Annotated in this window: 83 protein-coding genes and 3 tRNA genes; 60 read left to right on the top strand and 26 right to left on the bottom strand. The window is 70.1% G+C overall.

What is annotated here, in order from left to right; genetic code table 11:
* Window positions 1-467 precede the first annotated feature (467 nt).
* Window positions 468-1,490, bottom strand: coding sequence for an AraC family transcriptional regulator (locus Q1V71_RS05470; protein WP_300641502.1), 1,023 nt, complete (start codon window positions 1,488-1,490; stop codon window positions 468-470).
* Window positions 1,491-1,594: 104 nt separating this feature from the next.
* Between Q1V71_RS05470 and Q1V71_RS05465 the strand changes: the two genes are divergently transcribed.
* The 4 genes from Q1V71_RS05465 to Q1V71_RS05450 all read left to right on the top strand — a co-directional run bounded on the left by Q1V71_RS05465 (window position 1,595) and on the right by Q1V71_RS05450 (window position 6,225).
* Window positions 1,595-1,915, top strand: a complete 321-nt coding sequence (locus tag Q1V71_RS05465; RefSeq protein ID WP_300641501.1) for a 2Fe-2S iron-sulfur cluster-binding protein — start codon at window positions 1,595-1,597, stop codon at window positions 1,913-1,915.
* Window positions 1,916-1,952: 37 nt separating this feature from the next.
* Window positions 1,953-3,335: a cytochrome P450 gene (locus Q1V71_RS05460; protein WP_300641500.1), complete on the top strand. Its 1,383-nt coding sequence runs from the start codon at window positions 1,953-1,955 to the stop codon at window positions 3,333-3,335.
* Window positions 3,332-4,534, top strand: coding sequence for an FAD-dependent oxidoreductase (locus tag Q1V71_RS05455; protein ID WP_300641499.1), 1,203 nt, complete (start codon window positions 3,332-3,334; stop codon window positions 4,532-4,534). The genes Q1V71_RS05460 and Q1V71_RS05455 overlap by 4 nt, the downstream gene beginning before the upstream one ends.
* 62 nt (window positions 4,535-4,596) lie before the next feature.
* Complete coding sequence (locus Q1V71_RS05450; protein WP_300641498.1) at window positions 4,597-6,225, top strand: fatty acid--CoA ligase; 1,629 nt, start codon at window positions 4,597-4,599, stop codon at window positions 6,223-6,225.
* 48 nt (window positions 6,226-6,273) lie between these two features.
* On the opposite strand, the gene Q1V71_RS05445 is transcribed toward Q1V71_RS05450, so the two are convergent.
* Window positions 6,274-7,503: a helix-turn-helix domain-containing protein gene (locus tag Q1V71_RS05445; RefSeq protein ID WP_300641497.1), complete on the bottom strand. Its 1,230-nt coding sequence runs from the start codon at window positions 7,501-7,503 to the stop codon at window positions 6,274-6,276.
* Window positions 7,504-7,810: 307 nt separating this feature from the next.
* On the opposite strand from Q1V71_RS05445, the gene Q1V71_RS05440 reads away from it, so the two are divergent.
* The 13 genes from Q1V71_RS05440 (at window position 7,811) to Q1V71_RS05380 (ending at window position 20,904) form a co-directional block, all read left to right on the top strand.
* A complete protein-coding gene (locus Q1V71_RS05440) occupies window positions 7,811-8,581 on the top strand; it encodes an ABC transporter permease (protein WP_300641507.1) in 771 nt (256 codons plus the stop codon).
* 1 nt (window position 8,582) lies between these two features.
* Window positions 8,583-9,443: an ABC transporter permease gene (locus Q1V71_RS05435; RefSeq protein ID WP_300641496.1), complete on the top strand. Its 861-nt coding sequence runs from the start codon at window positions 8,583-8,585 to the stop codon at window positions 9,441-9,443.
* Between the two features lie 5 nt (window positions 9,444-9,448).
* On the top strand, window positions 9,449-10,609 hold the full coding sequence (locus Q1V71_RS05430; protein WP_300641506.1) for an MCE family protein: 1,161 nt from the start codon (window positions 9,449-9,451) through the stop codon (window positions 10,607-10,609).
* A gap of 1 nt (window position 10,610) precedes the next feature.
* Window positions 10,611-11,651 (top strand): MCE family protein, encoded by a 1,041-nt coding sequence (locus Q1V71_RS05425; protein WP_300641495.1) that lies wholly within the window; start codon window positions 10,611-10,613, stop codon window positions 11,649-11,651.
* Window positions 11,648-12,631, top strand: coding sequence for an MCE family protein (locus Q1V71_RS05420; RefSeq protein ID WP_300641494.1), 984 nt, complete (start codon window positions 11,648-11,650; stop codon window positions 12,629-12,631). The genes Q1V71_RS05425 and Q1V71_RS05420 overlap by 4 nt, the downstream gene beginning before the upstream one ends.
* 38 nt (window positions 12,632-12,669) lie before the next feature.
* Window positions 12,670-13,833, top strand: coding sequence for an MCE family protein (locus Q1V71_RS05415; RefSeq protein ID WP_300641493.1), 1,164 nt, complete (start codon window positions 12,670-12,672; stop codon window positions 13,831-13,833).
* On the top strand, window positions 13,830-15,035 hold the full coding sequence (locus tag Q1V71_RS05410; RefSeq protein WP_300641492.1) for an MCE family protein: 1,206 nt from the start codon (window positions 13,830-13,832) through the stop codon (window positions 15,033-15,035). The genes Q1V71_RS05415 and Q1V71_RS05410 overlap by 4 nt, the downstream gene beginning before the upstream one ends.
* Entirely contained in the window at window positions 15,035-16,348 is a 1,314-nt protein-coding gene (locus tag Q1V71_RS05405; protein WP_300641491.1) for an MCE family protein, read from the top strand. Before Q1V71_RS05410 ends, Q1V71_RS05405 begins: the two co-directional genes overlap by 1 nt.
* A gap of 80 nt (window positions 16,349-16,428) precedes the next feature.
* A complete protein-coding gene (locus Q1V71_RS05400; protein ID WP_300641489.1) occupies window positions 16,429-16,884 on the top strand; it encodes a hypothetical protein in 456 nt (151 codons plus the stop codon).
* Entirely contained in the window at window positions 16,881-17,423 is a 543-nt protein-coding gene (locus Q1V71_RS05395; protein WP_300641487.1) for a hypothetical protein, read from the top strand. Before Q1V71_RS05400 ends, Q1V71_RS05395 begins: the two co-directional genes overlap by 4 nt.
* An 86-nt stretch (window positions 17,424-17,509) precedes the next feature.
* The gene (locus tag Q1V71_RS05390; protein WP_300641485.1) at window positions 17,510-18,463 is read left to right on the top strand and encodes an ABC transporter ATP-binding protein; all 954 of its coding nucleotides are present in this window, start codon (window positions 17,510-17,512) and stop codon (window positions 18,461-18,463) included.
* Window positions 18,464-18,554: 91 nt separating this feature from the next.
* Window positions 18,555-20,063 (top strand): aldehyde dehydrogenase family protein, encoded by a 1,509-nt coding sequence (locus Q1V71_RS05385; protein WP_300641483.1) that lies wholly within the window; start codon window positions 18,555-18,557, stop codon window positions 20,061-20,063.
* Window positions 20,064-20,076: 13 nt separating this feature from the next.
* Window positions 20,077-20,904 carry an SDR family oxidoreductase gene (locus Q1V71_RS05380; protein WP_300641481.1) on the top strand — a complete coding sequence of 276 codons (828 nt, stop codon included), beginning with the start codon at window positions 20,077-20,079 and terminating at the stop codon, window positions 20,902-20,904.
* Between the two features lie 57 nt (window positions 20,905-20,961).
* Here the strand turns inward: Q1V71_RS05380 and Q1V71_RS05375 are convergent, their stop codons facing one another.
* The 3 genes from Q1V71_RS05375 to Q1V71_RS05365 form a co-directional block, all read right to left on the bottom strand.
* Entirely contained in the window at window positions 20,962-22,665 is a 1,704-nt protein-coding gene (locus Q1V71_RS05375; RefSeq protein WP_300641479.1) for a GMC oxidoreductase, read from the bottom strand.
* A gap of 89 nt (window positions 22,666-22,754) precedes the next feature.
* Window positions 22,755-24,143, bottom strand: coding sequence for a wax ester/triacylglycerol synthase family O-acyltransferase (locus Q1V71_RS05370; protein ID WP_300641477.1), 1,389 nt, complete (start codon window positions 24,141-24,143; stop codon window positions 22,755-22,757).
* A 120-nt stretch (window positions 24,144-24,263) separates the two neighbouring features.
* The gene (locus tag Q1V71_RS05365; RefSeq protein WP_367280125.1) at window positions 24,264-25,496 is read right to left on the bottom strand and encodes an acyl-CoA dehydrogenase family protein; all 1,233 of its coding nucleotides are present in this window, start codon (window positions 25,494-25,496) and stop codon (window positions 24,264-24,266) included.
* Window positions 25,497-25,536: 40 nt separating this feature from the next.
* Between Q1V71_RS05365 and Q1V71_RS05360 the strand changes: the two genes are divergently transcribed.
* Complete coding sequence (locus Q1V71_RS05360; RefSeq protein ID WP_300641475.1) at window positions 25,537-26,217, top strand: TetR/AcrR family transcriptional regulator; 681 nt, start codon at window positions 25,537-25,539, stop codon at window positions 26,215-26,217.
* Window position 26,218: 1 nt separating this feature from the next.
* On the opposite strand, the gene Q1V71_RS05355 is transcribed toward Q1V71_RS05360, so the two are convergent.
* A complete protein-coding gene (locus Q1V71_RS05355; RefSeq protein ID WP_300641473.1) occupies window positions 26,219-26,788 on the bottom strand; it encodes a PaaI family thioesterase in 570 nt (189 codons plus the stop codon).
* A gap of 97 nt (window positions 26,789-26,885) precedes the next feature.
* On the opposite strand from Q1V71_RS05355, the gene Q1V71_RS05350 reads away from it, so the two are divergent.
* Window positions 26,886-27,593 carry a 1-acyl-sn-glycerol-3-phosphate acyltransferase gene (locus Q1V71_RS05350; RefSeq protein WP_300641472.1) on the top strand — a complete coding sequence of 236 codons (708 nt, stop codon included), beginning with the start codon at window positions 26,886-26,888 and terminating at the stop codon, window positions 27,591-27,593.
* 24 nt (window positions 27,594-27,617) lie between these two features.
* Here Q1V71_RS05350 and Q1V71_RS05345 read toward each other — a convergent pair whose 3' ends face one another.
* Together Q1V71_RS05345 and Q1V71_RS05340 are read right to left on the bottom strand one after the other, a co-directional pair.
* Entirely contained in the window at window positions 27,618-28,241 is a 624-nt protein-coding gene (locus Q1V71_RS05345) for a transglutaminase family protein (RefSeq protein WP_300641470.1), read from the bottom strand.
* A 47-nt stretch (window positions 28,242-28,288) separates the two neighbouring features.
* Window positions 28,289-29,416 carry a BtrH N-terminal domain-containing protein gene (locus Q1V71_RS05340; protein ID WP_300641468.1) on the bottom strand — a complete coding sequence of 376 codons (1,128 nt, stop codon included), beginning with the start codon at window positions 29,414-29,416 and terminating at the stop codon, window positions 28,289-28,291.
* A 112-nt stretch (window positions 29,417-29,528) separates the two neighbouring features.
* Between Q1V71_RS05340 and Q1V71_RS05335 the strand changes: the two genes are divergently transcribed.
* Window positions 29,529-30,146, top strand: coding sequence for a TetR/AcrR family transcriptional regulator (locus tag Q1V71_RS05335; RefSeq protein WP_300641466.1), 618 nt, complete (start codon window positions 29,529-29,531; stop codon window positions 30,144-30,146).
* Here the strand turns inward: Q1V71_RS05335 and Q1V71_RS05330 are convergent.
* On the bottom strand, window positions 30,055-30,732 hold the full coding sequence (locus tag Q1V71_RS05330) for a TetR/AcrR family transcriptional regulator (protein WP_300641464.1): 678 nt from the start codon (window positions 30,730-30,732) through the stop codon (window positions 30,055-30,057). The genes Q1V71_RS05335 and Q1V71_RS05330 overlap by 92 nt on opposite strands.
* Window positions 30,733-30,872: 140 nt before the next feature.
* Between Q1V71_RS05330 and Q1V71_RS05325 the strand changes: the two genes are divergently transcribed.
* Window positions 30,873-32,066: a cytochrome P450 gene (locus Q1V71_RS05325; protein WP_300641462.1), complete on the top strand. Its 1,194-nt coding sequence runs from the start codon at window positions 30,873-30,875 to the stop codon at window positions 32,064-32,066.
* A 111-nt stretch (window positions 32,067-32,177) separates the two neighbouring features.
* The gene (locus tag Q1V71_RS05320) at window positions 32,178-33,788 is read left to right on the top strand and encodes an MFS transporter (protein WP_300641460.1); all 1,611 of its coding nucleotides are present in this window, start codon (window positions 32,178-32,180) and stop codon (window positions 33,786-33,788) included.
* 79 nt (window positions 33,789-33,867) lie between these two features.
* Here Q1V71_RS05320 and Q1V71_RS05315 read toward each other — a convergent pair whose 3' ends face one another.
* From Q1V71_RS05315 to Q1V71_RS05300, 4 genes are all read right to left on the bottom strand, one after another.
* A complete protein-coding gene (locus Q1V71_RS05315) occupies window positions 33,868-34,926 on the bottom strand; it encodes a sulfate/molybdate ABC transporter ATP-binding protein (RefSeq protein ID WP_300641458.1) in 1,059 nt (352 codons plus the stop codon).
* Window positions 34,923-35,738, bottom strand: coding sequence for an ABC transporter permease (locus Q1V71_RS05310; RefSeq protein ID WP_300641456.1), 816 nt, complete (start codon window positions 35,736-35,738; stop codon window positions 34,923-34,925). The genes Q1V71_RS05315 and Q1V71_RS05310 overlap by 4 nt, the downstream gene beginning before the upstream one ends.
* A gap of 5 nt (window positions 35,739-35,743) precedes the next feature.
* Window positions 35,744-36,412: a molybdate ABC transporter substrate-binding protein gene (modA, locus tag Q1V71_RS05305; RefSeq protein WP_300641454.1), complete on the bottom strand. Its 669-nt coding sequence runs from the start codon at window positions 36,410-36,412 to the stop codon at window positions 35,744-35,746.
* Between the two features lie 92 nt (window positions 36,413-36,504).
* On the bottom strand, window positions 36,505-36,912 hold the full coding sequence (locus Q1V71_RS05300; RefSeq protein ID WP_300641452.1) for a molybdopterin-binding protein: 408 nt from the start codon (window positions 36,910-36,912) through the stop codon (window positions 36,505-36,507).
* 109 nt (window positions 36,913-37,021) lie between these two features.
* Here Q1V71_RS05300 and Q1V71_RS05295 point away from each other — a divergent pair, with 109 nt between their 5' ends.
* The 3 genes from Q1V71_RS05295 to Q1V71_RS05285 all read left to right on the top strand — a co-directional run bounded on the left by Q1V71_RS05295 (window position 37,022) and on the right by Q1V71_RS05285 (window position 40,730).
* Window positions 37,022-38,179, top strand: a complete 1,158-nt coding sequence (locus Q1V71_RS05295) for a YibE/F family protein (protein ID WP_300641450.1) — start codon at window positions 37,022-37,024, stop codon at window positions 38,177-38,179.
* Between the two features lie 140 nt (window positions 38,180-38,319).
* Window positions 38,320-39,048, top strand: a complete 729-nt coding sequence (locus Q1V71_RS05290) for a hypothetical protein (protein ID WP_300641448.1) — start codon at window positions 38,320-38,322, stop codon at window positions 39,046-39,048.
* Between the two features lie 134 nt (window positions 39,049-39,182).
* A complete protein-coding gene (locus Q1V71_RS05285; RefSeq protein WP_300641446.1) occupies window positions 39,183-40,730 on the top strand; it encodes a hypothetical protein in 1,548 nt (515 codons plus the stop codon).
* Window positions 40,731-40,753: 23 nt separating this feature from the next.
* On the opposite strand, the gene Q1V71_RS05280 is transcribed toward Q1V71_RS05285, so the two are convergent.
* From Q1V71_RS05280 to Q1V71_RS05260, 5 genes are all read right to left on the bottom strand, one after another.
* Window positions 40,754-41,689, bottom strand: coding sequence for a metallophosphoesterase (locus Q1V71_RS05280; protein ID WP_300641444.1), 936 nt, complete (start codon window positions 41,687-41,689; stop codon window positions 40,754-40,756).
* A gap of 31 nt (window positions 41,690-41,720) precedes the next feature.
* Window positions 41,721-43,457, bottom strand: coding sequence for a sulfatase (locus tag Q1V71_RS05275; protein WP_300641442.1), 1,737 nt, complete (start codon window positions 43,455-43,457; stop codon window positions 41,721-41,723).
* A gap of 169 nt (window positions 43,458-43,626) precedes the next feature.
* A complete protein-coding gene (locus Q1V71_RS05270; protein WP_300641440.1) occupies window positions 43,627-44,094 on the bottom strand; it encodes a nitroreductase family deazaflavin-dependent oxidoreductase in 468 nt (155 codons plus the stop codon).
* Between the two features lie 127 nt (window positions 44,095-44,221).
* Window positions 44,222-45,349, bottom strand: a complete 1,128-nt coding sequence (locus Q1V71_RS05265; RefSeq protein WP_300641438.1) for a fumarylacetoacetate hydrolase family protein — start codon at window positions 45,347-45,349, stop codon at window positions 44,222-44,224.
* Window positions 45,346-46,179: a hypothetical protein gene (locus Q1V71_RS05260; protein ID WP_300641436.1), complete on the bottom strand. Its 834-nt coding sequence runs from the start codon at window positions 46,177-46,179 to the stop codon at window positions 45,346-45,348. The genes Q1V71_RS05265 and Q1V71_RS05260 overlap by 4 nt, the downstream gene beginning before the upstream one ends.
* Window positions 46,180-46,255: 76 nt before the next feature.
* On the opposite strand from Q1V71_RS05260, the gene Q1V71_RS05255 reads away from it, so the two are divergent.
* Window positions 46,256-47,431 carry a homogentisate 1,2-dioxygenase gene (locus Q1V71_RS05255; protein WP_300641434.1) on the top strand — a complete coding sequence of 392 codons (1,176 nt, stop codon included), beginning with the start codon at window positions 46,256-46,258 and terminating at the stop codon, window positions 47,429-47,431.
* A gap of 190 nt (window positions 47,432-47,621) precedes the next feature.
* Here Q1V71_RS05255 and Q1V71_RS05250 read toward each other — a convergent pair whose 3' ends face one another.
* A complete protein-coding gene (locus Q1V71_RS05250) occupies window positions 47,622-48,812 on the bottom strand; it encodes an ROK family protein (protein ID WP_300641432.1) in 1,191 nt (396 codons plus the stop codon).
* 83 nt (window positions 48,813-48,895) lie between these two features.
* Between Q1V71_RS05250 and zwf the strand changes: the two genes are divergently transcribed.
* The 3 genes from zwf to eda are packed head-to-tail and all read left to right on the top strand — an operon-like array spanning window position 48,896 to window position 52,912.
* Window positions 48,896-50,413, top strand: coding sequence for a glucose-6-phosphate dehydrogenase (zwf, locus tag Q1V71_RS05245; RefSeq protein WP_300641430.1), 1,518 nt, complete (start codon window positions 48,896-48,898; stop codon window positions 50,411-50,413).
* Window positions 50,410-52,302, top strand: coding sequence for a phosphogluconate dehydratase (edd, locus tag Q1V71_RS05240; protein ID WP_300641428.1), 1,893 nt, complete (start codon window positions 50,410-50,412; stop codon window positions 52,300-52,302). Before zwf ends, edd begins: the two co-directional genes overlap by 4 nt.
* Entirely contained in the window at window positions 52,295-52,912 is a 618-nt protein-coding gene (gene eda / locus Q1V71_RS05235; RefSeq protein WP_300641411.1) for a bifunctional 4-hydroxy-2-oxoglutarate aldolase/2-dehydro-3-deoxy-phosphogluconate aldolase, read from the top strand. Before edd ends, eda begins: the two co-directional genes overlap by 8 nt.
* Before the next feature lie 108 nt (window positions 52,913-53,020).
* Here the strand turns inward: eda and Q1V71_RS05230 are convergent, their stop codons facing one another.
* Window positions 53,021-54,082: a hypothetical protein gene (locus Q1V71_RS05230; protein WP_300641409.1), complete on the bottom strand. Its 1,062-nt coding sequence runs from the start codon at window positions 54,080-54,082 to the stop codon at window positions 53,021-53,023.
* Window positions 54,083-54,304: 222 nt separating this feature from the next.
* Window positions 54,305-55,195 (bottom strand): hypothetical protein, encoded by an 891-nt coding sequence (locus Q1V71_RS05225; RefSeq protein ID WP_300641407.1) that lies wholly within the window; start codon window positions 55,193-55,195, stop codon window positions 54,305-54,307.
* Window positions 55,196-55,368: 173 nt separating this feature from the next.
* On the opposite strand from Q1V71_RS05225, the gene Q1V71_RS05220 reads away from it, so the two are divergent.
* The 6 genes from Q1V71_RS05220 to Q1V71_RS05195 all read left to right on the top strand — a co-directional run bounded on the left by Q1V71_RS05220 (window position 55,369) and on the right by Q1V71_RS05195 (window position 62,151).
* Window positions 55,369-57,780, top strand: coding sequence for an FdhF/YdeP family oxidoreductase (locus Q1V71_RS05220; RefSeq protein WP_300641405.1), 2,412 nt, complete (start codon window positions 55,369-55,371; stop codon window positions 57,778-57,780).
* The gene (locus tag Q1V71_RS05215) at window positions 57,777-58,772 is read left to right on the top strand and encodes a pirin family protein (RefSeq protein ID WP_300641404.1); all 996 of its coding nucleotides are present in this window, start codon (window positions 57,777-57,779) and stop codon (window positions 58,770-58,772) included. Before Q1V71_RS05220 ends, Q1V71_RS05215 begins: the two co-directional genes overlap by 4 nt.
* A 207-nt stretch (window positions 58,773-58,979) precedes the next feature.
* Window positions 58,980-59,561: a DNA-3-methyladenine glycosylase I gene (locus Q1V71_RS05210; protein ID WP_300641403.1), complete on the top strand. Its 582-nt coding sequence runs from the start codon at window positions 58,980-58,982 to the stop codon at window positions 59,559-59,561.
* A gap of 58 nt (window positions 59,562-59,619) precedes the next feature.
* Entirely contained in the window at window positions 59,620-59,973 is a 354-nt protein-coding gene (locus Q1V71_RS05205; protein WP_300641401.1) for a CidA/LrgA family protein, read from the top strand.
* Window positions 59,970-60,665 carry an LrgB family protein gene (locus tag Q1V71_RS05200; RefSeq protein ID WP_300641399.1) on the top strand — a complete coding sequence of 232 codons (696 nt, stop codon included), beginning with the start codon at window positions 59,970-59,972 and terminating at the stop codon, window positions 60,663-60,665. Before Q1V71_RS05205 ends, Q1V71_RS05200 begins: the two co-directional genes overlap by 4 nt.
* An 82-nt stretch (window positions 60,666-60,747) precedes the next feature.
* Window positions 60,748-62,151 carry an amidase gene (locus Q1V71_RS05195; RefSeq protein WP_300641397.1) on the top strand — a complete coding sequence of 468 codons (1,404 nt, stop codon included), beginning with the start codon at window positions 60,748-60,750 and terminating at the stop codon, window positions 62,149-62,151.
* Between the two features lie 118 nt (window positions 62,152-62,269).
* Here Q1V71_RS05195 and Q1V71_RS05190 read toward each other — a convergent pair whose 3' ends face one another.
* The gene (locus Q1V71_RS05190; RefSeq protein WP_300641395.1) at window positions 62,270-63,058 is read right to left on the bottom strand and encodes a thioesterase family protein; all 789 of its coding nucleotides are present in this window, start codon (window positions 63,056-63,058) and stop codon (window positions 62,270-62,272) included.
* Between the two features lie 48 nt (window positions 63,059-63,106).
* On the opposite strand from Q1V71_RS05190, the gene Q1V71_RS05185 reads away from it, so the two are divergent.
* The 3 genes from Q1V71_RS05185 (at window position 63,107) to rpmG (ending at window position 63,513) form a co-directional block, all read left to right on the top strand.
* A tRNA-Thr gene (locus tag Q1V71_RS05185) sits at window positions 63,107-63,179 on the top strand.
* A gap of 49 nt (window positions 63,180-63,228) precedes the next feature.
* Window positions 63,229-63,305 (top strand) — tRNA-Met (locus Q1V71_RS05180).
* A gap of 37 nt (window positions 63,306-63,342) precedes the next feature.
* Window positions 63,343-63,513, top strand: a complete 171-nt coding sequence (rpmG, locus tag Q1V71_RS05175; protein WP_179529838.1) for a 50S ribosomal protein L33 — start codon at window positions 63,343-63,345, stop codon at window positions 63,511-63,513.
* Window positions 63,514-63,639: 126 nt separating this feature from the next.
* Here the strand turns inward: rpmG and Q1V71_RS05170 are convergent, their stop codons facing one another.
* Entirely contained in the window at window positions 63,640-64,551 is a 912-nt protein-coding gene (locus Q1V71_RS05170) for a hypothetical protein (RefSeq protein WP_300641393.1), read from the bottom strand.
* Between the two features lie 137 nt (window positions 64,552-64,688).
* On the opposite strand from Q1V71_RS05170, the gene Q1V71_RS05165 reads away from it, so the two are divergent.
* The 3 genes from Q1V71_RS05165 to Q1V71_RS05155 are packed head-to-tail and all read left to right on the top strand — an operon-like array spanning window position 64,689 to window position 66,536.
* The gene (locus Q1V71_RS05165; protein ID WP_300641391.1) at window positions 64,689-65,096 is read left to right on the top strand and encodes a MaoC family dehydratase N-terminal domain-containing protein; all 408 of its coding nucleotides are present in this window, start codon (window positions 64,689-64,691) and stop codon (window positions 65,094-65,096) included.
* Window positions 65,093-65,473: a MaoC/PaaZ C-terminal domain-containing protein gene (locus tag Q1V71_RS05160; RefSeq protein WP_300641389.1), complete on the top strand. Its 381-nt coding sequence runs from the start codon at window positions 65,093-65,095 to the stop codon at window positions 65,471-65,473. Before Q1V71_RS05165 ends, Q1V71_RS05160 begins: the two co-directional genes overlap by 4 nt.
* Window positions 65,466-66,536: a UDP-N-acetylmuramate dehydrogenase gene (locus Q1V71_RS05155; protein ID WP_300641387.1), complete on the top strand. Its 1,071-nt coding sequence runs from the start codon at window positions 65,466-65,468 to the stop codon at window positions 66,534-66,536. The genes Q1V71_RS05160 and Q1V71_RS05155 overlap by 8 nt, the downstream gene beginning before the upstream one ends.
* 74 nt (window positions 66,537-66,610) lie before the next feature.
* Here Q1V71_RS05155 and Q1V71_RS05150 read toward each other — a convergent pair whose 3' ends face one another.
* Together Q1V71_RS05150 and Q1V71_RS05145 are read right to left on the bottom strand one after the other, a co-directional pair.
* On the bottom strand, window positions 66,611-67,144 hold the full coding sequence (locus Q1V71_RS05150; RefSeq protein WP_300641385.1) for a DUF4190 domain-containing protein: 534 nt from the start codon (window positions 67,142-67,144) through the stop codon (window positions 66,611-66,613).
* Between the two features lie 96 nt (window positions 67,145-67,240).
* Window positions 67,241-68,275 (bottom strand): adenosine deaminase, encoded by a 1,035-nt coding sequence (locus Q1V71_RS05145; protein ID WP_300641383.1) that lies wholly within the window; start codon window positions 68,273-68,275, stop codon window positions 67,241-67,243.
* A 178-nt stretch (window positions 68,276-68,453) separates the two neighbouring features.
* Between Q1V71_RS05145 and Q1V71_RS05140 the strand changes: the two genes are divergently transcribed.
* From Q1V71_RS05140 to rplA, 5 genes are all read left to right on the top strand, one after another.
* Window positions 68,454-68,526: transfer RNA gene (locus Q1V71_RS05140), tRNA-Trp, on the top strand.
* 107 nt (window positions 68,527-68,633) lie between these two features.
* Window positions 68,634-68,867, top strand: a complete 234-nt coding sequence (gene secE / locus Q1V71_RS05135) for a preprotein translocase subunit SecE (protein WP_300641381.1) — start codon at window positions 68,634-68,636, stop codon at window positions 68,865-68,867.
* A gap of 85 nt (window positions 68,868-68,952) precedes the next feature.
* A complete protein-coding gene (gene nusG / locus Q1V71_RS05130) occupies window positions 68,953-69,798 on the top strand; it encodes a transcription termination/antitermination protein NusG (protein ID WP_300641379.1) in 846 nt (281 codons plus the stop codon).
* Between the two features lie 130 nt (window positions 69,799-69,928).
* A complete protein-coding gene (gene rplK, locus Q1V71_RS05125; protein ID WP_300641377.1) occupies window positions 69,929-70,357 on the top strand; it encodes a 50S ribosomal protein L11 in 429 nt (142 codons plus the stop codon).
* Window positions 70,358-70,470: 113 nt separating this feature from the next.
* The gene (gene rplA / locus Q1V71_RS05120; RefSeq protein ID WP_300641375.1) at window positions 70,471-71,193 is read left to right on the top strand and encodes a 50S ribosomal protein L1; all 723 of its coding nucleotides are present in this window, start codon (window positions 70,471-70,473) and stop codon (window positions 71,191-71,193) included.
* A 387-nt stretch (window positions 71,194-71,580) separates the two neighbouring features.
* Here rplA and Q1V71_RS05115 read toward each other — a convergent pair whose 3' ends face one another.
* Window positions 71,581-72,864, bottom strand: coding sequence for an aminotransferase class I/II-fold pyridoxal phosphate-dependent enzyme (locus Q1V71_RS05115; RefSeq protein ID WP_300641373.1), 1,284 nt, complete (start codon window positions 72,862-72,864; stop codon window positions 71,581-71,583).
* A gap of 267 nt (window positions 72,865-73,131) precedes the next feature.
* Here Q1V71_RS05115 and rplJ point away from each other — a divergent pair, with 267 nt between their 5' ends.
* From rplJ to rpoB, 14 genes are all read left to right on the top strand, one after another.
* On the top strand, window positions 73,132-73,809 hold the full coding sequence (gene rplJ / locus Q1V71_RS05110; RefSeq protein WP_300641371.1) for a 50S ribosomal protein L10: 678 nt from the start codon (window positions 73,132-73,134) through the stop codon (window positions 73,807-73,809).
* An 83-nt stretch (window positions 73,810-73,892) separates the two neighbouring features.
* A complete protein-coding gene (rplL, locus tag Q1V71_RS05105) occupies window positions 73,893-74,285 on the top strand; it encodes a 50S ribosomal protein L7/L12 (protein ID WP_300641369.1) in 393 nt (130 codons plus the stop codon).
* Window positions 74,286-74,549: 264 nt separating this feature from the next.
* Window positions 74,550-75,503 carry an ABC transporter ATP-binding protein gene (locus Q1V71_RS05100; protein WP_300641504.1) on the top strand — a complete coding sequence of 318 codons (954 nt, stop codon included), beginning with the start codon at window positions 74,550-74,552 and terminating at the stop codon, window positions 75,501-75,503.
* Window positions 75,504-75,519: 16 nt separating this feature from the next.
* Entirely contained in the window at window positions 75,520-76,305 is a 786-nt protein-coding gene (locus Q1V71_RS05095; protein WP_300641367.1) for an ABC transporter permease, read from the top strand.
* A 5-nt stretch (window positions 76,306-76,310) separates the two neighbouring features.
* Complete coding sequence (locus tag Q1V71_RS05090) at window positions 76,311-77,138, top strand: ABC transporter permease (protein WP_300641503.1); 828 nt, start codon at window positions 76,311-76,313, stop codon at window positions 77,136-77,138.
* Window positions 77,139-77,142: 4 nt separating this feature from the next.
* Window positions 77,143-78,423 carry an MCE family protein gene (locus tag Q1V71_RS05085; RefSeq protein ID WP_300641365.1) on the top strand — a complete coding sequence of 427 codons (1,281 nt, stop codon included), beginning with the start codon at window positions 77,143-77,145 and terminating at the stop codon, window positions 78,421-78,423.
* Window positions 78,420-79,454: an MCE family protein gene (locus tag Q1V71_RS05080; protein ID WP_300641363.1), complete on the top strand. Its 1,035-nt coding sequence runs from the start codon at window positions 78,420-78,422 to the stop codon at window positions 79,452-79,454. The genes Q1V71_RS05085 and Q1V71_RS05080 overlap by 4 nt, the downstream gene beginning before the upstream one ends.
* Window positions 79,451-80,431, top strand: coding sequence for an MCE family protein (locus Q1V71_RS05075; protein ID WP_300641361.1), 981 nt, complete (start codon window positions 79,451-79,453; stop codon window positions 80,429-80,431). Before Q1V71_RS05080 ends, Q1V71_RS05075 begins: the two co-directional genes overlap by 4 nt.
* Window positions 80,428-81,576 (top strand): MCE family protein, encoded by a 1,149-nt coding sequence (locus Q1V71_RS05070; RefSeq protein ID WP_300641359.1) that lies wholly within the window; start codon window positions 80,428-80,430, stop codon window positions 81,574-81,576. Before Q1V71_RS05075 ends, Q1V71_RS05070 begins: the two co-directional genes overlap by 4 nt.
* On the top strand, window positions 81,573-83,030 hold the full coding sequence (locus Q1V71_RS05065) for an MCE family protein (protein WP_300641357.1): 1,458 nt from the start codon (window positions 81,573-81,575) through the stop codon (window positions 83,028-83,030). The genes Q1V71_RS05070 and Q1V71_RS05065 overlap by 4 nt, the downstream gene beginning before the upstream one ends.
* A complete protein-coding gene (locus tag Q1V71_RS05060; RefSeq protein ID WP_300641355.1) occupies window positions 83,027-84,319 on the top strand; it encodes an MCE family protein in 1,293 nt (430 codons plus the stop codon). Before Q1V71_RS05065 ends, Q1V71_RS05060 begins: the two co-directional genes overlap by 4 nt.
* A gap of 2 nt (window positions 84,320-84,321) precedes the next feature.
* Entirely contained in the window at window positions 84,322-85,038 is a 717-nt protein-coding gene (locus Q1V71_RS05055) for a hypothetical protein (RefSeq protein WP_300641354.1), read from the top strand.
* Entirely contained in the window at window positions 85,035-85,943 is a 909-nt protein-coding gene (locus Q1V71_RS05050; RefSeq protein ID WP_300641353.1) for a J domain-containing protein, read from the top strand. The genes Q1V71_RS05055 and Q1V71_RS05050 overlap by 4 nt, the downstream gene beginning before the upstream one ends.
* Before the next feature lie 265 nt (window positions 85,944-86,208).
* Window positions 86,209-88,762, top strand: a 2,554-nt coding sequence (gene rpoB / locus Q1V71_RS05045) for a DNA-directed RNA polymerase subunit beta (RefSeq protein WP_300641351.1), incomplete at its 3' end; no start/stop codon positions are given.

Raw genomic sequence — 88,762 nt, 5'->3', positions numbered from 1 at the left:
GAGCGGTCATCGTGATGACTCCATTCGAGAGTGCTGTGAGAGGTTCACTCGAAGGATCACGCGGTGGCCGCTGCTTCGTCTGGCGTACACGCCGGTGACGATCCTGGCGACCGCGCTACACCACTATCGGGGACTCAACTTGCGCCGTGGCTACGCCATGACGCGCACGCCGGGTCGACCTGCCCGTTGTGTGGGGCGTAGCCGTTCGGACGAGACCAGATGGCATGCGCGCCGCTCGAATCAGGCTCCAAGCCAGTCGCGACGCGGGACACGTTGCGGTTTCTCGCCTCTCAAGTTTCGAGTTGTCGCTCTCTGCCGACGCCTGTGCGTCTGCCCCCTGGGACGCAGCGAGGTCACGGTCGTCGATAACGCGGCCATAGCTGAGCAGCCACAGTCTGCTGCCCTAATGGTCGCTCGGACCGATGGTGGATCGGTCGATGCACACGCGTGCGCAGACCCACTGTTTGTCATTCCGCTCGAATTTGGTTGTCGGCTCGACGAAATTCGCTGGGTGACTGCCCCGTCCAGCGCTTGAATGCGTGCGAGAAGTTGGCCACGTCGCCGTAGCCGAGCGCATGTGAGATCTGGCCGATGGACAGCGAATGGTCGAGGAGCAGCACGATAGCGCGCTCGCGCAGCAATGTTTCACGTACCTCGCGGAAGGTGGTGCCCTCGTGGTCGAGCCGGCGCTTCAAGGTGCTGACTGACATGCCCAACGTGGCCGCGACCTCCTCGCTGCTGCTGTGCCAGGGATCGTTCTCGATCGCTCGTCTCACGGTCTCCGTGGCGTTGCCCGGCAGCCGGCTGCGTTCGAGCGTGCGCCGCAGTTCGGTGACGGCGAGTCGGTAGGCGAGAGGGTCTGCAAAACGGCAGGGGACTGAAAGGACCTCGGTGGGCACGTGGATGAACGAGGCGTGCCCTCCGAACAGCAGACGGCCAGGCAGGACCGACGCTGCTTCGGTCGACGTTGCGGGAGCCTCCCAAGCAAGGTGCAAGGTGAGAGCGTGCAGTTCCCCGGACAGCTTGTCTATGAGCCGCAAGAGCGCCGCTCCGCCGTAGGCGACCACGAGGCAGTCGAGCGCACGGTCTCCTGTATGACCGGCGAGACCTACTGTCAGCCCGGTGTAAGTCATGTGGAAGTGAGGCTTAAGGGCACCTGAAATGACCGGCAGGTAGCCGAGAAGCTCTAGGACCTCGGCCACGGAAGCGGCACTGACCAAGGGGAGGCTGAGTGGGCCGAAAGAGGTCAGCTGGGCATGTTCGGCGAAGGCGAGCCCCAAGCTGGTCGCGCTACTGGGATCGAGGTCGGGATAGACCTCGCGAAACCATCGGATCGGCACCTGCTGGTCGCGCCTGACCAGCTCGGGCTCTGACCACCCCTCACGAGCGATGATGCGGCGGAAGTGAGACACCGCGTCAGGGCGGAGGGCGTCACTGTTGAGCAGCTGGACGAAGGCCAGCGGCGGAACGCCGGCATCGTCGCCTGTCATACCCACCCCTGAGCCGAAATCACAAGCTTTTGACACGCGTGACCATAGCCAGGGGCGGGAGTGTTCTCAAGACTGGGGTGACGTTTTGAGTGAGGAGTTCCACCATGTCAGTAGTCACCTTCATTTCCCACGACGGCGAGAAGCACGAGGCGCCGCTCGAGGAGGGCGAGTCGCTCATGCGGATCGCCATCGGCAACGCCATCCCCGGCATCGATGGTGATTGCGGAGGAGAGGCTGCGTGCGGGACGTGCCATGTGATTGTTGACGACCAGTGGATCGATGAGGTCGGTCGGTCCACGGCGGCCGAGGAGGAGATGCTGGCGATGAACCCCGAACGCGAACCCTGTTCCCGGCTCTCGTGCCAGATGACAATGACGGAGAGCTGTGGTGGCCTCGTGGTCCGGCTCCCCGAGTTCCAGATGTGATTCAGGAGAGACCATAGATATGACGACCTTGACGAACGTGACCGACGCCCTGGCTGAGCGCGCGCAGTCGCTTGTGCCCATGGAGCTCCAGATCCGTGGCGCTCATCTGTATGACTGGACACGGCGCTTCGTGACCCGGACGAACGGTCAGAAGATCTTCGTGGAGCAGCCGATCCCTCCGGTCGAAGAAGTGGCTCTCGCGGACATCGACTTGAGCAACCCGTTCCTTTATCGGCAGGGTAAGTGGCAGTCCTACTTCAAGCGGGTTCGCGACGAAGCTCCGGTCCACTTCCAGGCTCGCAGCCCGTTTGGCCCGTTCTGGTCGATCACCCGACACGCCGACATCATCGCGGTCGACAAGGACCACGAGACCTTCTCCGCCGAGCCGTTCATCATCATCGGAGAGCCGCCTCGTTTCATGGACGTCGCGATGTTCATCGCGATGGACCCGCCCAAGCATGACCGCCAGCGTGCTGCGGTTCAGGGCGTGGTTGGTCCCAAGAACCTCCGTGAGATGGAGTCCTTGATCCGCTCGCGCGTCGTGGACGTCCTCGACAGCCTCCCCGTCGGTGAGCCCTTCAACTGGGTCGACCTCGTCTCGATCGAGCTGACAGCACGGATGCTTGCGACATTGCTGGACTTCCCCTACGAGCAGCGGCGCAAGCTGGTCGAGTGGTCCGATCTGGCCAGCTCGATGGAGCAGGCCAATGGCGGGCCGTCCGACAACGACGAGGTCTTCCGTGGGTTCGTCGACGCTGCTCGAGGGCTCAGCTCGCTGTGGTACGACAAGAAGGCTCGCCTCGCCGCGGGCGAGGAGCCGGGCTTCGACCTCATCACCATGTTGCAGAGCAACGAGGAGACCAAGGACCTGATCGATCGACCGATGGAGTTCCTGGGGAACCTCGTCCTGTTGATCGTCGGGGGGAACGACACCACGAGGAACTCCATGAGTGGTGGCGTCCTGGCCCTGAACCAGTTCCCCGACCAGTTCGAGAAGCTCAAGGCCAACCCGGACCTCATTCCCAACATGGTCTCGGAGATCATCCGGTGGCAGACCCCTCTCGCCTACATGCGACGGGTGGCGAAAAAGGACACGATCCTCAACGGTCAGTTCATCCGCAAGGGCGACAAGCTTGTCATGTGGTACGCCTCGGGCAACCGTGACGAGCGTGTCTTCGATCGGCCCGATGACCTGATCATCGACCGGAGCAACGCCCGCAACCACATCTCCTTCGGGTTCGGCGTGCACCGGTGCATGGGCAACCGCCTGGCGGAGATGCAACTGCGGATCCTCTGGGAGGAACTGTTGCCTCGCTTCGAGAAGATCGAGGTCGTGGCGGAGCCGGAGTACGTGCAGTCCAACTTCGTACGGGGCATCAGCACGTTGATGGTCCAGCTGACTCCGAAGAAGGCCGAGTGACCCGTCCTCGGGCCGTCGTCGTCGGAGCCAGCCACGCCGGCGCACAAGTGGTGGCCAGCCTTCGTCAGGAGGGTTGGGAGGGCGAGGTCGTCCTCATCGGCGACGAGTCGTCGTTGCCGTACCAGCGGCCCCCGCTGTCCAAGGCGTATCTCGCGGGGAAGAGCAGCCTCCAGGACCTGGTCATCCGCAAGTCAGAGTTCTATGACAAGCACGACATCGAGGTCGTACAGGCCACGGTGACCCGGATCGACCGGGGCTCACGCAGCATCGTCACCAGTGACGGCGAGACGTGGTCGTACGACGGGCTGGCGCTCTGCACGGGGGGGCGGGCGCGCACGCTCGACCTTCCAGGGGGAGGACTCGCGGGAGTTCACTACCTGCGCACCTTCTCCGACGTGGAAGCCATTCGGATGGCCGCGTCGCCAGGTCGTCACGCGACCATCGTCGGCGGGGGCTACATCGGGCTGGAGACGGCCGCGTCCTTGCGCGCGCTCGACATGCAGGTGACGGTGCTGGAGGCCGCGCACCGCGTGCTCGAGAGGGTCACCGCTGCCGAGGTATCCCACTTCTACGAACGGATCCACCGGGAGGCCGGTGTGCAGGTCCTCACGGGTGCGCAGGTGGAGGCCATCGAGGGTCGAGACCGGGCCCGGGCGGTGATCCTGGCGAGCGGGGAGAGTGTCACCACCGATCTGGTGATCGTCGGCGTGGGCCTGGTCCCGGACACCGAGCTCGCCGCTCAGGCTGGGCTGGTGGTGGACAATGGCGTCGTGATCGACGACGTCGCCCGCACCAGTGACGCTCACATCGTGGCCGCTGGAGACTGCGCGAGCCACCGCATGGCCCGCTACGACCGGCTGGTGAGGTTGGAGTCGGTGCCGAGCGCTACCGAGCAGGCCAAATCGGCGGCTGCGACCCTGTGCGGTCGGGAACGGCGTATCAGCGCGCTGCCTTGGTTCTGGTCCGACCAGTACGACCTCAAGCTGCAGATCGCCGGCCTCAATGCCGGGTACGACGACGTCGTCGTTGACGGGGACCCCGCCCACGGCCGGGACTTCTCCTGCTACTACTTCCATGGCGGTCGCCTGATCGCTGCGGATTGCGTGAACCGTCCGCGGGATTTCGTGAGGGTCAAGCACACGCTCAGCAAGGACCTGCACGTCGAACGCGCCGAACTCGCCAGCCTGCTCGCCACCTGATCGCCCCACCCCTCGACACGGGGTACATTGCTCACTGCGTTGAGCCCGACCCGGAGGAAACCATGCGCAGCACCATGATGAACGTCCCCCTGACGACCGCAGCGATCCTCAGGCATGGCGAGCGGGTCCACGCCACGGCGCGGGTGCGCACCCTCCAGGCCGACGGCACGATCAGGACCGGGACGTTCGCCGAGGTCGGGCGTCGCTCGGCCCAGCTGGCGCACGCCCTTCGCGCGTGCGGGGTCGACGGCGACGACCGCGTCGCGACGCTCATGTGGAACAACCAGGAGCACGTCGAGGCCTACTGCGCGGTCCCGTCGATGGGCGCAGTGCTGCACACGCTCAACCCTCGCTTGACGCCGGCGCAGCTGGTCTACGTCGCAGGCCACGCCGATGACCGGGTGGTCATTGTCGACGGCACCCTCGCTCCGCTTCTGGCTGCGATCCTGCCTTCGCTCGACAGCGTACACACGGTGGTTGTGACGGGCGGCGTCGATCTGGGACCCCTGCGGCGCGAAGGAGTCGCGGTGATCGGGTACGAGGAGTTCTTGGCGGGACACCCCGAGAGCTACGAGTGGCCCGAGCTCGGCGAGTTCTCGGCGGCAGCCATGTGCTACACCTCCGGGACGACAGGGAACCCGAAGGGTGTCGCCTACAGCCACCGCTCCACGTATCTGCACTCGATGGCCGCCTGCGCGGCCGATGGGCTCAGCGTCACCGGGGACGACGCGATTCTTGCGATCGTCCCGATGTTCCACGCGAACGCCTGGGGACTGGTCTACGCGGCGCTGATGGCTGGGGCCGACCTCGTCATGCCCGACCGATTCCTCCAGGCCGAGCCCCTGGTTCGGCTCATTGCCGAGGCGCGTCCCACGATCGCGGGAGCGGTGCCGACGATCTGGAGCGACGTCCTGAACTACCTCGATGCCAACCCTGGTCACGATGTCTCGTCCCTGGGTCTGGTGGCATGCGGCGGTTCCGCGGTACCGCTCCACCTGATGCAGGCCTTCGAAGAGAAGTACGGCGTGCGGATCCTCCAGGCCTGGGGCATGACCGAGACGTCCCCGCTGGCGGCCATCGCGCGCCCTCCCGCCACGGTCACCGGAGAGGAGCACTGGAGCCTGCGAGCCTCCCAGGGCAGGCCTGTTGCCGGCGTGGAGCTGAGGCTCGTCGACGACGAGGGCAACGAGGTGCCTCACGACGGCAAGTCGGTTGGCGAGATCCAGGTCCGCGGCCCGTGGATCACCGGCGCCTACGTCGGGGACGAGGACGCCGAGAAGTTCGACGACGGCTGGCTGCGCACCGGTGACGTGGGCCGGATCGACGAGCGCAGCTTCGTGACCCTGACCGACAGGGCCAAGGACGTCATCAAGTCAGGTGGTGAGTGGATCTCCTCGGTGGAGCTCGAACTGCTGCTGGCCGGACATCCCGACGTGCTCGAGGCTACGGTCATCGGCGTTCCGGACGAGAGATGGCAGGAACGTCCTCTCGCCGCCATCGTGCTGCGCGAAGGTGCCGAGGTGTCCCCGGCCGAGCTGCGCGCATTCCTGGAAGGGAAGGTGGCGAGCTGGTGGCTGCCCGAGCGTTGGTGCTTCATTCCCGAGGTTCCCAAGACGTCGGTGGGCAAGTTCGACAAGAAGATGCTGCGCGCGCAGCACGCCGAAGGCTCGCTCGACGTCGTGGCGATCTAGAACACAGTAGAGCGCGCGGTACGCGGTGAAGCTGCCCCTCAGCCAGCATCAGGGCAGCTGGCCGCCGTGAGTCACGTCGAGGTGACGGAGGGCGATGGCCAGTTCGCTGCTCATCGCGCCCACGTCGCGACCGAGCAGCGCGCTCGCCTGCTGCAGGCGGTACCTGATCGTGTTGCGATGCACCGAGAGCTGGCTCGCAGCGCGATCGACGCTACCGCCTGCGGCCAGATAACTGGCCACGGTGTGCCTCAGACGCACCTGGTGATCGAGGGCCCCCCCCAGGTCTCCCAGCGTTCGTCGTATGAAGTCGTCCACTGTCTCGTCGCACCCGAGAAGGACCAGCAGCTCCATCTGGTCGTATTGATGGACCCCCTTCCTGTCAGGATGCACAACGCCTAGCGTGCGACGAGCCTGCCAGTGCGACGACGCGAAACCGACCAGTCCGGGCTTGCTCGCGCCGATGGCGATCCGCATCCCCTGAGCTGGGCCCTCGGAGGGAGTGAAGCCGGGGTCGAGCGGCATCGGCCGACGTGTCGCCGCCCAGATCCATAGTTGCCGCCCCCCCGGGCGTACCACCAGCGGCTGACGCAGACCGAGGTCCGCCGCCAGGTGGCGGCAAGCATCCTCGAGGTCCTCCATTGTCTGTCGTTGCTCACTCGTCGTCACGATGAGGGCGGTGTGGTGGTCGGCGATGGGATAGCCGCCCAATTCCGCCGAGACCCGGCGCCCCTCGAGAAGATTGCCATCGAGGACGCGTGACACCGTCTCCAGCCATAGGGCATTGCGTCCGACATCGATGTGTCGGCGTGCCTCGTGGTAGACGCGGCTGGTCTCGTTGATGGAGCGATCGATCCAGTCCGACGCTCGCTCCCACAGGTAGATCAACAGTTCCGTGCGCTCCGGTCGGGAGTCGTCGACCGCAGAGATCAGCTCCGTCGTGTACTCCCACGTGCCCTGCTGGGCGATGCGGTAGATCCGGTTGAGGGTCTCGAGCGGCAGCGACGTCTGGGCGGACTCGCGCGAGATGCGCTCGGCTGAGGCGACCAGACGGAATGAGAGCGCTGGTTGCGGCAGCTGTATCAGGAAGTTGAGCCAGTGCTCACGGATCGCCTCACCGATCTGTTCGGCCAGACCGTCACGTGACCCCAGCTCCGGAAGTTCGGCCATGATCCTTCCGCAGGTGCGCTCAACCCAGGAGTCCAGACGGTCGTCATCGGACTCGGTCTGCACGAAGCGCCGCACCCAGTCCTGGACCCAGCCGGATGGCTCGCTCGGCATGACTACTCTCCTCGACCTGGCATGGCGGCCCTAGGGTCATCCACCTTGTGCAAAGGTACAAGATAGGGTGCGTGTTCGAGTGGTTCGCACGAGACGTCGGAAGCCTCCTACCCGTGTAATCGTGCTCACATCCGGCCTGAAGAGGTGAGTGAGTGCACACGAGAACGTCCTTCACGACTGGGATGTGGGCTGCTGACGCGATCAACCGTGGGGTGCCATCGTGACGACCGTCCAACGGGACGTGCGCGTCCCCCCGTCGATGCCTGCAGGTATGACGCCGGACTCGCGGCAGATTGCCAAGTCGGCCATGAGTTCCAGCATCTTCGTGCAAGCGCTCACGACATTCGGCGACTTCTATGCGTTCTCCGGCAACGTGTTCAAGCAGATGTTCACGCGCCGATTCCGGTTCCAGGAGTTCGTCTCGCAGGCCTGGTTCATCACCACGGTCTCGTTCGCGCCCGCCCTCCTGGTCGCCATCCCTTTCTGTGTGGTCATCATCTTCCAGGTCAACCAGCTCCTCATCCAGATCGGGGCTGTGGACCTGGCGGGCGCCGGCGCCGCGGTCGCGGTCGTGCGCGAGATCGGGCCGATCGTGAGCGTCCTGGTCGTGGCCGGCGCTGGGGCCACAGCCATCTGCGCAGACCTGGGATCCCGCAAGATCCGAGACGAGATCGATGCCATGGTCACCCTCGGCATCGACCCCATCCAACGTCTGGTCGTGCCGCGCGTCCTCGCCTCGATGCTGGTCGGCGTGGCCCTCAACGGCATGGTCACAGTCGTAGGACTCATCGGAGGTTACGTCTTCTCAGTCATCCTGCAGGGGGCGACGCCTGGCCTCTTCGTGGCTGACCTGACCTTGCTCGTGGGCCTGGCGGACTTCGTCACCTCGGAGATCAAGGCCGCCGTTTTCGGCTTGCTGGCCGGTCTGACCGCCTGCTACCTGGGTCTCAACGCCAGGGGTGGCCCCAAGGGTGTCGGCGACGCAGTCAACCAGACGGTCGTCTTCGCCTTCATGCTGCTGTTCGCGGCCAACAGCGTGATCAGCGCACTGTTCCTCCAGATCAAGTTGGGAGCCTGACATGGCGGTGAACGCCTCCCCGGTGGGGACACGGCGGGGCCCACGGGCATCCGGTCTCCTCCGGCGGCCGACCCGGGGCCTGCGCAACCTCGGTGACCAGCTCGGGTTCCACGCCGCTGCCTACAAGGCTGTGCCGCGCACCATCCGCCACTACCCCAAGGAGATCGTCCGGCTCCTGGCCGAGGTCTCGCTCGGCTCTGGCGCATTGGCCCTCATCGGCGGAACCGTGCTGGTGATCGGCTTCCTCACAGCCGCCTCCGGCATCGAGGTAGGTCTGCAGGCCTACACCTCCTTCGACAACATCGGGGTCTCGGCGCTCTCGGGGTTCTTCTCCGCCTACTTCAACACACGTGAAGTCGCGCCCATTATCGCTGGGATCGCCCTGACGGCCACGGTTGGTGCGGGCTTCACCGCCCAGATCGGCGCGATGCGGGTGAGCGAGGAGATCGACGCCGTCGAGGTGATGGCTGTCCCGCCTATCCCCTTCCTCGTCACCACGCGCATCATCGCCGGCCTTATTGCCGTGGTGCCCCTGTTCGCCATCGCCTTGATGTCGTGCTGGCTCGCCACACGTCTGGTCGTCACGGTCGGCTACGGTCAGGCCCCCGGCACCTACGAGCACTACTTCGACACGTTCCTCGTGCCCACGGACTTGTTCTTGGCAGCGATCAAGGTCCTCATCATGGCCCTGGTCATCGTGTCGGTGTGTTGCTTCCATGGCTTCCGGGCGAGCGGGGGTCCCGCCGGCGTTGGTCAGGCCGTGGGTCGTGCCGTCCGCTCCGCCCTGATCGCCACGATGTTCGTGGACCTCATCTTCGCGCTGGCCATCTGGGGTCAGCCCTCTGTCCGGATCGCGGGGTGAAGGGAATGCTGAACTCGTTGCGCATCGACAGGCAAGTGGTGGCTGGCTTGGGACTCGTGATCATCGTCGCAGCGGTCCTCGTCGGAACTCTGCTGCAGTACAACCGCGTTTTCGCTGGATCGGTGGATGTGAGGGTGACGGCCGATCGTGCAGGCATCACGATGGACACAGGAGCGCCCGTCAAGTTGCGTGGCGTGGTGGTCGGTCGTGTCGGCTCCGTCGACGTCCGTGAGGGCGGGGTCGACATCGGCTTAGAGCTGGACCCTGACAAGGCCGATGCGGTTCCGCGCGGGGTCACGGCTCAACTGGTACCCCCAACAGCCTTCGGCGCTAAGTACGTGCAGCTGACCGTGCCGGACTCCGAAGCGACGGAGCCCATTTCGGAGGGGGAGGTGATCACTGCGACGGCGACGACGGTGGAGGTCGACGAGACCTTCACCAACCTCACGAACGTCCTCGAGGCCGCCAGACCGGCTCAGTTGAGCCAGGCACTAAGCGCTGTCGCAGGAGCCTTGGACCAGCGGGGTGAGCTGCTGGGAGAGCTCATCACGTTGACCGAGACCTACCTGACGTCGTTCAATCCCTCGCTCCCTGCACTCAGTGAGGACCTGCGCCGGGTCGACGATGTCGCCGCCGTCTACGACCTCGCCCGCCGCGACCTGATCACCACTTTCGACGGGGCTGCCACCACGCTCGAGACGGTCGTGCAGCAGCAGGCTTCGCTGCGCGCGCTCGAGCTGAGCCTGACCTCCTTCAGCAGCGAGGGGGACGACCTGCTGCGCGAGAGCGGTCCTGGGCTCAGCCGGTCGCTCCGGCTGCTCGACCCCGTCACCGGCACGTTGGCCCGCTACTCCCCAGAGCTGCCCTGCCTGATCGAGGGACTGGCCAAGGGCAACGAGCTCGCCGAGATCGCCGTGGGGGGAACCAACCCGGGCATCACGACCTTCACGCACGTCGTTCGCGGACGGGAGCCGTACCAGTACGCCACCGACCTCAAGCTCCTGGGTGAGAATCGCGGACCCAACTGCTTCGGTCTGCCCTACGTGACCCCGGCAGAGGCCCCACTCACGTACGAGCCGACCTTCGACACCGGCGTGAACCCCTTCAAGAACGCGCCGTCGAACGACTTCAAGCCCCTCGAGCTCCTTGGATTGGAGGTTCGCTGACGTGGTCAGCAGCCCTGAGCGCCTGCGCGAAAGAGCCGACTTGGTGCGGCTGACTGTCTTCCTCGTGGTCGCTGCCGTGGTCACGTTCTGGGTCGCAGCAGTGACCGACGAGTACCGCTCCGGCTCCACGGCTACCTACAAGGCCGCCTTCGAAGACGTGTCTGGTCTGCAGACGGGCGACCAGGTCCGCGCTGCAGGAGTGCGGGTGGGGGAGGTCGTTCACATCTCGGTGCGGCCCGACAGCACGGTTCTCGTGACCTTCGAGGTCGATGAGAGCATCACGTTGCGAGACACCACCACCGCGACAGTCGAGTACCGGAACCTGATCGGAGACCGCATCGTCCAGCTCGCCACGAGCGGACAAGAGGACGCGCGGGAGCTGCCTCCCGGTGAGACCATCGCCCTGGCCAACACCGCGTCAGCACTGGACCTGGACACGCTGCTCAACGGCTTCAAGCCGTTGTTCGCCGGACTCAACCCGTCGCAGGTCAACGAGCTGTCACAACAGTTGGTGCAGGTGCTGCAGGGCCAGGAGTCGGCGGTGGAGACACTCACGACGCGCATCGGTTCGTTCACCTCTGCCATCGCCCAGCGAGAAGAGCTGGTCACGCAAGTGGTCGGCAATCTGAACGAGGTCCTGCAGACGGTAGATGGACGCCGAGACGAGCTCAGGAACCTGATCGACGGTTTGGACGTCGTGCTGACGCGCTTCGATCAACAGGACACGGAGATCCTGGTCGCAGCCGATCAGATCGACCAGTTCGCCCGGGACGCCTCGGACCTGATTCGGAATGCTCGAGGAGATCTGACGCCGGACCTGCGCGCGCTGACAGTGGCAGCTCGTGGTCTGAACATGGAGAAGGACGAGCTCGTCGCGGTTCTTCGCCAGCTGCCCCGTCACTACCGCAAGCTCCAAAACGCGGGCTCCTACGGCAACTTCTTCAACTTCTTCCTCTGCGGTGTCCGTATCCAGACCGACGTGGCAGGCCCGCCGATCATGACACCGTGGATCAACTCCGACGCTGAGAGGTGCCAAGCATGAGCGTGCTGACCGGGCGAGCGCGCCAGGGCCTCATCGGAACGGTGCTCATCGCCGCCGTGGTCCTGGCGAGCCTGAACTTGAACAGGCTGCCTCTCGTGGGCAACAGCGACGTGATCGGGGCCAGGTTCGCCGAAGCGGGTGGTCTGAGAGGTGGGGACTCGGTCATGGTCTCGGGTGCCGAGATCGGGAAGGTACGAGAAGTCAGGCTGGAGGACGGCGCCGTGACTGCCGACCTGGCGCTGACCGACGACGACGTCGTCCTGGGCGAGGAGACCGAGGCTCGGATCGTCACGACCACCCTCCTGGGTCGTGCAGCCGTCGAGCTAGTGCCCCATGGCTCGGGTGAGCTGCAAGCAGGTGATGTCATACCCGTCGAGCGCACCTCGTCGCCGTACAGCATCACCAGCGCACTCAACCGACTGACGACCGAGAGCGGCCAGATCGACAAGGAGGCCCTCCAGCGTGCGTTGGACCAGACCGCGAGCGTCCTGGAAGGTTCGCAGGATTCGGTCGGGCCGGCGCTGCGCGGCATCACGGACATCTCCCGGGTGATCGCGGCGAACGACGAGCAGTTGTCTGTATTGCTCGACCGCGCCGCGCGGGTGACCGATGTCCTTGCCGACCGCGACGAGGAGATCGCGTCTCTGCTCACCGCTGGCGAGTCGCTGTTCTCAGAGCTCGACGCTCGCCAGCAGATCATCGACGAGCTCTTGAGCAGTGCCCGATCTCTGGCCGGCCAACTCACGGCGGTGCTCGAGGAGAACGCCCAGGTGATCGGCCCGGCACTCAACCAGCTGAATGAGATCGTCGACGTGCTCAACCGCAACCGCAAAGCACTCCAGGACACCATCACAGGACTCCGCGGCTATGCCACCGCCTTCGGTGACGCTGCGTCGACAGGTCCTTGGTTCGACGCCTACATCCAAAACCTCACCGATCCGGTCACCCTCGTCCCTGTCCTGTCTGGAATCCTCCCGTGAACCTGTCTCCGCTCGGCGGTCTGTTCCGTCGCCTGCCCGTGCTGCTCGTCCTCGGCCTGCTGGTGGCCGCTGGGATCGTCGTCTCGCGCGGCGGCGAGACCGTCGTCGAGGTGTCCTTCAGCAGTGCCGAGGGTCTCTACGAGGGCGACGACGTCCGTGTTCTGGGCGTGCCGGTCGGCACGATCAGCCGCATCACGCCGGGGGAGAACGGGGTGCAGGTCCAGCTCACCATCGACGACGAGCACCCCATCCCCGCCGATGCCCGCGCCGCGATCGTCTCACCGAGCCTCGTGAGTGGGAGGTTCGTCCAGCTCGAGCCTGTCTACACGGCCGGACCGACGTTGGAGGACGGTGCCGAGATCGGCTTGGAGAGGACCGCTGTCCCCGTCACCTTCGACGACGTCAAGCAGCAACTCACCGACCTGACCGGGGCTCTGGGCCCACGGGACCAGCGGCGCGGAGCCCTGGCGCGCACCCTGGTCGCGCTGGACAAGAACCTGAAGGAGGGCAACAGCACCGACCTGCGACGGGCGATCGCCGGCCTCCGCACGTCCGCGGCGGCCTTATCGGATCCGCGGTCCGACCTCTTCACCACCGTAGAGAACCTCGACACATTCACCCGATCCTTGGCGCTCAACGACCAGGCCGTGCGCGGATTCGCCCAAGAACTCGATGCTGTGGGCGAGGTCCTGGAGAGAAACCGCTTCGCTTTGACCGCGGTCCTGCGGGACCTGACAGGGACGTTGCGCACTGCCAGAGGCTTCCTCGACGCCAACGGGACCGGCATCGCTACGGCTGTGAGGCGAGTCAACCTGCTCTCGGCGGCGCTCGCCGACCGCTCCGACGAGCTGGCCGGGTCGCTGCACCTCGGCACCAACGCGCTGATCAACCTCGCCAACATCGTCGAGGGTTCGGCCCTGAAGGGACGAGCCACTCTCAGCGCGCTCGACAGCCTGCCCCAACTGCTGTGCGGGGCGATCCTCGGTGCCGGGGGCACCGCGGAACAGTGTGCTGACCTCATCGGGCCGATCCTTTCCAGCTTGGGGCTGGACAGCCTGGACCAAGGTCTGGTCCCCGGCATCAACGTGGGCGAGCCCGGCGACGGGGACGACCTTCCCGTGCCTGGTCTCGCGGGGATCGAGATCGACCTCCTCCAGACACTCGAAAGTCTGCTCACCGGAAGCACCAGGAGCGATCGATGAACGTGATGACGAGATGGAGTCGCGTGACCGGCGTGGCAGCGGGCTTGGTGTCGCTCTTTCTGGTGACCGGCTGTTCACTGCAGCCCAACGAGAACACCCTGCCCGGGCAAGTAGCGACCGGATCCGACGGCTACAGCGTCTCGGTGACCTTCGAGTCGGTGGAAAACCTCGTGCCCAACTCGCAGGTTCTCCTCGACGACGTGGTCGTAGGGACCGTCACTGCCATCAGGGTCGAGGACTGGAAGGCGGTGGCTGACATCCGTCTCCTCGATTCGGTTCAGATCGGTCGAGACGCTCGCTTCTCCATCGGACAGAAGACCCTCCTTGGGGCGCAGTATGTGCAGGTCGTCCCGGGGCAGACCTCCGACGCGAAGCCCTCGGACCTGCTGGCTGAGGGGGATGAAGTTCCAGTCGAGCGCACCGGACAGGCGCCCGGCACGGAACAGGTGCTCGCCGGCGTGGCACTGCTGTTGAACAACGGCGGACTCTCCCAGATCAGCACTATCACCGGGGAACTGACGTCCGCCTTGGATGGACGGCAGCTCGATGCGCGCGCCCTCGTCGACAGGTCCAACGAGTTGCTGGCGGTGCTCGACAACACCAAGGGCGAGATCATCAGCGCCCTCGAGTCCCTGGAGCGTCTGAGCAGTGGGCTTGCCGAGGACCGGCAGATCATCGCCAGGGCGATCGACGAGGTGGGGCCCGGACTGGAGGCCCTGGAAGAGGAACGGGCGCGACTGGTCGACGCGGTGACCACGTCGGGTAGGGCCAGCACTCGCGCCGTGGGTGTGATCCAGGCGAGCCAGGAGGCGATCCTTGCCAACCTGGCATCCCTCGGCCCGATCCTGACCAACCTGGGCAAGGCAGCTACGCGTCTCCCCGAGGCCCTGAAGATCGCCATCACGGTCCCCTTCCCGGCGATGACGACGGAGAACACCCTGCGAGGTGACTTCTCCAACCTCTTCGCCACGATCGACGTGTCCCGGCGCAGCCTCGTCGACCTTCTCCTGGGCACGAGCCAGGGCCCAGCCCTGCAATCCGGGGACCCGCTCCTCGGTCCTCTCCAGCCGCCGAAGAGCGGCCAGGAGGCGGGCGACGATCCGACGCCGCCTGAACCGCCGTCCTCGCCGAATCCTGCCCCGACTGATGACGCGGACGAGTCAGACGGCCCGTGCCTGCTCGGACTGCTGGGAGACTGCTGATGGCCCTGACCACTTTGATCAAGCGACAATTGCGCATCTTCGCGGTGCTGACGGTCGCGGCACTGTTCTTCTCTGTCGTGGTCTACGCCCGAGTGCCGGCGCTGCTCGGTTTCGGCGTGTACGAGGTGCGCGCTGAGTACGCGGACGCGAGCGGCCTCTACCCGAGAGCCCTCGTGACGTACCAGGGGGTTGCGGTCGGGGAGGTGTCCGGCCTGGACATCAATGAGCTGGGCGCGGTCGCCGTGCTGCGCATTGACAATGAGCACGAGATCCCAGCGGACGCGGTGGCTGAGCTGCACAGCACGTCGGCGATCGGCGAGCAGTACGTCGACCTGGTGCCTCCACAAGATCGTGTCGAGGGGGCGGAGCAGGCGGGCAGGCTCGAGGAAGGGGACGTCATCCCGGCGTCGCGCACGGTCGAGATGCCGCAGATCGGGCCCGTCCTCGAGTCGGCGAACCGGCTTCTGGAGTCCGTGCCGGAAACCAGCACGCGTAGGGTCTTGGACCAGATCGACGAAGGGCTCGGTGGTAGCGGTCCGGACCTCTCGGGCACCATCGATGACGCAGAGAAGCTCGTGGCCCTGGCGCAGGAGAGATTGGCTGTCACGACGTCGCTCATCAGGACTGCCCAACCCGTGCTGGGAACCCAGCAGACCTTGAGAGGGTCGACTCTCGGCTACGCCCAGTCCCTCGCCGCCTTCACCAGCGAGCTGGCCGGGCGTGACGACGATCTGCGGGCCCTTCTCAAGGAGGGGCCGGCAGGCCTGGACTCGGCTACGGACCTCGTGACGGATCTCCAGCCGACCCTGCCGCTCCTGGTGACCAACCTGACGACGAACGCCGAGGTGCTCAACACTTACTTGCCCCAGATCCAGGAAGGGCTGGTCTATTACCCGGTGACCGTGGCGCGTCTGCAGAGCGCGATCAACCCGCGCGCTGAGTTCGGCGACGTCAACCTCGATCTGCGTGCCAACGTCAACAACCCTCCCGCTTGCTCGCAGGGCTATATGCCCGCTGCTCAGCGTCGAGATCCGTCGGTCCAGTCGTTCCGGGATGTCGACCTGCTCGCCCATTGCACCGTCCCTGACGACGACCCGAAGTCGGTGAGGGGCGCTCGTCTGCTGCCCTGCCCCCAGGGCGAAGGACGAGGGCCGCTCCCGTCGTCGTGCGGTCTTCGGTTCGGTGAGGGCGTCTGGCCCGAGGGCGCCGGAGGATCCCGTGGCTCGGATCTCGCTCGAGGTCTGCAAGGAGAAGCCGTGCCGGATCGGGACGGTTGGCGGTCGCTCGTGCTCGGGCCCCTGAGCGTGCGATGACGGCGTCCACAGAGTCATCGGTCGATGAGACTCAGGTCGGGGGCGGTCGGACCCCACGCACCGCTCACGTCCTCAGGGCGGTGCTGGGCGTCCTCGTAGCCGCGGTGACCGCGGTCGCCGTCCTCCAGATACTCGAGTGGGGTGATGCTCAGGCGAGAGAGCAGGCCAGAGAGGACGTGGTCGCGGCTGCCGAGGAGGAGGTGCTCGGTCTCATCACCATCAGCGCCCGCACGACGGACGAAGACCTGGAGGCACTGATTGCAGGTGCCACGGCCTCCTTCCGGGAGGATCTGCGGGCCCAGGCTGATCGTCTGCGCCAAGAAGTCGTCGACAACGAGGTCGAGGCCACTGGTGAGGTGGTCTCTGCCGGCATCGCCAGCCTCGACGAGGAGCGCGCCACGGTTCTCGTCGCCGCCCTCGGAACGGTGGACAATCGCAACGCAAGCGGCCCCGAGCCACGAAGTTACCGCCTCGAGGTCCAGCTCGACCGTGTTGACGGCGACTGGCTCGTGTCTGCTCTGAGGTTCGTGGCATGAGATGGCCATTTCGAGCGTCGACCAAGGAGGCCAGGGACGACGCGGCCGAGCCGCGGCGTCGGAGGCCGAGCCTGCTGCCGGTCCTTCTCGTCCTCCTTGTCCTGACCAGCGTCGGCGCCGCCGTCCCGGCGTGGCAGGCTGCTGAGCTGTCGGACCGCGAAGAGGCAGCCACGGAAGCTCTCCAAGCGGCCCGCGAACGCCTGCCCGAACTGCTCAGTTATCGGTTCGCCACGCTCGAGGAGGACCTCGAGGATGCTCTGGCGCAGACGACGGGGGACTTCACCGCCGAATACGGCGCCCTCATCGAGGAGGTGGTACGCACGACCGCCGCACAACGGCGCATCATCACCGAGGCCACCGTCGACGGCGCCGGCGTCGTCGAGGTCGAGAGTGAGGACGAGGTCGTGGTGCTGGTTTTCCTGACGCAGTCCACTACCACTCGAAACTCCTCAGACCCCGCCGTCAGTGGGAGCCGGGTCGAGGTGACGATGCGACGAGTGGGCTCGGACTGGCTCATCGCCGATCTTCAGACCCGCTGATCGCTCGCCAGTCGCCTCGACCGTACTCATCAGAGCGGAACCAACGTGCCACCTGACTCACAAGACCACATGAACGGAGAGAACACATGGGCGTGGAGATCAAGGTCGACCACCTGAGCAAGTCCTTCGGCAAGCAGCTGATCTGGGGCGACGTCTCGCTCGCGATCCCGGCCGGCGAGATCAGCGTGATGCTCGGTCCGTCCGGCACCGGCAAGTCGGTGTTGCTCAAGGCCCTCATCGGGCTGCTGAAGCCCGACCAGGGCTCGGTCATCATCGAGGGCACCGACATCGCTTCCTGCTCGGAGAAGGAGCTCTACGAGATCCGCAAACTGTTCGGGGTGCTGTTCCAGGACGGCGCGATGTTCGGCTCGATGAACCTCTACGACAACGTCGCCTTCCCGCTGCGCGAGCACACGAGGAAGTCGGAGTCCGACATCCACTCCATCGTGATGGAGAAGATGGACCTCGTCGGCCTGCTCGGTGCCGAGGACAAGCTGCCCGGCGAGATCTCCGGCGGCATGCGCAAGCGCGCCGGTCTGGCCCGTGCGCTGGTGCTGGACCCCGAGATCGTGTTGTGCGACGAGCCGGATTCGGGTCTGGACCCGGTGCGCACCGCCTTCCTCAACCAGCTGATCGTCGACCTCAACGCCCAGATCGACGCCACGTTCCTGATCGTCACCCACGACATCAACACCGCGCGCACGGTGCCCGACAACATCGGTCTGCTCTACCACAAGCACCTGGCCATGTTCGGCCCGCGCGAGATGTTGCTGGCCTCGGAGGAGCCGGTGGTGCGTCAGTTCCTCAACGCCCAGCGCGTCGGCCCGATCGGCATGTCCGAGGAGAAGGACGCCGACGATCTGGCCGCCGAGGCCGACCAGGAGCTGCCTCCGCTGCCGCCGATCCCGCTGCAGCTCGAGCCCTCGAACGGCATCCCGCGCCGCTCCCAGCGGGAGCCCGGCGCTTGGTGCCGCGAGCACGGCGTGACCCCGCCTCCGGGCTCGTTCGCGAGCGACGTCCTCGCTGGCTCTTCGCTCTGAGGGTCGCCAGCCCAGGCGGCCAGTCCCGGGGCAGACCGCGCCCGACGCTCCGTCGCCCCGTCCGTCCTCACCACCAGCACAGGAGAAGCTCATGACCGTCTCGTCCCCGCCCACCTTGGACATCCGCCGTCCGGCCGATGGTGCGGTGCTCCGCTCGGTCCCGATCGACGACAAGCACCGCGTTGCCGCCCTCGCCGAGGACCTTCGCTCGGAGCAGCAGGCGTGGCAGGCGATCGGCCCGGCCGCGCGCGCCACCTGGCTGAGACGTTGGAGGACATGGATCCTGGAGCACACCGACGAGCTCACCGACCTGCTCATCTCCGAGACGGGCAAGGTCCGGCCGGATGCGTTGGTCGAGACGACCGCCTCGTGTGAGTTCATCTCGTACTACGCAGACCACGCCAAGGAGTTCCTCGCTCCCGAGCGGGTAGCTTCCGGTGGTCTGCTGAGCCTGCCGAAGCGACTCACGCGAAGCTACCGGCCCTATCCGCTGGTCGGCCTCATCATCCCGTGGAACTTCCCCATCACCCTGTTCCTGATGGACGCGGCGCCGGCGTTGGCCGCTGGTTGCGCAGTGCTCACGAAGTCCTCGGAGATGACCCCCTTGACCTGCGCACGCGTCATCGAGGGGTGGCACGAGATCGGCGCGCCCCCGGTCCTGCGCCACGTCGTGGGAGCCGGTGACACCGGTGCTGCCGTCGTCGAGGCTGTCGACTTCGTGCAGTTCACCGGTTCCACGGCGACGGGACGACGCGTGGCCGCACGCTGCGCCGAACTCCTCAAGCCTGTCAGCTTGGAACTCGGGGGCAAGGATGCGGCGATCGTCCTCGAGGACGCCGACCTCGATCGGGCCGCCCACGGCATCGTGTGGGGTGGCATCTTCAACTCGGGACAGGTCTGCATCTCCGTCGAACGGGTCTACGCGGTCGAGGCTGTGTACGACGAACTGGTGCGAAAGGTGGCGGCAGTCCTCCAATCGCTCAAGCAAGGTGCCGGAGCACGAGATGACGTCGGTGCGATGGTCACGCTCGATCAGGTGGACACCGTCGAGAGGCACGTGCGTGATGCCCAGAAGTCCGGGGCCCGCGTCCTGGTCGGGGGAAAGCGCGCGTCTCGAGGGAACTACTACGCCCCGACGTTGCTGGTCGACGTGGACCACACCATGTCATGCATGACCGAGGAGACCTTCGGCCCGACCCTGCCCATCATGCGAGTGGCGGACGAGGCAGAGGCGATCGCGTTGGCGAACGACTCCGAGTACGGTCTCTCGGCGTCAGTGTGGACCCGGGACGTGGCGCGAGGCCGTCGCATCGCTGATCAGCTGGACGTCGGCGCGGTCAACATCAACGACGTCTTCAGCAACCTCTTTGCCGTCGGGCTCCCGCACAGCGGGTGGAAGGCCTCCGGTCTCGGGGCGCGCCTCGGCGGCGCCCAAGGCCTGCGCAAGTACTGCCGCGTACAGGCCATCACGGAGCCCCGCATCCCGATCACCACCAAAGAACTCACCTGGTACCCGTACTCCGCCCGGCGTACGGCAATTGCCGGCCGAGTGCTGCGCCTTGCCGCCGGTCGCGGACTGCGCCAGCGCCTCGGTCTTTGAGAAGGAGGAGCACATGACACTGTCGAAGACGCCCCGTGTCGTCGCCATCACCGGCGGAGCGCGCGGGATCGGCTACCACACTGCCGCCGAGCTGTTGCGCCGCGGACACCAAGTCGCGATCGGCGACATCGACGAGCAGCAGCTCAAGATCGCCGCCGAAGAACTGGGAATCGACGTCGCCGTACGCCTCGACGTCACCGACCCCGATTCGATCGCGTCCTTCCTCGACGTCACGGAGGAGGCGCTGGGACCCATCGACGTCCTCATCAACAATGCAGGAGTCATGCCGACCGGGCACGCGCATGAGGAGGCCGACTCGGTGACGCGCCGGCAAGTGGAGATCAACGTGCTCGGGGTCATCTTCGGCACCAAGCTGGCCTTGCAGCGGATGCTGCCTCGACGGCAGGGGCACATCATCAACACCGCCTCCCTGGCCGGCGAGCTGCCTGTCCCGGGCCTGGCTACCTACTGCGGCACGAAGTTCGCCGTCATCGGCTTCACCGAGGCCGCTCGACAGGAGTACCGCGGCTCCGGCGTCACCCTCTCCACGGTTCGTCCGACGTTCACCAACACCGAGCTGGTGTCGGGCACCAGTGGCGCCAAGGGCATGCGGAACGCCGAGCCGCAGGAGATCGCCCTGGCCACGGCTGCGTTGATCGAGCGGCCGCAGCCCTTCGTGCGTGTTACAAAGCTTGCCGGCACCATGGTGGCCGCGATGAAGTTCGTCCCCGAGAGCGTGGCAACACGCCTCGGCTCGATGCTGGGCACGGACACCGTGTTCCTGGACCGAGTCGACACCGCTGCTCGTCAGGCCTACGTCGAGCGTGTCAGTCGGAGCTGAACCTCGGCCGCACGCGGCGTCGCGGTCGCCGGACGGCGGCCGTGACCCCGCGTGGTCTCAGGCCGGTGTCACGCCCACCGTGGGGGTGGGGGACTCCTCCGAGTCGGGGAACACGACGCACGGTTGCGATGGTGGGATGGGGTCCAGGCGCTGATACTCAGCGCCGAGGGGCGGGCGCGGGTCCGGCTCGCCCTTGCGCGGCCAGAACGACGCCGCTCGCTCAGCCTGCGCCGTAATCGTCAAGGAGGGGTTAACGCCCAGGTTCGCGGAGATGCTCGCGCCGTCGACGACAAAGATGCCGTCGTGCCCATAGAGGCGGTGGTATCCGTCGATGACGCCTGTGCGAGGCGAGTCACCGATCGCGCAGCCGCCGATGAAGTGTGCGGTCATGGGAATGTTCGCGATCTCGCCGGTGGAACCGCCTGCCACGCCATCGATCTTCTCCGCGACGCGACGGGTCGCTTCGTTGCCGACCGGGATCCAGGTCGGGTTGGGTGCGCCGTGTCCCGGACCGGAAGTGATCGAGGGACGACCCAGCAGATTTTTCGTGGCACGCACCGTGATCGAGTTGTCCAGCGTCTGCATGACCAGCAGGATCACCGTTCGTTCCGACCATCGCCGGGGACTGAACCACGTGAGCTGCGCGGGTTGGGTCGCCATCGTCCGGAGCCAGCGCCACCATCGAGGTCCGCGCCCGTCGCCGTCGGTCAGCGCGGTCTGCAGCAGGGACATCGCATTGCTCCCCTTGCCGTAGCGCACCGGCTCGATGTGGGTGAACTCGTCGGGGTGGATCGAGGAGGTGATCGCCACACCGCGCGTGTAGTCGCTGGAACGATCGCGGGACTTGGCACCGAGGATCGACTCGGAGTTGGTGCGGGTCAACGTCCCGAGCCTTGAGGAGATGTGGGGCAGGGAGCCCGTGGCCTTGAGTCGGTGCAAGAGTCTCTGGGTGTTGTAGGTGCCGGCAGCGAAGACCACCTGATCGGCGGTGAACCTTCGACAGTTGCGGCGCCGACGCGTGGACTTCCCGGTGCGGACCGCGTCGATGACGTAGCCACCCTCCGGCCGGGGACGCACGTCCACTGCGGTGGTCAGGGGGTGGACCTGTGCGCCCCGCTCCTGCGCGAAGTACAGATAGTTCTTGTCGAGCGTGTTCTTGGCACCCACGCGACAACCGGTCATGCAGGATCCGCACTGAGTGCAGCCGGTGCGACGCGGTCCCGCTCCGCCGAAGTAGGGATCCGGCACCTCGGTCCCCGGCTCGCCGAAGAAGACGCCGACGGGGGTCAGCGTGAACGTGTGTTCCACCCCCATGTCACGCGCCACATCGAGCAGAACCTCGTCGGAGGGCGTCACGTGGGGATTCTGTGCCACACCCAGCATTCGCCTGGCCGTCTGGTAGTGCGGCTCGAGCTCGGTCCGCCAGTCGGTGATGTCCCTCCACTGCGGGTCCTCGAAGAATGTTGAGGGAGGCTGGTACAGGGTGTTGGCGTAGTTGAGCGAGCCGCCTCCCACTCCTGCGCCCGCGAGGACGACCACATCTCGCAGCAGATGGATGCGTTGGATGCCGAAGCAGCCGAGCTTGGGGGCCCAGAGGAAGCGACGGATGTCCCACGACGACGCGGGCAAGTCGCTGGTCTCGTACCGCTTGCCCGCTTCGAGCACGCCGACGTCGTACCCCTTCTCCGCCAGGCGCATAGCGCTGACCGAGCCTCCGAAACCGGAGCCGATGATCAGGACGTCGTAGTGCTGGGTGGTCATGCTCGAGGTTGTTCCTTCCATGATCCGCTCCATCACGAGCGGGAGTTACGTCGAGAGGAGATGGACGCAGACGTTGCGGTGTCGACTCGTCACGACGTGGCAGACCGGAGCGACTCCCATGCTTGGGCTAGCCCCAGGGCGAGTCGCTGGAGGTGCGGGACGGCGTCCCGATCTCCGGAGAAGCCGATGTTGAGCGACCCGGCGTAGGAGAGCAGGGTGACGTTGAGGGCGGCCGCGTCGATCTGCAACGAGGCGGGATACATCGCCTCGAGCCGGCTGCCGCGGAAATAGCGGTCCTCCCGCGGGCCCGGGACGTTGCTGACGATGAGATTGAAGCTGAAGGGGCCCGGCAAGGGCGCGCCGACCGCGGCGAGCCCCACCTGGGCCAGCATCGGGGCCGCGAGGAGGGAGGTGTAGCCGACGGCGGCGAGCTGACCCATCCCCGCGACCTGCGACTTCGCAGCGGTCATCGAGGCGGTCACCGCCTCCAAACGCTCAAGCGGCTCCTCGATGTCGGTGCCCAGGGAGGCCAGCACGGCACCGAAGGCGTTGCCCCCTCCCGGATCCCCCTCCGGCCGGGTGCTCATCGGCACCAGCGCGATAAGGGGCCTGGTGGGCAGCTCACCGAGCTCCCTGAGGTAGGTACGCAGTGCGCCCCCCACGAGGCTGAGGCAGACGTCGTTGACCGTCGCGCCATGCTCCCGGCCGAGCGTCCGCACCGCATCGAGGTCCAGCTGCTGGGTCGCGAAGCGACGGCTGCGCCCGATCCGGGCATTGAAGATGGTCCGGGGTGCTTCGTACGGCCGGACCAGGTGCGGTCGACCCAGGGGTGAGACGGTCTGGGCGACAGCAGAGGTCAGGGACTTTGAGGAGCTCAGAGCCCGTTGCAGGGGTGTAGGCCGCGTTGGCTCGGCTGCACCGCTTCCAGGAACCGCAGGGGAGGGCCGTCGTGGGGGGCGGTGGGGAGCGAAGAGGATCGGCGAGTCCATGTCACTGGGATCGGTGGAGAGGCTTCGTTGGAGCAACCGCATGCCTGTGTAGCCATCGACCAGCGCGTGGTGCATCTTGACGAACATGGCGAACCCGCCGTCATCGAGACCCTCGATGAGGTGCATCTCCCAGGGCGGGCGGGAGAGATCGACCTGTCGGCCGTGGAGACGTGAGACCAGGGTGCCCAGTTCACGCTCGTCTCCGGGAGAGGGAAGGGCGGATCGGCGTACGTGGTAGTCCAGGTCGATGGAGTGGTCGACCTCCCACTGCTGCGCCATGCCGAGCCCCAGGCGAGGGCGCACGAGCTTGAGGTTCCACGGGCTGGCCACGGCGAGCTCGGCGCGGACCTCGTCCGCGAGGTCGGCGAGGTAGCGGGGCGAGGGAGACGGAGGAGGGGAGAAGCGCAGAAGTGCGGCGACGTGCAGCATCGTGCGCGGACTGTCGGCGGCAAGGAAGACGCGACCGATGAGGCCGACCGGCTGACCCATGTGACTCCCGTCCTTCGAGAGCCTCGACGATGACACGCCCGAGGCGCCGAGGTCTTGTGCTCTGGACCCACATTCGGGAGCCGCGCGGGGCCCGGCGCACAACGTCGAGCCCCGCCGCGTTCACAGCGACCGGCTGATGATCTCTTTCATGATCTCGGAGCTGCCGGCGTAGATCTGGGAGACCCGCATGTCGGCCCACATGCGCGCGATGGGGTACTCGTTCATGTAGCCGTAGCCTCCGTGCAGCTGGAGGCAGGTGTCGGCCACTCGCTGTGCGCGTTCGGAGCACCACAGCTTCACCATCGCGGCGGTGGGGATGTCGAGCCCCTCTCCGACATGGAGCTGGATGCACTCGTCCACGAAGGAGCGGGCCACCCGGGCCTCGGTTGCGACCTCGGCCAACTTGAACTTCGTGTTCTGGAACCCCCAGATCGGTCGACCGAAGGCTGTGCGGTCGCGAACGTAGGTCAGCGTCTCGGCCAAGCAGAACTCCATCGCCGCGACGTTCGACACCGCGACCAGGAGTCGTTCCTGCGGGAGCTGCTGCATGAGCTGGACGAAACCCTGGCCCTCCGTCAAGCCCAGAAGGTGGGTGGTCGGCACACGGACGTTGTCGAAGAACAGCTCGGAGGTGTCCTGTCCCTTCATCCCGATCTTGTCCAGGACCCGCCCTCGCGAAAAGCCCGGAGTGTCGGTAGGGATCAGCATCAGGGAGATGCCGCCTGCGCGGTCGTCGGGGTCGGTCTTCACGACGGTCAGCACGAGGTCGGCCTGCGAACCGTTGGTGATGAAGGTCTTCGAACCGCTGACGACGTACTCGTCGCCCTCGCGCAGCGCCTTGGTCTTGATGTTCTGCAGGTCCGACCCGGTTCCGGGCTCGGTCATGGCGATAGCTCCGACGACCTCGCCGGACGCCATCTTGGGCAGCCACTCCAGCTTCTGCTCCTCCGTGCCGTAGGCGAGCAGGTAGTGCGCCACGATGCCGTTGTGGAGCGATGCGCCCCAGGAGCTGTCGCCCACTCGTGCCTGCTCCTCGATGAGGATGGCCTCATGGGCGAAGGTTCCGCCGCCGCCGCCGTACTCCTCGGGGATGGACAGGCATAGCAGACCGACCTCGCCGGCGCGGTTCCACAGCTGCCGATCGACATGCTTGTCAGCGATGAACGTCTCGATGTGCGGCTTGATCTCTTTCTCGCAGAACGTGCGTGCCAGGTCGCGCAGGTCGTCGAGGTCGGCGTTCATCCAGGGCGGGCGTCGGGTCATCACGAAGGCTCTCAGTGCTTGGGTACAGGATGTACCAATATCACCACCTCCTTTCTGGGGGTACAAGGTGTTCCATGCATGCGTCCGCATCGTGGTCGACCTCTGTCGCACGTCGGCCTAGGCTGCGCCCATGGTCGAGGTGGGACGATGGGTGGACTCCACGTCCCGGCGGCGGTCCTCCTCGAGCGGCGACGCCAACCGTGCCCTTCGGCGGCTGGCGGTGGCTGAGGCCGCACTCGAGGTCGTCGACGAGGTGGGTCCACATGCGGGTACAGCGACGATCGCGGAGCGGGCCGGGATACCGCGGCCGCACGTGTACCGATACTTCTCCAGTCGGGATGACCTCGATGCGGAAGTCGTGCGACTGGCTGCCCACGACCTCAACTCTTGCCTGAGGCCGCACCTGACCCGGCGTGGGACGCCGTCGCATGTCGTGGAAGGCCTTGTCCTTGCCTGCGCCACCTGGGCCGATGGCCATCCTCACCTCTACCGCTTCCTGGCGGCACGTGGGCAGAGCCGGACCCTGCACCGGGCCCGCATGGGGCGCTCGCGGTTGCTGGACGAGATCGCAGAGGCGGCGCGTGGCTACACCAACGCCGCGCCGAGCACGTTTCCCGAGGGAATCCTTGTCGGGGTGATGGGCCTGGTCGACGCCACCATCATCTGGGGGCTCGACCAGCGCGACGAGACCTTGGAGTCGATGGCCAAGCGACTGTCGCGGCACGTCCTGCTCTTGCTGCACGACGCTCTCGCCGATCGCGGTATCGATCTGGATCCGGACGCCGAGCTGGCGCCGTTCGTCGTGGAGTAGGTCACTGAGGAAGAGAGGCGCGTCCCTGGGCGAAGTGCTCGACGTCCACGATGATGAAAGTGGCGTGTGCCGCAGCCACCTGAGGTCCGTCGATCTGGGTCGCTGCGGCCTCCACGTGCAGTCGTCGTCCCGCTCGCTCGCGGACGGTCGCCGTGAAGTGATAGTCCACGCCGAGCAGTACGGGCCGGAGGTAGTCCACGGTCAGGGTCCTGGTGACCGCGAGTTCGCCCACGCGGTACAGCAGGAACCCGAAGAGGTCGTCGAATGCTGCCGCCACCAGGCCACCGTGGGTGATGCCCGGAGCGCCCTCTTGGCGGTGGTCGAACCTATGAACGGCGCTCACCCCGGCCTCCGTCGCGTCGACCTCCAGTGCGAGACCGGCGGGATTGTCCCTGCCGCAACCCGCGCAGGTAGGGGAGTGCGAGGGCAGTCGCCCCCCAGGCTTCGGCTCGGGTCGCCCCATCGATCGGAGCCACATGTCGAGCGACGAACCCGGGTGCCGGGATCGGTCCGCCATGGCGCGCGGGTCGTCGTGTGGCGTCTTGTCGACCTCACGTGATGCGTCAGTCATGGCAAAGGATCCTTTTCGGTATGCGGCGTGCGATAGACATCATGACATCTTTGTTGCGGGGCAGACGCGGAGGTCGAGAATGTCTACCGTACGGGTCATGGGTTCACGGTCTGCCTTGTCAAGTCGCTTCGCGAGGCGCGAGAAGTTCGGTGGCGCCTGGTGGCTCGCCCTCATCGTCTGCAAGCCAGCGCTCGTCGCCTTGCGTCAGGCGGACTGGCGTCGCGCTGATCGCATCCCCCGATCCGGCGGCGCCGTGATGGCGGCCAACCATGTCTCGCACATCGATCCGCTGCTCGTTGCAGAAATGCTGTTGGCGCACGGCCGCGTACCGCGCTTCTTAGCCAAGAATGCGCTCTTCCGAGTGCCGATCGTCGGGTGGTGGTTCCGTGCCGCCGGGCATGTGGAGGTCGACCGCGACGCAGGGCAGGGAGCGTACGGCGACGCGGTGAGAGCAGCCCGAGAGGGCCGTTTGCTCCTTGTCTACCCCGAAGGGTCCATCACGCGGCGTCCGGACGGGATGCCCATGTCGATGAAGTCCGGTGCGGTCAGGATCGCCCTGGAGGCTTCGGTCCCGCTTGTGCCCGTGGCGCAGTGGGGAGCGCAGGCGATCCTGCCGGCCTACAGCCGCAGACTTCACCTCGGTCGCCGGACCCGCGTCGTGATCGCCGTCGGTGAACCCATTCGCCTCGATGACCTCAGGCAGCGGGATCCGGTCAGCGCCGTACAGATCGGCCTCGGTCGGCTCGAGGAGGCGCTCGCCTCCATGGTGCGAGAGCTCAGCGGTGAGCCGGCTCGGTCTCATTGACCGTGCCGGTGCGCCACCCCGTCTTTACGGACGGAACGCCGGATCCTCGGGGGCTTTGCCGCGGTGCGGGCGCATCATGGCAGGGCCGTAGGTCTCCACGAGTGTCGTCATCACGGTGTCGAAGGGCAGATCGAGGTACGTGCCCCGCTCGCGGACGTACTCCATGTGGCGGCGTCCCTCGCCGTCGGCGGCGTGGAGCAGGGCATCCTGGGTGCCGTCGAAGTCCAGGGGTGCCACCCCGAAGCGACGACACAGCTCGGCGTTGAACGCCGGGGACCCCTTGCGCCACTCGCCGTCGACGTGGGTCGCGGTCCAGCCGTGGAAGACGAAGAGATCAGTCCCCATCAGCTCCAGGAGGGACGCGCTGTTGAGGTGGTTGCGCACGTCCGAGAAGCCCAACATCGCGGGGATGCCGGCGGCGCGCAAGCACGCCGTGAGGAGAACCGCCTTCGGTACGCACCAGGTTGGTCCGCCGGCCAGAATCGCACTGGCTCGGTAGTCGGCGGGATCTGCGGTCACGCTGTAGGGGTCGTAGCGCAGGTGGTCCCGGACCGCAGCGAACAGCAGGCGGATGCGCTCGTGAGGATCCTGCGCCCCTCCGAGGACCGTCTCCGTGAAGGCACGTACGTCCGCGTGATCGCTGTCCACGAAGTGACCCGGAGCGAGCGCTTCGTCCACGTGCGGTGCGTCGCCGCTCATGAGCCAGACCGGTGTTCAGTCGAGGTGCCGGCGGCCTCGAGAGCGCTGACGAGCTCTCGCTCCAGCTCAGGCAGAGTGGCAGCCGCAGAGGCAGCCGCGTCGAGCCGGCTTTGTGCCGTGCCCTCCTGGCGCGCCAGCGACGCCACGAGCGACCACCTCTCGGCGCTGCGATGAGCGGCGGTAGCGACCTCGTGGGCTCGCAAGTCCCCGGTGAGGCGTGCTACGTCGGCGGCGCCGGCGGAGAGTAGTCGACGAAAGAGCCCGCCACCCGTACCGGCCTTCTCGATGAATGCGCTCAGGCCATGAAGGACCAGGTCGAGGACGTCGTCGTCGAAGACCTCCGACCATCCGGCGATGTCCTCGGCGAAGAGATCCACAGCGGCCAGTCCGGTGGATCCGACGGCGGACGGGCGGTCGCTGACGATCGAGGGGCCGGTCGAGGAGGACATCGCGGCGGCCGACTGGGAGAAGGCTTCGGCGGCTGCCGACGCAAGGTCGGGGAGACGGTCGGGCCAGGTGATGTCGAAGTAGGTGTGGCGCGTGGGGACGGGAAACCCCTGGGATGCGCGCGCCCGCGCAAGAGCCTCGTACGGCACTAGCTGGACGTCGTCGCGGTCGTTGTCCACCACGTGCGCCACTCGCCGCTCGTCGTCGTAGCCGATCACCACGATGTCGTGGCGACTCATCTGGAGGCGAACCCGCAGGTAGGGAAGTTCGGCGATGTCCGCCCACACCAGTGCGGGGCGGCCGTCATCGATGGCCTCGCGCACCAAGGCCCATCCGTCGTGCGCGTCGTCGGTGGCGTGCACCGAGACCCGAGCTCCGAGTCGGCGGGGCAGGTCGGTCTCGAGATCGCCGCCGCGACCGACCAGGTAGACCGGAGGCATCAGTGTCGTGTCCCTGACGTAGGAGAGGTCCAGGGAGCCGCTGAGCGCGAAGACCAGGCCTTCGTCCGGTGGGCCATCCCAGCCGAGGCCGGCCCACTCGAGGAGGTCACGCATAGCGCCCGAGCCGCAGTGCCCGCCGCGGCGGTGAGGGTAGTCGAGCATGGAGATGTTGCTTGTCAGGACCACGTTGGCGCTTCCCGGTAGACAGTAGGGCTCAATTGTCCAGATCGTAGGCATTGGCACAAGCTTTGTCATGGGCTGCGTGCAGTGACAGAGATCCTCGATCCGACATTGTCGCTATTCTGTCTCGGTGTCCGCCTCGCCAATGCGTCAGCGCTACAGGGCCCGTGTGCGCGAGGAGGTGCTCGAGGTAGCTCACGACCTCATCGCGGAACGGGGATGGGATCGTGTGCGCATGGGTGAGGTCGCCGAACAGGTCGGCATCTCGCGCGCTCTGCTCTACAAGGAGTTCGGTGACAAGCCTGGGTTGGGCGAGGCTGTCGTACTGAGGGAGGCGTCGCGCTTCATCGCAGGCATCGACGGTGTCCTAGCCCTCCAGGGGACCGACCCTGCGGCTGCGTTGGGGGCGTCTGTCGCGTACGTCCTGGACGAGGCCGAGAGGAGTCCCTTGTTGCGATCCGTCTTGATCCCGAGCCGAGATGACGAGGCAGGTGCCTCGACGGGGATCCTGCCTCTCCTCACGACCTCCGCCCAGCTCCTCGAGCTCGCTTCGGTGTCCCTGGCGAACTGGCTCTCGGTTCACGTCTCCGGTGTCGACGGCGACGAGGTCGCAGACATTGCTGACGCGTTGGTCCGGCTCACGGTCAGCCACCTCGCACTGCCCACCATGTCCAGGGGCCAGACGGCGCAGAAGATCACGGAGGTGGGGCTGCGGTACCTGGGTCTGGTGACGTCGAGCCGAGATGCCTCGACGCGATCGAGCCTGCGTCAACCCCAGGGTTGGTAACGACTCCTTCCGCCAGCAATCGGTAGACCCACTCCGACAGCGATGCCGCATCCGAGGCGGCACGCACCCGATGGCCGCTGGCCGTGACGCTCAAGCCGGTCATGGTGACCGCCCCGAAGATGCTCGATGCTGCCGTGGCTGGGTCGTCGACCGGACGTAGTGAGCCGTCGGACACGCCTTGCTCGAGGAGGTGCTGGATGGGACTGAGGAAAGCGGCTTCGAGTGCGAGAGCCAGGTCCGGCAGGCGAGTGGCGCGACCCAGGTCGCCCACGAGGGCCTGACACAGGTGCGGGTGCTCGAGCATGACCGAGATCTGTGCGGAGATCGCGGCGCGGAGCCGCTCCGATGCGGTGCCACCGCCCGACGCAGCTACGGCAACGGCACCGCCGATGAGATCGAGCAGGTCGGCCAGCAAGAACTCGAGGACGGCGTTCTTGCCCTCCAGGTGGTAGTACAAGGTCGCCTTGGGGATGCCCGTGGCCTCGGAGATGTCGTCCATGCGCGTCGCCTCGAGTCCGCGCTCCGCGATCAGCTCCGCCGCAGCATACAGCTGGCTCGCGATCTTCGACGGCAGCTTCCTGGCCATGGGCGCTCCCTGCGGGCGGTGTTCGGTGGCATCCCCTGCCGGCGTGAGGATCGACGGCGGGACCCATCCTATGTTGTACTCAAAGTCCAAATATGGTGTCCAACTTGCTCCAGGGAGCAACGATGACGAGGACGTGTCCCGTGGGCAGGACGTCGGTCGACTACGACCCCTTCGACCCGGCCGTGATAGCCGACCCGTACCCGATCTACCGGGCTCTGCGGGAGGAGTTCCCCCTCTATTGGTGCGAGAAGTCCGGGTGCTGGGTCCTCAGCAGGTACGACGACGTCGCGGCCGCGCTCCAGGACCCGCTGACCTACTCCTCGGCGTCGGGAGTCTTCCCCACGGCAGGGGCGCCTGACATGGCCGACCTCTTCCTGCCCATGCTCATCATGACGGACCCGCCTCGGCACACGGCGTTGCGCCGCATCGTCAGCCGAGCCTTCACCCCGCGCCGCATCGCTTCGCTCGAGCCCAGTGTCAACGACCTCGTGCAGGACCTGCTCGACGCCGCTGACGATCACCCGACGTGGGATGCCGTGGCAGCCTTCGCCGGCCCGCTGCCGGCGATCGTCATCGCTGACCTGCTCGGTGTTCCGCGAGAGGACCGTGACAGCTTCCGCCGGTGGTCGACCCAGCTCGTCCAATCCTCACCCCACGACGGTCGGGGGGGTGGCGCACTCGAGGCTGCCGCCTCCCTCTACGACTATTTCCGCTCCTTCCTCGCCGAACGGCAGGCGCGACCGTGTGACGACCTGATGAGCGCCCTGGTCGGTGCCGAGGTCGACGGCCAGCGCCTGACCCAGGACGAGCTGCTGGGCTTCTGCCTGCTCCTGCTTGTGGCTGGGCACGAGACGACGACCAACCTCCTGACCAACAGTCTTGTCGTGCTCTCGGCCGAGCATGGTGCGCGCCATGAGCTTGCGGATGCACCAGACCTGATGCCGCGTGCCGTCGAGGAGCTCCTGCGCTTCGACTCGCCGGTGCAAGGGCTGTCACGGACGATCACGCGACCCACGGTCGTGCACGACCAGGCGATCGCTGCGGGAGACGTCGTACTGCTCCTGTACGGCTCGGCCAATCGAGACGATCGGGTGTTCCCCGAGGCTGACAAGTTCGACATCTATCGCAGCACCGAGCGGCAGCTGGCACTGGGACACGGTGTCCACTTCTGCCTCGGGGCCTCACTTGCACGGCTCGAGGCACGCGTAGCACTCACCGCCCTGGTGACGCGACACCGCGACTGGGAGGTCGACCTGGGTGCCGCGGAGCGGCTGCAGTCAGGGCCGATCCGTGGCTTTGCTTCGCTCCCCGTGCAGCCCGTGCGGGGCCACTGATCAGACGCCGAGGTCAGACGTCGCGAAGTCCGATCACACCAGTGGCGGGGCGCCACCGGAGTCCAGCCGGGCGCCTCACCCGGTCGGTTCGTCGTCGTCTGCCTAACGTCTATGGAAAGCGCGATCGAATCCACGAGCGCCGCCCGTAGTCGAGCCAGTGAGGAATCGATCCCGATGAGTCTTGTCGCCGAGCAGAACGATGTCGGACGGGGGCAGGCCCCCCGGCTCGGGCTCCTTCTCTCCGTGATGTGTATCGCCTTGGCTCTGGTGATCGGCGCAACGTCCTCGCTCTCCCTCGCTCTGCCGGACCTGGCGGTGGACACCGGGGCAACCCAGACCCAGCTCACCTGGATAGTCAACGCCTACGCTCTGGTCTTCGCGGCTCTTCTGCTGCCCATCGGTTTCGCTGCAGATCGGTTCGGGCGTCGACCGTTTCTGGTCGTGGGACTTCTCCTCTTCGGCCTGGCCAGCCTGGGCTCGGCCCTCACCACGGACCCCGTTGTCATCATCGCCCTGCGGGGCCTGGCCGGCGTGGGCGCCGCAGCCGTCATGCCTGCCACCCTGTCCGTGCTGGTCGATGCCTATCCCGAGGACAAGCGTTCGCTGGCCATCTCTGTGTGGGCCGGGGTGTCCGGCGCCGGCGCGATGGTCGGCATCGTCGCCGCAGGGCTGTTGCTCGAGGGGTCTGGGTGGTCGAGCATCCAGGTGGTCTACGGAGCTGCTGCCGTGCTCGCGGCCCTTGCCTGCGGCGTCATCGTCCCGCAGTCACGCAACCCAGATCTGCGGCAGGACATCGCGGGCGGGGTGCTGTCGGCCGCCGGCCTCTTCCTGCTCGTCTACGGCATCATCGAAGGCCCCGAACAAGGATGGACCGACCCGCTCACGTTGGGCGGCCTCGTGGCCGGAACTGCCCTCCTCGGGGCCTTTGTGGTCGTCGAGCTGCGCTTAGACCGACCCATGCTCGACGTCCGGCTCTTCAGGCACCCAGGAGTGGCCGCGGGCAGCCTGCTCGTGTTCCTGCAGTTCTTCGCGGCCTTCGGGTTCTTCTTCCTCGCTCCGCAGTGGTTGCAGTACGTCGAGGGGCAGACTCCTCTGCAGTCCGCGCTGTGGCTGCTGCCGATGGCCGTGGGCATCGCCCCGGCGTCCCGGTTCGGGCCTTACCTCCTGACACGGTGGGGGGCTCGAGCCATGTCGACTGTGGGCATGCTGCTGATGGCAGGCTGCTACGCGTCGTTCGCGACACTGGCAGATGCCTCGCTGTCGCTCTGGTTCTTCGCAGCCTCTCTCGTGGTGTTCGGCTTCGGCTTCGGGCTGGCCATCACGCCAGGGACCAGCCTCATCATCGAGGGTCTGCCGGAGGACCGCCGCACGCTGTCGGCAGCCGTCAACGACGTCACTCGGGAGGTGGGCGGAGCCCTCGGGAGTGCTGTCGCCGCGTCCATCCTCCTTGCGGTGTACAGCGACCGGCTCGCCCCCGCGACGCAGCCGCTGCCTGGGTCTGCAGCGGAAACGGCCGAGGAGGGTCTCACCCAGGCGTTGGGAGTGGCCGACCAGCTCGGCGCACAGGGAGCGGATCTTGCCCAGAGCGCTCTCGGCTCCTTCGCCGACGGCTACTCCGCCGCGCTGTGGGTGGCATGTCTGGCGCTGACGGGCGGTGCGGCCTTGTGCTTCAAGCTTGCGCCGTCACGCAAGGAGCCTGACCAAGAGCGCACCGTCAGCTGAGCCGAGCGGTGGAGGCTCACGGAGCAGCACGACCGGCCCAGTCTGCTCTCCCACCGCGGTTGCCGGGCTCTGCTCGCAGTCAGGCCGGGTAGACGGTGATCTCGGTGGCCTTGATGCTCAGCAGCACCTCGGCGCCGGGGGTGAGGTCCAGCTCGGCCGCGGCCTGCGGCGTCACGTCCGCGGCGGCCCGCGTGGTGCGGATCCGGACGCGGTCGCCGTGCGGCTCGATCTGGGTGACCCGGGCGTGCAGCACCGTGCGAGGACTGCCGCCGGGTGTCTCTCGGTAGACCGAGACGGCGCCGGGGGAGAAGACCGCGACCGCCCGGGCGCCGGTGGTCGGCGCGGGGTCGCTGCTCATCCCGGCGACGACGGAGCCGTCCTCGCAGTGCACCCGCCCCTCGCGCCAGGTGCCGGTGAGGATGTTGAGCCCGGCGATCCGGGCCGCGAAGGCGCTGCGGGGGCGGGACAGCACCTCGGAGGTGGGGCCCTCCTCCACGACCCGGCCGTCCTCCAGCACCACGACCCGGTCGGCGAGCAGCAGCGCGTCCAGCACGTCGTGGGTGACCAGCAGGGCGCTGCGCCCGGCCAGCACCGTGCGCAGCACCTGGCGCACCGCCGGCGTCACGGCCACGTCGAGGGCGGCCATCGGCTCGTCGAGCATCAGCAGCAGCGGGTCCGCGGCCAGGGCGCGGGCCAGCGCCACGCGCTGGGCCTGCCCGCCGGAGAGCTCGCCGGGTCGACGCTCGGCGAGGTCGGCGACGCCGACCGTCGCGAGCCACCGCTGGGCCGCCTCGCGGGCGGCGGCCCTGCCGGCACCCTGCGCGCGGGGCGCGAACTCGACGTTGGCGCGCACGTCCAAGTGCGGGAAGAGCAGCGGGTCCTGGGCGAGCAGGGCGATCCGGCGCGCGTGCGGGGGCACGCACGACGCCTGCTGACCGCCCCCGCCGGTGACTGTCAACGGGCGACCGTCGAGGGCGACTCGGCCGCGGGCCGGTCGGAGCAGGCCGGCCGCGACCGCGAGGGCCGTGGACTTGCCCGCGCCGTTGGGTCCGAGGAGCGCGACGGTCTCCCCGGGCGCGACGCGCAGCGCCAGCTCGACCCCGCGTTCGGGGACCTCGGCCTCCAGCTCGAAGGTCATCGGCGCACCCGACCCTGCCCGGCGGTCCCGATCACCACGACGGCCACCACGACCAGCACGAGCGAGAGCGCCACGGCCGCGTCGGCGTCGGTCTCGCGGCGCAGGTAGATCTCCAGCGGCAGCGTCCGGGTGGTGCCCTGGAGACTGCCGGCGAAGGTGATGGTCGCGCCGAACTCCCCGAGCGCCCGGGCGAAGGCCAGCACCGCCCCGGACACCAGCCCGGGCAGCACGAGCGGCAGCGTGACCCGGCGGAAGACGGTGGTCGGGCGGGCGCCCAGCGACGCGGCCACGATCTCGTAGCGGTGCCCGGCCGTGCGCAGCGCGCCCTCGAGGCTGACCACCAGGAACGGCAGCGCCACGAAGGTCTGCGCCATCACCACGGCCGCGGTCGAGAAGGCCACCTCCAGGCCCAGGACCTCCAGGGTCTCCCCGAGCAGCCCGCGCCGGCCGAAGGTGTAGAGCAGGGCGATGCCGCCGACGACGGGCGGCAGCACGAGCGGCAGCAGCACCAGGGCGCGCAGCAGCGACTGCCCCGGGAAGCGGGTGCGGGCCAGGGCCGTGGCCATCGGGACACCCAGCAGCACGCACAGCACCGTGCTGGCCGCCGAGGTGCGCAGACTCAGCAGCAGGGCGGCCCGGGACGCCTCGGAGGTCACCAGGGACGGGAAGGCCCGCCAGTCGACCTGCAGCACGATCGCGAGCAGCGGGAGCAGCACGAACGCCGCCCCCGCGGCGGCGGGGAGGAGGATCCAGCGCGGGACTCCGACGTCGCTGCCGCCCCACGTCGTACGCAGTCGGGTGCTGGGGGGCATCGGAGTCACGGTGTGCCGAACCCCGCGTCGGCCAGGACCTGCCGGCCCTCCTCGCCCAGCACCAGGTCGACGAAGGCCTGGGCCAGCTCGGCCTCGTCGCTGCCCGCGACCGTGGCCACGGGGTAGTCGTTGACCACGGCCGCGGCCTCCGGCACGTCGATGCCCAGCACGTCGCTGGCAGCGGCGACCACGTCGGTGACGTAGACCAGGCCCGCGTCGGCCTCCCCGGCCCGCACCTTCCCAAGCACGTCGGCCACCGACTGCTCCTCGCTGTCGGGTGCCAGGGTGGTGCCGGCCTCCCCGGCGAGTGCCACCGCCGCCGCGCCGCAGGGCACCTCGGGCGCGCAGACGACGACGGCCAGGTCCTCCTCGGCCAGGTCGGCCAGGCCGGAGACCTCCCCCGGGTTGTCCGGCGGGACGGCGATCTGCAGCGTGTTGGTCGCGAAGACCTCGGGCTCCGAGCCCTGGAGGTCCTCGGCGGTGAGCTGGTCCATGGTCGCCAGGTCGGCGGAGGCGAGGACGTCGGCCGGGGCGCCGCTGATGACCTGCGCGACCAGGTCGGAGGAGCCAGCGAAGCTCAGCGCGACGGTGACGCCCGGGTTGTCGGCCTCGAACCGCTCGGCGAGCTCGGTGAAGGTGGAGGTGAGCGAGGCGGCGGCGTAGACGGTGAGCACCCGCTCCCCCTCCTCGCCTCCGCACGCGGCGGTGGAGAGGACCGCGGTGAGTGAGAGTGCGAGTGCTGCCCGCCCCGCTGCCCGGCGCGGGATCACGGCGCCGCCACCGGCGGGGTCTCGACGACGACGTTGGTGGACTTGATGACCGCCACGGCCACCGACCCGAGCTCCAGGCCGAGGTCGCGCACGGACTCGCTGGACATCAGCGAGACGACCCGGAACGGGCCGCACTGCAGCTCCACCTGCGCCATGACTGGATCGGTGCGGATGTCGGTCACGAGCCCGACGAACCGGTTGCGCGCCGAGCTGGCCAGGCCGTCGGGCAGCGGTGGAGGAGCGGCGTGGGTGCGGGCGACCAGGGCCAGCTCGTGCCCGTCGACGACCTTGCGGCCGGCCTCGTCCACCGAGGCGGACAGCGTGCCGGCGTCGATCCACCGGCGCAGCGTGTCGTCGCTGACGCCGAGGTAGGCGGCGGCATCCCTGATCCTCATCTTCGGCACAGAGATCACGTTAGTGCCGAGGATGCGTGCCCGTACAGCATCGCGAGGCGAGGACGCGGCGACTGCGGGCGGGCGCGGAGGCGCGGTGGCAGGCCCTAGGGTGGGGCCCATGGGCGCCCACCACTCCCACCGCGCGGAGTCGCTGTCGCCCCAGGAGCGCCGCCTGCACCGCTGGATGCTCGGCGCCATCGCCCCGCTGGCGGTGCTCTCCCTCGTCGCGATGGCGTGGATGTGGCCGGATCCGGTGTCGGCCCCGGACGGGCCCGGCAGCCTGGCCCAGGTCGCGGGCACCGTCGAGGCGATCGCCCCCGAGTCCTGCGTGGAGGAGCTGTCCGGCGAGGTCAACGGCTGCGGCACCGCGCTCGTCCGCTTCACCGACGGTGACCGCGCGGGCGAGCAGGAGCGGGTCCCGCTGCCCAACGGCCAGGGTGCCCCGGAGCTCGACGAGGGCGACGACGTCCTGCTGATCGCCACCGACACCCCCGACGGCACGACCTGGGCGGTCGTGGACCACCAGCGCGGCACCCAGCTGTGGATCCTCGGGATCGCGTTCGCCGTGGCGCTCGTCGCCTTCGGCCGCTGGCGCGGGCTCAGCGCGCTGGTCGGTCTCGCCGTCACCTTCCTGGTGCTGGTGCTCTTCGTCGTGCCCGCCATCCTCGGCGGGGACCCGCCGCTGGTCGTCGCCATCGTGGGCACCGCGGTCATCGCCCTGACCGTCCTCTACCTCACCCACGGGTTCTCACCGTCCACGTCGGTGGCCGTGGTCGGGACCCTCGTCGCCCTCGCGCTCACCGGCGCCCTGTCGGCGCTGGCGGTCTCGGCCATGCACCTCACCGGGGTCACCGACGACCTCTCCACCGCGCTCGGCCAGAGCTACTCGGTCAACCTCGAGGGCCTGCTGCTCGCCGGCATCGTGATCGGCTCGCTCGGCGTGCTCGACGACGTCACGGTCACCCAGGCGGCCACCGTCGCCGAGATCGCCCGCGCCAACCCCGACTACCGCGGCCGCGACCTCTACCGCGCCGGCGCCCGGGTCGGCCGCTCGCACATCGCCTCGGTCGTCAACACCATCGTCCTGGCGTACGCCGGCTCCTCGCTGCCCCTGCTCATCCTCATCGTGGCCAACAGCGAGCCGCTCGGCGGCGTGCTCACCGACCAGATCGTCGCGCAGGAGATCGTCCGCTCCGTCGTCGCGACCCTCGGCCTGGTGGCGGCCGTCCCGGTGACGACCGCCCTGGCAGCGATCGGCACCCGTGGCCGCTGGTGACACGGACGGGCCCGCCTACGGCGCCTGTGCCCGGTCGGGGAGGCCGTCAAGAAAGTTAAGCAGCGCTCCCATCCGTGACCCGCACCACTCCGAATGCAGGTCAGGCCGACCGGCCGACCCACGCCTCGGAAAGGTGCACCATGAAGCGCTCCCTCCCCCGTCCCTCGGCCTCGATGGTCGTCTCCTCCTTCGCCCTGCTGGTGGCGATGAGCGGCACGTCGTACGCCGCCATGCAGATCAGCGGGAGCGACATCGTCGACGGCACGGTGACCACGAAGGACGTCCGCGACGACTCCCTGCGCGGCAAGGACATCCGTGACGGCTCGCTGCGCGCCAAGGACTTCGGCGGCCAGCTGCCCGCCGGCCCCGAGGGCCCCCAGGGTCCCGCCGGTCCCGCGGGTGAGGACGGCGTCGGCCGGTGGCTGCTCGTCGGCGCCAACGGCGAGATCCTCGCCCAGTCCGGTGGCTTCACGATGGTGGCCGCCTACCCGACCCTGCCCAACACCGCGCCCGACGGCCAGCCCTCGAACGCCCTGCGCGCCAACGGCAACGTCTACATCAACGCCGGCGAGGACCTCTCCGACAACGGCATCGTGGCCAGCATCGTCCTGCAGAACACCGTCGACCAGGACGGCAACATGAACACCAACGGTCGCGCGCCGGGCCCCGACGCCAACGCCGAGTTCTCGGGCGAGATCAGCGTCAGCCGCTGCAACTTCATGGGCAACACCGGCGTCCCGATCCCGACCAACTGCGCCCCGGCCGACGCCCAGAACGCCAACTCCTTCGTGGTCTCCCCGCGCCTGTCGGACGGCTCGGTGACCACCGACGGCAACCGCAAGGCCTTCTACGTCATCGTCACCGGCTGACCCAGCGCCACCCGCTCGAGCCGGCTCGCCCCGGCTCGAGCACGCAGCACCCACGGACCGCCCCGCGTAACCACGCGGGGCGGTCCTGCGTTGTGGGGGCACCGACCCCGCGACGTACTCCGCAAGGACCACCCATGTCTCGTGCCGCCCGCCCCACCGCCCGCTCGGCCCGCTCCCTGCTGGCCGTCGCCCTCGTCGCCCTGGCCCCGCTGGTCGCGGCTCCCGGTGCCGTGGCCCACCAGGCCGGCGACGTCCCCACCAACACCCGCGGCGAGCGGGTGGAGACCCAGGGCGAGGGCGTGGCGATGGAGTTCGTCGCCAACCTGCAGTACGACGACACCGGCGAGGCGCAGGGCGGTTCGGACATCGAGTTCCTGCGGCTGGGGGACAAGGAGTACGCCCTGGCCGGCACCCTGTCGAAGGGGCTGCAGATCGTCGACATCACCCGGCCGCGCAAGCCGAGGATCGCCGCGGTCTACGACTGCGACATCTCCCAGGGCGACATCCAGGTGTGGACCAACCGCGGCCGGGTCCTGGCCAGCTACACCGCCGACGGCAGCGTCGGCGAGGCGGGCGCCGCGTCCCGGTGCGGGCGCGACCTCGACCTGACTGCCGACGACGCGGGCACGGTCATCGTCGACCTCACGCAGCCCACGCGGCCGCAGTCAGTGAGCTTCCTGCCCGTTGCCGCCGGCTCGCACAACATGACCATCCACCCGAGCGGGGAGTACCTCTACAACTCCAACTCCGACCTGCTGACCTCGGGCACGGAGCCCTTCATCACGATCTACGACATCAGCGCCCCGGCGAAGCCGCGCTTCGTCCAGGACTTCCCGATCCCGTTCGTGCCCACCTCGCTCGGCTCGGAGTCCCACGACATCACCTTCAGTGCCGACGGCACCCGGGCCTACTCCGCGGCCCTGAGCCAGACGCTGGTCCTCGACACCACCGACCCGGCGAACCCGGAGATGATCGGCCAGATCATCGACCCGGCGGTCAACGTCTCCCACCAGGCCGACCCCGTCACCCTCACCGGCTCCGACGGCGTGGAGCGCACCATCCTCGTGGTCACCGACGAGCGCGCCGGAGCGGCCGCGTCGCTGGAGTGCCCCGGCGGCGGTCTGCACCTCTACGACATCACCGGTGACCTCGAGGCCGCACCGGTCAAGATCGGCGCCTGGTTCATCCCGGCCTTCACCTTCCAGGACGGGGCGACCTGCACCTCCCACGTGCTCCGCATCTACGAGCGCCAGCAGCTCATGACGATCTCCTGGTACGCCCAGGGCGTGCGCGTCATCGACCTCTCCGGTCTCGCTGACGCCGCCACCGACCCGCTCGCCGGGCCGCTCAACCTCGCCTTCGGCGACGGCGCCGGCATGACCGAGGTCGGCTCCTACGTGATGGCCGACTCCGACTCCTGGTCGTTCAAGACCAACAGGATCAAGCGCGACGGGTCGTTCTTCGGCTACTCCAACGACCTCGTGCGCGGCTTCGACGTCTTCCGGTACGACGGCAGCACCATCGGCACGGTCAAGCCGCTGAAGCCGCGCGACCTCCGTCCGCGGCTCGCGACCGGCGCGGAGAGCACCGGGAGCGCGGCCGGCCTGGCCCTGCTCGCCCCGGCGGCCCTGGCGGGGCTGCTGCTGCACCGCGCGGGGGCGCGCCGACGGCGTACCGCCTGACCGGTGTCGCGGGCAGCGGCTGTTCAGAGACCCAGCTGCTCGACGAGCGCGGCCAGGTCCACGCCCTTGCGCGAGAGCAGCTCGCGCCGGTCGTGGTCGGAGAGCGCGAGCACCTGCGGCCGCACCGAGAGCGGGTAGCCGTCGACCTCGGGGGCCTCGGTGGTCGGCACGACCGTGTGCACGACCCGGTCCTCGTAGACGTGCAGCAGGTTGACCGACTGGTGCCCGTCGACGCCGGAGAGGTAGCGGTCCGCCGGGGTGAGGTCGGAGGTGTAGCAGGTCGCCGAGGCCACCGAGACGGGTACGCCGGCGAAGAGGCTGTGGCTGGTGAAGTGGAAGTGCCCGCCCAGGATCGCGCGCACGTCGGTGCCGCGTACCACCTCGGCCAGCAGGTGCTGGTCGGCCAGCTCGATGATCTGCGCCGGCGGCAGCATCGGCACCGGGATCGGCGGGTGGTGCATCGCCATGATCGTCCCGTGCGGGGCGGGGGTGGCCAGCAGGTCGGCCAGCCACGCCAGCTGCTCGGGCCGCAGCTCGCCGTGGTGGTAGTCGGGGATCGACGTGTCCAGCGCGACGATCCGCAGCCCGTCGACCTCGTGCACCCGGTCCTGCGGCACCGTAGGGTCGGCGTCGGGTCCGAACAGGCCGCGGGCGTAGGGCTCGCGGGCGTCGTGGTTGCCCATGGTCCACACGACCTCGGCTCCCATGCCTGCCGCCACGGGCTCGACCAGCTCGCGCAGCCGGGCGTACGCCTCGGGCTCGGCCTTGTCGGCGAGGTCCCCGGTGAAGACCAGCGCCTGCGGGGGCGGGTCGATCCGGCCGAGGCGCTCCAGGGCCGCGACCAGCCCGCGCTCGGGGTCGACGACGCCGTACTGCAGCTGGCCGGCGGCGAGCAGGTGGGGGTCGCTGAGGTGGGCGACGACGTGGGTGGGGTCGGGGTACTGGCCGAGCTGCGTCACCGGACGAGCCTAGGTGTGGGGGCGCGCACGGTCAGCGGTATGCGTAGGTCCGGTCGATCGCCTTCCAGTAGCGGCGGGTCGCGTCCGCGACCTCGTCCGCGGTCATGGCGAGGGACTCGGGCAGCGGCGCCTGGCAGCCGGCGCCCGCGCAGTCCTTGACCTCGCGCCAGGAGGTGGTGAGCGCGGCCAGGACGTCCCGGTGCTCGCGGGAGCGGGCGAGGTTCTCGTGCTGCAGCGGGTCTCGGACGAGGTCGTAGAGCTCGACGAAGCCGTCGCGGTAGCGGGTCATGCTCCACCGACCCGTCCGGACCCCGATCGAGCTGCGCTCCCCGAAGCCCCGCTCCGAGCCCCCCGAGGTGTGCGTGGCCTCGGTCAGCACGGGCACGTCCCAGCCACGGTCGCCCTCGAGCAGGGTCGGCAGCACCGACGTACCGTCCGGGCGGCGCGGGGGTTCGGCACCCGCGAGGTCGAGCAGGGTCGCGGTGAGGTCCGGGGTGTCGACCGGGTCGTAGCGCTTGTCGCCCAGGGGGCCCTTCCCCCGCAGCCCCGGCCCGGTGAGGAGCAGCGGCACCCGTAGCGACGGCTCGTAGGACCAGACCTTCCCGGTGCGGAAGCGGTGCTCGCCCTGCAGCAGACCGTTGTCGGAGGTGAACACGACGACCGTGCGCTCCCACTCGCCCGTCCGCTTGAGCGAGGTCACCAGTCGCGCCACCTGCCGATCCATCACGTGGATCGCCTCGGCCCGCTGGCGGGCCACCTCGCGCATGGCGCGGAGGTCGGCACGGCTCAGCGGCGGGAGGTTGCGGACCTGGCGAGGCTTGTCGGAGACGTCCTTCTCCGTCGGAGCGCCGGAGCGGGCGATCCCGGGCGCTCGATCGATGACGTCGTCGAAGCGCCCCCGCTCCGCGGGCGGGACGTACGGCGAGGGGAAGTCCTGCGTGGAGTCCTCGGACCCGCCCAGCGGCTGCGGGTCGTCGGGGTCGCGGGGAGCGCCGTGGTGCGGGGCCACGTGGTTGACCAGCAGGAAGAACGGCTCGCCCGTGCGCTGCCGGTGCCGGTCGGAGCGCCGGACCATGTCGACGGCGAGGTCGCCGATCACCTGGGTGCTGTAGCGCCCGCGGTAGCGGTTGTCGATCTTCCCGTCGTGGTTGAAGGCGATGTCGGTGTAGACGTAGGTGCCGCCGTGGAACCCCGCGTCACCGGGGTTCTCCACCGCCCCGCGCCACTCGTCCCACCCGGCGGGCACGTAGCGGTGGGAGGGCTGGCCGCTGACCCTGGACCGGTCGAGGCCGTAGCGGTTGAGGTACTTGCCGAGGAAGCCCGTGCGGTAGCCGGCTGCGCGCAGCGACGTGGCGATGGTCCGGGAGTCGTCGAACGCGGCGTACCCCGACGGCGGCTCGTGCCAGTAGACCCCGTGGTTGTGCGCGTGCTGCCCGGTCAGGAAGGTCGCGCGCTGGGGGCAGCAGAGGGGGTACGGCGCGAAGGAGTTCTCCATCGAGATGCCGTCGGCCCCCACCAACCGGCGCGTGCGGGGCGCCCAGCGCAGGTCGTCGACGCGCATGTCGTCGGCGACGACCACCACGATGTTGGGGCGGGGGTCGGGCTCGGCCGCCTGGGCCGCGGCCGTCGTCGCTGCGGTGGCTGCGGGAGGCGCGGGGGCTACCTGGACGCCGGCGCCGACCGTCGCCAGCGCGACCAGCCCGGCGGTCGCCGAGGCGAGGCCGAGGAGCGGGCGCCGAGCGCGTGGGGAACCAGGGAACGGGAGCACGCTCGACGGTAGGCCGCCGGCTCCGGGCGCCGCCAGAGCCACGCGCCCCAGCGCGTGGCGCGTTCCGGCCCCCGGCCGCTCCCGGTCCGTCACCCTCGGGCGTCGGAGCCCCGGAGCCCCGGAGCCCTGGAGCCCTGGAGCCCCGGAGCGGGTCGCGCGCCGCCGTCCCTCAGGCCCGGCGCAGGCGGAAGACCGGGATCAGCCGGTCGGTGCGCTCCTCGTACTTGGCGTAGTTCGGCCAGGTGGCGAGCATCGTGCGCCACGCGGCGGCGCGGTCCTCGCCGGAGAGCTCCTCGGCGGTCACGTCGGTCTCGACCCTGCCGAAGCGGATGTGGGCGGTGCGCGCGGCCCGCAGGTTGACGACCCACACCGGCATCTTCGGGCCGCCGAAGTAGGACCCGGCGATCAGCCAGGTGTCACCGTCGGGCACGCACAGCAGCGGGGTCTGGCGCGGGATGCCGCTCTTGCGGCCGACGACGGTGAGCATGAGGTTGGGCAGGCCGGCGAGGTCGAGCACGCTGACCCGCCCGCGCGAGGCCTTCTGCAGGTTCTTGTCGACCCACACGATCTGGGGGAGCAGCTTCGGCATCCACTCGATGGCGCCGATCTTCACGGCCAGCGGGGTCAGGAGTCCCATGGCCCGAAATCTAGAACAGGTTCCGTCCCGGGGTCGCAGGGATCCGACCACCGGTCCGCCCGCCCACTCGGCACCACTTCGACGGTGACTCGGCGCTGGTTCGACGGTGGCCTGCTCAACGGCCGACTCAGCGCGCCGGCTCGACCCGCCCCGCGACCTCGCCCAGGGACAGCCGCCCGCCGGAGGTCGACGGCGCGGAGTAGCGCAGCACGACCTCCTGGCCGTCCTCGAGGAACCGCTCGCCGCGCCACAGCTCGATGAAGGAGCCCTCCTGGCCCGGCGCGGGACCGCTGATCGTCCCGCTGGCGAACAGGTCGCCGGTGCGCACGCTGGCGCCGTTGACCGTGAGGTGGGCCAGCATCTGCGCGGGCGACCAGTAGGTCGAGGCGTACGTCGGTCGGCTGACGACCTCCCCGTCGAGCACGACCTCCACGTCGATGTCGAGGCCGCGCGTGCGCCCCGACTCGAGGTACGCCGCCGGCTCGGGGTCCTGGCCGGGCAGGTCGCACCACGCCGCCTCGAGCGCGGCCAGCGGCGTGACCCAGCAGCTGATCGAGGTCGCGAACGACTTGCCCAGGAACGGTCCGAGCGGGACGTACTCGTAGGCCTGGATGTCGCGTGCGGACCAGTCGTTGAGCCCGACGACCCCGAAGACGTGGTCGGCCAGCGCGGCGGCCGGGACGCGCGAGCCGAGGGCCGAGGGCGCGCCGACGACGAAGCCGAGCTCGGCCTCGATGTCCAGGCGCCGGGTCGGGCCGAAGGACGGCGGTTCGCCTGGCCCCACCGGGCGCAGCCCCGAGGGCCGGACCACGGGGGTGCCGCTCGGCACGACGGTGCCCGCGCGGCCGTGGTAGCCGACCGGCAGGTGCTTCCAGTTCGGCAGCAGCGGCTCGGAGCCGGGGCGGAACATCCGGCCGAGGTTGGTGGCGTGGTGCTCGGAGGCGTAGAAGTCGACGTAGTCGGCCACCTCGAACGGCAGGTGCATGACCACGTCGGAGAGCGGGATGCCCGGCAGGTCGGGCGCGAGGTCGAGCGCCTGCTCGCGCAGCTGGCGCCAGGTCGAGGGCCCGCGCGCCATGAGGGCGTTGAGCGAGGGCTCGGCCAGCTCGGGTCGACCGGTCGCGTGCGCCAGGTCGAGGACCTCCTCGCCCCGTCGTACGCCGACCCGGCGCGGGCCGCCGTCGACGGAGAAGACCCCGTAGGGCAGGTGGTCGAGGCCGAAGCCGCCGAGGACGTCGGAAGGAGGAGTGCTCACAGGTCCACCATCTCGCGGAGGTCGGCCAGGGGCTCCTCGACGCTGCACGAGCCGAAGGAGGAGAACCACCGGCGCGCACCGGTCAGCTCCAGCGCCAGCAGGTCGGGGGCATCCCCGGAGGTCAGCACCTCGACCACCTCGGCGCGCGAGGCGCCGTCGAAGGCGACCCGGGTCGCGGCGAGCACCGCCACGAACCCGTGGTGCCGCCAGCCCTCCGGGGAGGTGTGGGGCAGCGCGCGATGCAGGCCCGCGGTGCACTTGAACGGCAGCTCCCGGTCGAGCGCGGCATCGATCCAGGCGGCCAGCCGCTCCGGCGTCGGGAACGCCTCGGCGTCCAGGCCGCCGGTGCGCAGCTTGAGCCGCAGCTCGGCTGCGGCGACCTCGTCGGCGGCGGCCAGCCAGGAGTGCGTGGGGTCGGTCGCGGGCAGCTCGACGAAGACCCGGGTGTCCTCGTCGAGGACGCCCTCGGCGCGGGCCGCGTCGACGGCGGCCACCACGCGGCGGGCGTTGCCGGCGGGGTCCTCGACGTCGCGCAGGGCGATCTCCAGGCCGGCGAGCGGCAGGTCGCGCTGGGCGCACAACCGAGCGGGGCCCAGCACCTGGCCGGCGCCCCCCGTCAGTACGACCGACACCGGCGTCCCGCTCGGCACGGCCGGCAGGTCGGTGTCGCGCACGACCAGCGAGCGGACCAGCCGCGCCGCGGGGCCGGAGCGTCCGGCGTACGCCGCGAGCGCCTGCTCCAGCGGGGCGTCGCCAGGCGGGAAGGTGGCGGCGTCGTCGATGAGGCCGACCCAGAAGGGGTCGGTGGACGGTTCCTCGAAACGGGTCACCGCGCTACTGTAGCGAACGAATAGCGCCCTGGTTCGTCCGATAGTCGGACGTCCGCTCGAAGCGTCGGGAGACAGCATGGCCTACTACCGCAGTGTCGGCGACGTCCCCCGGACCCGCCACACCCAGCACCGCGACGCCGAGGGTCGCCTCTACCGCGAGGAGCTGATGGGGGAGGAGGGGTTCTCCTCCGACTCCTCCCTGCTCTACCACCGAGGCGTCCCCTCGGCCCTCACCGCGAGCGAGGTCTGGGAGCTGCCGGACCAGTCCCGCACCCCCAACCACCCGCTCGCCCCGCGGCACCTGCGGCTGCACGACCTCGAGACCGGCACCGACGCCGTCGCCGACCGCCGGACCGTGCTGGCCAACAACGACGTGCGGCTCACCTACGTCGTGACCGGCACCGAGCCGAGCGCCTACTACCGCGACGCGATCGGCGACGAGTGTGTCTTCGTCGAGTCCGGTTCCGGGGTGGTCGAGACGGTGTTCGGCGCCGTCCCCTACCGAGCCGGCGACTTCGTGGTGGTCCCGCGCGCCACTACCCACCGCTGGGTCCCGGCTGAGCCCAGCCGGCTCTACGCCACGGAGGCCAGCAGTCACGTCGCGCCGCCCAAGCGCTACCTGAGCCGGTTCGGCCAGCTGCTCGAGCACGCGCCGTACTGCGAGCGCGACCTGCACGGCCCCGCCGAGCCGCTGCTGCGCGAGGGCACCGACGTGCCGGTGCTGGTCAAGCACCGCACCAGCCAGGGGATCGTCGGCACCCGGATGACGTACGCGACCCACCCCTTCGACGTGGTCGGCTGGGACGGCTGCCTCTACCCCTACACGCTCAACATCGAGGACTACATGCCGATCACCGGCAAGGTCCACCAGCCGCCGCCGGTGCACCAGGTCTTCGAGGGCTGGAACTTCGTGGTCTGCGCGTTCCTGCCGCGCAAGGTCGACTACCACCCGCTCGCCGTGCCGGTGCCCTACTACCACTCCAACGTCGACAGCGACGAGGTCATGTTCTACGTCGCCGGCGACTACGAGGCCCGCAAGGGCTCCGACATCGGGCTCGGCTCGATCTCACTGCACCCCGGTGGCCACGCCCACGGCCCGCAGCCCTCCGCGATCGAGGCCAGCCTCGGTGCCGAGCGCTTCGAGGAGACCGCCGTGATGGTCGACACCTTCGCCCCGCTCGAGCTCGGCGAGGCCGCCCTGGCGGTGGAGGACCCGGAGTACGCCTGGACCTGGGCCCGCGACCGGGGCTGAGGCCGCTGCGGGTTGGCGGGGAAGGGGCGCGCGGTGCCGCGTCCGGCCCGAGGCGCCCCCTTCGTCGCTACCAGGCCGTTCGCGCGTTCCACACGAACGGCCCGCCAGCCCCACCCACGCTCCTCGGGGGGCGCCTCGGGCCGGCCGCGTCCCCGCGCGCCCGCTGTCTCTGCCGACCAGGCGTGCGCCCTCACTCCCGCAGGAGCGCGTCCACGGCGCGGGGGTCCAGGGCTCGGTCGATGGCCAGGGCCGCGCACCCGTGCAACCCGGCGGCCTCGCCGTGGGTGGCCGGCACGAAGCGCAGGGCCCGGGCGGCGGCCGGGTGGGCGCGGGCATGGAGGGACTCGCGGATCCCGGCGGTGAGCAGGTCGAAGGCGGTGGCCATGTCCCCGCCGACGACGACCGCCTCGGGGTGCAGCAGGTTGACGGCGACGGCCAGGGTCTCGCCGAGGTGCCGGCCGGCCTCGCGCAGCAGCTGGCGGGCCTCGGGGTCGCCGGCGAGGGCGAGCGCGGCGAGGTCGCGCACGTGGCGTACGTCGGAGCGACCCGCCTCCTGCAGCCGCGCCACCAGCGCCCAGCCGCCGGCCACCGTCTCCAGGCAACCGGTCGCCCCGCAGCGGCACAGCAGGTCGCCGGCCTCCTCGACCCGGGTGTGCCCGAGCTCGCCGGTGGTGCCGCGACCTTCGCCGACCAGCCGACCGTCGGCCACGATGCCCAGCGCCAGGCCGGTCGAGGCCTTGAGCACCAGCATGTCCCGGGCCACCGGGACCCGGCCGAAGAGCTCCGAGCGCACCAGGACCGACGTGTCGTTGTCGAGGTGCACCGGGGCGTCGGTGACGGGGGACAGGTAGGGGGCGAGGGCGACCCCGTCCCAGCCGCGCATCACGGGGGCGTCGGTGGCGGTGGCCGTGGCCGGGTCGACGGAGCCCGGCAGGCTCAGCCCGACGCCGAGCACCCGCGCGCGAGGCGCCGAGGGGGCGACGAGGCCGTCGAGCAGGGAGCCGAGCCGGGCGGCGACGTCGGGCATCAGGTCGCGGGCACCGGTGCCGGGCTCGTGGTCGCGGGTGTCGCCGGCGACCTCCCGACCGGCCAGGTCGAAGACGCCGACCTGGCTGCGGGAGCGCCCGACGGCCACGGCGAGCACCACCCCGGCGTCGGGGTCCAGGCGCAGGGCGGCCGCCGGCCGTCCCCCGGTCGAGGCGAGGTCGGCGCCCTCCAGCAGCAGCCCGGCCGCCGCGAGGGCGCCGACCCGTGCCGTCACGGCGCCACGGGAGAGCCCGGTCAGCCGCACGAGGTCGGCGCGCGTGGCGGCGCGCCCGGTGCGGAGCAGGTGCAGCAGGCCGCCCGGGGAGGTGTCGACCCAGGTCTCGTCGGTGACCACGCGGCGAGTGAAGCACACACTTAAGTCAGAAAATGACCTAAGAGTGCTTGTATCGATCCAAAAGTCCTGCGACCGTAGGACCCATGCATCCCCCGGCCGACCCGACCGCCGTGACCGCGACCCTCCCGCCGGTCTGCGACTTCACCGTCTTCGGCGGGACCGGTGACCTCGCGCTGCGCAAGCTGCTGCCCGCGCTCTACCACCGCGACCTCGAGGGTCACCTGCCCGCGGACACCCGCATCATCGGCGTCTCCCGCTCCGAGATCGACGACGCCGGCTACCGCCGCGAGGTCCGCGCCGCGCTCGAGCGCTTCGTCGAGCCCGCGCTGCTGGAGGAGGCGGCGATCACCCGTCTGCTCGGCCGCCTGCACCACCTCTGCCTGGACTCCGACACCCCCGACGACTGGCACCTGCTGCACGGCCTGCTCAAGGACCGGCCCCGCGAGGACGAGACGGTCCGCGTCTTCTACCTCGCCGTCGCGCCGCGCCTCTTCGGCCCGACCTGCGAGCGCCTCGCCGAGATCGACGTCGTCGACGAGCGGGCACGCGTCGTGCTGGAGAAGCCGATCGGGCACGACCTCGCCTCGGCCCGCGAGGTCAACGACGCGGTCGGCCGGGTGTTCGCCGAGCACCAGGTCTTCCGCATCGACCACTACCTCGGCAAGGAGAGCGTCCAGAACCTCCTGGTCACGCGCTTCGCCAACACCTTCCTCGAGCCGCTGTGGAACTCCCAGTGGGTCGACCACGTGCAGATCACCGTCTCCGAGACCGTCGGGGTCGGCACCCGCGGGGGCTACTACGACCACGCGGGCGCCCTGCGCGACATGGTGCAGAACCACCTCCTGCAGCTGCTGTGCCTCGTGGCGATGGAGCCGCCGACGTACGTCGGCCGCGAGAACGTCCGCGACGAGAAGCTCAAGGTGCTCCAGGCGCTGAAGCCGCTCGGCCCGGCCGACGTGGACCGCGACACCGTCCGGGGCCAGTACGTCGCCGGGCTGGTCGAGGGGGAGCGGGCCGCCTCCTACCAGGACGACCTGGGCGCGCTCGGCGGGGCCGGGAGCAGCACCGAGACCTTCGTGGCCCTGAAGGCCGAGGTGCAGAACTGGCGCTGGGCGGGCGTCCCGTTCTACCTGCGCACCGGCAAGCGGATGGACCGCCGCGTCTCGGAGATCGTCGTGGTCTTCAAGGAGCCCCCGCACGCGATGTTCCCGGGCTCGGAAGGCACCACGACGGCCAACCGGCTGCACATCTGCGTCCAGCCCGACGAGGGCATGCGCCTGCACCTGACGGCCAAGGAGCCCGGCCCCGGCGGCATCCGGCTGCGCCCGGTCTCCCTCGACCTGTCCTACGCCACCGCCTTCGACCAGCGCAGCCCCGACGCCTACGAGCGGCTGCTCATGGACGTCGTGCGCGGCAACCCGACGTTGTTCATGCGTCGCGACGAGGTCGAGGCGGCCTGGCAGTGGGTGGCGCCCGTCCTCGACCGGTGGGCGGAGTCGCCGGAGGCCCCGCGCCGCTACCCCGCCGGGACCCCCGGCCCCTTCGCCGCAGCGGCGCTCCTGGAGCGCGACGGCCGAGCCTGGCAGGAGACCGACCAGTGAGCACCGGACGCCAGGACCGCCAGCGCCTCCACCCCGTCGTGGCGGCCGTCACCGAGCGCGTCGTCGAGCGCAGCGCCGCGACCCGCAGGGCCTACCTCCAGCGCACCCGGGCCGCCGCCGAGACCGGACCTGCGCGCGGGCGGCTGGCCTGCGCCAACCTCGCGCACGGCTTCGCCGCGGCCGGCCCGGTCGACAAGGCGGCGTTGCGCGGCACGGTCAAGCCCAACCTCGCGATCGTCACCTCCTACAACGACATGCTCTCGGCGCACCAGCCGTTCGAGACCTACCCACCCGCCCTCAAGAGGTCGGTCGTCCGCGCCGGCGGCATCGCCCAGGTCGCCGGCGGCGTCCCAGCCATGTGCGACGGCGTCACGCAGGGTCGCGCCGGCATGCAGCTCTCGCTCTACTCCCGCGACGTCATCGCCATGTCGACCGCCATCGCGCTCTCCCACGACATGTTCGACGGTGCCCTGCTGCTGGGCGTCTGCGACAAGATCGTCCCCGGCCTGGTGATGGGTGCGCTGTCCTTCGGGCACCTCCCGACCGTGCTCGTGCCGGCCGGGCCCATGGAGTCGGGCCTGCCCAACAAGGAGAAGGCCGCGGTCCGCCAGCGGTACGCCGAGGGGCTGGCCTCCCGCGAGGAGCTGCTCGAGGCCGAGGCGGCGTCGTACCACTCTGCCGGCACCTGCACCTTCTACGGCACCGCCAACTCCAACCAGCTGCTGATGGAGGTCATGGGCCTGCACCTGCCGGGCGCCTCCTTCGTCAACCCCGGCACCCCGCTGCGCACCGCCCTCACCGACGCGGCCGCAGCCCGGGTCACGGAGCTGGCCCACCGCCAGCAGACCGGGCAGCGGGGGGCCTCGCCGATCGGGGAGCTCGTCGACGAGCGCGTCCTGGTCAACGCCTGCGTGGCGCTGCTGGCCTCCGGCGGCTCGACCAACCACACGATGCACCTGGTGGCGATGGCCCGCGCGGCCGGCGTGGAGCTGACCTGGCAGGACCTCTCCGACCTCTCCGCCGTCGTGCCGCTGCTGTGCCGGATCTATCCCAACGGCTCCGCCGACGTGAACCACTTCCAAGCCGCCGGCGGCATCGCCTTCCTGGTGCGGACCCTGCTCGACGCGGGGCTGCTGCACGAGGACGTGCAGACCGTCGCGGGACCCGGCCTGCGCCGCTACACCCAGGAGCCGCGGCTCACCGCCGACGGCGGCGTCGAGTGGGTCGACGGCCGGAACACCTCCCTCGACACCGACGTGCTGCGCCCGGCGGACCACCCGTTCTCCGCCGACGGCGGCCTGCGGGTGCTGACCGGGCCACTGGGCCAGGCCGTCATCAAGACCTCGGCCGTCGCGCCCGAGCACCGAGTCGTCACGGCCCCGGCGCTGGTCTTCGACGACCAGGCCGACTTCCTGCAGGCCTTCGCCGGCGGGGCCCTCGACGGGCGCGACCTGGTGGCGGTCATCCGCTACCAGGGCCCGGCCGCCAACGGCATGCCCGAGCTGCACAAGCTGACCCCCGCGCTGGGGGTGCTCCAGGACCGCGGCCAGCGGGTCGCGGTCGTCACCGACGGTCGGATGTCCGGGGCCTCGGGCAAGGTCCCGGCCGCCATCCACGTCACGCCCGAGGCTGCGCTCGGCGGCGTCCTGGCGCGACTGCGGGACGGCGACCTGGTGACCGTCGACGCCGACGCGGGGCTGCTCACCGTCGCCGACGTCGAGACCGTGCTCGCGCGCCCGGCCACGGGCGCGGCCCCGACGGCGCAGGAGTTCGCCGGGACCGGCCGCGAGCTCTTCGCGATGTTCCGCGCCACCGTCGGGCCCGCCGACCAGGGAGCCAGCGTCTTCCCCGCGGTCCCGGTCGACCAGGGGGTCCCCGCCCATGTCTGACTCGCTGCTCGACCTCGTCCCGGTCGTGCCGGTCGTCGTCGTGGAGGAGCTCGACCACGCCGTCCCACTGGCGCGCGCCCTGGTGGCCGGAGGCCTGCCGGTCGTCGAGCTGACGCTGCGCACGCCGGTCGCACTCGACGCCGTGCGGGCCATCGCCGCCGAGGTCCCGGAGATCACCTTGGGAGTCGGCACGGTCTGCACCCCGGCCCAGGCCGAGGCGGCGGCCGAGGCCGGTGCCGGCTTCCTGGTCTCGCCGGGGACGACGCCGGACCTGCTGCAGGCGATGCTCGGCACCGGGCTGCCGTTCCTCCCCGGGACCGCCACGGTCTCCGAGGTGCTTCGCGTGCTCGAGGCCGGCGTGACGGAGATGAAGTTCTTCCCCGCCGAGGCGTCCGGCGGCACGGCGTACCTCTCCTCGCTGGCCTCGCCGCTCTCCGCTGCCCGCTTCTGCCCCACCGGCGGCATCACCGCCGCCTCGGCCCCCGGCTACCTCGCGCTGCCCAACGTCGGCTGCGTCGGCGGGTCCTGGCTGACCCCCCGTGACGCCCTGGCCGCCGGCGACTGGGCCCGGGTCGAGCGCCTCGCACGCGAGGCGGCCGCCCTGCGCTGAGGCGGGTACGACGTCGGCCGGACCGGCCCGGAAGCACGACGACCCCGCCAGGGCGGCGGGGTCGTCGGCAGCCGCTGCTCCAGGGCTGCTGTGCTGCGGGTCAGCGGGTCAGCAGGAGATGCCACCCCGGGGGACCTTGACCTTGGTCTGCAGCGGGGCGACCGCCACGTCGGCGATCACCTGGCCGCCGAGCGAGAGCACGGCGCGCAGGGTGACCGACTTGGCCTTGGCCATCCGGCCGTTCTCGGTGACCTTCTCCTTGATGACGCCCGGGAACTGCAGGGTCAGGCCCAGCAGCGGGTTCTCGGGGAAGGAGATCTCGGCCGGCGCACCGTCGGTGGGGATCGGAACGGGCTGGCCGTCGGGGCCGGTGATCTCCAGGACCGCCGGGGTGTAGTCGATCCTCGCGCCCCCGGGCCGGCCGGTCGCGGTCGCGACCATCTTCGGGTCGGAGCTGACCTCGATGCCCACAGCGCCGCCGAAGAGCTCGAGGTCGGCCAGACCGGTCGTGGCCACCCCCTTCAGGCCGGACCGGTCACCGCGCGGGAGGTACTGCGTGCGCTGCATCGCCGAGGCCGTCCCGTCGAGCGCCAGCAGCGAGCCGGTGCCGGGGATGGCGCCGGGCAGCACGGTCGCGTCGGCGGTCGAGGACATCGACGAGGTCGCGTCCTGGCCGCCGGGCACGCAGGAGCGCTTGCCGGCCCAGCGGGCCATGGCCTCGCCGGTGCTGGCGCCCACCGACAGCAGGGGCTCGGCGGGGACCGGCACCAGCGTCTGGCTGGGGATTTCGTCGGTGCCCTTGGTCGGGCCGGCCTTGGCGACCAGCGCGGTCAGCAGGCCGGAGAGGTCGTTGTCGGCGAGGCCACGGCCACCGAGGCTCTTCGAGGTCGAGACCGACGGGGTGGCCTTGCGGGTGTTGAGCATCGACGACGCGCGACCCACACGGAGGTCGACGACCTTGCCCCCCTCGATGCCGGGGGTCTGGTCCAGGACGAGCACCCGCAGGATCTGCGCACCGACCTTGGCGCGGTGCTGGTACTTCTGGACCCCATCACCACTGCGTGCCGGTGCCGCCTGGCCGGGCGCAGGCTGCAGGGCGATCAGTGGCAGGGCGGTGGCGACCGCTGTGGCCAGGGCCATGGTCATCCGTGTCGTGCGTCGCGTTCTCATGTCGACCCTTCTGGTGGGGGATGGTGCGGCGAGGCGGTGATCTGGGTGGACACCTGTTGCCTCACCGCGTTCCTTACCCGTGGGGTCGCACCGGCCAACCCCCCTTTCACCCTGATGTGTGACGGGTCACGCGATCGACGGAGCGGCGAGGAACGCGGGAGCGGCTGCGCACGGGCCGGTGGACCGGTCCCGCGGCGCAGCCGCTCTCGAGGCCCGGTGCCCTCAGCGCACCACCGCGCCGCCCGTGAGCGTGCGGTACGTGTAGGCCGTGCCCAGCAGCACCACCGGCAGGCTGACCAGCGCGCCGATGCCGCAGGCCAGGAAGCCGGCGAACGCGACGATCGCGCCCACGATGTACCAGACCAGCGTGTTGCCGAGGTTGTTCTTCGTGAGCTCGAAGCTGGCCTTGACCGCCGCCATCGGCTCGAGGTCGCGGTCGACGACGAAGTAGAGGCTGTAGGAGAGCATGAAGCCCGCCACGAGCCCGGGGAAGTAGCACAGGAGCGTCCCGACGAAGGTGATGGCGCCGACGATCAGCGCGGTCACGACGACCTTGCCGATCTTGTCGGTGCGCAGCACCTCGGAGAACTCCCAGGAGCCGCCGTCGGTCACCTTCAGCGCAGCGCGGATCAGTCCGGCCGCGATGATCTGGAAGACCACCAGCACCACCGCGGTGAGCAGGGCCTGGATCACGAGCCCGGCCACGAAGCCGGTGCCGCCGTCGCAGACGTAGCGGCCCTCGTCGTTGACACCGCACTCGACGTCGCCGGCCAGCGCGCCGGTGACCAGGCTGCCGAGCACGGCGACCGCGCCGACACCCACCAGCAGGACCACCGCCGACAGCACGATCGGGCCCACGTTGGCCTGGAACTTCGCCCAGCCGAAGGAGAGCGCGTCGCCGACGCTGTACGCCGGGGCGGGCGGGCCGCCGTACGCCGGCTGGCCGCCGGAGCCCGGACCGCCACCGCCGGGGCCGTACCCGCCCGGCCCGTAGCCGCCCGGACCACCCGGAGGCGGCGGCGGGGGCGGCGGTGGGCCGTCGGCGCCTCCGCCCATGGGCGGCTCGCCCGGCGGGGGCGGCGGGGGCGGGGGAGGCGGTGGGGTGCTCGACATCGGTGGACCTCCTGGTGGGGGCCGGGCCACGCTGGCTCGGCAGGTGGGTCGGTCGTGGCCAGCACGCTAGCGGCGGGGGGAGCCCGGCGGGAAGGTCCGACACCAGGCCGCCGTGACTGGTCCGTACCCCATGGGTGGGCTGCCGCCTGGGTCGAGCCGCGCATGATGGGGCCATGCCTCTCGGATGGTCCTTCACCGCACCCCGCCACGACGTCGACGAGCGCGAGCTCGAGGTCACCAAGCCCAAGGACGCTGCCGCCGGCACGACCGCCGTGGCCGTGGCGATGAAGCGCGCGGTGGAGCAGATGGGCCCGATCCGGACGGCCCGGACCCTGCTGCGGCTCAACCAGGTCGACGGCTTCGACTGCCAGGGATGCGCGTGGCCGGACCCCGAGGCGGGGCACCGGCACACGGCGGAGTTCTGCGAGAACGGCGCCAAGGCGGTCACGGAGGAGGCCACGCTGCGGCGCGTCGACCGGTCCTTCTTCGCCGAGCACCCGGTCGCGGAGCTGGCCCACCGCACCGACTACTGGCTAGGCCAGCAGGGCCGGATCACCGAGCCGGTGGTGCTGCGACCGGGCGGCACCCACTACGAGCCGGTCACCTGGGACGAGGCGTTCGCGACGATCGGGCGCCACCTGCGTGCGCTGTCGAGTCCCGACGAGGCGATCTTCTACACCTCCGGGAAGACCTCCAACGAGGCGGCGTTCGTCTACCAGCTCCTCGCGCGCTCCTTCGGCACCAACAACCTCCCGGACTGCTCCAACATGTGCCACGAGTCCACCTCGGTGGCGCTGGCGGAGTCGATCGGCATCGGCAAGGGGTCGGTGAGCCTGCACGACGTCGAGACCGCCGAGCTGGTCGTCATCGCCGGGCAGAACCCCGGCACCAACCACCCCCGGATGCTCTCCGCGCTCGAGAAGGTCAAGCGCAACGGCGGGAAGATCCTCGCGATCAACCCGCTGCGCGAGGCCGGGCTGGTGCGGTTCAAGAACCCGCAGGTGCCCCGCGGCGTTGTCGGCAACGGCACCGCCCTGGCCGACCTGCACCTCCCGGTGCGGATCAACGGCGACCTCGCGCTCTTCCAGGCGATCGGCTCCCTGCTGCTGGAGTGGGACGCCCTGGACCACGACTTCATCGCGACCCACACCGTCGGCTTCGAGGAGTACGCCGCGCACCTGCGCACCCTCGACCGCGACGCCGTCCTGCGGGCGACCGGGCTGACCTGGGAGCAGATCGAGGAAGCGGCCCGGATGTTCGCCGACTCCTCGGCCACCGTCACCTGCTGGGCCATGGGGATCACCCAGCACCGCAACTCCGTGGCCACCGTCAAGGAGCTCGCCAACGTCGCCTTCCTCCAGGGCAACATCGGCAAGCCCGGGGCCGGGCTCTGCCCGGTGCGCGGCCACTCCAACGTGCAGGGCGACCGCACCATGGGCATCTGGGAGCGCTCGCCGGAGCACTTCCTCGCCGCCCTGGAGCAGGAGTTCGGCATCCCGGTGCCGCGGGAGCACGGCCTGGACACCGTCGCCTCGGTGACCGCCCTCCACGAGGGTGACGCCTCGGTCTTCATCGGCATGGGGGGCAACTTCGTCTCGGCCGTCTCCGACACCGCCGTCACCGAGGAGGCCTTCCGCCGCGCGGCGCTGACGGTGCACGTCTCCACCAAGCTCAACCGCTCCCACGTGGTGCACGGCCGCGAGGCCCTGATCCTGCCGGCGCTGGGTCGCAGCGAGCGCGACCTCACCGGTGGCCGCAAGCAGCGGGTCACCGTCGAGGACTCCATGTCCGCGGTCCACGCCTCCCACGGGCCGCTCGAGCCGGCCTCGGAGCACCTGCGCTCGGAGGTCGACATCGTCTGCGGGATCGCCCTCGCGGCCCTCGGCGCCGACCACCCGGTCCCGTGGGAGCAGCTGCGCGCGGACTACACCGAGATCCGGCACCGCATCTCCCGCGTGGTGCCCGGCGCGGCGGCGTACGCCGAGAAGGTCGACCAGCCCGGCGGCTTCGTCCTGCCGCACCCGCCCCGCGACAGCCGCACGTTCCCGACCCCGCAGGGCAAGGCCGTCTTCGCCGTCAGCCCGCTCGACGTGCTGCACGTGCCGGAGGGGCGGCTGCTGCTGCAGACGATGCGCAGCCACGACCAGTTCAACACCACGATCTACGGCCTCGACGACCGCTACCGCGGCGTCAAGGGCGGGCGCCGGGTCGTGTTCGTCCACCCCGAGGACATCGCTGCGCTCGGGCTCGAGGACGGCCAGCTCGTCGACCTGGTCAGCGAGTGGCGCGACCCCGACGACGAGACCGCGTCGCTCGTCGAGCGGCAGGCCCCGGCCTTCCGGGTCGTCTCCTACGACCAGCCGCGCGGCTGCGCGGCGGCCTACTACCCCGAGACCAACCCGCTCGTGCCGCTGGCCAGCACGGCCCTGGGCAGCAACACCCCGACCTCGAAGTCGATCGTGGTCCGGCTCGACCCGGCCACCCACGACTCCACGACGCTGTTGGCCAGCGATGCCGGCCACGTGGTGCCCTCGGGTCGCGGCGACGAGGACAAGCGCACGGTCTCGCCGGAGCAGCTGTCGTGACCCGGTTGGACCGACCCAGCGAGGAGGTGGAGTGCGCGAGTGGTGACGAGTCCGGTGTGAGCGTCATGACCGCGCGCGAGGTCCCGCTCGGCGGGCCGCGGGCGATGACCGTGCGGCGCACGCTGCCCCAGCGCGGCCGCACGATGATCGGCGCCTGGTGCTTCGTGGACCACTACGGACCCGATGACGTCGCCGAGACCGGGGGGATGGTCGTCGCCCCGCACCCGCACACCGGCCTGCAGACGGTCTCCTGGCTCTTCACCGGCGAGATCGAGCACCGCGACTCCGCCGGCCACCACGCGATGGTGCGCCCCGGCGAGCTCAACCTCATGACCGCGGGCCGCGGGATCTCGCACTCCGAGGTCTCGACGGCGGCCACCAGCGTGCTGCACGGCGCCCAGCTGTGGGTGGCGCTGCCCGCCGAGGCGCGGGGCACCGAGCCCACCTTCCGCCACTACGCGCCCGAGCCGGTCGCGGGGGAGAACTGGGAGGCGCGCGTCTTCCTCGGCTCCCTGCTCGGCGACACGTCGCCGGTGGAGACGTTCTCGCCGCTCGTCGGCGCGGAGCTGCTGCTGGAGCCCGGCACCTCCCTGGTTGTCGCGGTCGACCCGGCCCACGAGCACGGGGTGCTCGTCGACGCCGGCCAGGTCGAGGTCGAGGGGGTCCCGGGCACGCCCTCGGACCTGGTCCACGTGCCGACCGGCTGCGCGACCGTGCGGCTGCGGGCTGGCGAGGAGCCGGTCCGGGCCCTGCTGCTCGGCGGCGAGCCGCTCGGAGAGTCGATCGTGATGTTCTGGAACTTCATCGGCGCCACCCACGAGGAGGTCGCGGGCTACCGCGAGGAGTGGCAGGCGCAGATCACCCGCGACGGCAGCCGCGTCGGCGACTCCCAGGAGGTCGCCGACGGCCGCTTCGGCATCGTCCCCGGCGACCACCTCGCCCCCATCCCCTCCCCGGCCCTCCCCAACGCCCGCCTGCGCCCCCGCTCCTGACGAGACCGCGCGACTGCGCCAGCGGACCCGGCCCGGCTGGCGCGTTCACTCGGCGCTGGTTCGACCGTGACTCGGCACTGGTTCGAGCATGACTCGGCTCCCGTGGCCGGTGTGCTCTGTGCCGAGCCGGCGCGTCCTTCCGGAAATGTGCGCCGGTTCGACCACCAAGAGCCCGGCCGTCGGCGACGCGTGGCACGCTGACCGCCCATGGGACCCCTGACCGGCGAGGACGGCCTGCCCCGCTGCCCCTGGGCCGGGGCGGAGCCCGGTCTGATGCGGGACTACCACGACCAGGAGTGGGGCCGGGCGATCGAGGGTGACGCGGCCTGGTTCGAGCGGCTGACGCTCGAGGCGTTCCAGTCCGGGCTGTCGTGGGCGACGATCCTGCGCAAGCGGCCGGCCTTCCGCGCGGCCTTCGACGGCTTCGAGTCGGCGCGCGTGGCGGCGTACGACGGCGGCGACGTCGCCCGGCTCATGGCCGACGCCGGGATCGTGCGCAACCGCGCGAAGGTGCGGGCGGCGATCACCAACGCCCGGGCGACGCTCGACCTCGTCGAGGCCGAGGGCGGGGGTGCGCTGGAGCGGCTCGTGCGTGCGCACGCGCCCTCGACCGCGCCCGCGCCGCAGGACACCTCCGAGCAGCAGACGACCTCGGCGGAGTCATCGGCGCTGTCGAAGGAGCTCAAGCGTCGCGGCTTCACCTTCGTCGGGCCGACCACGATGTTCGCGCTGATGGAGGCGACCGGGGTCTTCGACCCGCACCTGCTCGGCTGCCACCGGCGCGGCTGAGCGCCACGGGGCGGCGACGGTTGCGCCGGCGGGCCGCCCGGCTGCCACACTCGCGGGCGTGCGCGTCGTGTCCGGCCTGACCTGGCTCCTGGGGTGCCAGCTGGTCGGCGAGGTCGTCGTCCACGCGCTCGACGCGCCCGTGCCGGGCCCGGTCGTCGGCATGGTCGTGCTCCTGCTCGTCCTGCTCGTGCGCCGTCCGCCCGAGGGCAGCTCGGTCCACCAGGCGGCCGACGCGCTCCTGCCGCACCTGCAGCTGCTCTTCGTGCCCGCCGGGGTCGGGGTGGTGGTCTACGGCGCGGTCCTGCGCCAGGACGGCCCGGCGATCGTGGTCGCCCTGGTCGTCTCGTGGCTGCTCGGGCTGGCTGCGGTCGGCTGGACCGCCCAGCTGCTGACCCGGGAGCGGGCCCGGTGAGCTGGTTCCTCGCCCACCCGCTGACCTGGCTGGTTGCCACGCTGCTGGCCTACCGCCTCGGCGTGCACCTGCGCGACCGCACCGGGCACCCCGTGGCCCAGCCCGTGCTGGTCGGCGTCGTCCTGCTCGCCGCCGCACTGGTGCTGCTCGACGTCGACTACGCGACGTACGCCGAGGGCACCACGATCGTGACCTTCCTGCTCGGCCCCGCGACGGTCGCCCTAGCCGTGCCGCTTCACCGCCAGCTCGGCCGCCTGCGCGGCTACGCGTTGCCGCTGGTCGCCGGCCTCCTGGTCGGGGTCGTCGTCTCCGTCGGCTCGGCGATGCTGCTCGTGCAGCTGCTCGGCGGCGACGAGCTGCTGGCCCGCACCGTCGCCCCCAAGGCCACGACCGCGCCCGTGGCGATCGCGCTGTCGCGGACCATCGAGGGGGTCGCCCCGCTGACGGCCGCGATCGGGATCACCGCCGGCATCCTCGGCGCCGTCGCCGCCCCCACGGTCCTCACGTGGCTGCGCGTGCGCGAGCACCGGGCGCGCGGCCTGGCCACCGGCGCGGTCTCCCACGGCATCGGCACCTCGCGGATGCTGCACGAGCACCCCGTCGAGGGCGCCTTCTCCGGCCTGGCCATGGGTCTCACCGCCCTCGCCACCAGCCTGCTGCTGCCGCTGCTCGTCCCGCTCTTCCTGCGCTGACGACGCCCGACCGCCGAGAGCGGCGGTTCGCACCTCGACCACCGGCCCCGACGACCCGTTCCGGCGGCTAGCGTGCAGCGGCATGCCACGCGTGCACGCCTTCACCGACGACGCCCTCGGGACCCACGACGCCGTCGGGCTGGTCGAGGCCCTCCACCGCGGCGAGGTCTCCGCGCCCGAGGTCGTCGAGGCCGCCGTCGCGCGGACCGAGGCGGTCGACCCGGCGCTGGGCGCGGTCGCCTGGCGCGCCTACGACCGGGCCCGTGCGGAGGCCCGCGCCCTGCGCGGCGGCTACTTCGCCGGCGTACCCAGCTTCCTGAAGGACAACGTCGACGTCGAGGGCCTGCCGACCCTCCAGGGCACCGACGCGTACGTCGGCAGGCCGGCGTCCCGCGACGGGGACTTCGCCCGGATGTACCACGCCACGGGGCTGGTCACCCTCGGCAAGACCCGCCTCTCGGAGTACGGCTTCAATGCCGCCGTCGAGCACCCCCGGCTCGGCCCCGTGCGCAACCCGTGGGACCCCGACCGCACCGCCGGTGCTTCCTCGGCCGGGGCCGCGGCCCTCGTCGCCGCCGGTGCCGTCCCGATCGCCCACGCCAACGACGGCGGCGGCTCGATCCGGATCCCCGCGGCGGTCAACGGCCTGGTCGGCCTCAAGCCGACCCGCGGCCGGCTCGCCCAGGACGCCATGCTCCGCGGCCAACCGGTGCGGATCGTCAGCGACGGGGTCGTGACCCGCTCGGTGCGCGACACCGCGGCGTTCCTGCGCGAGTCCGAGAAGGTCTACCGCCCGCTGCGGCTGCGCCCGATCGGCGACATCACCCGCCCCGGACGCCAGCGGCTGCGGGTCGCGGTCTCCACCTCCGGGGCGGGCCGCACCGCCGGCCCCGACGCGATCGAGGCGACCTGGCGCACCGCGCGGGTGCTGGAGGACCTCGCCCACCACGTGGAGGAGGTCGCGGCCCCGGTGCCGGACACCTTCCCCGACGACTTCCTCCTCTACTGGTCGGTGCTCGCCGGGGCCTTGGTCGCCGGTGGCCGGCGCAACCACGGCCGGACCTTCGACAAGGAGCGGCTCGACCCGCTCACCCTGGGACTGGCCCGGCACGCGCGCCGCAACGCCCACCGCGTGCCCGGCGCCATCGCCCGCCTGCGCCGCACCACGGCGATCTCCGCGCAGTTCCACCAGCGGTGGGACGTCACCCTCTGCCCCACGCTGGCCACGGCCACGCCGCCGGTCGGCCACCTCTCTCCCGAGCCCGGCTTCGACCAGGTCATGGAGCGGCTCCTGGAGTGGGTCGTCTTCACGCCCTGGCACAACGCCTCGGGGGACCCGGCCGTCTCCCTGCCGCTGGCGACCACCCCGGACGGGCTGCCCTTGGGGATGATGCTGGGCGCCGGCTCCGGCCGCGAGGCGCTGCTGCTGGAGCTGGCCTACGAGCTCGAGCAGGCCGTCCCGTTCCCCACGCTCGCCCGGCGCTGACCCACCGCGCCGAGCCGGCGCACGTTTCCGGAAGAACGCGCCGGTTCGACCCACGCCGACGCCGAGCCGGCGCACGTTTCCGGAAGAACGCGCCGGCTCGGCGACCCAGGACCAGCCCTCAGCGGCGTACGACGAGGAGCGCCTGCGCCGATCGGGCGACCGGCCCGAGCCGGTCGTGCACGGTGGACGTGGCGACCCCGACCGAGCCGGGCCCGAGGGTGGTCTCGGCGTCGAGGCAGACCCACTCGCCGACCGGCTCGCGCAGCACGTGCACGGTGAGCTCGGTGTTCTGGAAGCCCCACTGGGTGACGTCGAGCGCGGCGCTGACCCCCGAGGCGGAGTCGACGCACGTCATCATCCGCGCCAGCGGCGAGGTGGTCTCGCCCTCGACCAGCTCGGGCGCGCGCATCCAGGCGGTGCCGGGGCCGAGGGTGTCGACGGACCCGGAGACCCACCGCCACTCGACCGCCTCGACGTAGCCCGGGTGCCAGGTCCCGGGGGAGGCCTTGACCACGCCGTCGGCCGGTCCGTGCGCGGGAGCGGGCCCGACCTCGGCGGGGCCGGTGCCGCGGGGGAAGAGCCATGCGCGGGCCGAGGCCACGTCGCGCCCGGCGGACGGGTCGTGCAGCACCGACTCGGCCATCAGCACCGACCGGCCCCGCCGCAGGACCCGGGCCGAGGACAGCAGCGGCGCCACCGGGACCGGCCCGAGCAGTTCCATCGTGAACCGCCCCACCACCCGGTCGGCCGCCTCGGGCAGCCGCTCGAGCGCCCGGGTGAGCAGGCCCGCCGGGGGCCCACCGTGCTGGGCGCCGGGGGCCCACGGACCGGCTGCGGAGAGGGTCGTGATGAACCGTTCGGAACCGTCGTCGAGGGTGCCGTCGGGGACGAAGAAGGGCTGGGCCATGCCCCGATTTTCTCCTACGCCGAAGACTCTGTATGGTTCTGCGTCGTTGCCCCTTTAGCTCAGTCGGCAGAGCGTCTCCATGGTAAGGAGAAGGTCTACGGTTCGATTCCGTAAAGGGGCTCTGGGTCGGGTCGTCGCCGGTGCAGACCGGGGTCGACCCTCATCCATGTGGCGGGGTAGCTCAGGTGGTTAGAGCACACGGCTCATAATCGTGGTGTCGCGGGTTCGAGTCCCGCCCCCGCTACCACAGATCCCGCACCGCCTCCGATCAGCAAGGACATCCCGTGGCCAGCAAGAGCTCTGACGTTCGCCCCAAGATCACGCTCGCCTGCGTGGACTGCAAGGAGCGGAACTACATCACCAAGAAGAACCGTCGGAACAACCCCGACCGCATGGAGATGAAGAAGTTCTGCCCGCGTTGCCGCACCCACACCGACCACCGCGAGACCCGCTGACCCCAGCGCACTCGCACCGCACGGCCCGCCAGGTCCTCCTGGCGGGCCGTCGGCGTTCCCAGGGGTACGCCGACAGCGGCCCGCGGCCGGTCGCGACCGCTCCGTGCCGTGCCGCCCGGTGCGGCCTCAGTCCCCCGGGTCGCAGGTCGGCTCGGGCCACTCCCGCAGCCGCCCGGTGTCGAGCCGGCTCAGCGTCGGCACGACCGGCCGCCCGCCCAGCCGCCAGAAGCTCCGCGCCGCGGACTCGCTGACCGCCCACAGGCTCCCGGGACCGGCGGCCATCCCCTCGGCGCCCGGCAGGAACGCCCGGCGCACCCCGCCCGGCCCCTCGAGCACCCCGCAGCGCGTGTGCGAGCGGGCGAACCACACGCCCGTGCGCCCACCCATCCGGGCCCACACCGCGCCCTGGGCGTGCGAAGGCACCTTCCTCGACGAGACCGCGTCGTCGAGGCCCAGCTCGACCACCCCGGGCGCGAGCACCCGGGAGAGGTCGAACCAGTCCAGCGCTGCCCGGCCCGGGTGCACGCGGCTGGGACGGAAGCGACCCAGCCCGATCCGGCCCCGGTCGTCGATCAGCCCGAAGGACCCCTGCACGGGGTCGGCCAGCCGCCAGCCCCGCAGCACCTCGAGGCTGCGGGGGTCCATCAGCCACAGCCGCGCGCTCTCGGTCAGCCACAGCCCGTGCCGGTCCAGCGCGACGCCCCCGCCGTGGCGGCAGCCGACCTCGGGGCCCGCGCCGACGCGACCGCTGACGCGCCGGCGGTCGGCCAGCAGCGCGCCGGTGCGCAGGTCCAGCCGCACGACCCGGCACCACAGGCTGCCGGGCTCGCCCTCGTCGTACCCCGTCAACCAAGCCGTCCCGCCCCGCACCGCCACGCCCTGCGGCACCAGCGCGGCCGCGGCCCGCGGCGCCCACACGCCCGCGCAGACGGCGTCGGAGACCGGCAGGGGCTCCAGCCCCACCCCGTCCGGGAGGTACGCCGGCGGCCGGCCGCGCACCGCGCCCGCCTCGAGCGGGCGGCAGTCGGAGAGCCGCACCGGGCCCGAGGCCTCGCCGTCGCCCGGACCCGTGCCACCCGGCCCCGTGCCGACCGGTCCGGAGGTGGCGCCGCTGCACCCGACGAGGGCCGCGACCAGCAGCAGGGCGGCCGCACGGGATCGCCTAGGTTGGAGCCATGCCCGTGGACCCCTCGATCGTCGGTCGGAGCTTCCCACCCACCCGACCCTATGCCGTGACCGCCGAGGCCCTGCGCGCCTTCGCGGCCGCGACGGGCGGTGCGTGGACCGGCGGTCCGGCGCCGGCGACCTTCCCGATCGTGACGGCCTTCGAGGCGATGAACGCCTTCCTCGAGGCCGAGCAGGTCGCGCTGCACCGCATCGTCCACGGCGAGCAGCGCTTCGCCTACGAGCGCCCGGTGGTCGAGGGCGACGAGCTGACCGCGACCCTCACCGTCACCTCGCTGCGCCAGATCGGTGGCAACGACATCATCGGCACCACGAGCGAGGTCACCGACGCCACCGGGGCCCTGGTCTGCACGACCGGCGCGACCCTGGTCCACCGCGCGGACGGGGGCGGGGCATGAGCCTGGAGCCGCGCACCTTCACCATCACCCGCGCCGACCTCGTGGCGTACGCCGCCGCCAGCGGCGACCACAACCCGATCCACCAGGACGAGGCCGTCGCCGCCTCCGTCGGCCTGCCCGGCGTGATCGCCCACGGGATGTACACCCTGGCCCTGGCCGCCCGCGCCGTCGCCGACTGGTTCCCCGACCACGAGGTCGTCTCCCTCGGCTGCAAGTTCACCTCCCCGGTCGTCGTGCCCGCCGAGGGCGGCGCCGAGGTTGTCGTGGCCGGTGAGGAGAAGGGCGGCGAGGACGGCCTGACCACCGTCGCGCTCACCGTCACCCACGAGGGGCAGAAGGTCCTCGGCATGCCGAAGGCGGTCCTGCGCCGTGCCTGACCTCGCCCCGGCGACCGAGCGGCTCCTGGCCGAGCGCACCACCCTGCGCCTCGGCGGCCCGGCGCGGCGCTGGGTGGTCGCCCGCACCGACGACGAGCTCGTCGCCGCGGTCCGCGCCGCCGACGAGGCCGGCGAGCCCCTGCTCGTGCTCGGCGGCGGCAGCAACCTGGTCGTGGCCGACGAGGGATTCGCCGGCACGGTCGTCGAGGTCGCCACCACCGGGATCGCCTCCGACGTCGACGGGCCCTCCGACGCAGCCCCGACCTGCGGCGGTGCGATGGTCACCGTCGCCGCGGGGGAGTCCTGGGACGGCTTCGTCGCCACCGCGGTCGAGCGGGGCTGGGTCGGCGTCGAGGCGCTCTCCGGCATCCCGGGCTCCGTCGGGGCCACGCCCGTCCAGAACGTCGGTGCCTACGGCCAGGACGTCTCCCAGACCGTCGCGTCGGTGCGCACCTGGGACCGGGTCGAGCGCGCCTGGCGCACCTTCGCCCACGCCGACTGCGGCTTCGGCTACCGCCACTCCCGCTTCAAGGCCGAGCCCGGCCGGTACGTCGTGGTCTCGGTGACCTTCCAGCTGCGCCTGGGCACCCTCGGCGCCCCGGTCGCGTACGCCGAGCTGGCCCGCGCCCTCGGGGTCGAGACCGGAGCCCGCGCTCCTCTCGCCGACGTGCGCGCCGCGGTCCTCGCGCTGCGCCGCGGCAAGGGGATGGTCCTCGACGAGCCCGACCACGACACGTGGAGCGCCGGCTCCTTCTTCACCAACCCCGTCCTCGACCCCGCCGACGTGCCCGCGGGTGCGCCCGTCTGGCCGCAGCCCGACGGCACCGTCAAGACCAGCGCCGCGTGGCTGATCGAGCACGCCGGGCTCGGCAAGGGCTGGGGCGCGGAGGTCACCGGTGGCCGGGCCACCCTGTCGACCAAGCACACCCTCGCGCTCACCAACCGCGGCGGTGCCACGACCGCCGACCTGCTGGCCCTCGCCCGCGAGGTGCGCGACCGGGTCGAGCAGCGCTTCGGCGTACGACTCGTCAACGAGCCGGTGCTCCTCGGCTGCGAGCTCTGACCCGCCGAGCAGTCAGGAACGAACCGCCGACCCGTCAGGAACGAACCCCCGAGTCGTCACTTCCGGTCGATGAGCTAGACCGACGTGCCGGCCGCGATCGCGATGACCACCACGATGGTGAGCACCGCCAGCGCCAGCAGCGAGGTCGCCACGATCCCGAGGATCATGCCCGCGTTCGCCTCGCTGCGGCCGCCGTAGCGCATCGGCTCGGCGTCGATCTCGCGCTTCACCTTCGCGCCCACGTACCACGCGAAGGGCCCGGCCAGGATCGGCAGGCCGCACACAAAGCCGCCGCCGAGCGCGACGATCCCCAGCACGAGCGCGGTGTTGGCGGAGGGGTGGTTGGGCGTCGAGGGGAACGGCTGCGCGTACCCCTGCGCGTACCCCTGGCCGTAGCCCTGCTGCGGGTAGCCGGGCTGGGCGTACGGCTGCTGGTACGGCTGGCCGGGACCCGCCTGCGGGTCGCCGTAGGGGTTGGTCGGGTACGCCGGAGGCTGGGCCTGCTCGGGCTGCCGCGGCGGCTCCTGGGGGCTGCGGTCGGGCTCGCCCGGTCCGCTGCCGTAGGGCTGGTGGGTCCAGGGCGTGTTCTGGTCGTCCGACTCGCTCACGTCGGCATCCTCTCACCGCCCCCGCCGGGGCGTCCGCCCGTGGGGTTGCCCGCCGGGGCCGGGGCCGGGCCGGCTCCCGACCCGCCGGGGCAGCCGTCAGGTCCGCTCGCCCGAGGTGTCCTCGGCGGCGAGCCAGGCGTCGATCTCGGCCAGCACCCGCTGCCGCACGTCCGAGGGTGCCCGCGAGGCCCGCACCGACATCCGGGCCAGCTCGGCGAGCGTCGCGTCGTCGAGGTCGTGGGCGGCACGCATCGTGGCGTACTGCGCGGCCAGCTGGGACCCGAAGAGCAGCGGGTCGTCGGCCCCCAGCGCGACGGTCGCGCCCGCCGCCAGCAGGTCCGGCAGCGGCACCGAGGTGAGGTCGGAGTAGACGCCGAGCGCCACGTTGGAGACCGGGCAGACCTCGAGCGCCACCCCGGCCGCCACGACCCGCTCCAGCACGGCCGGGTCCTCGGCCGAGCGCACCCCGTGGCCCAACCGGTCCGCGTGCAGGTGGTCCAGGCAGGTGCTCACGTGGTCGGCTCCGAGCAGCTCGCCGCCGTGGGGGACCAGCGCCAGCCCGGCCCGCTCAGCGATCGCGAAGGCCGGGCCGAACTCCGAGGTCGTGCCACGCCGCTCGTCGTTGGACAGCCCGAACCCGACGACCCCGCGACCGGCGTACTGCGCCGCCAGCCGCGCCAGTGTCCGCGCATCCATCGGGTGCCGGGTGCGGTTGGCGGCGATGACCACCGCCATCCCCAGCCCGGTCGTGCGCGAGGCGTCGGCGACCGCGTCCAGCACGAGGTCGGTGAACGCGGTGATCCCGCCGAAGCGTGCCGCGTAGCCGCTGGGGTCGACCTGGATCTCCAGCCAGCGTCCGCCGTCGCGCACGTCGTCCTCGGCGGCCTCGAGCACGAGCCGTCGCACGTCCCCCTCGGTCCGCAGCACCGAGCGCGCCACGTCGTAGAGCCGCTGGAAGCGGAACCAGCCCTTCTCGTCGGCCGCCGACAGGTGCGGCGGCCACTCCTCGACCAGCGAGTCCGGCAGCGCGATCCGGTCGCGCTCGGCCAGCTCCAGCAACGTCTGGTGGCGCATCGAGCCGGTGAAGTGCAGGTGCAGGTGCGCCTTGGGCAGGGTGTGGAGGTCGCGCACGGCGCCACCCTAGGCGGCGCACGCCGACGGCCGGCCCCGCCTCCCCGGCACCGGTCCGACGCCACCTGCCCGACGGCTCCCGGCGCGAGGCGTTTGGACGGCGCGCGGAGCCGACCCGTAGACTCCCCGCTTGGTGGTCTCCCCGCATGCTTCGGCATGCCCCCGGGGAGGTCGTCGGAGGGCACTAGCTCAACTGGCAGAGCATCGGTCTCCAAAACCGAAGGTTGGGGGTTCAAGTCCCTCGTGCCCTGCTCCACGTCACCGGTCCCGGCCGGTGGCGCAGCAGCACCAGCAGCACCGATCGAGCAGGACCAGGCAGCACCAGCCAGCAGCACGAGGACAGGGAGAGGTGACCGGCGTGAGCGAACAGAACGCGGTCCGCGACGAGAAGCCCGCGCGCACCAGCCCGGTGACCTTCTACCGGCAGGTCGTCGCCGAGCTGCGCAAGGTCGTCTACCCGACGCAGGAGCAGCTGGTCACCTACTTCTTCGTGGTGATGGTCTTCGTGCTGGTGATGATGGCCATCATCGCCTCCCTGGACCTCGGTCTGGGTCGCCTGGCCTTCGCCGTCTTCGGCGGCAACGCCGAGTAGGGCCCCACCGACCACCCGCGGGCAGCCGCCCGCACCGTCCCCGGCCGCAGCGCCGGGAGCGACGTACGACGTGATGGAGCAGGACGTGACTGAGCAGTTCGACCCCGCCGAGACCGACGAGTCCCTGGACGCGGGCGCCGCCGACACCGACGCCCCCGAGGGCGCCGACGACGCGACCGCCCAGGCCGACGAGGTCGACGGCGACGGGGCGGACGCCGACCTCGACGTCGAGGCCTCCGACGCCGAGGACCAGGCCGACGACGCCGACGCCGACGACGAGGACGCCGCGGACGAGCCCGACGAGGACGACCCGCTCGAGCGCTTCCGCCGCGAGCTGTGGGCCAAGCCGGGCGACTGGTTCGTCGTGCACACCTACTCCGGCATGGAGAACCGGGTGAAGCAGAACCTGGAGAACCGCGCCATCTCCCTCAACATGGAGGACTACATCCACGAGATCGTGGTCCCCACCGAGGAGGTCGCGGAGATCAAGAACGGCCAGCGCAAGATGGTCAAGCGCACCGTCCTCCCCGGCTACGTGCTGGTCCGCATGGACCTCACCGACGAGTCCTGGTCCGCGGTGCGCCACACGCCCTCGGTCACCGGCTTCGTCGGCAACTCCCACCAGCCGGTGCCGCTGACCATGGGTGAGGTCGAGGACATGCTCGCCCCCGCGGTCGTGGCCCGTGCCCAGGCCGAGGCCGTCGCCGCTGGCACCGCCCCCGCCGGCAGCGCCACCACCGCCAAGAAGCCGGTCGAGGTGGCCGACTTCGCCGTCTCCGACTCCGTCATGGTCGTCGACGGGCCCTTCGCCACGCTCCACGCCACGATCACCGAGATCAATGCCGAGAGCCAGCGCGTCAAGGCGCTCGTGGAGATCTTCGGTCGCGAGACCCCCGTCGAGCTCTCCTTCAGCCAGGTGCAGAAGGTCTGAGCCGGCCCCGCCCGGATTTGGGTCGGGGAACCCTCCCGTCCCACACTGTTCGCTGCGCCCCGCGGGGCGCAGGTGGCAGAGGACGCACACGGCGTCCTCGACATGACCACGAGTAGGAAAGAGAAGCAGCATGCCTCCGAAGAAGAAGATCGCTGCCCTGGTCAAGGTGCAGCTCCAGGCCGGCGCCGCCTCGCCGGCCCCGCCGGTCGGTACCGCCCTCGGTCCCCACGGCGTCAACATCATGGACTTCTGCAAGGCGTACAACGCCCAGACCGAGTCCCTGCGCGGCAACGTCATCCCGGTCGAGATCACGATCTACGAGGACCGGACCTTCGACTTCATCACGAAGACGCCGCCGGCCTCCGAGCTGATCAAGAAGGCCGCCGGCCTGCAGAAGGGTTCCTCGGTCCCGCACAAGGACAAGGTCGGCTCGCTGACCAAGGACCAGGTGCGCGAGATCGCCCAGACCAAGCTGCCCGACCTCAACGCCAACGACGTCGAGGCCGCCATGAAGATCGTCGAGGGCACCGCCCGCTCGATGGGCATCACGACCGACTGACGTCCCCGGGCTCCGCCCGGTCGGACACCGACGTCAGCCGACGTCGTACCCCTGTGGCAGGGCCGCGCTGGCCCGAGCGACCACACCTGGATCACAGAAGAAGGAACCCAGACATGCAGCGCAGCAAGACCTACCGCGCAGCGGCCGCCTCGTTCGACAAGAACGAGGTCTTCGCCCCGCTCGCCGCGATCAAGATCGCCAAGACCTCCTCGAAGAAGAAGTTCGACGAGACCGTCGACGTCGTCATGCGTCTCGGCGTCGACCCCCGCAAGGCCGACCAGATGGTGCGCGGCACCGTCAACCTGCCCCACGGCACCGGCAAGACCGCCAAGGTCCTCGTCTTCGCCGTCGGTGACAAGGCGCAGGCCGCCCTCGACGCCGGTGCGGACGAGGTCGGTGGCGACGAGCTGATCGAGAAGGTGGCCGGCGGCTACCTCGACTTCGACGCCGTGGTCGCGACCCCGGACCTCATGGGCAAGGTCGGCCGCCTCGGCCGCGTGCTCGGTCCCCGTGGCCTCATGCCGAACCCCAAGACCGGCACGGTCACCCCCGACCCGGCCAAGGCCGTGACGGACATCAAGGGCGGCAAGATCGAGTTCCGTGTCGACCGCCACGCCAACCTGCACTTCATCATCGGCAAGGCGTCCTTCTCCGAGGTCAACCTCGCCGAGAACTACGCCGCCGCCCTCGAGGAGGTGCTGCGGCTCAAGCCGGCCAGCTCCAAGGGCCGCTACATCAAGAAGATCACCGTCTCCACGACGATGGGCCCCGGCATCCAGGTCGACCCCAACCGCGTGAAGAACGTCGCCGTCGAGGACGAGGCGCCCAGCGCCTGAGTCCACCCGGACACAGCAGTACGCCGAAGGCCCGGCCCCCTCGCGGGGGCCGGGCCTTCGTGTCGCTCGACGGGGTGGTGGGAGTTGTCGGTGGGGCGGGGGTCGGTGGGGCGGGGGTCGGGGCCGGTGCGCCGCGGCGCGGCGCCGTCGGGCGGGCCCCGGCGGACGTGGGGCAGGCCCGAGCCCACCCCCTTCGTCGCACCCACCCTTCTCGTTCGTCCCTCACGAGAAGGGGGCCAGTCCCATCCACGCTCCTCCGGGGGCGCGCTCGGGCCTGCCCCACGTCCGTGCGCCCGCCCGTCGGCGCCGGGGGCGACGCACCGGCCCCGACCCCCGCTGTGCGCGGTGGTCGGGGCCGGGTGGGCTGTGTCGCGGGGTGGCTGTCGTCTACCGCTTGGTGAGCGCCTCGGCGGCGGCGAGGGCCACACAGGTGGCGACGCCGGCCATGGCGGTCTCGACCTGGTCCAGGGGCGGGAAGGTCGGAGCGAGGCGGATGTTGCGGTCGCGGGGGTCCTGGCCGTGGGGGAAGGAGGCGCCGGCGGGGGTGAGGGCGATGCCGGCCTCCTTGGCCAGCTGCACGACCCGGGTGGCGGTGCCGTCCATGACGTCGAGGTTGACGAAGTAGCCGCCGGTGGGCTGGGTCCACTCGGCGACCTCGAGGCCCTCGAGCTCGCTGGCCAGGGCGTCCTGGACGGCGGCGAACTTCGGGGCGATGAGCTCGCGGTGCTTGCGCATGTGGGCGCGGACACCGTCGGCGTCGCCGAAGAACTCGACGTGGCGCAGGTGGTTGACCTTGTCGGGGCCGATGGAGGCCATGCCGAGGTGCTTCAGGAACCAGGCCTTGTTGGTCTCCGACATGGCCATCACGGCCACGCCGGCGCCGGCGAAGGTGATCTTCGAGGTCGAGGCGAACATGATCGGGCGGTCGGGGTGACCGTTGGCGGCGGCGATGGACAGGGCGTCGGCGCTCTTGACCTCGGTGTCGGTCAGGTGGTGCAGCGCGTAGGCGTTGTCCCAGAAGACCCGGAAGTCCGGGGCGGCGGTGGGCATGGACATGAGGGCGGTGGCGACCTCGACCGAGCAGACCGCGCCGGTGGGGTTGGCGTAGGTCGGGACGATCCACAGCCCCTTGACGGCGGGGTCGTCGGCGACGAGGGCGCGGACGGCGTCGACGTCGGGCCCGTCCTCGTCCATGGGGACCGTGACCATCTCGATGCCGAAGTCGGCCAGCATGGAGAAGTGGCGGTCGTAGCCGGGGACCGGGCAGACGAACTTGACGACCGGCTCGTCCTTCCAGGGGCGCTCGGAGCCGGGGCCGCCCCAGAGCAGGAGGTCGACGAGCGCCTGGTGCATCATCGTGAGGCTGGAGTTGCCGCCGCAGATGACCTGGGCGGTCTCGACCCCGAGCAGCTCGGCGAACATCTCGCGCAGCTCGAGCAGGCCCTCGAGGCCGCCGTAGTTGCGGACGTCCGCGCCGGAGCGGTCGGTGTGGCCGGTGGGCAGCGAGAGCAGTGCCTCGGAGAGGTCGAGCTGGTCGCTGGCCGGCTTGCCGCGGGTGAGGTCCAGCGTCAGCCCGCGCTCCTTGAGGGCGGCGTACGCCGCCTGCTTCTCGGCCAGGAAGGCGGCGAGCTCGTCGGCGGACAGCGAGGACAGCGGGGCGCGGTCGGTCATGGTGCCGATCCTGCCAGCCCGGGGGAGGGCCGACGGATTTGGTGGGCGAGCGTGGACCGCCGTACAGTTCACGCTCGTAACCAGAGACCGCCGGTCGGCGGGCTGCTCCGGCAGCCGGTCCGAAGGCCCCGCGAGAGCGGGCGACCTGCGCAGGTGAGCAGAGCCAGTCCCGGTCCGCCGGTTCCACGCCCTGAGCGCCCGCGCTCGGGGCGTTCGTGATTTGCACGGGTGCTTGGCGCGGTCTATCCAGCAGAAGTGAGGAGACCCATGGCGCGGGCAGACAAGCAGGCGGCCGTCGCGGAGATCGTTGAGTCGTTCAACGCCTCCGCTGGTGCCGTGCTGACCGAGTACCGCGGTCTCACCGTGAAGGAGCTGCAGGACCTCCGCCGCTCCCTCGGCGAGAACGCCACGTACGCCGTGGTCAAGAACACGCTGGCCAAGCTGGCCGCCAACGAGGTCGGCATCTCCGGCTTCGACGACCTGCTGACCGGCCCCACCGCGATCGCCTTCATCAACGGCGACGTGGTCGAGGCCGCCAAGGGCCTGCGTGACTTTGCCAAGGCCAACCCCACCCTCGTGATCAAGGGTGGTGTCCTGGACGGCAAGCCCCTCGACGCGGACGAGATCGCCAAGCTGGCGAGCCTCGAGTCGCGTGAGGTGCTCCTGGGCAAGATGGCTGGTGCGATGCTCGCGTCGCTCAGCCAGGCCGTCTACCTGCTCAACGCGCCCTTGGCCCAGGCCGCCCGTCTCGCGGGTGCGCTCCAGGCCAAGGCCGAGCAGGACCCCTCGATCCTCGCAGGTGGTGCCGCCACGTCCGATGTGGACAGCCCGGCCGCCGCCGAGGAGGCCCCTGCCGCGGACGCCGCGGACGAGGCCCCCGCTGACGAGGCCCCGGCCGCCGACGCCGCCGAGACCTCCGACGAGGGCGACACCGCCGAGGCCTGAGCACCCGCTCACCCCGGCACACCACCACCTGAAACCCGGTGGCGACCACGAGGTCGCGACCACCACACGGAAGGAACGCCACCATGGCGAAGCTGAGCACTGACGAGCTCCTCGACGCGTTCAAGGAGATGACCCTCATCGAGCTCTCCGAGTTCGTGAAGCAGTTCGAGGAGACCTTCGGCGTCACCGCCGCTGCCCCGGTCGCCGTGGCCGCCGCCCCCGCCGCCGGCGGTGCCGGCGGTGGCGACGACGCCGCTGCCGAGCAGGACGAGTTCGACGTGGTCCTCGAGGCCGCTGGTGACAAGAAGATCAACGTCATCAAGGAGGTGCGCGCCCTCACCTCCCTCGGCCTGAAGGAGGCCAAGGAGCTCGTCGAGGCCGCCCCCAAGCCGATCCTCGAGAAGGTCACCAAGGACGCTGCCGACAAGGCGAAGGAGGCCCTCGAGGCCGCCGGCGCCACCGTCTCGGTCAAGTGACCCACCGGCCGTAGCCCGGCTCCTCGGGCGCCGGCCACCACCTCGGCCCCGTCCCCCTCGTGGGGGCGGGGCCGAGGTGCATTTGCGCAGGTCATCGACGTGCCGTGGGACGTCGGTCAAGGTTGTGTCCCAAACCACGGAGTCACAGTGACGAGCGTGACAAAGTGCCGTAACCTCGCGGCGACAACGGCGTTGTTACTCGTGGGTGTGCGCAGCCACGAGGGAGGCAGCGCCGGGAGCAGCAGGACGAAGGAGCACACGTACATGGGCGTGGAGATCAAGGTCGAGCACCTGAGCAAGTCCTTCGGCAAGCAGCTCATCTGGGGTGATGTCACCCTGACCGTCCCCGCGGGCGAGATCTGCGTGATGCTCGGTCCCTCCGGCACCGGCAAGTCGGTCTTCCTCAAGACCCTCATCGGGCTGCTCAAGCCCGACCAGGGCTCGATCATCATCGAGGGCACCGACATCGCCTCCTGCTCGGAGAAGGAGCTCTACGAGATCCGCAAGCTGTTCGGCGTGCTGTTCCAGGACGGCGCGATGTTCGGCTCGATGAACCTCTACGACAACGTCGCCTTCCCGCTGCGCGAGCACACCAAGAAGTCCGAGTCCGAGATCCGCTCCATCGTGATGGAGAAGATGGACCTCGTCGGTCTCCTCGGCGCCGAGGACAAGCGGCCCGGCGAGATCTCCGGCGGCATGCGCAAGCGCGCCGGCCTGGCCCGCGCGCTGGTGCTGGACCCCGAGATCGTCCTGTTCGACGAGCCCGACTCCGGCCTGGACCCGGTGCGCACCGCGTTCCTGAACCAGCTCATCGTCGACCTCAACGCCCAGATCGACGCGACGTTCCTCATCGTCACCCACGACATCAACACCGCACGCACGGTGCCCGACAACATCGGGCTGCTCTACCACAAGCACCTGGCGATGTTCGGCCCGCGCGAGATGCTGCTCTCCTCCGAGGAGCCCGTGGTGCGCCAGTTCCTCAACGCCCAGCGCGTCGGCCCGATCGGCATGTCCGAGGAGAAGGACGCCGACGAGCTCGCCGCCGAGGCCGACCAGGAGCTGCCCCCGCTGCCGCCGATCCCGCTGCAGCTCGAGCCCTCCAACGGCATCCCGCGCCGCTCCCAGCGGGAGCCCGGCGCCTGGTGCCGCGAGCACGGCGTGACCCCGCCGCCGGGCTCGTTCGAGGAGAACATGACCATGACCACGGGCGCCTGAGGAGCACGAGACACCAGTGGCGTCCATCACCGCGACCAGGGCGCTCGCCCCCGTCGGAGCGGCAGGCAAGCTCTTCGCCTTCGCCCTCGACGTGCTGCGAGGCCTGTTCCGTCGCCCCTTCCAGCTGCGGGAGTTCATCCAGCAGGCCTGGTTCATCGCGTCGGTCACGATCGTTCCCACCGCGCTGGTGGCCATCCCCTTCGGCGCGGTCATCGCGCTGCAGGTCGGCGGACTGATCAAGCAGTTCGGTGCCCAGTCCTTCACCGGCTCGGCCTCGGTGCTCGCCGTGGTCCAGCAGGCCGCTCCCATCGCGACGGCGCTGCTCATCGCCGGTGCCGGCGGCTCCGCGATCGCCGCCGACCTCGGCGCCCGCAAGATCCGCGAGGAGCTCGACGCCATGATGGTGCTGGGCATCGACCCGATCCAGCGCCTGGTCGTCCCCCGCGTGCTCGCCGCCATCCTGGTCGCGGTCTTCCTCAACGGCCTCGTCTCCGTGGTCGGCGTGGCCGGCGGCTACGTCTTCAACGTGGTGCTCCAGGACGGCACACCAGGCGCCTACATCGCCAGCTTCACCGCGCTGGCCCAGCTGCCCGACCTATGGGTCGGCCTGGTCAAGGCCGCGATCTTCGGTCTCATCGCCGCGGTCGTGGCGGCCTACAAGGGCATGAACGCAGGGGGAGGACCCAAGGGCGTGGGTGACGCGGTCAACGAGTCGGTCGTCATCACGTTCGTCCTGCTGTTCATCGTCAACTTCGTCATCAGTGCGATCTACCTCCAGGTCGTCCCCCCGAAGACGGGTTGATGACGATGGCGAACCTCAAGTCGGTCTACACGCGCCCCCTGTCGTCGCTCGACGACCTGGGCAAGCAGCTCTCCTTCTACCTCCGTGCGCTCGCCGCGGCCCCGCAGGCCGCCGTGCGCTACCAGAAGGAGGTCCTGCGGATCCTCGCCGAGGTCACCCTCGGCTCGGGCTCGCTCGCCGTCATCGGCGGCACCGTGGGCGTCATCCTCTCGATGACCTTCTTCACCGGCGGCCAGGTCGGTCTCTCCGGCTACGCCGCGCTCGACCAGATCGGCACGGCGCCCTTCGCGGGCTTCGTCTCGGCCTACTTCAACACCCGCGAGATCGCCCCGCTGGTCGCGGGCATCGCGCTCGCGGCCACGGTCGGCTGCGGCTTCACCGCCCAGCTGGGCGCCATGCGCATCTCCGAGGAGATCGACGCCGTCGAGGTGATGGCCATCCCCTCGATGCAGTACCTCGTCTCCACCCGCATCGTCGGCGGCCTGATCGCGATCATCCCGCTCTACGTCGTGGGCCTGCTGTCGTCGTACTTCGCGACCCGGCTGACGGTCACGCAGTTCTACGGCCAGAGCGCCGGCACCTACGACCACTACTTCAACCAGTTCCTGCCGCCCGGCGACGTGCTGTGGTCCTTCGGCAAGGTGCTGGTCTTCGCCGTCGTCGTCATCCTGATCCACTGCTACTACGGCTACACCGCCTCCGGTGGACCAGCCGGCGTGGGCGTGGCCGTGGGCCGGGCGGTCCGGACGTCCATCGTGGCCGTCAACGTGATCGACCTGTTCCTGTCGATGGCGATCTGGGGCACCACCACGACCGTGAGACTGGCGGGATAGGGCGATGCTGAAGCAGTTCAAGATCCTCGGGGTCGTCTTCCTGGCGCTCCTGGTCACCGGCGTCTACCTCACCTACGCCGTGTTCACCAAGCAGTTCGCCGAGTACGACGAGGTGACGCTGCAGTCGTCGACCCTCGGCCTCCAGTTGCCCGAGCGCGGCGACGTCAAGATCCGGGGCGTCATCGTCGGTGAGGTCCTCGACTTCAAGCCCGTCGGTGACGGAGCTGAGATCACGCTGGGTCTCTACCCCGACGAGCGGGAGCAGATCCCGGCCGACGTCACTGGTCAGATCATCCCCAAAACGCTCTTCGGCGAGAAGTACGTCTCCCTGGAGATCCCCGAGAACTCCAGCGGGGAGTCCATCCAGGCCGGTGACGTCATCGAGCAGACCCAGATTGCGACCGAGGTCGAGGCGGTGCTGAACGACTTGTTCCCGCTGCTGCGCGCGGTCCAGCCCGCCGAGCTCAACATGACCCTGAACGCCCTGGCGACGGCGCTGGAGGGTCGAGGTGACCAGCTCGGTGACAACCTCGAGACCCTCGACAGCTATCTCAAGCGCTTCAACCCCCAGCTGCCGGCCCTGGTCGAGGACCTGCGCCTGACCTCGGAGTTCTCCGACATCTACGCCGACGTGCTGCCCGAAGTCGGGCAGATCCTGCGCGATCAGATCCTCACCCTCGGCACTCTCGAGCGTCGCGAGGACACCCTGAACGCGCTGTTCAACGACGTCTCGGCCTTCTCCGGGAGTGCGGAGGACTTTCTCGAGACCAACGGGGACAACCTCATCCGCCTGGGAGATGTCAGTCGGGACCCCGTCACGTTGCTGGCCAAGTACGCGCCCCAGTACCCCTGCTTGCTCAAGGGCCTGGTGAACGCCGGCGCCAACCTGGCTGAAGCGTTCCGCGACTTCACTCTGCACATCGTGCTGGAAACGTTGCGCAACCAACCCAGGCCCTACAACGTCAACGACAAGGCGCGCTTCGGCGAGAGTCGTGGCCCGACCTGCCTCAACCTGCCGAACCCGCCCTGGAACCAGGACAACCCCGTGCGTGCCCAACCCAACTTCGACGACGGTGTCGACGAGCCCACCGGCAAGGGCACGAGCCGCGTCGCGCCTGGCCCGTGGTTCCGCAGCAGCGAGGGGTACGCCGGCACGCCCGGTGAGTCCGCCCTGCTGAAGTCCCTGCTCGCCCCCGGCCTGGGCGTGGGCACCGACGAGGTCCCCGACCTCGGTCCGCTGCTGCTCGGTCCCCTCGCCCGTGGGGCGGAGGTGAGCATGCGATGAAGCTCCTCGACGCCAAGACCACCGGCGACCTCGTCCGGCTGCTGGTCTTCATCGTGGTCACGACCCTGGCCACCAGCCTGCTGGTGGTCATGGTCGGCAACCTCACCTTCGGTGAGTCCAAGAGCTACAAGGCCGAGTTCGTCGACGCCACCGGCGTGGTCACCGGCGACGACGTGCGGGTCGCGGGTGTGAAGGTCGGCAGTGTCACCGACGTCGAGATCGTCGATCGCACCCGGGCGCTGGTCAGCTTCGACGTGGACGCCGACGTGCCGGTGACCCTTGCCACCAACGCCGCCATCCGCTACCGCAACCTGGTCGGGCAGCGCTACATCTCGCTGACCCAGCAGGTGGGCGACACCACGCCGCTGGAGGAGGACGCGGTCATCGACGTCCGCAACACCAGCCCCGCCCTCGACCTCACGGTGCTCTTCAACGGCTTCAAGCCGCTGTTCCAGGCGCTCTCACCCGACGACCTCAACCAGCTCTCCTTCGAGATCGTGCAGGTCTTCCAAGGCGAGGGCGGCACGCTCGAGAGCCTGCTGGCCTCGACCGCCTCGGTCACCCAGACGCTCGCGGACCGCGACGAGGTCATCACCGACCTGATCGTCAACCTCGACGACGTGCTGGACCGGGTGGCCGACCGGGACGAGGAGCTGAGCGACCTGATCCTCACCTTCAAGCAGCTGGTCAAGGGTCTCAAGCAGGACCGCGGCCCGATCCTGGACTCGCTCGAGCAGATCTCGGCGCTGTCGGAGGAGACCGCCTCGCTGGTCACCGGCATCCGCAAGCCCTTCACCAACGACATCAAGCAGCTGCGCCGCTTCACCGACAACATCAACCGCAACAAGGGTGAGCTCGACCGTGCGCTGCAGGTGCTCCCGATCAAGCTGGAGAAGGTGGGTCGGACCGCGATCTACGGCTCCTACTTCAACTTCTACCTCTGCAACTTCGAGGGACGGGTCCGGCTCCCCGGTGGCACGCCGGTCCCGGTCGACTACAACGTGGGTGGAGCGAGGTGTGACCTCGGATGAAGCCCTTCCGTGAGCGCAACCCGGTCGTCATCGGCGCTATCAGCATCGCCGTGCTGGCGCTGCTCCTCGTGGGCGGCTTCCGGGCCCAGGACCTGCCGCTGATCGGCGGCGGGGACACCTACTACGCCAACTTCTCCGAGGCCGGCGGCGTCAAGGTCGGCGACGAGGTCCGCATCGCCGGAGTCCGCGTGGGTGCCGTGGAGAGCATCGAGCTCGACGGCAACCAGGTGCGCGTCGGCTTCCGCATCAAGACCGAGTCCCAGTTCGGCCCGACCTCGCGCGCCGACCTCAAGGTCAAGACGCTGCTCGGGGACATGTTCCTGGCCATCGAGCCCGCCGGCTCCGGCCAGATGGAGGAGGGTGCGACGATCCCGCGCGAGCGCACCAGCTCCCCCTACGACGTCGTGGAGGCCTTCGAGGGCCTCGCCGAGACCGCGGGCGACATCGACACCGACCAGCTGGCCCAGTCGCTGACCGTGCTAGCCGACCTGACCCGCAACACTCCCGAGGAGTTCCAGGGGGCCCTCGAGGGCGTCTCGGCCCTGTCGGCCAACGTGGCGGAGAAGAACGACCAGATCAACAGCCTGTTGCAGAACCTCGACCGGGTCTCGACGGTCCTCGACGATCGCGACGAGGACATCATCGAGCTCATGCGGGATGCGGACGTGCTCTTCCAGGCGCTCGTGGCCCGGCGCGACGCCGTCAACCGGCTCCTGGTCTCCACCTCCCAGCTGTCCCGCGAGCTGACTGCCCTGGTGCAGGACACCGAGGCCGATCTCCAGCCTGCGCTGGAGAGTCTCGAGGAGACGCTCGACGTGCTCAACAAGAACGAGGACAACATCGACGACTCGCTGCGGTTGATGGCGCCCTTCTACCGCGTCTTCGCCAACACCCTGGGCACCGGTCCCTGGTTCGACATCTACATCCAGAACCTGCCCCCGGTCCCCGACCTGCTGAATGGTGGTGGCCTCGGATGAGTAGCGTGCTGTCGGTCGTGCGCACGATCGCGGTGCCCCTCGTGGTGCTCGCACTGGTCGTCACGGCCGCCCTGACGATCTTCGGCGGCGAGGAGCGCAAGACCCTCACCGCATCCTTCCCTCGGACCGTCTCGGTCTACGAAGGTTCCGACGTGCGCGTCCTGGGTGTCCCCGTCGGCACCGTCGACTCGGTGACGCCCTCGGGCACCGAGGTCCTGGTCACCATGAGCTACGACGCCGACGTGCAGCTGCCCGCCGACGCGTCCGCGGTGATCATCGCTCCCTCGATCGTGGGCGACCGGTTCATCCAGCTCACCCCGGCCTACGCCGGTGGAGAGGTGCTGGAGACCGGCGAGGTCCTGGGAGTAGACCGCACCGCCACCCCGCTCGAGCTCGACGACATCTACGACAGCCTCGACGACCTCACCGTTGCCCTGGGCCCCAACGGCGCCAACCAGGACGGGGCGCTCACCGACCTGCTCGAGGTCACCGCGGAGAACTTCGGGGGTCAGGGTGCCCGGTTCAACCAGACCATCTCCGACTTCAGCGACCTCAGCGTGACCCTGGACGAGAACAAGGAGGAGCTCTTCTCCTCCCTGACCGAGGTGCAGGCCTTCGTCGGCACGCTGGCGGAGAACGACGAGACCGTGCGGCAGTTCAACACCTCGCTCGCCTCGGTGAGCGACCTGCTGGCCGGTGAACGGGACGAGCTCGTGGCCTCCCTCGACAACCTCGGCACCGCTCTGGGTCGAGTGAAGGACTTCGTGGACACCAACGAGGCCGTCCTGGGTCGTGACATCGCCAAGCTCAACCGGGTCGCCCGCGTGCTGGTCAAGCAGCGCGCCAACCTCGAGGAGGTCCTCGCGGTCGCCCCGCTGGCGCTGAACAACCTCGCGCTGACCTACAACCCGCAGGCCGGCACCCTCGACGCGAACGCCAACATCGCCAACATCGCGGGCCAGCTCTCCAGCGATCCAGCCCTGATCCTGTGTACGGCCGTCAACCAGATCGATCCGACCCGAGCGCTGTGCGACCTGCTGCAGTCCCAGACGCCGCGCGCCGGGGCCCTCGCAGGGGCGGCGCCGCTGCTCGCCCCGCCGGTCTCGGACCCGACGCTGGGCGGTCTCGTGGAGGTGACCCGATGACGCGCTCTACGACGCTGCGCCGCACCCGGTTCGTGCTGGGCATGATGATCGCCTCGGTGACCCTGTCGGCCTGCGAGTTCGACATTTACTCCCTTCCGCTGCCGGGTGGTCCCGACACCGGCGAGGACCCGATCACGATCACCGCGCAGTTCGCCGACGTGCTCGACCTGGTCCCCAAGTCCACGGTGAAGGTCAACGACATCACGGTCGGCAAGGTGACCGACGTGGACCTCGAGGGCTACACCGCCACGGTGACCATGGAGCTGCGCAGCGACGTCGACCTGCCCGATGACGCGGTCGCGCGCCTGCGCCAGACCTCCCTGCTCGGTGAGAAGTTCGTCGAGCTCGACGTGCCGCCCTCTGGTGGCAGCGAGGAGCGCCTCGGCGACGGCGACGTCATCGAGATCGAGAGCACCGGTCGCAATCCCGAGGTCGAGGAGGTGTTGGGGGCGCTGTCCCTGGTCCTCAATGGCGGCGGCGTGGCGCAGCTGAAGACCATCTCCTCCGAGCTCAACAACGCCCTGGAGGGTCGCGAGGACTCCGCCCGCTCGGTGCTCCAGCAGGTCGACACCCTGGTTGGCACGCTCGACGAGAACAAGGACGACGTCGTGGAGGCGATCCAGCGACTCAACCAGCTGGCGATCTCGGTGCGTCAGCAACAGGACACCATCGACGACGCGCTCGACGAGCTGCCCAGTGCGCTGCGATCGCTGGACAGCCAGCGCGAGGACCTGGTGCGGATGCTCCAGGCCCTCAACGAGCTCGGTGACGTGGGTGTCCGGGTGATCCAGCAGTCCAAGGACACCACCATCGAGACCATCCGGCAGCTGCAGCCGGTGCTCACCGAGCTGGCCAACTCCGGCGACTCCTTCGTCAAGGCTTTCAACGTGGCGCTCACCTTCCCCTTCGTGGACGAGGTGGTCGGCCGCGATCCGCAGGTGGCCCGGAACCTGCACATGGGCGACTACACCAACCTCTCGGTCCAGCTGGAGGTGGATCTCTCCCTGGGACTGGACGGCGTGCCCACGAGCCTGCCCACGATCCTGCCGACCGAGCTCAACCCGACAGCCGTGGTCGGCGCGGTGGCCGAGTGCCTCGCCAGCGTCAACCTGGAGTCCGAGGCTTGCCAGAAGGTGCTCAACAGCGTCACGCTCCTGCTCGAGCTCCGAGAGGAGTGCGCCAGACCCAAGAACGCCGACGTCGTGGTGTGCACCTTGCTCAACCTGGTGCCGGGTCTCCCCGACCTGCCCGGTCTCGGTGGTATCGAGCTCCCTCTGCTCGGTGACATCTTCGGCGGGACGTCCGGCGGAGACAGTGGCGCGGGCCTGCCGCTGCCCCGTCCGGCGCCGGGCTCGGCCGGAAAGGCCCCGCAGGGCCCGACCGTCGCCCAGCTGACCGAGCTCTACGACGCCGACCTGGTCGGCCTGATGGTCCCGGGGATGGTGGTGTCGTGATCACCCGTCGCACCAAGGTGCAGCTGCTGGTCTTCGTGGTGATCACGCTGGTCGGAGTCAGCTTCACGGGCGCGCGCTACGCCAAGCTCGACCGACTCTTATACGACAGCAGCTACACCGTGACCGCGCACTTCGCCTCCTCGGGTGGGATCTTCGCCGGCGGTGAGGTCACCTACCGCGGCGTCAAGATCGGCACCGTGGAGCGGATGACGCTGACCGACGAGGGGGTCGACGTCGACCTCGCGATCGACAACGAGTTCGACGACATCCCCGCCGAGACCCTGGCGCTGGTGGGCAACAAGTCGGCCGTCGGCGAGCAGTACGTCGAGCTCCAGCCGACCTCCGACGAGGCGCCCTACCTCGAGGACGGCTCGGAGATCGCCGTCGAGGACACCCGCACCCCGATCCAGGTCGAGAGGCTGCTGACCAACCTGGCCACCACGGTGGGCTCGGTCGAGCTCGACGCCCTGCGCACCACGGTCTCCGAGCTGGGCTCGGCTTTCGCCGGCACCGGCAAGGACCTGCAGAAGATCCTGGATGCCGGAGACGGCTTCATCAACGCCGCCAACGACAACTTCGACACCACCACGGCGCTGATCCGCGATGCCAACACCGTGCTGACAGGCCAGATCGACTCCGAGAGCTCGATCCGCTCCTTCGCACGGGACCTGTCACTGTTCACCGGCGCTCTGGCCGATGCCGACCCGGCGGTCAACCGGCTGCTCGACAACGGCTCGACCGCGGCGGTGGCGCTGCGGCAGCTGATCGAGGACAACGAGGTGGAGCTGGGCGACCTGGTCAACAACCTCGTCACGACGGGCGAGATCGTGAGCCGCCGTCTGCCCGGCCTCGAGCAGATCCTGGTGATCTACCCCTACGTGGTGGAGGGCGGCTTCACCGTCGTCTCCAAGACACCCGAGACCGGACTCTACGACGCGCACTTCGGCCTGATCCTCACCACGCAACCGATCTGCAGGGAGGGTTACGAGGGCACCGACCGGCGCCCGCCGCAGAACGGCGAGAACCGGCCGATGAACGAGCAGGCCCGCTGCGACGAGCCGCCGACGGTCACCAACGCCCGTGGTGCGCACACCGTCTACGACCGGTTCCGCGCGCCGGCCGACTACGACGCCCCCGTGGTGGCGTCCTACGACCCGGACAGCGGCCGCCTCACCTGGGGCGACCGGGTCCCTGGGTCCCAGTCCTCCCCCGGTACGGTGGCTCCTCGCACCCTGGGGAAGGAGTCCTGGAAGTGGCTGTACCTCCAGCCCCTCACGTCGGGTCGGTGACCGTGGAGCAAAGCTCTCCCGAGGACGGGACCCCCAGCGCCGCGTCGGCGTCGCGGGGGTTCCGTCTCGGGCTGACGGTCGCGCTGGTCCTGGTGCTCGTGGGCTCGCTCGCCTGGACCGGCTACCTCGTCGCCACCCGCACCTCCGGCGCGACCGGCAACCTGGCCGAGCGCGTCGGCACGGTCCTGACCGGTGACAACGTGGTCGCCGCGGAGCGCGAGCGGGTCATGGACGTCGCCTCGCAGTTCATGCTCCGGGTCAACTCCTACGGCCCCGACGACCTCGCCGAGGACGGCACCATGCCGGAGTACCGCGAGAGCGTCGCCGAGCTGATCACCCCGGCTTTCCGAGCCGATTTCGACACGCAGGTCGGCACGGCCGAGCAGACCGTCGTGCAGGCCCAGCTCGGTCGTGAGGCCGAGGTTTACGGCACCGGCGTCTCGACGATGGACGCCGACTCCGCGACCGCACTGGTGGCCGGCGCCTTCACCAACACCTACCCCGGCAACGGCCGTCAGGCCGACGAGCGGGTCGAGTCCGAGCCCGCTTCGTTCCGGGTCCGGGTCACCCTGGTCAAGGTTGCGGGGGAGTGGCTGGTCGACGACTTCGCCCCGGTCACGGGTGCCGGCGTGTCCCTCGAGGATCCCGCCGCCTCCGGTGCGCCCGGTGACGACCCGGCGGTCCCGCCGACCGACGAGGCCCCGGAGGAGCAGCAGTGAGCGCCGGACCGAGCTGGTACGACGTCCTCGACGTCGAGCCCGACGCCTCGCCCGAGGAGATCCGCGCCGCGTGGCGGGCCGGCATCGCCGACCTCGACCCGACCGAGCGACGGTTCCGCTCGCTGAACCAGGCCGCGGAGGTGCTGCTCGACGAGCAGTCGCGAGCGGCGTACGACGCCGAGCTGGCGGGTGGGGGAGCCCCCTCCGCTGGTCGAGGTGCGAGCACCCCTTCCGCTGGTCGAGGTGCGAGCGGAGCGAGCCACGAGACCCCTGCGGCCGGGAAGCGACCCCGCCTCCAGCGCCGGGAGAAGACCGCCACCTCGGCTGCTGGTCGAGGTGCGAGCGCAGCGAGTCACGAGACCCCTGGGTCGACCGCGCCGTCCCGCCTCCCGCTGGTGCCGGCCTGGCTGCTCGTCCTCGCCGCGGTCCTGGCCACCCTGGGGGTGGTGACCGCCACCCTCGCCTCCGTCCAGGCGGGCGAGCCGGTCAGCGACGAGGGTGGGGCGCTGGTCGAGCAGTCGGCCGAGGAGGCGAGGGCCGCGGCCGTGCGCGCCATCGTCCCGGTGCTCTCCTACGACTACCGCACCCTGGAGGAGGACGCCGCGGCGGCGCGCTCCTACATGACGTCGGCCTACCAGGAGGAGAAGTACGACCCGCTGTTCGAGGTGATCGCCGAGAACGCTCCCAGGACCGAGACAGTGGTGGGTCCGGTACAGGTGGTGGACAGCGCTGTATCGCGTGCCGGGAATGACCGCGTCCAGATCCTCCTCTTCGTCGACAGGGCGCGCACGAATGCTCAGGTCGAGGAGCCCGATGTCTTCAAGGATCAAGTCACTGTGACGATGGTCCCCAGCGAAGGACAATGGCTCATCGACGACCTGGCCACGACCCCCATCGCGGACTGAGCGCGGCCCGGGCAGGCTCGCTCTCGGGCGTGCGGGGGCGGGTGCGGCCGTCCACATCGGTGCCCCCGGGGTGCTTGACCTCGGCGCCCCGGAGCCGCACACTCGTCGGGACGTCGATCTGAGTGGACGCCGTTCTTGTGGCGTGCCCGACGTTCAGGTAATGTGGCGCTTTGCGCCTGCCCTCAAATGCTCTTCAGCCTGTCCGGTGGCTGTCGAAGTGGGGGGCCGTGCGCCATCGATGAGTTGACCCGTCGAAGGATCCCTCTTGGCTGCGCCTGCCTCCACCCCGCTCAACCCCTCCGGCTCCCGCCGCACCTCGTTCGCGAAGATCGCCGAACCTCTCGAGGTTCCCCAGCTCCTCTCCCTGCAGACCGACAGCTTCGACTGGCTCGTCGGCAACGACAAGTGGACCGCCGAGGTCGAGCGTCGGCGGGCCGAGGGCGAGGACGTCTCCGAGAAGTCCGGTCTCCAGGAGATCTTCGAGGAGATCTCCCCGATCGAGGACTTCTCCGAGACCATGTCGCTCTCGTTCGAGAACCCGGTCTTCTACGACCCGAAGTACTCCGTGGACGAGTGCAAGGAGAAGGACTTCACCTACTCCGCGCCGCTCTACGTCTCCGCCGAGTTCACCAACAACGACACCGGTGAGATCAAGGGCCAGACGGTCTTCATGGGCGACTTCCCGCTCATGACGCCCAAGGGCACCTTCGTCATCAACGGCACCGAGCGCGTCGTGGTCTCCCAGCTGGTCCGCAGCCCGGGTGTCTACTTCGAGCGCACCGCCGACAAGACCTCCGACAAGGACATCTACACCGCCAAGCTCATCCCGAGCCGTGGCGCGTGGCTGGAGTTCGAGATCGACAAGCGCGACATGGTCGGCGTCCGCCTCGACCGCAAGCGCAAGCAGAACGTCACCGTGCTGCTCAAGGCCCTCGGCTGGACCAACGAGCAGATCCGCGAGGAGTTCGGCGAGTACGCGTCGATGATGCTGACCCTGGAGAAGGACCACACCCAGGGTCAGGACGACGCGCTGCTCGACATCTACCGCAAGCTGCGCCCGGGCGAGCCGCCGACGCGTGAGGCCGCGCAGACGCTGCTGAACAACTACTACTTCAACCCCAAGCGCTACGACCTGGCCAAGGTCGGTCGCTACAAGATCAACAAGAAGCTCGGCCTGACCGAGGCCTTCGACCAGCAGACGCTGACCGTGGACGACGTCGTCGCCGCGATCAAGTACATCGTCGCGCTGCACGACGGCCGCGAGCAGATCGAGGCGCCCCAGGGCACCCTCGACATCTCCGCCGACGACATCGACCACTTCGGCAACCGCCGCATGCGCACCGTGGGCGAGCTGATCCAGAACCAGCTGCGCACCGGCCTGGCGCGCATGGAGCGCGTGGTCCGCGAGCGGATGACGACCCAGGACGTCGAGGCGATCACGCCGCAGTCGCTGATCAACATCCGGCCCGTCGTCGCGGCGCTGAAGGAGTTCTTCGGCACCTCGCAGCTGAGCCAGTTCATGGACCAGACCAACCCGATCGCCGGTCTGACCCACAAGCGCCGTCTCTCCGCGCTCGGCCCGGGTGGTCTCTCCCGCGACCGCGCCGGCATGGAGGTCCGCGACGTCCACCCCTCGCACTACGGCCGCATGTGCCCGATCGAGACCCCTGAGGGCCCGAACATCGGCCTGATCGGCTCGCTCGCGTCCTACGGGCGGATCAACCCGTTCGGCTTCGTGGAGACGCCCTACCGCAAGGTGGAGAACGGTCGGGTCACCGACCAGATCGACTACCTCACCGCCGACGACGAGGACCGGGTCGTCATCGCGCAGGCCAACGCGGCGCTCGACGCCGACGGCCGCTTCGTGGACGAGCGCGTGCTCGTGCGCCAGCGCGACGGGGAGGTCTCCGAGCTCCTCGCCGACGAGGTCGACTACATGGACGTCTCGCCGCGCCAGATGGTGTCGGTCGCGACGGCCCTGATCCCCTTCCTCGAGCACGACGACGCCAACCGTGCGCTCATGGGCGCCAACATGCAGCGCCAGGCCGTGCCGCTGATCCGCAGCGACAGCCCGCTGGTCGGCACCGGCATCGAGTACCGCGCCGCGGTCGACGCGGGTGACGTGGTCGTCGCCGAGGCCGCCGGTGTGGTCAAGGAGGTGTCCGCCGACCTCATCGAGACGATGAACGACGACGGCACCTACTCCTCCTACCGCCTGGCCAAGTTCAAGCGCTCCAACCAGGGCACCTGCATCAACCAGCGCCCGCTGGTCGCCGAGGGCGACCGGGTCGAGGTCGGCTCGCCGATCGCCGACGGCCCGTGCACCGACGACGCCGAGATGGCGCTGGGCACCAACCTGCTGGTCGCCTTCATGCCGTGGCAGGGCCACAACTACGAGGACGCGATCATCCTGTCGCAGCGCCTCGTGCAGGAGGACGTGCTCACCTCGATCCACATCGAGGAGCACGAGGTCGACGCCCGCGACACCAAGCTGGGTCCGGAGGAGATCACCCGCGACATCCCGAACGTCGGCGAGGACATGCTCGCCGACCTCGACGACCGCGGCATCATCCGCGTCGGCGCCGAGGTCGGCCCCGGCGACGTGCTCGTCGGCAAGGTCACGCCGAAGGGCGAGACCGAGCTCACCGCTGAAGAGAAGCTCATCCGGGCGATCTTCAAGGAGAAGGCTCGCGAAGTCCGCGACACCTCGCTCAAGGTTCCGCACGGTGAAGGCGGCGTCGTCATCGACGTGCTGACCTTCAGCCGCGACGACGGCGACGATCTGGCCCCCGGGGTCAACGATCTGGTCCGCGTCTACG

It is taken from the genome of Nocardioides sp. (genome assembly GCF_030149505.1).
Lineage (GTDB): Bacteria > Actinomycetota > Actinomycetes > Propionibacteriales > Nocardioidaceae > Nocardioides.
The sequence above is the reverse complement of the archived record's forward strand: the minus strand, read 5'-3'. Positions and strand labels throughout refer to the sequence as shown.

Excerpts from the sequence above, each read along its gene's own strand:
- Q1V71_RS05470 (WP_300641502.1), bottom strand. The coding sequence starts at position 1,490 with ATGACAGGCGACGATGCCGGCGTTCCGCCGCTGGCCTTCGTCCAGCTG.
- Q1V71_RS05465 (WP_300641501.1), top strand. The coding sequence starts at position 1,595 with ATGTCAGTAGTCACCTTCATTTCCCACGACGGCGAGAAGCACGAGGCG.
- Q1V71_RS05450 (WP_300641498.1), top strand. The coding sequence starts at position 4,597 with ATGCGCAGCACCATGATGAACGTCCCCCTGACGACCGCAGCGATCCTC.
- Q1V71_RS05445 (WP_300641497.1), bottom strand. The coding sequence starts at position 7,503 with ATGCCGAGCGAGCCATCCGGCTGGGTCCAGGACTGGGTGCGGCGCTTC.
- Q1V71_RS05440 (WP_300641507.1), top strand. The coding sequence starts at position 7,811 with ATGAGTTCCAGCATCTTCGTGCAAGCGCTCACGACATTCGGCGACTTC.
- Q1V71_RS05435 (WP_300641496.1), top strand. The coding sequence starts at position 8,583 with ATGGCGGTGAACGCCTCCCCGGTGGGGACACGGCGGGGCCCACGGGCA.
- Q1V71_RS05430 (WP_300641506.1), top strand. The coding sequence starts at position 9,449 with ATGCTGAACTCGTTGCGCATCGACAGGCAAGTGGTGGCTGGCTTGGGA.
- Q1V71_RS05420 (WP_300641494.1), top strand. The coding sequence starts at position 11,648 with ATGAGCGTGCTGACCGGGCGAGCGCGCCAGGGCCTCATCGGAACGGTG.
- Q1V71_RS05410 (WP_300641492.1), top strand. The coding sequence starts at position 13,830 with ATGAACGTGATGACGAGATGGAGTCGCGTGACCGGCGTGGCAGCGGGC.
- Q1V71_RS05405 (WP_300641491.1), top strand. The coding sequence starts at position 15,035 with ATGGCCCTGACCACTTTGATCAAGCGACAATTGCGCATCTTCGCGGTG.
- Q1V71_RS05395 (WP_300641487.1), top strand. The coding sequence starts at position 16,881 with ATGAGATGGCCATTTCGAGCGTCGACCAAGGAGGCCAGGGACGACGCG.
- Q1V71_RS05390 (WP_300641485.1), top strand. The coding sequence starts at position 17,510 with ATGGGCGTGGAGATCAAGGTCGACCACCTGAGCAAGTCCTTCGGCAAG.
- Q1V71_RS05385 (WP_300641483.1), top strand. The coding sequence starts at position 18,555 with ATGACCGTCTCGTCCCCGCCCACCTTGGACATCCGCCGTCCGGCCGAT.
- Q1V71_RS05380 (WP_300641481.1), top strand. The coding sequence starts at position 20,077 with ATGACACTGTCGAAGACGCCCCGTGTCGTCGCCATCACCGGCGGAGCG.
- Q1V71_RS05375 (WP_300641479.1), bottom strand. The coding sequence starts at position 22,665 with ATGACCACCCAGCACTACGACGTCCTGATCATCGGCTCCGGTTTCGGA.
- Q1V71_RS05370 (WP_300641477.1), bottom strand. The coding sequence starts at position 24,143 with ATGGGTCAGCCGGTCGGCCTCATCGGTCGCGTCTTCCTTGCCGCCGAC.
- Q1V71_RS05365 (WP_367280125.1), bottom strand. The coding sequence starts at position 25,496 with ATGCGGACGCATGCATGGAACACCTTGTACCCCCAGAAAGGAGGTGGT.
- Q1V71_RS05360 (WP_300641475.1), top strand. The coding sequence starts at position 25,537 with ATGGTCGAGGTGGGACGATGGGTGGACTCCACGTCCCGGCGGCGGTCC.
- Q1V71_RS05355 (WP_300641473.1), bottom strand. The coding sequence starts at position 26,788 with ATGACTGACGCATCACGTGAGGTCGACAAGACGCCACACGACGACCCG.
- Q1V71_RS05350 (WP_300641472.1), top strand. The coding sequence starts at position 26,886 with ATGGGTTCACGGTCTGCCTTGTCAAGTCGCTTCGCGAGGCGCGAGAAG.
- Q1V71_RS05340 (WP_300641468.1), bottom strand. The coding sequence starts at position 29,416 with ATGCCTACGATCTGGACAATTGAGCCCTACTGTCTACCGGGAAGCGCC.
- Q1V71_RS05330 (WP_300641464.1), bottom strand. The coding sequence starts at position 30,732 with ATGGCCAGGAAGCTGCCGTCGAAGATCGCGAGCCAGCTGTATGCTGCG.
- Q1V71_RS05320 (WP_300641460.1), top strand. The coding sequence starts at position 32,178 with ATGGAAAGCGCGATCGAATCCACGAGCGCCGCCCGTAGTCGAGCCAGT.
- Q1V71_RS05315 (WP_300641458.1), bottom strand. The coding sequence starts at position 34,926 with ATGACCTTCGAGCTGGAGGCCGAGGTCCCCGAACGCGGGGTCGAGCTG.
- Q1V71_RS05310 (WP_300641456.1), bottom strand. The coding sequence starts at position 35,738 with ATGCCCCCCAGCACCCGACTGCGTACGACGTGGGGCGGCAGCGACGTC.
- Q1V71_RS05295 (WP_300641450.1), top strand. The coding sequence starts at position 37,022 with ATGGGCGCCCACCACTCCCACCGCGCGGAGTCGCTGTCGCCCCAGGAG.
- Q1V71_RS05290 (WP_300641448.1), top strand. The coding sequence starts at position 38,320 with ATGAAGCGCTCCCTCCCCCGTCCCTCGGCCTCGATGGTCGTCTCCTCC.
- Q1V71_RS05285 (WP_300641446.1), top strand. The coding sequence starts at position 39,183 with ATGTCTCGTGCCGCCCGCCCCACCGCCCGCTCGGCCCGCTCCCTGCTG.
- Q1V71_RS05270 (WP_300641440.1), bottom strand. The coding sequence starts at position 44,094 with ATGGGACTCCTGACCCCGCTGGCCGTGAAGATCGGCGCCATCGAGTGG.
- Q1V71_RS05255 (WP_300641434.1), top strand. The coding sequence starts at position 46,256 with ATGGCCTACTACCGCAGTGTCGGCGACGTCCCCCGGACCCGCCACACC.
- zwf (WP_300641430.1), top strand. The coding sequence starts at position 48,896 with ATGCATCCCCCGGCCGACCCGACCGCCGTGACCGCGACCCTCCCGCCG.
- eda (WP_300641411.1), top strand. The coding sequence starts at position 52,295 with ATGTCTGACTCGCTGCTCGACCTCGTCCCGGTCGTGCCGGTCGTCGTC.
- Q1V71_RS05230 (WP_300641409.1), bottom strand. The coding sequence starts at position 54,082 with ATGAGAACGCGACGCACGACACGGATGACCATGGCCCTGGCCACAGCG.
- Q1V71_RS05225 (WP_300641407.1), bottom strand. The coding sequence starts at position 55,195 with ATGTCGAGCACCCCACCGCCTCCCCCGCCCCCGCCGCCCCCGCCGGGC.
- Q1V71_RS05220 (WP_300641405.1), top strand. The coding sequence starts at position 55,369 with ATGCCTCTCGGATGGTCCTTCACCGCACCCCGCCACGACGTCGACGAG.
- Q1V71_RS05210 (WP_300641403.1), top strand. The coding sequence starts at position 58,980 with ATGGGACCCCTGACCGGCGAGGACGGCCTGCCCCGCTGCCCCTGGGCC.
- Q1V71_RS05195 (WP_300641397.1), top strand. The coding sequence starts at position 60,748 with ATGCCACGCGTGCACGCCTTCACCGACGACGCCCTCGGGACCCACGAC.
- Q1V71_RS05190 (WP_300641395.1), bottom strand. The coding sequence starts at position 63,058 with ATGGCCCAGCCCTTCTTCGTCCCCGACGGCACCCTCGACGACGGTTCC.
- Q1V71_RS05165 (WP_300641391.1), top strand. The coding sequence starts at position 64,689 with ATGCCCGTGGACCCCTCGATCGTCGGTCGGAGCTTCCCACCCACCCGA.
- Q1V71_RS05160 (WP_300641389.1), top strand. The coding sequence starts at position 65,093 with ATGAGCCTGGAGCCGCGCACCTTCACCATCACCCGCGCCGACCTCGTG.
- rplK (WP_300641377.1), top strand. The coding sequence starts at position 69,929 with ATGCCTCCGAAGAAGAAGATCGCTGCCCTGGTCAAGGTGCAGCTCCAG.
- rplA (WP_300641375.1), top strand. The coding sequence starts at position 70,471 with ATGCAGCGCAGCAAGACCTACCGCGCAGCGGCCGCCTCGTTCGACAAG.
- Q1V71_RS05115 (WP_300641373.1), bottom strand. The coding sequence starts at position 72,864 with ATGACCGACCGCGCCCCGCTGTCCTCGCTGTCCGCCGACGAGCTCGCC.
- rplJ (WP_300641371.1), top strand. The coding sequence starts at position 73,132 with ATGGCGCGGGCAGACAAGCAGGCGGCCGTCGCGGAGATCGTTGAGTCG.
- rplL (WP_300641369.1), top strand. The coding sequence starts at position 73,893 with ATGGCGAAGCTGAGCACTGACGAGCTCCTCGACGCGTTCAAGGAGATG.
- Q1V71_RS05100 (WP_300641504.1), top strand. The coding sequence starts at position 74,550 with ATGGGCGTGGAGATCAAGGTCGAGCACCTGAGCAAGTCCTTCGGCAAG.
- Q1V71_RS05090 (WP_300641503.1), top strand. The coding sequence starts at position 76,311 with ATGGCGAACCTCAAGTCGGTCTACACGCGCCCCCTGTCGTCGCTCGAC.
- Q1V71_RS05085 (WP_300641365.1), top strand. The coding sequence starts at position 77,143 with ATGCTGAAGCAGTTCAAGATCCTCGGGGTCGTCTTCCTGGCGCTCCTG.
- Q1V71_RS05080 (WP_300641363.1), top strand. The coding sequence starts at position 78,420 with ATGAAGCTCCTCGACGCCAAGACCACCGGCGACCTCGTCCGGCTGCTG.
- Q1V71_RS05075 (WP_300641361.1), top strand. The coding sequence starts at position 79,451 with ATGAAGCCCTTCCGTGAGCGCAACCCGGTCGTCATCGGCGCTATCAGC.
- Q1V71_RS05070 (WP_300641359.1), top strand. The coding sequence starts at position 80,428 with ATGAGTAGCGTGCTGTCGGTCGTGCGCACGATCGCGGTGCCCCTCGTG.
- Q1V71_RS05065 (WP_300641357.1), top strand. The coding sequence starts at position 81,573 with ATGACGCGCTCTACGACGCTGCGCCGCACCCGGTTCGTGCTGGGCATG.